An 89,796-nucleotide genomic window follows, 5' to 3' on the forward strand; every position below is an offset into this window, starting at 1 on the left:
CGCCGAAACACGTTCGGCAGCACGGGTTTCCACGAATACGACGTGGTCGATCAGCAGCGCGCTGCCGGCGTCGTCCCAGGAATTGGATGCCGACTGGGTGAGGAACTGGCGGGCGGCCAGGTGCCGGTTCGCCGGATCGGCTGTGGCCTTGAGGAATTCGCGCAGCAGCACGTCGGGGTCCATGCCCGGGGTCGGCTTGGGCAGGTTCGACGGCGCCGGCCGCTCGACGGTGCCGATCGCCTGCGGCGCCGATGAGCTGGGCACCCCGGCGCAGCCCGCCAGCAGGACGGCCAGCATCAGCAGGCCCAGCAGGCGCCGCATCACAGGGTCCTCTCGGCGTGCTCACGCTGGCGCTGCGGACGCTCCTTGCGCTCGGACCCGCCGGCCTGCGGGGCGGGACCACCCGGCTGGGAAGGCTGCGGAATCGGTTTCATGGGCAGCGGGCTGGTGGTGACCTTATGGCCCCGGACCAGCGGCAGCGTCAGCCGGAAGCACGAGCCGTCGCCGGGTTCGCCCCACGCCTCCAGCCGGCCCTGGTGCAGCCGCGCGTCCTCGATGCTGATCGCCAGGCCGAGCCCGGTGCCGCCGGACCGGCGCACCCGCGAGGGGTCCGCGCGCCAGAACCGGCTGAAGACCAGCTTCTCCTCGCCCGGCCGCAGCCCGACCCCGTAGTCGCGGACGGTGACCGCGACCGTGTCCTCGTCGGCGCCCATCCGGATCTTGACCGGCTTGTGCTCGGCGTGGTCGATGGCGTTGGCGATCAGGTTGCGCAGGATCCGCTCCACCCGGCGGGTGTCGACCTCGGCGATCACCTCGTGCGTCGGCAAATCCACCTGCAGTTCGATGCCGGCGTCCTCGGCCAGATGCCCCACGTTGCTCAGCGCGCTGCGCACGGTGGTGCGCAGGTCGACCGCCTCGACGGACAGCTCGGCGACACCGGCGTCGTGCCGGGAGATCTCCAGCAGGTCGTTGAGCAGCGACTCGAACCGGTCCAGCTCGCTGACCATCAGCTCGGTGGAGCGCGCCAGCGTCGGGTCGAGGTCCGCGCTGTGGTCATAGATCAGGTCGGCGGCCATGCGCACCGTGGTCAGCGGGGTGCGCAGCTCGTGGCTCACGTCAGAAGTGAAGCGGCGCTGCAGGTTACCGAACTCCTCCAATTGGGTGATCTGTCGCGACAGGCTTTCGGCCATGTCGTTGAACGACATCGCCAGCCGCGCCATGTCGTCCTCGCCGCGCACCGGCATCCGTTCGGACAGGTGCCCCTCGGCGAACCGTTCGGCGATGCGCGACGCCGACCGCACCGGCACCACCACCTGCCGCGACACCAACAGCGCGATCCCTGCCAGCAGCACCAGCAGCACCGCGCCGCCGGTGATCATGGTGCCGCGCACCAGCTGGATGGTGGCCTGCTCGTTCTTCAGCGGGAAGATCAGGTACAGCTCCAGGTTGGCCACCTGAGACGACGCCGGGGTGCCGACGATCAGCGCCGGTCCGGAGAAGCCGTCGGTGTGCACGGTCGCGTACTGGTAGGACGCCTGCCCGGCCTTGACGAAGCCGCGCAGGGAATTGGGCACCTGGTCGACGGGACCGGCCGTGGTCGCGGCGCGCGGTCCGTCGCCCGGCACCATCAGCACCGCGTCGAAGGCGCCGGCCATCCCCGCGCCGGAGGCCTGGTCGGTCTTGGACGTCAGCGTGTTGCGGGCCAGCTGCAGGCTGCTGTCCAGCGAGCGCGCCTCCTCGCCGTTCACGATCCCACCGACCGTGGTGCGCGCCCGCTCGATCTGCTCGATGGCGGCCTTGACCTTGACGTCGAGCACGCGATTGGTGACCTGAGACGTCAATACGAAGCCGAGCGCCAGGATGACCGCCAGCGACAGCCCAAGCGTCAGCGCGACGACCCGCAACTGCAGCGAGCGGCGCCAGGCGATGGCGACGGCCCGACTCACCGCGCCCATGCCGCGAGTCATGGGGCCGGAGCGCCCCCAGCGGCTCCGTGTGCGTCGCCGGGAGCCCCAGATCACGTGTTCCTACCGGTCACGGAGGTCCGGCCTTGTACCCAACTCCTCGAACGGTCAACACCACGGTCGGGTTCTCAGGGTCTTTCTCGACCTTGGCCCGCAGACGCTGGACGTGCACGTTCACCAGGCGGGTATCCGCCGGGTGACGATAGCCCCACACCTGTTCGAGCAGCACATCACGAGTAAACACCTGCCGCGGTTTGCGCGCCAACGCCACCAGCAGGTCGAACTCCAGCGGGGTCAGCGAGATCTGTTCGCCGTTGCGCGTGACCTTGTGCGCGGGCACGTCGATCTCGACATCGGCGATGGAGAGCATCTCGGCGGGCTCGTCGTCGTTGCGCCGCAGCCGCGCCCGCACCCGGGCCACCAGCTCCTTGGGCTTGAACGGCTTCATGATGTAGTCGTCGGCGCCCGACTCGAGGCCAAGGACCACGTCGACGGTGTCGGTCTTGGCGGTCAGCATCACGATCGGCACGCCGGAATCGGCGCGCAACACCCGACACACGTCGATGCCGTTCATGCCGGGCAGCATCAGGTCCAACAACACCAGATCGGGGCGCAGTTCGCGCACCGCAGTCAGGGCCTGGGTGCCGTCACCGATGACCGCAGTGTCGAAACCCTCCCCACGAAGCACGATGGTGAGCATCTCGGCTAGCGAAGCGTCGTCATCGACGACCAAAATCCTTTGCCTCATGGAGTCCATGGTGTCACCAGATCGGGACAAAACTCGGGCGCCACACGGGCGTTTCTTCTCCGATACGGCCGAATCGTGACAAATCTGTGCTATCTGGCCATCAAACTGGCGGCCAAACCACCCGGATCGACGTCTTTGTCGACGACCCGCCACGGGCCGCCCCAGCCCGCGGCCGCCAGCCCCGCGTAGACGTCGCCGGTGCGTTGCTGGAGCTCGTCGTCGCGTTCGTAGCTGTCGCGCGCCCGGCCCGGATCGGATGCGGCGCGGCTGCGCGCCCGCTGCCCGGCCAGTTCGGCCGGCACCGCCAGCAGCACCTGCCAGTCGGGCGCGGGCAGACCCAGGCGCTGGTATTCGAGGCCGTGCACCCACGCCACCGCCGGCCCGCCCGCGTCCTGATGCAGGCGCGCGGCGGTGTAGGCCGCGTTGGACGCGACGTAACGGTCCATGATCACCACGTCGTGGTCGCGGCGCAGCCCCTCGAGCTGCTCGACCGCGGCGGCGCGGTCGAGCGCGAAGAGGGTCGCCATCGCGTAGACCGAGGACGCCAGGTCCCCGTGCTCGCCGTGCAGCGCCTCGGCCGCGATGTCGGCGGTCACCGATTGCCCGTACCGCGGGAAGGCCAGCGTGGCCACCGACCGCCCGGCCGCTTCGAAAGCGGACAGCAACCCTTCGGCTAACGTCCGCTTGCCGGCGCCGTCGACGCCTTCGATCGCGATCAGCACGGCGCGAGCCTAATCCCTCGCCGAGTGCCCGGCTGGCCGGGCACTCGGTGCCGAACGCCCGGCTGGCCGGGCGTTCGGCCAAAGCCGGCTCAGTAGCGGTAGTGGTCGGCCTTGTAGGGGCCGTCGACGTCGACGCCGATGTACTCGGCCTGCTCCTTGGTCAGCTTGGTCAGCTTGCCACCGAGCGCCTCGACGTGGATGCGGGCCACCTTCTCGTCGAGGTGCTTGGGCAGCCGGTAGACCTCGTTGTCGTACTCGTCGTTCTTGGTCCACAGCTCGATCTGCGCGATGACCTGGTTGGAGAAGCTGTTGCTCATCACGAACGACGGGTGCCCGGTGGCGTTGCCGAGGTTCAGCAGCCGGCCCTCGGAGAGCACGATGATCGACTTGCCGGTGTCCGGGAAGGTCCACAGGTCGACCTGCGGGCGGATGTTGGTCTTGGTGGCGCCGGACTTCTCGAGCCGGGCGATCTGGATCTCGTTGTCGAAGTGGCCGATGTTGCCCAGGATCGCCTTGTCCTTCATCGCCTTCATGTGCTCGAGGGTGATGATGTCCTTGTTGCCGGTGGTCGTGATGATGATGTCGGCTTCGCCGATCACGTCCTCCACCCGCTTGACGTCGAAGCCCTCCATCAGCGCCTGCAGGGCGTTGATCGGGTCGATCTCGGTGACCGTCACCCGGGCGCCCTGGCCGGCCACCGACTCGGCCGAACCCTTACCGACGTCGCCGTAGCCGCAGATCAGCACCTTCTTGCCGCCGATCAGCACGTCGGTGCCGCGGTTGATGCCGTCGATCAGTGAGTGCCGGCAGCCGTACTTGTTGTCGAACTTGGATTTGGTGACCGAGTCGTTGACGTTGATCGCCGGGAACGCGAGGTCGCCGGCGGCGGCGAACTGGTAGAGCCGCAGCACGCCGGTGGTGGTCTCCTCCGAGACGCCCTTGATCGACGCGGCGATCTTGGTCCACTTGTCCTTGTCGGTCTCGAAGCGCTTGCGCAGCAGGTTGAGGAACACCCGGTGCTCGGTCGAGTCGTCCTCGTCGTCGGGCGGCACCACGCCGGCCTTCTCGTACTGCGCGCCGCGCAGCACCAGCATGGTGGCATCCCCGCCGTCGTCCAGGATCATGTTGGCCGGCTCGTCGGGCCAGGTCAGCACCTGCTCGGCCGCCCACCAGTACTCCTCGAGCGTCTCGCCCTTCCACGCGTACACCGGCACACCCTTGGGTTCTTCGGGGGTGCCGTGCGGGCCGACGACGACGGCCGCGGCGGCGTGGTCCTGGGTGGAGAAGATGTTGCAGGACGCCCACCGCACCTCGGCGCCCAGCGCGACGAGGGTCTCGATCAGCACCGCGGTCTGCACGGTCATGTGCAGCGAACCCGAGATGCGCGCGCCCTTGAGCGGCTGCACGTCGTGGTACTCGCGGCGCAGCGACATCAGACCGGGCATCTCCTGCTCGGAGAGCTCGATGTCCCGGCGACCGTAATCCGCCAACGACAAATCGGCGACCTTGAAGTCGATGCCGTTTCGAACGTCGGGGGTGAGTGCGTTTTCGGTCGTCGTCATGGCTTCTCTTCCTTTTTCTGCCGTCTCGGGGCTCGCTCGGATCCAAGCGGTAATTAGCTTAGGTATGTTCTTGCGCCACTGTAGTCGTGCGCCCGAGCGCCGCACGGGCCAGGGAACGTTCAGGGAACCTTGACGACGCCGTGCCGCTCGGCGAACGGGGTCATCAGCCGCGCCAGGTCGGCGGCCACGTCGTGGTCGGCCTCGGGCGGCATCGACACATAGCTCAGCGCCAGCCGCACGATGGCGCGCGCCAGCACGCCGGCATCCTCGTCGCTGGTGGCCACCCAGCTGTGCGTGAGCGCGGTGGTCAGCCGCTCGGAGGCCCGCGTGATGATGGGCGCGCTGCCGGTGGTGATGATCTGCAGCAGGTCCGGCTTGGCGACGCCGGTCAGCAGCGAGATCACCAGCGGATCGGCCGACAGCTCGGTGAACAGGTCGCGGAAGCCCTGCAGGAACGCCGCATAAATGTCGCCGACGTGGGCACCCAGCGCGGCGTTGACGGCGTCGACCAGGCGGTCGGCCAGGCGCAGGCCGTATCCCTGCGCCAGCCCCTGCCGCGAGCCGAACTCGTTGTAGATGGTCTGCCGGCTGATGCCCGCGGCGCGGGCCACGTCGGACAGGGTGATGGCCGACCAGTCCCGGGTCAGCAGCTCCTCGCGCATCGCGTCGAGCACCGAGTCACGCAGCAGGGCGCGCGACGCCTCGGCGTACGGCATCCGCTTCACAGGCGCGACAATAGTGGCTCGCAAGCCGAAATCGGCTCTTTCGCTACTGGCGGTGGCGGCCGAAGGAATCACGAACGGGCGATCTCCACCATCTCGAAGTCGGTTTTGGCCGCGCCGCAATCCGGGCAGCTCCAGTCCTCCGGGATGTCGGCCCACCGGGTTCCGGGCGCGATGCCGTCCTCCGGCCACCCCTTCGCCTCGTCGTACTCGAATCCGCATTGGACGCAGACGAAAAGCTTGTAGTCCTCGCTCATCGGTTCACTCCTATCGGGCTGGTTTCGAAATCGACCTTCTCGCGCACCGCGCAATCGGGGCAGCACCAGTCGTCGGGAATGTCGCTGAAGGGCGTGCCCGGCGGAAAGCCTTCCCGCGGAGCGCCTTTCGCCTCGTCGTAGATGTAGTCGCAGCCTGGGCAGCGGTAGGCGGTCATGCGCGGGCCTCCTGGGCCCCGTAGCGCGCCAGCAGCTTCTCGCGGAGCCGCGGCTGGATGTTGACCCGGGTGATGTCACCGTCGTAGTGCGCCAGCACCCGGTGGTCCATGACCTTGCGCCACAGCGGCGGGAAGTACGTGAGCGAGATCATCGACGCGTACCCGCTGGGCAGGTTGGGCGAGCCGTCCAGGCTGCGCAGCGTCTGGTAGCGCCGCGTCGGGTTGGCGTGGTGATCGCTGTGCCGCTGCAGGTGATACAGGAACAGGTTGGTCACCACGTGGTCGGAGTTCCAGCTGTGCGCGGGGGTGCACCGCTCGTAGCGGCCGCTCGAATTCTGTTGCCGCAGAAGGCCGTAGTGCTCGAGGTAGTTGACCGCCTCGAGCAGGCTGAAGCCGAAGACCGCCTGGACGATCACGAACGGGATCAGCGCCGGGCCGAAGACCGCGATCAGGATCCCCCACAGCACCACCGACATGGCCCAGGCGTTGAGCACGTCGTTGGACGGGTAGGTGAGGGGGTTCCAGGGATTCTTGCCCAGCCGGCGAATCCGCTGGGCCTCCAGCCGCAGCGACGAGCGCAGGCTCCCGAAGACGCTGCGCGGCAAGAACTCCCAGAAGGTTTCCCCGAAGCGCGACGACGCGGGATCCTCCGGGGTGGCGACCCGCACGTGGTGGCCGCGGTTGTGCTCGATGTAGAAGTGGCCGTAGCAGGTCTGCGCCAGCGTGATCTTGGACAGCCAGCGCTCCAGCGAATCCTTCTTGTGGCCCATCTCGTGGGCGGTGTTGATGCCGACGCCGCCCAGCACCCCGACCGACAGCGCCACGCCGAGCTTGCCCGCCCATCCCAGCGGCCCGTCGAAGCCGAGCCAGCTCAGGTTCGACGCGGTGAACAGGTAGGCGCCGAAGACCACGCTGAGGTACTGGAACGGCAGGAACGCGTAGGTGCAGTAGCGGTAGTACCTGTCGTTCTCGAGGCGCTCCATCACCTCGTCGGGCGGGTTCTGCCCGTCGGGCCCAAAGCGCAGGTCCAGGATCGGCAGCAGGACGTAGAGCAGGATCGGCCCGATCCACAGCGGCGCCTGCGCGGCGGCGTGCCAGCCGAGCCGGTTCAGCGCCCAGACGAGCGGCAGCATCACGAACAACGCCGTCGGCGCGATCAGCCCCATCAGCCAGAGTCGGCGCTTCTTGTCCCGCCACGCGGGCGCGCCGGCTGCCTGTTCTACCTGCGGTTCGAGTGTGGTCATCTGCCCAACCTCCTTGTGAGTCACACCACGTTGAGATTGGACAATACCGGCGTTTGCGTCTCCTGTCTAGACAAACACCATGATTTTGTAAACCCGCCGCCGCTACGGCACCGGGCTGTTCGGGTCCGCCTCGAGCGAGTCGCTCGGCTCGGGCGCCACCGCCTCCCGCTCGCCCTGCACCGAATGCCGGTAGCCGTAGCCGACGTAGATCGCCGTGCCGACCACCAGCCAGACCCCGAACCGGACCCAGGTGAGCGCGGTGAGGTTGAGCATCAGCCACACGCAGGCCGCGATCGAGGCGATCGGAAGCAGCGGCACCCACGGCGCCTTGAAACCGCGCTCCAAGTCCGGCCGGGTCCGGCGCAGCACGATCACGCCGGCGGAGACCAGGACGAACGCGAACAGCGTGCCCACGTTGACCATCTCCTCGAGCTTGGTGATGGGGAACACCGAAGCGGTCACGGCCACCACCAGGGCGACCAGCACGGTGATCCGCACCGGGGTGCCCCGCGAACCGGTCTTGGCCAGCGAGCGCGGCAACAGCCCGTCGCGCGCCATCGCGAACAGCACCCGGCACTGGCCGAGCATCAGCACCATCACCACGGTGGTCAGCCCCGCGAGCGCGCCGATCGAGATGATCTTGCTGGCCCAGTGAATGCCGTTCGCGGTGAAGGCGGTCGCCAGGTTGGCCTGCCCGCGGCCCGGGACCGTCTTGAGCTGCGTGTAGGACACCATGCCCGACAGCACGACCGCGACCGCGACGTAGAGCAGGGTCACGATGCCCAGCGACGCCAGGATCCCGCGGGGGACGTCGCGCTGCGGATGCTTGGTCTCCTCGGCCATGGTGGCCACGATGTCGAATCCGATGAACGCGAAGAAGACGATGGACGCCCCCGCCAACACGCCGTACCAGCCGTAGTGGCTGCTGTGCGCCCCCGTCAGCAACGACAAGACCGATTGGTCGATGCCCTTGGCCTCGCTGCTGGCCTCCGGTTTGGGAACGAACGGCGAATAGTTGGCGCGCTTGATGTAGAAGACCCCGACCACCACGACGAACAGCACGACCGACACCTTGATGCCGGTGACCACCGCGGAGAACCTCGACGACAGCTTGGTGCCCAACGCGATCAGCGTCGCCACCCCCGCGACGATCACCAGCGCGCCCCAGTCGACCTGGGCCGATCCGAATTCGGCTGTGCCACCGGCGAACCCGAACACGGTGCCCAGGTAGCTCGACCAGCCCTTGGCCACCACGGCGGCGCCGATCGCCAATTCCAGCAGCAGGTTCCAGCCGATGATCCAGGCCAAGAACTCACCGAAGGTCGCATACGAGAAGGTATAGGCGCTACCGGCCACCGGCAGCGTCGAGGCGAACTCGGCGTAACACAGCGCCGCGAGCGCGCAGGTGCCCGCCGCGATCACGAACGACAGCCAGATGGACGGCCCGGTGATGTCGCCGGTCGTCGACGCGGTGACCGTGAAGATGCCGGCGCCGATCACCACCGCGACGCCGAAGACGACCAGGTCCCACATGGTCAGGTCCTTGCGCAACTTGGTGTCCGGCTCGTCGGTGTCGGCGATCGACTGTTCCACCGACTTCGTGCGCCACCGATTGGCCATGCAACCGCCCTTTCCCAACGCTGGGAGCCATTGGTCCGACACAGTACTGGGTACTCCCCCCAGATGCCGGACAGCAAAGCAGACGCGCGGGACCACGCGCTGGTCATCGGGGGGAGCATCGCCGGGCTGTGCGCCGCGCGGGTGCTGTCGGACGCGTATTCGCGGGTCACCGTCTACGAGCGCGACGAGTTGCCGGCCTTCCCGGCGAACCGGGCGACGGTCCCCCAGGACCGGCACCTGCACATGTTGATGGCGCGCGGCGCGATCGAATTCGAGAACCTCTTTCCCGGCCTGCTCGACGACATGGTGGCCGCGGGCGTGCCGAAGCTGAAGAACCGGCCCGACTGCATCCACCTCGGCGCGGCGGGCCACGTCCTGGGCACGGGGCAAACCCTGCGCGACGAATTCACCGCCTACGTGCCGAGCCGGCCGCACCTGGAATGGCAGTTGCGCAAACGGGTTCACGACCTCGACAACGTCACCATCGTGCGGCGCTCGGTGGCCGAACCGCGGTTCGACCCCGCGCGACAACGGGTGACCGGTGCGCTGGTGGATCCGGCCGATCCCGACGGCGGGGAGCCGGAATTCGTCGGCGCGGACCTCGTCGTCGACGCGGCGGGGCGGGGTACCCGGCTGCCGGTGTGGTTGGCGCAGTGGGGTTTTGCGCGCCCCGTCGAACAGGCCGTCGACATCGGCATCAACTACGCCACCCAGCAGTTCCGCATTCCCGACGGGCTGATCGCAGAGAAGGTCGTCGTCGCCGGCGCCTCCCACGACCAGTCCCTGGGGCTGGGCATGCTGTGCTACGAGGACGGCACCTGGGTCCTGACCACGTTCGGCGTGGCCGACGTCAAACCGCCGAGAACGTTTCCCGAAATGCTGGGTCTGGCCGGGCAGCTGCTTCCGGGCCGCTTCAGCGTGGCGCTGGCACAGGCCGAGCCGCTAGGCGATCCGGCCTTCCACGCGTTCCCGGCCAGCCGGTGGCGCCGCTACGACAAACTGGAGCGCTTCCCCGGCGGCATCATCGCCTTCGGCGACGCGGTGGCCAGCTTCAATCCGACCTTCGGCCAGGGCATGACGATGACCTCCCTGCAGGCCGGCCATCTGCGCCGCGCGCTGCAAGGCCCCGACGATCAACTCGCCGCGACGCTGCACCGCGCCACCGCCAGGAGCACCTTCCCGGTGTGGATGATGAACGCCATCGGCGACATCACCTTCCACCACGCCGGCACGAAGGGGCCGATTCCCTGGTGGTGGCGGCCCTCCGGCGCGCTGTTCGACCAATTCCTCGGCGCCGCCGAAACCGAACCCGTTCTGGCGGAATGGTTTTTGCGCCGGTTCTCCCTGCTGGACAGCCTCTACATGGTGCCGCCGCCGCGGATCATCGGCCGCGCCATCGCGCACAACGCGCGCCTGTGGTTAGGCGAGCGTCGTCAGGCGGTCAGGCAGCGGCGCGTGGCGACCGCAAACGCGGCCGCGGCGACCGCAAGCGCGGCGGAGCCGGGCGAAGCGGGTCGCCGCGCTCGGCACCAGCCGGGCGCTGCGGGTCGCCACCATCAGTCCTAGCCGCTACAGCCCTACCGTCGCCCTGAACAACTTGCTCGGCTCGTGCGCGACCAGCCGGATCGGGGCGTCGTCGGCCGCCACCCACGCGGCCATCCCCCGCTTGAGCGTCAGCGAGCCGGACTTGCCGTGCACCGTCGTGGAACCCTGGATGCACAACAGGATCTGCGGGCCGTCGTGGCTGCACGTCGCATCCACCTCGTGGCCGACGTACTCGTCTTCGAGGTCCAGCAGCGCGACGGCGAACTCGTCGGTCGGCGTCTCATAGATCAGCCCGAAGCCCTCGCGGCGGATGTGCGGCCGCAACTGCTCCTCGGTGGTGGGCGCGAAGTCCAGGACCCGCAGCAGCTCGGGCACGTCGACGTGCTTGGGGGTCAGCCCACCCCGTAACACGTTGTCGGAGTTGGCCATCACCTCCACCGCGAAACCCCGCAGGTAGGTGTGCAGGTTGCCGGCCGACACGAAGATGGCCTCACCCGGGCCCAGGCTGACGCGGTTGAGCAGCAACGCCGCCAGCACGCCGGCGTCGCCGGGATAGCGCTCGCCGAGCTCGAGCACCGTCTTGGCCTCGGCCGCGAATTCGGTTGCCCCCGAACTGAGGTACGCGATCGCGCCGTCCAGCACGGCGGGCACCAGCACGTCGATGTCGGGCTGCGGGGCGGTGATCCACGTGGTGAACAGCGCGCGCAGGCCGTCGGCGTCGGACTGGTCGTTCAGCAGATCGATGAAGGGGTCGAGGTCGGAGACCGCCAGGGCCCGCAGCAGCTCGACGGTGCGCGACACCTGGCGGAAGCCCGCGAGCGCCTCGAACGGGTGCAGCGCCACCAGCAGCTCCGGCTTGTGCGAGGTGTCCCGATAGTTGCGCACCGGCGAGGTCAGCGGGATGCCGACCCGCTCCTCGCGCAGGTAGCCCTCGGCCGCCTGCGCGGCGCTCGGGTGCGCCTGCAGCGACAGCGGCTCGTCGGCGGCCAGCACCTTGACGAGGAACGGCAGCACGTCCCCGAAGCGGGCCCGCGACCCGGGGCCGAGCTGGCCCTCGGGGTCGGCGTCGAGCGCCTCGAGCAACGTGATCTCACCGTTGTCGGTTTCCAGCCAGGCCGGGTCGCCCGGGTGGGCGCCGAACCAGAGCTCGGCCTCCGGATGCGCCGCCGGCACCGGACGTTCGGTGAACTCGGCGATCGCGGTACGCGAACCCCACGCGTACGTTCTCAAGGCCCCGCGAAGCAGTTCCACTGTTCTATTTATCCCCGCACCAGTCGCATGTAAACCGCGGCCATCTCCAGCCGGACGGCTAATACTGCCAGCTGCTGCTCGACGCGACCGGGACCCCCCAGCGCAGGCGAAACACCGGAGCCGGCCGAGCCGCCGGGTCCGTCGGGCACATCCTCGGCGGCGAGCAGGTACACGTCGTCGAGCCCGGCCGTCCGGGCGGCCACCACCGTCTGCTCGGCCGCCAGGATGATCGCCAGCACCCGCAGCCGCGGCGGCAGCGGCCCGTCGATCTCCTCGTCGTGGAACAGGGCGGCGTCCGGATCGGCGATGCCGCCCCCGAAACCGGACGAGGCCGCGGCGCGCAGGGCGACCACCGCGTCCGCCAGCCCGGTGGCCGGGGTGACCTGGTTCGCGATCCGCAGCAGCACCGAGCTGCCGTGCCGGGCCAGGGCCAGCGTCGCGGCGCCGTCGCCGGCCAGCGCGATCTGGCGGTCGGCGATGCGCGCGGCCAGCAGCTTGGCCGGATTGGTGAACAGCTCGCGGGCGGCGCTGTTGCGCAGCGCCTCGGTGTCGAGCTCGTCGGCGAGCAACGCCAGGTCCACGCTGGGCCGTGGGTCGACGGCGTGCACCACGGCGAGCCCGGCGGCCAGATACCGGCACAGCCCGAATTCGTCGGGAACCCCCAGCCGGGGCGCCAGCACCGCCGCGTGCCCGGCCGTGGCGTCGCGCAACGGACCCTCGTAGGGCGCGGCCACCACGACCCGCGCGCCACGGCGCACCCCGGTCGCGGCGGCGGCGACGAGCGCGGGGTCGCCGGGGTCGTCACCCGCGACGATCAGCACGTCGAGCGGCCCCACCCACGGGGGTGCCTCGCCGGCCAGCGTGAACGGCTGGGACGCCACCGAATTCAACGTCGCGGCCAGGATCGCCCCGGCGGTCTCGGCGGTGCCGCGGCCCGACACCCAGATCACGCTGCGCGGCCGGTCCTCGGCGCGCAACGGGTCCAGCGCGCCCTCCTCGACCGCGGTGACGATCGCACGCACCTGCGCGCCGGCCGACGACGCCGCCCGCAGCAGGCCGTCGCGGTCGGCGGTCAGCAGGCCGTCGGTGTCTTCGAGATCGATTGCCTGGGTGGCGTTCACGGGGCGGCCTCCGCGCGCGGGGTCTGCGCGGCGATTTCGGCGCTGATCTGGGCGACCACGGCGCCGACGTCCTCGGCGGTGCGGCCCTCCACGTTGAGCCGCAGCAGCGGCTCGGTGTTCGAGCTGCGCAGGTTGAACCAGTTGCCGTCGCCCAGGTCGACCGTCACGCCGTCCACGTGATCGAGGGAGTGGATGCGGGTGCCGAACGATCTCAGCACCGCCTCGGTGCACTGCGCGGCGTCGGCCACGGTGAAGTTGATCTCGCCGGAGGATTCGTAGCGCTGGTAGTCCGCGGTCAGCTCGGACAGCGGGCGGTCCTGCTCGCCGAGCGCGGCAAGCACGTACAGCGCGGCCAGCATTCCGGAGTCGGCGCCCCAGAAGTCGCGGAAGTAGTAGTGGGCCGAATGTTCGCCGCCGAAGATCGCGCCGGTGTCGGCCATCAGCGCCTTGATATAGGAGTGGCCCACCCGCGAGCGCAGCGGTGTGCCGCCGCGCTCGCTCACCAGTTCGGGCACCGCGCGCGAGGTGATCACGTTGTGGATGATCGTCGCGCCGATCTCGCGGCCCAGCTCGCGCGCGGCCACCAGGCTGGTCACCGTCGACGGCGACACGGGGTTGCCGCGTTCGTCGACCACGAAGCAGCGGTCGGCGTCCCCGTCGAAGGCCAGCCCTATATCAGCACCGACGGCGCGGACGAAATTTTGCAAATCGACCAGATTGGCGGGTTCGAGCGGGTTGGCCTCGTGATTGGGGAAGGAGCCGTCGAGCTCGAAGTACAACGGCAACAACGTGATCGAGCCGATCGGGCCGAGCACCGCGGGGGTGGTCAGGCCGGCCATGCCGTTGCCGGCGTCGACGGCCACGCGCAGCGGGCGCAGGCCCGAGGTGTCCACCAGGGACCGCAGGTATTGCCCGTAGTCGGCCAGCACGTCGCGGTCGGAGACCGTGCCGGGTGGGCCGTCGTGGCGCTGCACGCCGGCGATGACGTCGTCGGCGATGACGCGCAATCCGCTCTCGGCGCCGACCGGTTTGGCCCCCGCCCGGCAGAGCTTGATTCCGTTGTAGGCGGCGGGGTTATGGCTCGCGGTGAACATCGCGCCCGGGCAGTCCAGCAACCCGGAGGCGAAGTAGAGCTGATCGGTGGACGCCAGACCGACGCGCACGACGTCGAGGCCCTGGCCGGTGACGCCGGCGGCGAAGGCGGCCGCCAGGGTGGGCGAACTGTCGCGCATGTCGTGGCCGATCACGACTTGGCGGGCGCCCTCGGCGCGCATCAGTCTGGCGAAGGCTGCGCCCAGATCGGTGACCAGCGGCTGGTCGAGCTCTTCGCCGACTAGACCACGCACGTCGTACGCCTTGACGACACGGTGGACAGTCGCGGCGGGCCGAGACATGCGGGACTCCTGACGACGTGAACTCTTGGCCGTCAGCCTATCGGGCCGAAGAGAACACGAGCCGCGGTGCGGGCGGATTCGCCTAGTCGCTGGGATCGGGCAACACGCGCAGGTGCCCGCGGCGCCTTCCGGACCGATGCTCCGGCGGGGCGAGCACGCTGCTGCTGGGCGCGGTGGCCTGGGTGCCGCCATGACGGAGGCGCGAGTCGGCGAAGCCGTTCACGGGCGTTGGGGCGCCGCCGTACGGCGCGCCGCGATCCCCCGAACCTCCTTCGCGGACGGCGTCGGCCAGGGCGACCAGGTCGTCCTCGTCGGGGTGGGTGGGCAGGGGGCCGGCATGGCGCACCAGCTCCCATCCGCGGGGGGCGGTGATGCGGCCGGCGTGGTTGACGCACAGATCCCAGGAGTGCGGTTCCCGAGCGGTCGCCAGCGGGCCGACGACTGCCGTCGAGTCCGAATAGACGAACGTTAGGGTCGCCACGGCGTAGTGCGGGCACCCGGGCCGGCAACAGCGACGGGGAACGTTCACGCTCGAAAGGCTATCGTGCGCAAACGCCGCCGAAGCGCCGGACACGCGCAACCGGACGGCCGCCGATGTCCAACCGTTACCATCGGCCCGATGAGTGAATCCCGCGGCGATTCGCGCAGCTCCCCGCGAAGAGATCGGTTTTCGGACGGATCGGCTCCGCGCCGGCCGGCCGGCCATCGACGGTTCCGCCGGGGTCGCGAGATGCGCGGGGCGTTGCTGCCCCCCAGCGTGCCGGGGTGGCGCAGCCGCGCCGAGCGGTTCGACATGGCGGTGCTGGAGGCCTACGAGCCCATCGAGCGGAGCTGGCAGGACCGGCTGGCCGACCTCGACGTGGCGGTCGATGAGATTCCGCGGATCGCGGCCAAGGATCCCGACAGCGTGCAGTGGCCGGCCGAGGTGATCGCCGACGGGCCGATCCCCCTGGCCCGGTTGATCCCGGCCGGTGTCGACATCCGCGGCAACTCCACGCGGGCGCGAATTGTCTTGTTCCGCAAGCCAATTGAGCGACGGGCTAAGGACACCATCGAACTCGGCGACTTGCTGCACGAAATCCTGGTGGCCCAGGTCGCCATCTATCTCGACGTTGAGCCATCGGTCATCGATCCGACGATCGACGACGAATAACGACGGTGCGCGGCTTTTAGATGATGCCGCGCTTGAGGCGGCGGCGCTCGCGTTCGGAGAGACCGCCCCAGATCCCGAAGCGCTCATCATGCTCGAGGGCGTACTCGAGGCACTCGTGGCGCACCTCGCAACCCAGGCAGATCTTCTTGGCCTCGCGGGTGGAACCACCCTTTTCCGGGAAGAAGGCCTCGGGGTCGGTCTGGGCGCACAGCGCCCGGTCCTGCCACTGGTCGGCGACGGGCGCCGGCAACGGCTCGGGCTCGAATGCGCCTGGCGCATCAGGAACCACGGTCAAATGCGGCCGGGCGGGTCGGGCCGGCGCCGAGTCGATCGGGGTGTGCGGCGTGCTCGCCATTGCGCCTCGAAAAGTTTCGTAAGACATACGGTCGTCCGCCTCCTCAGCTTGATTGAGAAAGAGTGATTGATTTCCCACTGTTCTGATGTACAGACAATTCGAACAAGTGATCGAATCTCGGTCTGCGACACCGGAGTCGGCCGGCCAACCGGGAAATGACACTGATGTGATTAGACACGGGTTGATCTGCCGGGTCAAGCACTTCGGCGCATTTCCATACCATCTCGTGATCGAATTTCGGCGTTTCTGTTGCTTTGGGCCGTCGGCGTGTTGATCACATAGCTCACAACTTCCCCACAAGTCGTGGGGAGCCCCGACTTTGAGGCAGGCCCGACGGGCCCACCACCGCACGCTCGTCGGGCAGTACTGTCGTGCTGTGTGAGGCTCAAGTGAAGGTCACCGTCCTGGTCGGTGGGGTTGGCGGCGCCCGCTTCCTGCTGGGGATTCAACAGTTGTTCGGGCTGGGTCAGTTTCACACGCAAGGGCGCCCAGACACGAAAGCCGGCAGTCACGAGCTGACGGCGATCGTCAACGTTGGCGATGACGCCTGGATCCACGGACTGCGAGTCTGCCCCGATTTGGACACCTGCATGTACACCTTAGGTGGAGGTGTCGACCCGGAGCGAGGGTGGGGGCACCGCGACGAAACCTGGCACGCCAAAGAGGAATTGGCGCGCTACGGGGTGCAGCCGGACTGGTTCGGACTCGGCGACCGCGACCTGGGCACCCACCTGGTGCGCACCCAGATGCTCAACGCCGGCTACCCGCTGTCGCAGATCACCACGGCGCTGTGCGACCGCTGGCAACCGGGCGCGCGGCTGCTGCCCGTCACCGACGACCGCTGCGAGACGCACGTGGTGATAACCGATCCCGACGACGGCGGCCGGCGGGCCATCCACTTCCAGGAATGGTGGGTGCGCTACCGCGCCCAGGTGCCCACCCACAGCTTCGCGTTCGTCGGCGCCGAAAAGGCAGCGGCCACAACCGAAGCCACAGCGGCCATCGCCGAGGCGGACGTCATCCTGCTGGCCCCGTCGAATCCGGTGGTGAGCGTCGGCGCCATCCTGGCGGTCCCCGGCGTTCGCGGCGCGCTGCGGGCGGCGAAGGCCCCGGTCGTCGGCTACTCGCCGATCATCGGTGGAAAGCCGTTGCGCGGCATGGCCGATGCCTGCCTGTCGGTGATCGGCGTCGAGTCCACCGCCGAGGCCGTCGGCCGCCACTACGGCGCGCGTCGGGGCACCGGCATCCTGGATGGCTGGCTGGTGAGTGAAGGCGACGGCGCCGACATCGAGGGCGTCGCGGTGCGCTCGGTGCCGCTGGTGATGACCGACCCCGAGGCGACCGCCGAGATGGTCCGCGCCGGGCTGGAGCTGGCGGGGGTGGCGTTTTGACCCCCTCCCCCGGCGAGCACGGCACCGCCGCCGCGATCGAGATCCTGCCCGTCGCCGGGCTGCCCGAATTCCGGCCGGGCGACGATCTGGGCGCGGCCGTCGCCGCGGCCGCGCCGTGGCTGCGCGACGGCGACGTCGTGGTGGTCACCAGCAAGGCGGTGTCCAAATGCGAGGGCCGGCTGGTGCCGGCGCCCCGCGACCCGGAGGAGCGCGATCGGCTGCGGCGCAAGCTGGTCGACGACGAGGCCGTTCGGGTGCTGGCCCGCAAGGGCAAGACCTTGATCACCGAGAGCCGGATCGGGCTGGTGCAGGCCGCCGCGGGCGTGGACGGCTCCAACGTCGGGCGCGACGAGTTGGCCCTGCTGCCCGTCGACCCGGATGGCAGCGCCGCCACGCTGCGCGCCGCGCTGCGCGAGCGGCTCGGCGTCGAGGTCGCCGTCGTCATCACCGACACCATGGGCCGCGCCTGGCGCAACGGCCAGACCGACGCGGCGGTGGGCGCCGCGGGACTGGCTGTGCTGCACGGCTATTCGGGGGCGCTCGACCAGCACGGCAACGAGTTGCTGGTCACCGAGGTCGCGATCGCCGACGAGATCGCCGCGGCCGCCGACCTGGTCAAGGGCAAACTGACCGCGATGCCGGTGGCGGTGGTGCGCGGCCTGTCCGTGACCGACGACGGCTCGACGGCACGGGACTTGTTGCGGCCCGGCACCGAAGACCTGTTCTGGCTCGGCACGGCCGAGGCGATCGACATGGGCCGCCGCGAGGCGCAGCTGCTGCGCCGATCGGTGCGCCGGTTCAGCGCCGAGCCGGTCCCGGCCGATCTGGTGGAGGCGGCCGTCGCCGAGGCCCTCACCGCGCCGGCCCCCCACCACACCCGCCCGGTGCGGTTCGTCTGGCTGCAGCACCCGGGCACCCGGGCCCGGCTGCTGGACCGCATGAAGGACAAGTGGCGCAGCGACCTCGCCGGCGACGGCAGGCCCGCCGAGGCCATCGAGCGCCGGGTGGCGCGCGGCCAGATCCTCTACGACGCGCCCGAAGTCGTCATCCCGATCCTGGTTCCCGACGGCGCCCACTCCTATCCGGACGCCGCCCGCACCGACGCCGAGCACACCATGTTCACCGTGGCCGTCGGGGCGGCCGTGCAGGCCCTGCTGGTCGCGCTGGCGGTGCGCGGGCTGGGCAGCTGCTGGATCGGGTCGACGATCTTCGCCGCCGACCTGGTGCGCGCCGAGCTCGACCTGCCCGCCGACTGGGAGCCGTTGGGCGCCATCGCCATCGGCTACGCCGCCGAGCCCGCCGGCCCGCGCGACGCCGCGGATCCCGGGGACCTGCTGATCCGCAAGTGAGCCGTCGTTTTTCCGAGATACTAAGCCCATGAACTTCGCGGGCAAGGCGGCGGCCTCGGCCGACAAAGTCCGCGGCGGCTACTACACCCCGGCGCCGGTGGCGCGCTTTTTGGCCCGCTGGGTTCGCGAGGCCGGCCCCAAGATCGTCGAACCCTCCTGCGGTGACGGCGCGATCCTGCGCGAGCTGGCCGCGCTCAGCGACCGCGCCCAAGGCGTCGAGCTGATCGCGCGCGAGGCGGCCAAGGCCCGCCGGTTCGCGCCCGTCGACACCGACAGCCTGTTCACCTGGATGGCCCGCGCCGCCGAAGCCGGCGCCGGCGGCTGGGACGGGGTCGCCGGCAATCCGCCCTACATCCGGTTCGGCAACTGGGCGTCGCAGCACCGCGACCCGGCCCTGGAGCTGATGCGCCGCGCGGGGCTGCGCCCGACCAGGCTGACCAACGCGTGGGTGCCGTTCGTCGTGGCCGCCGCACTGCTGGTGCGCGACGGCGGGCGGGTGGGCCTGGTGCTGCCGGCCGAGCTGCTGCAGGTCTCCTACGCCGCGCCGCTGCGCGACTTTCTGGTGAGCCGATTCCGCGACATCACGCTGCTGACCTTCCAGCGCCTGGTGTTCGACGGCATCCTGCAAGAGGTCGTGCTGTTCTGCGGCATAAGGGACACGGTCGGGTCCGGCCCCGCCCGCATCCGGACCGTGCACCTGCCAAACGCCGACGCGCTGGCGCGGGCGGACCTCGAGGCCGGCTGGGCGCCCGCGCTGCTGCACGAAAACGAGAAGTGGACCAAGTACTTTCTGGACCCCGCCGCGATCCGGCTGCTGCGCGCGCTCAAGGGCTCCGGCGCCCTGCTCCCGCTCGGGTCCGTCGCCGAGGTCGACGTCGGCATCGTGACCGGGCGCAACGCGTTCTTCACCCTGACCGACGCCCAGGCGGCGGAGCTGGGTTTGCGGCCGCACTGCGTCCCGCTGGTCTCGCGCAGCGCCCAGTTGTCCGGGCTGGTCTACGACACCGATTGCCGGGCAAGCGATCTCGCGGCCGGGCACCGCGGCTGGCTGCTCAACGCGCCACGCGAGCCGGCCGATCCCGCGTTGATCGCCCACATCCTCGCCGGGGAAGCCGCCGGCGTGCACCGCGGCTACAAGTGCTCGATCCGCACGCCGTGGTGGCGGACGCCGTCGCTGTGGGCGCCGGATCTGTTCCTGCTGCGCCAGATTCACCGGGCGCCGCGGCTGACCGTCAACGGTGTGGGCGCGGTGAGTACCGACACCGTGCATCGGGTGCGCCTGTCCGGTGAGGACCCCGTCGACCCGGCGGCGCTGGCCGCGGTGTTCCACAACAGCGTGACGTTCGCCTTCGCCGAGATCATGGGCCGCAGCTACGGCGGGGGCGTGCTGGAACTCGAACCCCGCGAGGCCGAGCAGCTGCCCATCCCCGCGCCGGCACACGCCGATCCCGACCTCGCCGTCGATGTGGACCTGCTGTTGAAGGCGGGCGAGATCGACAAGGCGCTCGACCTCGTCGACCGTCGCGTGCTGATCGACGGGCTGGGACTGCCGGCCGAGACGGTGGCGGAATGCCGGGGGGCGTGGGCATCGCTGGCCGATCGCAGGAAACGGCGGGGCACCCGGTGAGCCTGCGGGAATCGGTGATCGCGACCCTGTCCGGCTGGGAACCCCCGGACGCGGGCCAGGATTCGTTGCGGCACGCCGTCTTGGCGTTCGTTGCGGCGCGCGACGACGCGTGCCGCCGCGAGTGTGTGCCGGGGCATGTCACCGCGTCGGCGCTGATGCTCGATGACGCGGGCGACCGGGTGCTGCTGACGTTGCATCGCCGCTTGGGCCGGTGGGTGCAGCTGGGCGGCCATTGCGACGACGGCGACGCCGACATCGTCGCCGCGGCGTTGCGCGAGGCCACCGAGGAGTCCGGGGTCGACGGGCTGCGGATCGAGCCCGAATTGGCGGCCGTGCACGTGCACCCGGTGGTGTGCTCGCTGGGCGTGCCGACCCGGCATCTGGATTTGCAGTTCGTGGCGCACGCGCCGGCCGGCGCGCGGATCGCGATCAGCGACGAGTCGGAGGACCTGCGCTGGTGGCCCGCCGACGAGTTGCCGGAGGGCACCGATCACGCGCTGGCGTACCTGGTGTCGCGGGCGCTCGGTCGAGCGCCCGGCTAGCCGCACATTCGCAGCCGAGTGCCCGGCTAGCCGGGCACTCGTCGGGAACGGCCTTCAGACGTCGGACGAGTAGCGGATCCCGCCGTCGGGAATCGACACACCGGGCCACACCCGTGCGCCGCGCAGCAGTTCGCACCGCGCGCCGATGTCGGCGCCGTCGCCGATCACCCCGTCGCGAATCAGCGCCCGCGGGCCGATGCGCGCGCCGAACCCAATGATCGAGCGCTCGATGACGCTGCCCGCCTCGACCTTGGCCCCGTCGAAGACCACCGCGCCGTCCAGTCGGACGCCGGGCCCGATCTCGGCGCCGCGCCCCACCACAGTCCCGCCGATCAGCACCGCGCCCGGCGACACCGCCGCGCCGTCGTGCACCAGTTGCTCGCCGCGGTGGCCGTGTAGGGCGGGAGACGGCGCGATGCCGCGGACCAGATCCGCCGATCCCCGGACGAAGTCTTCCGGGGTGCCCATGTCGCGCCAGTAGCTGGCGTCGACGTAGCCGCAGACCTTGACGTCGGGATCGGACAGCAGCGCGGGGAACACCTCGCGCTCCACCGAAACCTCACGGCCGCGCGGGATCCGGTCGATCACGCGGCGCGAGAACACGTAGCAGCCGGCGTTGATCTGGTCGGTCGGCGGATCCTGCGTCTTCTCCAGGAAGGCGGTGACCCGGCCGTCCTCGGTGCTCACGCAGCCGAAGGCCCGCGGGTCGCCCACCCGCACCAGGTGCAGGGTGACGTCGGATTCCTGGGCGCGGTGGAAGTCGAGCATCTGGCCCAAATCGGCGCCGGAGAGCACGTCGCCGTTGAACACCATGGCGGTGTCGTGCCGCAGGTGGCCGGCGACGTTGGCGATGCCGCCGCCGGTGCCCAGCGGGCTCTCCTCGGTGACGTATTCGATCTGCAGGCCCAGCTTCGAGCCGTCACCGAACTCCGCTTCGAAGACGCCGGCCCGATACGACGTGCTCAAGATGACGTGCTCGATGCCCGCCGCGGCGACCCGCGACAGCAGATGGGTGAGGAACGGCAGTCCGGCCGTGGGCAGCATGGGCTTGGGCGCCGACAGCGTCAGCGGCCGCAGCCGGGTGCCCTTGCCGCCGACCAGGATCACGACGTCGACTTGTGGAGTTCCCACCTCAGTGTCGCCCTTCTACCAGTTTCGCCCGGCCCGACGCGCGCACCGCGCTGCGCACCATCAGGCGGGAACGTACCGCCAACGAGGCGCGCAGCGCCCAGCGCAGCGGCGCGCGCAACCAACCGGCATGCCGGTCGGCCAGAAACATATACGTGCTCTTGTGATGAGCGGCCAGGTGGCTCGCCGGGTCCCCGCCCGTGGAGTGGCCCTTGTGGTGCAGGACTTCCGCCGACGGCACGTAGACGGACAGCCAGCCCGCCTTGCCGAGCCGGTCGCCGAGGTCGACGTCCTCCATATACATGAAGTAGCGCTCATCAAATCCACCGACCCGCTCAAATGCCGACCGGCGCACCAGCAGGCACGACCCCGACAGCCAGCCCACCGGGCGCTCGCTGGGCTCCAGCCGCTCCTGGCGGTACGCCGCCGACCACGGGTTGGTTTTCCAGAACGGCCCGACGACCGCGTGCATGCCGCCGCGGATCAGGCTGGGCAGGTGCCGCGCCGACGGATACACCGACCCGTCGGGATCGCGGACCAGCGGGCCCAGCGCGCCGGCGCGCGGCCAGCGCGACGCGGCGTCCAGCAGGGCGTCGATGCTGCCCGGTCCCCACTGCACGTCCGGGTTGGCCACGATCACCCACTCGTCGTCGCGGTCCAGCTGCGCGACGGCGCGATTCACGGCGGTGCCGTAGCCGAGGTTGGCTCCGGTGTGAAACAGCCGCACGTTGGGATAGCGATCGACCGCCGCCTGCGGGGTGCCGTCGGTGGAGCCGTTGTCGGCCAGCAGCACGCACACCTCCCGCTCCGTGGCTAGCGACAGCGACGCCAGGAAGCGCTCCAGATGCGGGCCCGGTGAGTAGGTCACCGTCACGACCGGCAGCACGTCAGTCACGCGTAGAGGGTAACGGTCGATCGGCCGCGGCCAGGGCCGCGACAAGCGCGGGACGCCAGGGCCTCAGCGGCCGCAGCCCGGCCGCCGCGGACTGGCCACCCGACAGCGCGGAGTAGGCCGGTCGCGGCGCCGGCCGGGGAAAGCGGTCGGTACCGACCGGACGCACCCGCGCCGGGTCGGCGCCGCACTCCTCGAAGACGGCGCGGGCCTGCTCGAACCGCGAGACCGCGCCCTCGTTGGCGGCATGCAGGATCGGGCCGGGCACGCGGTCGTCGACGATCTGCAGCAGCGCGGCGGCCAGGTCGCCGACGTAGGTCGGCGAGCCGGTCTGGTCGTCGACCACGTCCACCGGGCCGTCCCCGGCGGCCAGCCGGCGCATGACGGCGACGAAATCCTTGCCGGCGCCGCCGGTGTAGACCCAGGCGGTGCGGACCACGACCGCCTCGGGCAGCGCGGCCAGGACGGCCTGCTCCCCCGCGGCCTTGCTGCGGGCGTACACGCCCTGCGGCGCGGTCTGGTCGCTGGGCTCGTAGGGCCGGGGTGCGGCGCCGCCGAAGTCGCCGTTGAAGACGTAGTCGGTGGAGACGTGGATCAACTGGGCGCCGGCCCGCGCGCAGGCCCGCGCGATGTGCCCGGGACCGGCCTCGTTGACCGCGAAGGCGCCCGCCTCGTCGGTCTCGGCGCCATCGACATCTGTGTAGGCCGCGCAGTTGATCACCACGTCACCGCGCTGCACGATCCGTTCGGCGGCCGCGGGGTCGGTGATGTCCCACTGCGACGACGAATGCGCCAGGACCTCCCGGCCCTGATCCGCCGCCAGCGAGCTCAAATAGCCGCCCAGCTGCCCACCGGCGCCGGCGATCACGATCCTGCCTGACATGGTTCGAGTTTGGCATGGCCCGAAAAAGCCCAGAAAAGCGCGGGGCCCAAGAAATCGCGGGTAGCGCGGGCCACGCCGCCGTCGGCTACCCGTGAAGCTCGTGTGTCGCAAGTAATGTAGTGGGATGCCTGTGCAACGTGTGGTTCGTGTGATTGCCACCGTGCTGACGCTCGCGGTCGTCGTCGGCACCGGGATCGCGTGGAGCAATGTCCGGTCCTTCGAAGACGGCATCTTTCACATGTCGGCGCCCTCGCTGGGCAAGGGCGGCGACGACGGCGCGATCGACATCCTGTTGGTCGGCCTCGACAGCCGCACCGACGCGCACGGCAACCCGCTGTCCCAAGAGGAACTGGACACGCTGCGGGCCGGCGACGAGGAAGCCACCAACACCGACACGATCATCCTGATCCGGATCCCCAACAACGGGAAGTCGGCAACCGCGATCTCGATCCCGCGCGACTCCTACGTCGCCGCCCCCGGCCTGGGCAAGACGAAGATCAACGGCGTCTACGGCCAGACCCGGGAGGCCAAGCGCGCCAGCCTGGTCCGCGCCGGCGACGCCGCGGCGGACGCGGCCGCCCAGGGCACCGAGGCCGGCCGCGAGGCGCTGATCAAGACCGTCGCCGACCTGACCGGCGTCACCGTCGACCACTACGCCGAGATCGGCCTGCTCGGCTTCTCGCTGATCACCGAGGCCCTCGGCGGCGTCGACGTCTGCCTCAAAGAGCCGGTGTTCGAGCCCCTTTCGGGTGCCGACTTCCCGGCGGGCCCGCAACGGCTCAGCGGCCCCGAAGCCCTCAGCTTCGTGCGCCAGCGCCACGAACTGCCGCGCGGCGACCTGGACCGGGTGGTGCGCCAGCAGGTGGTGATGGCCTCGCTGGCCCACCGGGTCATCTCCGGCAAGACGCTGTCCAGCCCCACCACGGTGCGGCGCCTGGAAGCCGCCGTGCAGCGTTCGGTGGTGATCTCGGCCGGGTGGGACGTGATGGATTTCGTGCAGCAGATGCAGAAGCTGGCCGGCGGCAACGTCGCGTTCGCCACCATCCCGGTGCTCGACGGCGCCGGCTGGAGCGACGACGGCATGCAGAGCGTGGTGCGGGTGGACCCGCACCAGGTGGCCGACTGGGTGAACGGACTCCTGCACGAGCAGGAGGAGGGCAAGACCGAGGAGATCGCCTACACGCCCGCGAAGACCACCGCCAGCGTCGTCAACGACACCGACATCAACGGGCTGGCCGCGGCCGTGTCAGACGTGTTGAGCGCCAAGGGTTTTGCCACGGGCACGGTGGGCAACAACGACGGCGGGCACGTCAAGGCCAGCCAGGTCCGCGCCGCCAAGAGCGACGACATGGGGGCCAAGGAGGTCTCCAAGGAATTGGGTGGGCTGCCGGTGATCGCCGACGCCTCGCTGGCGCCGGGCGCGGTGCGGGTGGTGCTGGCCAACGACTACAGCGGCCCGGGCTCGGGCCTGTCGGGCACCGAGACGATCATGCCCGCGCGGGTGTCCACCGCCGGCGCGGTGGCCACCAACCCCAACGTCCCCCCGCCGTCGCCGATCCTGACCGCCGGCTCCGACAAACCGGAGTGCATAAACTAACGACCCGTGCAGCAACCGAGCACGCTGAGCGGGGCCATCCTCGATCCGATGTTGCGGGCCGACCCGGTCGGCCCGCGGATCACCTACTACGACGACGCGACCGGCGAGCGCATCGAGTTGTCCGGGGTGACGCTGGCCAACTGGGCCGCCAAGACCGGCAACCTGTTGCGCGACGAACTGGGGGCCGGGCCGGCCAGTCGCGTCGCGATCCTGCTGCCCGCGCACTGGCAGACGGCCGCGGTGCTGTTCGGGGTGTGGTGGATCGGCGCCGAGGCGGTGCTGGCGGGGCCGGCCGACCTGGCGCTCTGCACCACCGAGCGCCTTGACGAAGCCGACGACGCGGTGGCCGGGGGCGAGGTCGCGGTGCTGTCGCTGGACGCGTTCGGCCGCCCGGCACCCGACCTGCCGATCGGTGTGACCGACTACGCCACCGCGGTGCGGGTGCACGGCGACCAGATCGTTCCCGAACCGCGCCCGGGGCCCGCGCTGGGTGGCCGCTCGGTCGACGACGTGCTGGCGGATTGTCAAACATCCGCGGCGGCAAGGGGTTTGACGTCGAGCGACCGCGTGCTGTCCGGCAAGCCGTGGACCGAACCCGCCGAGCTGGTGGACAACCTGCTGGCGATCATGGCCGTCGGCGCCTCGCTGGTGCAGGTGGCCAACGCCGATCCGGACGCGCAGTCGCGCCGCATCGAGACCGAAAAGGTCACCCGGGTGCTCTGAGGCGGCGCCACCCGCCCCGGCACGATTCATATTGATATCGCAATATTTCGATGTTAACGTCGAGCGAGCACGGGCTGAACACGCGGACGACGAGGAAGGTTGCGGCAATGGCGGTGTACGGGCTCTTGGCGAAGGCGGCGGGGACGGTCGTCACCGGGCTGGTCGGCGTGACGGCCTACGAGGTGGTGCGCAAGGCCGTGGCCAAGGCGCCGCTGCACGAGACCGCGGTGAAGGGCGCCGAGCTCGGTCTGCGCGGCACCCGCAGGGCCGAGGAGGCCGCCGAGTCGGCGCGCCTGCGCCTCGCCGACGTCATGGCCGAGGCCCGCGAGCGCATCGGCGAGGAGGCGCCCACGCCGTCGATCGCAGAACCCCACGACCACGAGCACTGATCGCCGCTATGGACCTCGCCCTAGTCCCCGACGTTGACGACGAGGTGCGGGCGAAAGACCCCGCGCTGCAGGTGATTTCCGACGCCGCCGGACGTATGCGGGTCGCGGTCGCCTGGGTGCGCGCCGATTCGCGGCGCGCCGTGGCGGTCGAGGAGGCCGTCGCCAAGTGCGAGGGCGTGCGCGTGGTGCACGCCTACCCGCGCACCGGGTCGGTGATCGTCTGGTATTCGCCGCGGCGCTGCGACCGCTCCTCGGTGCTGGCGGCCATCGGCGACGCGGCGCACGTCGCGGCCGAACTGATCCCGGCGCGCGCGCCGCACTCCACCGAGATCCGCAACGCCGACGTGCTGCGCATGGTGATCGGCGGCGCGGCGCTGGCGCTGCTCGGGATGCGCCGCTACGTGTTCGCGCGGCCGCCGCTGCTCGGCCCCAGCGGCCGGCTGTTCGCCACCGGTGTCACCGTCTTCACCGGCTACCCCTTCCTGCGCGGCGCGCTGCGCTCGCTGCGCTCCGGCAAGGCCGGGACCGACGCGCTGGTCTCCGCGGCGACCGTGGCGAGCCTGGTGCTGCGGGAGAACGTGGTCGCGCTGACGGTGCTATGGCTGCTCAACATCGGTGAGTACCTGCAGGATCTGACGCTGCGACGGACCCGTCGGGCCATCTCGGAGTTGCTGCGCGGCAACCAGGACACGGCGTGGCTGCGGCTCGACGACGGCCCCACCCCGCGCGAGGTCCAGGTGCCGATCGACACCGTGCAGATCGGCGACGAGGTCGTGGTGCACGACCACGTCGCGATCCCGGTCGACGGCGAGGTGGTCGACGGCGAGGCCGTCGTCAACCAGTCCGCGATCACCGGGGAGAACCTGCCGGTCAGCATCGTGGCCGGCGCGCACGTGCACGCAGGTTCGGTGGTGGTGCGCGGACGCCTGGTGGTGAGGGCCAGCGCGGTCGGCAACCAGACCACCATCGGGCGCATCATCGCCCGGGTCGAAGAGGCGCAACACGACCGGGCGCCGATTCAGACCGTCGGCGAAAACTTCTCCCGCCGTTTCGTTCCCACCTCGTTCATCGTCTCGGCCATCACGCTGGCGATCACCGGTGACGTCCGCCGGGCGATGACGATGCTGCTGATCGCCTGCCCGTGCGCGGTGGGTTTGGCCACCCCGACGGCGATCAGCGCGGCGATCGGCAACGGCGCGCGCCGCGGCATCCTGATCAAGGGCGGTTCGCACCTCGAGCAGGCCGGCCAGGTGGACGCGATCGTGTTCGACAAGACCGGCACGCTCACCGTCGGACGCCCGGTGGTCACCAACATCATTGCGCTGCACAAGGACTGGCAGCCCGAACAGGTGCTGGCCTACGCGGCCAGCTCGGAGATCCACTCGCGGCACCCGCTGGCCGAGGCGGTGATCCGCTCCACCGAGGAACGCCACATCACCATCCCGCCGCACGAGGAGTGCGAGGTGCTGGTCGGGCTGGGCATGCGGACCTGGGCCGACGGCCGGACCCTGCTGCTGGGCAGCCCCGGGCTGCTGCGCTCCGAAAAGGTCAGGGTGTCCAAGAAGGCGTCGGAATGGGTGGACAGGCTGCGCCGCCAGGCCGAGACGCCGCTGCTGCTGGCCGTCGACGGCACGCTGGTGGGTTTGATCAGCCTGCGCGACGAGGTGCGGCCGGAGGCCGCCGACGTGCTGAAGAAGCTGCGCGCCAACGGTATTCGCCGGGTGGTCATGCTCACCGGGGATCACCCGGACATCGCCGAGGTGGTGGCGCGCGAACTCGGGATCGACGAGTGGCACGCCGAGGTGATGCCGGAGGACAAGCTCGCGGCGGTGCGCGAGCTGCAGGACGAGGGCTTCATCGTCGGGATGGTCGGCGACGGCATCAACGACGCGCCCGCGCTCGCGGCCGCCGACATCGGCATCGCGATGGGGCTGGCCGGAACCGACGTCGCCGTGGAGACCGCCGACGTGGCCCTGGCCAACGACGACCTGCATCGCCTGCTCGACGTGCGGGACCTCGGGGCCCGCGCCGTCGACGTCATCCGCGAGAACTACGGCATGTCCATCGCCGTCAACGCCGCCGGGCTGATCATCGGGGCGGGCGGCGCGCTGTCCCCGGTGCTGGCCGCGATCCTGCACAACGCGTCGTCGGTGGCGGTGGTGGCCAACAGCTCCCGGCTGATCAGATACCGGTTGGATGCGCCGCGCAACGGCAGCGGCAACTGACCCGGCTCAGCAGCCGCACTGCTCGCCGCGCCAGGCGCGCACGCCCTGCCACACGGCGACACCGGCGATCGCGAGCCCCACGGCGGGGTCGATCCACCAGGCGCTCGACCACAGCGCCGTCGCCGCGAGGCCGATCAGCACCCCGGCCGCCTGGGCGCCGCACAGGTAGTTCTGAATCCCCTCGGCCTCGGTGGCGCCCGAGCCCAGCCGCGCGCCCAAGCGGTGGTTCGCCCGGCCCAGCACCGGCATGAGCAGCAGGGCCAGGGCGGTCAGGGCGATGCCGATCATCGACGTCTCGGCGCGGTGTTCGCCGACCAGCTCGCGGATGGATTCGGCGGCGATGTACGGGGCGGTGAGCCAGAACGACACCGCGACGCCGCGTTGTGCGCGCCGCTCGGCGCTCGGGGAAAAGGTGCGCGCGCCGCTGAACCGCCACACCACCATCGCGCTGGCCAGCGACTCCGACGCCCCGCCGAGGGCCCAGCCGGTCAGGGCGATGGAGCCGACAGAGAGCCCCTGCCACAGCCCGACGGCGCCCTCGACGAGCACCACGGCCAGGCTGATCCACGCCAGCCGGCGCGCCCACGCGGCGCCGCGCCGCCAGCCGGCGTCGTGCGCGGCGGTGCATTCCTGCGTCAGGGCGGCCGATGTGGTCATTGGGCCAGGTTAGCGAGCGCGCGGCGGGGCCGGGGTCGCAACACCCGGCCGTGATCGATCTGTGTCGCGCCGCCGGCACGGCGGGGCCCGGCCCGCCGGCCGCCGCCCGGCGTTGGTAGTTATTGTGGCTAACCAGTAGACCCGAAGGGATTTCCGCGATGGCGCGCACCGACGACGACACCTGGGACCTGGCGACCAGCGTGGGCGCGACCGCCACCATGGTGGCCGCGGGACGGGCCCGGGCCACCCGGGACGGGCTGATCGACGACCGGTTCGCCGAGCCGCTGGTGCGCGCGGTGGGCGTCGACTTCATGACCCGGTGGGCGGCCGGTGAACTCGATTCCGCCGACGTCGACGAGCCCGGCGCCGCGTGGGGCATGCAGCGCATGACCGACATGATGGCCGCCCGCACCCGCTACATCGACGCGTTCTTCGCCGAGGCGGGGGCGGCCGGCATCGGTCAGGTGGTCATCCTCGCCTCCGGCCTGGATGCGCGCGCCTACCGGTTGCCCTGGCCCGCGGGCACCACGGTGTTCGAGATCGACCAGCCGCAGGTGCTCGAGTTCAAGGCCGCCACCATCGCCGACCTCGGCGCCGAGCCGACCGCCGAGGTGCGCAACGTCCCGGTCGACCTGCGCCACGACTGGCCGTCGGCGCTGCGCCAGGCCGGCTTCGACGCCGGGCGACCCGCCGCCTGGGCCGCCGAGGGTCTGATCGGCTTCCTGCCGCCGGAGGCCCAGGATCGGTTGCTGGACAACATCACCGAGCTGTCCGCCGACGGCAGCCAGTTGGTGGCCGAGGTGTTCGCGAACACCGGTGTCAGCGGGGACGCGCTGAACGCGGCGAGCGAAAAGTGGCGGCAGGGCGGCCTCGACATCGCGCTGGGCGACCTGGGATTCCCCGGGCCGCGCAACGACGTGGCGACCTACCTGCAGCAGCAGGGCTGGCAGCCGGTGCGCACGCCGCTGAATCAGCTGCTGGCCAACACCGGGCTCCCGCTGCAATCGACCGACCCCGAGGCGCCCTTCGCCCAGAACTACTACTGCACCGCGGTGCGCAACGCGGCGCGTTGAGGAAGGCAGGCACCAGTGCCAAACAGCAAGCCACCCAAGCCACTTGACGGATTCCGGGTGCTCGACTTCACCCAGAACATCGCCGGGCCGATGGCCGGCCAGGTGCTGGCCGACCTGGGGGCCGAGGTCATCAAGGTCGAGGCGCCCGTCGGCGAGGCGGCCCGCCACATCACCGCGGTGCTGCCCGGCCGCCCGCCGCTGGCCACCCTGTTCCTCCCCCACAACCGCGGCAAGAAGTCGGTGATGGCGGACCTGCGCGACGACGAGGCCAAGCAGCAGATCATGCGGCTGGTCGACACCGCAGACGTTGTGCTGGAAGGGTTTCGGCCCGGGGTGATGGAACGCATGGGACTGGGGCCCGACGAGCTGCAATCCCGCAACCCCAAACTCATCTACGCGCGCCTCTCGGCCTACGGCGGCAACGGCCCGGAGGGCAACCGGCCCGGCGTGGACCTGATGGTCGCCGCCGAATCCGGCATGACCACCGGGATGCCCACGCCCAGCGGCAAACCCCAGATCATCCCGTTCCAGCTCGTCGACGCCGCCAGCGGACACGTGCTGGCGCAGGCGGTCCTGGCCGCGCTGCTCAACCGCGAGCGCCACGGCGTGGCCGACGTCGTGCGGGTCGCCATGTACGACGTCGCGGTCAGCCTGCAGGCCAGCCAGCTGACCATCCACCTGAACAAGCCCAACGCGGAACCCAAGCCGTCCGATTCGGCGCCAAAGCCCAAGCGGCGCAAGGGCGTCGGGTTCGCCACCCAGCCGTCGGACGCCTTCAAGGCGGCCGACGGATACCTGGTGATCAGCGCGTACGTGCCCAAGCACTGGGACAAGCTGTGCGAGATCATCGGCCGCCCCGACATGCGCGAGGACGAGCGGTTCATCGACCAGCGCGCCCGGGCGCTCAACTATCCGGAGCTCACCGAGGAACTCGAGAAGGCGCTGGCCGCCAAGACCGCCGACGAATGGGTCCGGCTGCTGCAGGACGGCGGCCTGATGGCCTGCCACGCCTACACCTGGAAGCAGGTGGTCGGCACCGCGCTGTTCGCGGAGAACGAGCTCGCCCTGCCGGTCGGCGAGGGTGAGGACGCGGTCACGGTGATCCGCACCCCGGCACGCTATTCCAGCTTCGAGGCCTCGTCGGCCGGCTGGGCCACCGACCCTCCCCCGGCCCTCGGGCAGCACACCGAGGAGTATCTGGGCGCACCGCAACCCGCGTCGTGAGCCTCAGGGCGTCAGCTTGACCACCCGGTCGTTGCCGCGGTCGGCGATATAGACGCTTCGTTCCTTGTCGACCGCCACCGCCAAGGGCGTGTTGAGCCCGTCGAACGGCAGGACGGTCGGCGTGTTCGAGCCCGCCGGGAACTTCAGCACGTCACTCTTGTCGTGTTCGGTGACGTAGACGGTGCCGCTGTTGTCCACCGCGATGCCCCACGGCACGGAGACGTTCTGAAATGGCAACTCCGCCTGGGTATTCGAATTGGCGTCGAGCTTGACGATCCTGTTGTTGTCGGTGTCGGCGACGTACACGGTGCCCGCGGCGTCGACGGCGACACCGTCGGGATTCTTCAGTCCGTTGAACGGCAACTCGGTCTGGGTCTTGGAGCCCGCCGCCAGCTTCACCACCCTGCTGTTGCCGCGGTCGGCGACGTACACCGCGCCCTGGCTGTCGACCGCGACGCCCTCGGGGTAGCTCAGACCGGAAAACGGCAGCACCTTCTGGTCGTTGGAGCCCGCGGCCAGGCTGACCACCCGGTTGTTGAAATCGGCGACGTACACCGTGCCGGCGCCGTCGACGGCCAGACCCTGCGGCTGGTAGAGCCCGTGGAACGGCAGCACCGTCGTGGCGTTCGAACCGGCCGTCAGCTTCACCACGCGCCCGTACATGCCCTCGCTGGTGACGTAGACGTCGCCGGCGCTGTCCAGCGCCACCCCGCCCGGGGAGAGGCGGAAGTCAATCCCGTTGAAGGGCAACACACTTTGACCGGACGCCTCCTGCGGCGGCCCCGAGGACCGCGTGGACAGGTAACCGGCGACCGCCACGATGAACGCGACGAGGGCGACGAGCGCGATGGCGCCGACGATGATCCACTGCTTTCGCTTGCTGTCGATCGGCACGGCGGGACTCCTGAAGTCCGGCCCGGACCCGTAGGTGTGGCCGAACGTCGTTGGGGCGGGACGGATCAGCGAGGGGTGATGGCCGGAGCGCTCGGACCAGCCGGTGCCGACGGTCCTCGGGGCCACCGGACCGGCCATGGTCTCGGCCGCGGGCCAGGACTGCGGCTCGCGCTCCGGGCGTTGGGCCGACGCCTCCGCACGCTGGACCGCGTCCTCCCCTTCGCGCAGGATCGTGGTCGCCTTGCGCTGCTCGGACGTGGTCAGCGCGTCATGCGCGGCGGCGGCGAATTCGCCCGCGGTGCGATAGCGCTCCTCGGGACGTTTGGCCATGCCCTTGGCGATCACCTGATCCAGGGCGGGCGGAAACGCCCCGGGGCGCAGTTGGCTGGGTGACGGGGGTGCCTTCGTCAGGTGCGCGGCGACCAGCCGTTCGATCGTGTCGGCCCGATACGGCGGCGAGCCGGTCAGGCACTCACTCAAAACGCATGCGAGCGAATAGATGTCGGCGCTGTGGGTGACGGTGTCGTCGGTGAATCGTTCCGGCGCCATGTAGTAATACGTGCCGATCGCGGTCCCGAACTGGGTCAACCCCGGATCGGTTGCGGCCCGGGCGATTCCGAAATCCGCCAGGTACGCGAAGTCGCTGCCGGTGATCAGGATGTTGCCCGGTGTGACGTCGCGGTGCGTCACCCCGACGGCGTGCGCCGCGTCCAGCGCGGCGGCGACCTGGCTGATGATCGCGATCGCCCGCGGCGCGGCCAGCGGCCCGTCGCGGCGCAACAGCGTGCCCAGGTCGACGCCGTCGACGAGGCGCATGTCCACATAGAAACGCCCGTCGATCTCGCCGTAGTCGTGGATCGGCACCACATGCGGTTCGGTCAGCCGTCCGGCGATATCGGCCTCGCGCTGCAGGCGGGCACGGAACTCCGAGTTGCCGGAGAACTGTTGTGAGATCAGTTTCAGGGCCACCATGCGGCGCTTGCGGGTGTCCTCGGCCTCGTACACCTCGCCCATGCCGCCCTGGCGCAGCAGGCGCACCAGCCGGTAGGGCCCGAACCAGGACCCGGCCCGCGAGGCCGGTCCGCTATCGCTCACCGTCGAGTCTCCATGTCACGAAATCGCATTGACCGCGCCCGACAGCTTCGCCGTGAACGAGCTGGGCAGCGGGATGGAACCGTACTGGTCCAGCCCCTCCTGGCCCGGCCCGATCGCGGCCTGCATGAACGCCTTCACCGCCTTGCCCGTCGCCGCGTCCGGATACTTCGAACAGACGATTTCATAGGTCGCCAGCACGATCGGGTACGCGCCGGACTGTGTCGGCTTGTAGAACGACGAGGTGTCCAGCACCAGGTCGTTGCCCTGCCCCTTGAAGGTCGCCCCGGCGATCGTCTTTTCGACGCTGTCCTTGGTGATCGGCACCGCGTCCGGGCCCGCCGACGTGATGATCGACGCCATGTTCAGCTGCTTGCCCACCGCGAACGACCACTCGTTGTAGGTGATCGACCCCTCGGTGTTCTGCAGCAGCGCGGACGTGCCGTTGTTCCCGCTGGCGCCCTGCCCGACGCCGCCGTTGAACACCTCGCTGTCGCCCTTGCCCCAGGCGCCGTCCGACGCGCCGTCGAGGTACTTCTGGAAGTTGGCGGTGGTGCCGGATTTGTCGCTGCGGAAGATGACCGTGATGGGCGTCGACGGCAGGGCCAGGCCCGAGTTGATCGCCTTCAGCGCCGGATCGTCCCACTTGGTGATGGTGCCGTTGAAGATCTTCGCCACGGTGGGCCCGTCCAGTTTCAGCCCGCTCACCCCGGTCAGGTGATAGGTGACCGCGATCGGGCCGAACACCGTGGGCAGATCCCAGGCCTGCGAACCGCACCGCTGCGCCGCCCTGTCGTTTTGACCGGTGGACGGGTCCAGCGGGACATCGGAACCGGCGAGATCCGTTTGGTTGTTCAGGAATTCGGTCACGCCGGCGCCGGAGCCGTTGGCGTCGTAATCAAGCGTGTAACCCGGGCAGGCCCGAACGTAGGCGTAGACGAACTGCTCGATGGCGTTCTGCTGCGCGGTCGAGCCGCTGTCTTTGAGGACCTTCTTACCGCCGCAGTCCACCGACGCCTGCTTGCCGCTCGATCCCGACGACGAGTTGTTGTCGCCGCATCCCGCCAGCGCCAGGGCGACGGCGGCCACCACGCTCACGGCGACGCCAGATCGAGCGAACCTCACGAAACTCCTTCGATCGTCAACAAAAGTTAACCAATCGCGAATATACAAACCCTTGACAAAGAATAAGAGGTTAATGGCCGGTGACCGCGTGCCGGGCGCAGACACGTAGCATCGGTTGTCAATGCGTCGCGAACAACAGTTACCGGCCGCAGTTGCGGCTCCTGTCGCCGAGGGTGGCCAGCTCATGCGGGCCGTCGACCTCACCCTGGGGTTCGGCCCCAAAACGGTCCTCGAGCAGGTCAGCCTCGACTTCCCCGCCCGTTCCGTCACCACCCTGCTGGGGCCGACCGGCTCGGGCAAGACCACCTTCCTGCGCACCCTGAACCGGATGAACGACAAGGTCTCCGGATTCCGGCACAGCGGTGACGTCCTGCTGGGCGGGCGCACCATCTTCGCCGACCGCGACCTGATGGAGTTTCGCCGCAGCGTGGGCATGCTGTTCCAGCGTCCCAACCCGTTCCCGATGTCGATCATGGACAACGTGGTGGCCGGCGTGCGCGCGCACAAAATGGCGCCGCGCAAGCAATTCAAAAGCGTCGCCGAGGCCCGGCTCACCGAGGTCGGCCTGTGGGACGCGGTGAAGGATCGCCTCGGCGATTCGCCGTTCCGGCTCTACGGTGGCCAGCAGCAGTTGTTGTGCCTGGCCCGCGCGCTCGCGGTCAACCCGGACGTGCTGTTGCTCGACGAGCCCACCTCGTCGCTGGACCCGACCACCACCGAGAAGATCGAGGGACTGATCCGCTCCCTCGCCGACCGGCTGACCGTGATCATGGTCACCCACGATCTCGCGCAGGCCGCCCGTACCGGCGACCGGACCGCCTTCTTTTTCGAGGGCAGGCTGGTCGAGGAGGGGCCGACCAAGCAGTTGTTCCTGTCGCCGCAGCACGAGGAGACCGTCCGCTACTTCGCGCCGTTCCGGCCGGCACAGGGCTCGGATCGGGGTTCCTCGCAGACGGCCGGGGTCGCGGAAAGCGTCTCAGAAAGCCAATAGCGGGAAAGGGTCTCGCCGGGAAGAGGAAGCGGGGACGTGAGGAGTCGTCTGGGTACGCTGCTGGGTCTGGTGGCCATCGCGCCGCCGGTCCTCGGGATCGCGGCGTGCGGTTCGCACGCCGAGACCGCCGGGCGTGGTGCGTCGAGCACCGGCCCGGCCGCCGTCAGCGTCGCCACCGCCCCGGCGACGTCCACGATCGAGCTCTCCGAGACCGGCAGCACGCTGCTCTACCCACTGTTCAGCGAGTGGGGCGCCGCCTACCGCGCCAAGCACCCGAACGTCACCATCACCACCCAGGGCAGCGGCTCGGGCGCGGGGATCTCCCAGGCCGCCGCCGGGGCGGTCGTCATCGGCGCCTCCGACGCCTACCTGTCCGCGGGCGACATGGCCGCGCACAAGGGGCTGATGAACATCGCGCTGGCCATCTCGGCGCAGCAGGTCAACTACAACCTGCCCGGGGTGCATCAGCACCTCAAGCTCAACGGCAAGGTGCTGGCCGGCATGTACCGGGGCACGATCAAGACCTGGAACGACCCGCAGATCGCCGGCATCAACCCCGGCTTGCAGCTCCCCGCGACCCCGGTGGTGCCGCTGCACCGCTCCGACGGGTCCGGCAGCACGTTTCAGTTCACCCAGTACCTGTCCAAGCAGGACCCCGACGGCTGGGGCCGCTCGCCCGGGTTCGGCACCACCGTCTCCTTCCCGGCCGTGCCCGAAGCGCTGGGCGAGAACGGCGACGGCGCCATGGTGACCGGCTGCGCCGCGAACCCGGGCTGTGTGGCCTACACCAGCATCGGTTCGCTCGACGAGGCCGACCAGCACGGCCTCGGCGAGGCAAAGCTGGGCAACGCCTCCGGCAAATACCTGCTGCCCAACGCCAAGAGCATTGGAGCCGCGGCCGCCGGCGTCGCCTCGAAAACCCCGGCGAACCAGGCGATCTCGCTGATCAACGGCCCCGCCACGGATGGGTACCCGATCGTCAACTACGAGTACGCGATCGTTAACGCGGACCAGCGCGACGACGCCACCGCCCAGACGCTGCAGGCGTTCCTGCACTGGGCGATCACCGAGGGCAACGGCCCGTCGTTTCTGGACAAGGTTCACTTCCAGCCGCTGCCGGCCGAGGTGGTGACGCTGTCGGACGCCCAGATCGCCAAGATCGGCGGATGAGCGCAGAAAAGCAAAGGGACGCAAGGGACCTAAAGGAAAGAGAAAGGGAGATGGCCGTGAAAGTTCGTATGAGTAGGTTGCTGGCGATGGCCGCGACCGCGCCCCTGGTTTTCGCCGCCGCTGCGTGTGGTTCGAACTCGCAGACCGGTGCGCCGAGTCAGGGTGGCGGCGGCCCGGTCGCGACGACGCCGGCGTCGTCGCCGGTGACGTTGTCGGAGACGGGCAGCACGCTGCTGTACCCGCTGTTCAACCTGTGGGGCCCCGCCTATCACGACAAGTACAACAACGTCACTATCACCACCCAGGGCACCGGCTCCGGGACCGGGATCTCCCAGGCCGCAGCCGGGGCGGTCGCGATCGGCGCCTCCGACGCCTACCTGTCCGAGGGCGACATGGCCGCGCACAAGGGACTGATGAACATCGCGCTGGCCATTTCCGCGCAGCAGGTCAACTACAACCTGCCCGGTGTCACCGAACACATCAAGCTCAACGGCAAGGTGCTGGCCGGCATGTACAACGGCTCCGTCAAAACCTGGAACGACCCGCAGATCACCGGGCTGAACCCCGGCGTGAATCTGCCTGCCACACCGGTGGTTCCGCTGCACCGCTCCGACGGCTCCGGTGACACCTTCCTGTTCACCCAGTACCTGTCCAAGCAGGACCCCGACGGCTGGGGCAAATCGCCCGGCTTCGGCACCACCGTCGCCTTCCCGACGGTGCCCGGCGCGCTCGGGGAGAACGGCAACGGCGGCATGGTGACCGGCTGCGCGGACACCCCGGGCTGCGTGGCCTACATCGGCATCAGCTTCCTCGACCAAGCCCAGGGCAAGGGGCTCGGCGAGGCGCAGCTGGCCAACGCCTCCGACAAGTACCTGCTGCCCGACGCCAAGAGCATTCAGGCCGCGGCCGCCGGATTCGCCTCGAAAACCCCGGCGAACCAAGCGATCTCGCTGATCAACGGCCCGGCGCCGGACGGCTACCCGATCGTCAACTACGAGTACGCCATCGTCAACAGCGGACAGAAGGACGCCGCCACCGCCCAGACCCTGCAGGCCTTCCTGCACTGGGCGATCAGCGACGGCAACAACGCCTCGTTCCTGGACAAGGTTCACTTCCAGCCGCTGCCGGCCGACGTGGCGAAGCTGTCGGACGCCCAGATCGCCAAGATCAGCGGCCAGTAGGGGTTTGGTGACCGACATCGCGATGGGCGGCGCGCGGGCGCGGATCCGCGGCGCGCGCCGCCCGGGCCTGGCCATCCGTTCCCTGGGTGTGGCGGGCGCGGTGGTTCCGCTGCTCGCGCTCGTGTTCGTGCTCGCGACCCTGCTTCTCGAGGCGCTGCCCGCGATCAGGGTCAACGGGCTGCACTTTTTCACCGCCACCGAGTGGAACCCCGGCAACACCTACGGCGACGCCGTCGTCACCCGCGGCGTCCGCCATCCCGTCGGCGCCTACTACGGGGCGCTACCGCTGATCGTGGGCACCCTCGCGACCTCGGCGATCGCCCTGGTCATCGCGGTGCCGGTGTCGATCGGGGCGGCGCTGGTGATCGTGGAGCGGTTGCCGAAGCGTCTCGCGTCGGCCATCGGGATGGTGCTCGAATTGCTCGCCGGCATCCCCAGCGTCATCGTCGGCTTTTGGGGCGCAATGACATTCGGTCCGTTCATCGCCCACTACGTGGCCCCGGCGATCGCCCGCAACGCGCCCGACGTGCCGGTGCTCAGCTACTTGCGCGGCAACACCGGTAACGGGGAGGGCCTGTTGGTGTCCGGGCTGGTGCTGGCGGTGATGGTCATTCCCATCATCGCCAGCACCACCCGCGACCTGATCCGTCAGGTGCCGGTGCTGCCCCGCGAGGGCGCGGTCGCGCTGGGGATGACCGACTGGGAGTGCGCGCGGCGGGTCACCCTGCCGTGGGTGTCGAGCGGCATCGTCGGCGCGGTGGTGCTCGGGCTCGGTCGCGCGCTGGGAGAGACGATGGCCGTCGCCATGGTGTCGGGTGCAGTGTTGGGCGCGATACCCGCCAACATCTACGCGACGATGACCACCATCGCGGCCACCGTTGTGTCGCAGCTGGATTCGGCGATGACGGACTTCACCGACTTCGCCGTGAAGACCCTCGCCGAGGTGTCCCTGGTGTTGATGGTGATCACGTTGCTCACGAACGTCGCGGCCCGCGCGATGGTGCGCCGGGTGTCGGGCACGGCGCTGCCGGTGGGACGGGGTGTCTGAGATGGTCGGTACCCGACGCAAAATCGTCAACGCGCTGTTCTGGATCGGCTGCGTGTGCTGCCTGGCGGTGGTGGTCGTGCCGACGCTGTGGATGCTGGTCGAGGTCGTCGGGCGCGCCCTGCCGGTCTTCAAATGGAGCGTGCTCACCGAGAACACCCGCGGCAACGGCGGCGGGCTGCGCAACGCCATCATCGGCACCGTGGTCATCGGCGTCGGCGTCATGCTGGTCGGGGGCACCGTCAGCGTGCTGACCGGGATCTATCTCTCCGAATTCGCCGGCGGCAGAACGCGTTCCATCCTGCGCGGCGCCTACGAGATCCTGTCCGGCATCCCGTCGATCGTGCTCGGCTACGTCGGCTACCTGGCCCTGGTGGTGAAATTCCACTGGGGCTTCTCCCTGGCGGCCGGGGTGCTGACGCTCTCGGCGATGAGCATTCCCTACATCGCCAAGGCCACCGAGTCCGCGCTGGCGCAGGTGCCCACGGCCTACCGGGAGGGGGCCGAAGCGCTCGGGTTGCCGCTCGGCTGGACCCTGCGCAAGATCGTGCTCAAGTCGGCGATCCCCGGCATCGTCACCGGGTTACTGGTGGCGCTCGCGCTGGCGGTGGGCGAGACGGCGCCGATGCTGTACACGGCGGGCTGGTCGAACTCGGCCCCGACCGGCAAGCTCACCGACTCACCGGTCGGCTACCTGACCTACCCGATTTGGACGTTCTACAACCTGCCGTCGAAGGCGGCCCGCGACCTGTCCTACGACGCCGCGTTCCTGCTGATCGTGTTCGTGTTCCTGCTGATCATCCTCGGGCGGCTGATCACCTGGTTCGCGCGGCGGCACTCGGAATCCGGGTAGCCCGATTCGGTTGCGCCACAGTCTCGTTCAGGCCGTCGGCAGCCGCACCACCTGAACGAAGAACTCGTCGATCTGCCGGACCGCCTTCATGAACTGGTCCAGGTCAACGGGTTTGGTGACGTAGGCGTTGGCGTGCAGCTTGTAGCTCTTGAGGATGTCCTCCTCGGCCGAGGAGGTGGTCAGCACGACGACCGGGATCTGGGCCAGGTCGGGGTCGGACTTGATCTTCTCCAAAAGCTGGCGGCCGTCGTATTTGGGCAGGTTCAAATCCAGCAGGATCAGGTCGGGCCGCGGCGCGTCGGCGAACTCGCCGCGCCGGTACAGGTAGTTGAGTCCCTCCTCCCCGTCGTGCGCGACGTGCAGCCTGTTCTTGAGTTTGTTGTGCTCGAACGCTTCTCGCGTGATCAGCTCGTCCCCCGGGTCGTCTTCGACCAGCAGGATGTCGATCGCTCTTCCTTCGGGTGTCACTGATGCGCTCCTTCCAAAGCGACTGAGTCCTCTTCCTCGACGGGCCCGGGCATGGGCAACGTGAATTCGAATCGCGTCCCCTCCGTGTAGGACGTGTCGATCCGCACGGTGCCGCCGTGGTGCTCGACGATCTTCTTGACCAACGCGAGACCCACGCCGGTTCCCGCGTACACCTCCCGGCCGTGCAGCCGCTGGAAGATGACGAAGACCTTGTCGGAGAATTCCTCCGGGATGCCGATGCCGTTGTCCGACACGCTGAACAACCATTCGCCGTCGTGGGTGCCCTCGCCGGGTGCGCATTCGATGACGACGCGGGGCGGGCGATCCTTGTGCCGGAACTTGATCGCGTTGCCGATCAGGTTCTGCCACAGCATCGTCAGCAGCGTCGGATCCCCCACGATCTCCGGGAGCGGCTCCGTCGGGCGCACGATCTGGGCTTCGGTCTCCTCGATCGCGACGGCCAGGTTGGCCAGGCCGGCGTCAAGCGTCGCGTCGAGCTGCACCTCGGTCTCCGTGGTGCCCAGCCGGCCGACCCGGGAGAAGGTGAGCAGGTCGTTGATCAGCGCCTGCATGCGTTTGGCGCCGTCGACCGCGAATCCGATGTATTCGATGCCGCGTTCATCGAGCTTGTCGGCGTACCGTTTCTCGAGCAGCTGACAGAAGGAGGCCACCTTGCGCAGCGGCTCCTGCAGATCGTGCGAGGCGACATAGGCGAACTGCTCGAGTTCGGTGTTGGACCGGCGCAATTCGGCGGTCTGCTCATCGAGCAGGGTTTGGGCCGAACGGGACACGTCGAGCTCTTCGACCATGCGCTTGCGCATGTTCTCGACGTCGATGGCCATGTTGCGAATGTCCTTGGGCCGCTTGGGCGCCGAGATCACTTCGTCGAAATTGCCCTGGGTGATCCGGCGGCAGGCCGCGGCCAGGTTCGCGATCGGCCGGGTGATCGCCGCGCGACTCAGCAACCCCAACAGCAGGGCCGCGGCCAAAACGATCAGCACCATCGCGCCCAGCACCCAGTCGCGCCAGCCGTTGATGTCGTTGAGCTCGTCGACGGCGCTGGCCGCCGCGTCGGCCAGGTGCGTGTTCTGCGTGTCGAAAAGCACTCGCAGACGGTCGAATTTGGCCTTGCCGAGGTCGGCCATCGAGGTGCTGACGACGCTGGGAACCTTGGGGGTCACGGCCGCGATGACGGGTTCGGCGTAGCTGGTGCGCCAGTCCGCGGCGGCGGTTTCGACCGCCTCCAGGTCGGCGATCAGCTCCGCGCGCCCGCCCACCAGCCGCCGAATCTCGTCGGCGGCCGCCCGTTCGGCGCGTTGCCCGTCGTAATACGGCGCGAGGAACTGCCGGTCGGCGGTGATCAGGTAACCGCGCACGCCCGTTTCCTGGTCCCGCAGGGCCGCCTGCAAATGGGTCGCGGCGACGCGCGCCGGCTGGATGTCCTCGCCCACCTGGCGCGACACCTGGTCGGTGCGGTCCAGCAGCACCCCGCCGACGACCGCGCCGAGGAGCACCGTCGCACCCATGATCCACAGGACGAGGGCCAGCCACCCCCGCACGGTGAGCTGCGCGAGCCGAAGCGGAGCCGGTGGGATCACGTGGTGGTCCTCTCGATGCGGAGCACGGCGATGTCGTCGGTGAGGCCGCCGCGCGGCTCGGCGAGTTCCTGGGCGCCGTCGATGAGGGCGTCGACGAATGCCGGGCCGGGTCGGTTGGCGTGCGAGCGGGCCAGCTCGAGCAGGCCGTCCTCGCCGAGCCGCTCGGTCCCCTGCCCCGAATAGCCTTCGTAGAGACCGTCGGTCAGCAACAGCAGGCCGTGGCCGGCGGGCAGCTCCAGCTCGTGGCGCGGCCAGCCGTCGGCGCGCAGGCCCAGCGCCGGGCCGCCCGGCGGCTCCACCCACTGCACCGCGCCGCCGCCCTGCAGCAACATCCCCGGATGCCCGGCGCGGATGACGCTGACCTCCGGGCGCTCCGGGCAGATCTCGAGGCTGAGCACGGTCGCGAAGATGCCGGTGCCGGTGCGTTCCGAATACAGCACCCGCTCGAGCTGGCGCATCAGGTCGACGCCGTGCACGCCGGCGAAGGTGAGCGTGCGAAACGCGATCCGCAGCGCCGCGCCCAGGGCCGCCTCGTGCGGGCCGTGCCCGGCGACGTCGCCGATCAGGACGTGCACGATCCGGTCGGGCGTCTGGACGACGTCGTAGAAGTCGCCGCAGAGCAAAGCGCCTTCACGGCTGGGGCGGTAGCGGGCGACGATGTCGACGCCCGGGTCGTCCAGCAGCAGCGGGGAGGGCAGCAGTCCGCGTTCCAGCAGCGCGTTCTCCCGGGCCCGCAGCTGGGTCGCGTGCAGGTCGGCGGCGATCAGCTCGGCGCGCTTGCGCTCGATCGCGTACAGCAGCGCGCGGCGCAGCATCTCCGGCTCGACGCGGCCCTTGACCAGGTAGTCCTGGGCGCCGGCGGCGACGGCCGACGCCCCGAAATACTCGTCGTTGAGCCCGGTCAGCACGACGATCGGGACGGTGGCGTCCAGCTTGGCCACGCGGTCCAACGCGTCGATCCCGCTGGCGTCGGGCAGGTGCAGATCCAGCAGCACGCAATCGGGGCGGGCGGATTCCAGCTCGCGTTCGGCGTCCGCCATCGACTTGGCCCACACCACCCGGATGTCGGCGGCCGCGTCGGCGATCAGGTCTTCCACGAGCACCGCGTCGGCGCGGTCGTCCTCGACCAAGAGCAACGACAAGGATTGCCAACTCGCCGTCGGCGTGACCGGAGCACGTGCCGGAATCAATTCCCGGCCATCTGTGGACGGGTGTGGGAAGTCACGTTCTGCACTTGCAGACCCCCTGGCCGCGATAAGACCCTTGCTCGTTGGCGGTGGTCGGACGGGATAGCCGGTGCCTGTTTACCGACCGTCGGCTTGGACTTCACGCGCCGTGGAGATCCTATGCGGTGCGGGCCGGGTTTTCCCAATGGACCCGCGGAACGAATCAGCGCAGCAGCGCCCGCGACATCACCACGCGCTGAATCTGATTGGTGCCCTCGTAGATCTGGGTGATCTTGGCGTCACGCATCATCCGCTCGACGGGGAAATCGACGGTGTAGCCGGCGCCGCCGAACAGCTGCACCGCGTCCGTGGTGACCTCCATCGCGACGTCGGACGCCAGGCACTTCGACGCCGCCGAGATGAAGCCCAGGTGCGATTCGCCGCGCTCGGCGCGGGCGGCAGCGTGGTACACCATCAGCCGGGCGGACTCCACCTTCATCGCCATGTCGGCGAGCATGAACTGCACGCCCTGGTTGTCGCTGACCGGGCGGCCGAACTGCTTGCGGTCCTTGGTGTAGGCGATGGCCGCGTCCAGCGCGCCCTGGGCGATGCCGACCGCCTGCGCGCCGATGGTGGGCCGGGTGTGGTCCAGCGTCGCGAGCGCCGTCTTGAAACCGGTGCCCCGCTCGCCGATGATCCGGTCGCCCGGGATGCGGCAGTTCTCGAAGTACAGCTCGGTGGTCGGCGAACCCTTGATACCCAGCTTCTTTTCCTTGGGCCCGACGCTGAATCCCTCGTCGTCGGAGTGCACCATGAACGACGAAATCCCATTGGCGCCCTTGTCCGGATCGGTCACCGCCATCACCGTGTACCAGCTCGACTTGCCGCCGTTGGTGATCCAGCATTTGGCGCCGTTGAGGATCCAGTCGTCCCCGTCGGCCTTGGCCCGGGTCCGCATCGATCCGGCGTCGCTGCCGGCCTCGCGCTCGGACAGCGCGTAGGACGCCATCGCCGAGCCGTCCGCGATCGAGGGCAGCACCTGCTTTTTCAGCTCGTCGGAGCCGCGCAGGATCAGCCCCATCGTGCCGAGCTTGTTGACCGCGGGAATCAGCGACGCCGAGGCGTCGACGCGGGCGACCTCTTCGATGACGATGCACGCGGCCACCGAGTCGGCGCCCTGCCCGCCGTACTCCTCGGGCACGTGCACGGCGTTGAAGCCCGACGCGTTCAGGGCCTCCAGCGCCTCCTGCGGGAAGCGCGAGTTCTCGTCGACGTCGGCGGCGTGCGGGGCGATTTCCTTTTCCGCCAGCGCGCGGATCGCCGCCCGCAATTCGGTGTGTTCCTCGGGCAACTGGAACAGATCAAAGGTGGGATTTCCGGCCCATCCAGCCATCTCGAGCCTCCTACGCTCTCCTGTGGCGCCCTGCCGAACCGCCCGACTCCTGCGCGGGCGCGGCGCGCCTCGTCGCCAAGCTACTAGTCGGTAACTTTACCCCGGCGCTGCTGCAGCGCCTCATCCTTGGCCCGCACGGTCTCGGCCAGCTGCTGCTGGAAGTCGACGATCCGGGCACGCAGCGCCGGGTCCGACGATCCGAGGATGCGCACGGCGAGCAGGCCGGCGTTGCGGGCGCCGCCGATGGAGACCGTGGCCACCGGGACACCGGCGGGCATCTGCACGATCGACAGCAACGAGTCCAGGCCGTCGAGCCGCGCGAGCGGCACCGGCACGCCGATCACCGGCAGCGGCGTCGCGGACGCGACCATGCCGGGCAGGTGCGCCGCCCCGCCGGCGCCGGCGATGATCACCTCGATGCCGCGCCCGGCCGCGTCGCGGGCGTAGTCGAACATCACCTGCGGGGTGCGGTGCGCCGAGACGACCCGGACCTCGGCCGGCACGTCGAACTCGGCCAGCGCCGCCGCGGCGTCCTGCATCACCGACCAGTCGCTGTCGCTGCCCATGATCACGCCGACGCGAGCCTGCTGCTCACTCATGGTCATGGTCATTTGCGCCGCTCCTCCTCATCGACTGCGCTCTGCATCGTCGCCGGCGTGTGGATCCCATCCGTCCGTCCACTGCCCGTGTGACAACCAGTGTGCCGCCAGGTCGGCGCGTTCCCGCAGCTTCGCCACGCTTTCGCGGGCCGGGTCCAGGCCGACGAAGTTGATGTGGCCGACCTTGCGGCCGGGGCGCTCCTGCTTGCCGTACAGGTGCACCCGCGCGTCGGGCATCCGCGCGAACAGGTGGTGCAGCCGCTCGTCGACGCTCATCTGCGGGGGTGCCGCGGCGCCCAGCACGTTGGCCATCACGGTCACCGGCGCCAGCGCGTCGGTGTCGCCGAGCGGGTAGTCGAGCACCGCGCGCAGATGCTGCTCGAACTGGCTGGTGCGCGAACCGTCCATGGTCCAGTGCCCCGAGTTGTGCGGCCGCATCGCGAGCTCGTTGACGAGCAGCGACCCGTCACCGGTCTCGAACAGCTCGACCGCGAGCACCCCGACCACCCCGAGCTCGCCGGCGAGCCGCAACGCCAGCCGCTGCGCCTCGGCGGAGACGTCGCCGGGCAGGTCCGGCGCGGGGGCGATCACCTGCACGCAGATCCCGTCGCGCTGCACGGTCTCGACGACCGGCCACGCCGCCCCCTGCCCGAACGGCGACCGGGCCACCAGCGCGGAGAGCTCGCGGCGCAGGTTCACCTGCTCCTCGGCCATCACCGGCACGCCGTCGGCCAGGAAGGCGGCCGCGATCTCGCGGGCGTGCACCGGGTCGCGGGCCATCCGCACCCCACGCCCGTCGTAACCGCCGCGGATCGCCTTCACCACCACGGGCCCGGCGATCCCCCGCGCGAACTCGTCGAGTTCGTCGACGCTGCGGATCTCGGCGTAGCGGGGCACCGGCACGCCGAGGGCCTCCAACCGCCGCCGCATCACGAGCTTGTCCTGCGCGTGCACCAGCGCCTGCGGCGGTGGCGCCACGTTGATGCCCTCGGCGACGAGCTTGTCCAGCAGTTCGGTCGGCACGTGCTCGTGGTCGAACGTCAGCACGTCGGCACCCTCGGCCACCCGGCGCAGGTCCTCGAGATCGGTGTGCGAACCGATCACCACGTCGGGGGCGACCAGCGCGGCCGATTCGCCGGCGTCGGTGGCCAGCACCCGCAGCGTCTGCCCCAGGGCGATCGCCGCCTGGTGGGTCATCCGGGCGAGCTGACCGCCTCCGACCATCGCGACGACGGGGATGACCCCGGGGACGGCTCGGGCGGCCGGGGGGCGCGTTTCGAGGGGGGCTGCGCCCGGGGGGCGTGTACTCGGCACGGCCATCATCGTGTCACGGCCGCGCACACCGCCGCCAAGGCGTGTGACCGGCGCTGACACTGAATTGTTATGTACGATTTTGCGTCGAATTTGTGTCCGTCCGTACACTGACGTGTTGTGTCCTTCGCCGAAGCCACGATCGCGCGTCTGCCAAGGGTTTTGCAGCCCTATTTGCTACGCCACCACGAACTGATCAAATTCGCCATTGTCGGCGGCACCACGTTCGTCATCGACTCGGCGATTTTCTACACGCTCAAGCTGACAATTCTTGAACCCAAACCGGTCACCGCGAAGGTGATCGCCGGGATCGTGGCGGTCATCGCGTCCTACGTGCTGAACCGGGAATGGAGCTTCCGCAACCGCGGCGGCCGCGAGCGCCACCACGAGGCCCTGCTGTTCTTCGCGTTCAGCGGCGTGGGGGTGCTGCTGTCCATGGCGCCGCTGTGGTTCTCCAGCTACGTGCTGCAACTGCGCGTGCCGACGGTGTCGCTGGCGGTGGAAAACCTCGCCGACTTCATCTCGGCCTACATCATCGGAAACCTGCTGCAGATGGCGTTCCGCTTCTGGGCGTTCCGCCGTTGGGTATTTCCTGACCAGTTTGCCCGCACCCCCGACAAGGCCCTGGAATCCGCCCTCACCGCCGGCGGTATTGCCGAGATCTTCGAAGACGAGATCGAGGGCGGAAACGTCACCCTGCTGCGCGCCTGGCGCAATCGGGCCGGCCGCCTGGGTCAGCTCGGCGATTCCTCGGAACCGAGGGTGTCGAAGACTTCGTGATACAGCAGCGCGTGCACCTCGCGCAGCCGCGGAATGTCGTAGAACTCCAACGGATCTTGTGACGCCGATTCGATGATCAGCGTCCCGGTGCGAAACATTCGCTCGGTGATCCGGTCGCGGAATTCCACGCTGTTGATCCGGGCCAGCGGGATGTCGATCCCGGTGCGCGTCAACACCCCGTGCCGGAACATCACCCGCCGGTTCGTCACCACGAAATGGGTCGTCAGCCAGCTTCCGAAGGGCCACAACGTCAGCCACCCGACGATCACCAGCCAGATCCCCCAGATGACGCCGTGGATGATGTTCTTGGCGAGCTGCTCCCAGTGCGTCGAGTTGAGGTATCCCGAGCCGAACGCCGCCAGCCCGGTCACCACGATGAGAACCAGCACCGGCCAGATCAACCGCTTCCAGTGCGGGTGCCGATGCACGATGACGTGCTCGCCGGCGGCCAGCACATTGTCCGGATAGCCCATGCCCGCCGACCTTAGCCTCGCGGCGCGACGAACTAGCGCAAATGCACCACATCGCCGGCCGCGACGACGGCGGTCTGCCCGCCACTGTCCAGGCACAACCGGCCCTGATCGTCGATGGCGGTCGCGGTGCCGTCGATCTGCTTGCCGCCGGGCAGGTGCGCGCGCACCCGGTTGCCGAGGGTCAGGCTGCGCGCGCGGTAGTCGGCGGCCAGCGCCCAGTCGGCGCCGCGCGCGGCGCGCCAGGCCACGATGCGCCGCCCCAGCTCCCGCAGCAGGTCCGACACCAACCGCGTGCGGTCGGGTTCGGCCACGCCGAGATCGAGCAGCGACGTCGCGCCGGGGCCGTCGATCTCCTCGGCGGACTGAGTCACGTTGAGCCCCAAGCCGATAACCACCACCGGCTTTGCCACCTCGGCGAGAATCCCGGCCAGCTTGCCCGGCGAATCGGCCGGCCCGGCCAGCACGTCGTTGGGCCATTTGAGCCCCACCCGGGTCCCGGACCCCTCCAGCAGCGGCGCGACGGTGTCGACGACCGCCACCCCGGTGGCCAGCGGCAGCCAGCCCCACCCGGTGCTGGGGACGTCGACGACGCTGACGCCGACCGACATGGTGATCTGGGCGCGCGGGGTGGCCGACCAGCCGCGGCCGTGCCGCCCGCGGCCGGCGGTCTGGTGCTCGGCGATCAGCACGGCGCCGGCGACGTCGGCGCCCATTGAACCCCGGGCCGCCCGCGCCAGCAGGTCGGCGTTGGTGGATCCGGTCTGCTCGACGACGTCGAGCTGACGCCAGCCCAGCCCGGTGCCGATCAACTCGGCGCGCAGCGCGGCGGCGTCCAGTGGTGCTCGAAGTTGATCTCGGTCTGTCACCGGACCCAGCCTAGAACTCAGGACCGACGGTCGCGCATGTCCAGGACGGCCAGGTGGCTGAACAGCATGCTGGTTCCGATCGGGTTGCCCCCACCGGGATACGCGGTGCCGCTGGGCGCGGCCATCGTGTTGCCCGCCGCGTACAGGCCCGGAATCGGGTGGCCGGACGTGTCGAGCACCCGCGCCGCGGCGTCGGTGCGCAGGCCGCCTTTGGTGCCCAGGTCCGAGATGCCGAACGCCGCGGCGTGATAGGGCGGCGAGTCGATGGGCACCAGCGGCGAGGCGCCCGCCGAGAACGCACGATCGAACGCCTCGTCGCCGCGGCCGAAGTCCTCGTCGACGCCGGAGGCGGCAAAACCGTTGAACCGCTTCACCGTTGCCGCCAGCCGCTCGCCCGGCACCCCGATCTTGGCGGCCAGCTCCTCAAGGGTGTCCGCGGAGTGCCACAGGCCGGCGGCGACGTACTTCTCGGTCTCGACGATGGAGACGTTGGCCGCCTTGACCGGCGGCACCTCGCCCTCGGAGTCGTCGTAGATCATCCAGTACGGCAACGTGATTGAGCCGTCCTGCAGTTGCGCGATGATCTCGCGGCCGGCCCGGTCGTAGGCCCGGGACTCGTTGACGAACCGGTCGCCGTCCTGGTTGACGAAGATGCCGCCGGTGAACCACAGCGCGAAGGCGGACCGGCCGTCGGGGTGGGTCATGCCCGGCGACCACCAGGCCTGGTCCAGCAGGTCGGTGTCCGCGCCCGCGGCGATGCCGGCCTGCAGCGCCAGACCGCGACTTCCCGGGCCCCCCATGGTGTCTCGCGCGCTGCCCGGCACCCCGTACTTCCGCCGGAGTTCGTCGTTGCCCTCGAAGCCGCCGGCGGCCAGCAGCACTCCCCGGCGGGCGCGGACGGCGCGGCGCTGCCCGGCGGTCTCGACGATCGCTCCCGTCACGCGGCCCTCGTCTACCACGAGGTCGACCAGTGCGGTGTCGCGCTGCAGCGACGCGCTCGGGTACTCGCCGATGGCCTTGAGGAATCGGGCGATCAGCGCGCGGCCCCCGACGTAGTAGTCCGACGGCGGTTCGGCGCCGAGCCGGTCGGTGTCCAGCGGGCCGCGGATCGCGTCGCGGAATTCGGGGGCGGCGGCCACCGCCAGAGGCTTGGCCGCGATGTGGCGCTGGCCGTCGAGGCGCGCCTTGGGCGCCTTGCCGTAGTAGTCGGGCCACGGCAGCGGCACGAACTTCAGGTTCGGGTCGGCCTCCAGGTACTCGATCAGCGGCGCGCCGCCGCGGACGTAGGTTTCCTGCAGCTCGCGCGGGGTGCGATCGCCGACCACGGCGCGGTAGTAGGTGAGCGCGTCCTCGATGGTGTCGTCGGTGCCGGCGCGCAGCAGCACCGGATTGCACGGGAACCACACGCCGCCCCCGCCGGAATACGCCGTGGTGCCACCGAATTTCGCGGTGGCCTCGACCAGGAGCACGTTGAGGCCTTCGCGCGCCGCGGTGTACGCGCCGGTCACGCCGCCGCCGCCCGATCCCGCGACCAGTACGTCGCATTCGGCCGTCCAGTCCGCGGGTCCCAAGAGGCGGGCGTCCATCAGCGGAGACTACCTCGCCGCGCTCACAGGTAGCGCTGCCGGCCGTGCGACGCGAATTCCGCGTCAAGCGAGCGCTTTTCGTCGGCGCTCATCCGGTGGTACGCGGGCGCTCCCCGCCCGGCCCACCGATACACCGGTTCGTCGGTATGCCAGCGCTGTCGTTGCAGCACGCGCTTGAGCACCTTGTTGGAGCCGGTGACGGGCAGGCTCGACGACAGCCGCAGGAACCGGGGAGCGCCCTTGCTGCCCAAATCTTGCTGGGCGGACAGGTAGGCGGCGAACCCGGCGGCGTCGAAACTCTCGGGATCGGCCACCTCGAGGGCCGCCATCACCTGATCGCCCGAGCGCGGATCGGGCACCGCGTAGACCCCGGCCGCCACCACGTCCGGGTGCCGGCGCAGCACACGCTCGATGGTCAGGGCGGACGTGTTCTCGCCGTCGACCCGGATCCAGTCGCCGCGGCGGCCGGCGAAGTACAGGAACCCCGCCTCGTCCCGGTACCCGAGGTCGCCGGTCCAATACCAGCCGTTGCGGATCCGCTCGGCGTCGGCGTCGTCGTTTTTGTAGTAGCCCTCGAACGTCCGGGTGCCGGCCTTGTCGACGATTTCGCCCACGGCCTCGTCGGGGTTGAGCACCCGGCCGTGCTCGTCGAGGAGCGCGGGCGGGCAGTCAGTCAGCGTCTCCGGATCGACCACCGCGACACCGGGGTGGGCCGGCCGGCCCAGCGCCCCCGGCGGTGCGTCCGGGGCGTGCGCGACGGCGCCGCCACCCTCGCTCGAGCCGTAGCCCTCCAGCAGCTCCGCGCCGAAGCGGCGCCGGAACTGCGCCTGGTCGTCCGGTGACGCCTCGGTGCCGAAGCCGCGGACCAGCGGGTTGTCGGCGTCGTCGGGCCGCTCGGGTGTGGCCATCAGATAGGCGAGCGCCTTGCCCACGTAGGTGAAGAACGTCGCGCCGAAGTAGCGCACGTCGGGCATGAACCGGGACGCCGAGAACACCGGCGTCAGGCACACCGTGGCGCCGTTGGCCAGCGCCGGCGCCCACAGCGCCATGATCGCGTTGCCGTGGAACAGCGGCATGCAGCAGTAGTCGACGTCGTCGCGGACATGCCCGAACTTCTCGGTGGCCGTGTGCGCGATCCAGGCCAGCCGCCCCTGGCTGCATTTGACCGCCTTCGACGCGCCCGTCGTCCCCGAGGTGAACAGCAGCAGGAACAACGACTCCGGGCCGACCCCGGGCGCGACGGCGGGTTGAGCGCGGTGGGCGTCCACGCGTGCGCGGTAGCCGGGGTCGTCGACCTGCAGAAAACGGTCCGCCGCCAGTTCCAGGCCGAGCCCGCGCAGTCGCCCCACGCCCGCGGCGTCGGTGACGATCATCTGGCAATCGGTGTGCCGGATCTCTTCGGCCAGCTCGGCGGCGCCGCGGGTCGGGTTGATGCCTACCACGGTCGCCCCCGCCAGCGCCGCGCCGCCGAGCCAGAAGACGAAGTCGGGCACGTTGTCCAGCAGCACCCCGATGTGAAACGGGCCGTCACGGCGCATCGATCGGGCCAGCGCGGCGCGCGCGGCGGATTCGCGGACCACCTCGTCCCACGTCCAGTCGCGGTCGCGGGTGCGCAGCCCGACGTGTTCGTCACCGAGGCGATCGAGGAGCATCGTCGCGATGTCGGCGGCCATCTCAGGCCGACGCGTGCACGAGGTCCAGGTACTCCTGCGGCAGCTCGTCGCGGGACAGCTTGGTCACGCTGACCACACCGGTGTTGTAGGAGTCCTCACCAATGATCTTGCCGCTCTTGTCGATTGGCCACAGCAGCAGCTGCCGGAACACCACCAGGTAATCCCCGTCGGGGTCGTCGACCGGCATCCCGAGGATGCGCGTCAGCTCCGCCGCCGGGTAGAGCTGCTTGAGCAGACCCTCGGTCACCAGGCAGTCGTCGTCGACGACGAGCCGCTGCGCCTCGAACTCGAGAATGTTGGTGCGGGTCGCCAGGAAGTCGACGTAGTAGCTGCGCACCCCGTCGGTGGTTTTCGCGCCCACATCCTGGGCCCCGTGCCAAAAGTGGTAGGCGGGATCGGGGCTCAGCGTCGCCATCAACCGCTCCAAATCCGGTGCGGCCTCGGCCTTCATATGCTCGATCACCACGCTCAGCACCGCCCGGTGCCGCTCGTTGGAGGTTTGCGCCAACCGCCTCTCCAGCGGTTCCCAGGTCCGGGTGGGGTCGATGATCGCCATGCGGTCATCATCACGAATCCGCCGGGCCGCGGTCATCCGCCAGCCGTCGCCCGTATTCGCCGATCCGCCCGACGATCGTCGGTCAGCCCTGTTCCGGTTCGCCGAGTTCGGTCGAGGACAGCGCGACCCGCCGGATCATGAGCACCAGCGTGGCGATGAACCGGTCCATCGGATCGTTGAGGTCCCACCCCATCTGCGACCCGACATGCGCGAGTCGCGCCGCGACGGTGCTGTGATGCAGATGCAGTTCGGCGGCCGTGCGCCGCAGCGACCCGAATACGAGGAAGGCCTCCACGGTGTCGACGTCGAGCGCACCCGTCGGCGTCGCGGCAATTTCGTTGATCCGCGACACATCTCGTTGCCGGCGCACCCGTTCCAGGGAGATGTCGGCCAACAGCTCCAGCGCGCTGAGCCGCTCGTAGGCCACGGCGCGCCTGCCGTAACCGGTCGACGACGCGAAGCGCAGCGCGCCCAGCGCCTGCTGCCACGAGGTGGCCGCGGCCAGCGCTTCGACGCTGGCGCCGATGCCGACCCAGGGACCCCGGTTCGCCCCCTCGGTCCGCCGACCCGGGAACGCGGTGGTGATCGCGCCCTCCAGTCCGTCGGAGAGCGCCCGGGTGTCGATGGGCCCCTGGCACAGCACGGCCGTCGCGTTCCCGATGGCGGTCGAGCGCACCGACGAGCCCGGAAGCTGGCGGGCGATGATCCGCAGCGCCTCGGGCGGCGAGTGCGCGGACACCGCCAGCACGCAGATGTTGCGCTTCTCGTCCAGCCCGAGCAGGCGGACCGCCCGCACCCGGTCCTCCCGGCGCTCCTTGCCGGACAGCACGACTTCGAGCAGCGCCGGGTCCCCGATGTGCAACTCGCCCGACGCCCCGGCGCGCGCCGGCACCGCGCGCAGGGTGTGGGCCAACCGATCGAGCAGCACCGGATCGAGGGCGTGCCCGGGACCGTCGCGCTCCAGCCACACGCTCGGCTCGTCCGCCGGTGCCGGCGGCAGCACATCCCCGCCCGGTTCCAGGCCGCCCGTCGCGTCGTAACGAATCACGGTGCCCGACGCCCACCGCGCGCCGACCGGGCACTCGGCCAGCAACGCCGCGCAGCGCACCACGGTGTCGGCGTCGGCCGCCGACTCGTGGAGCCGGTCGAAGTGGGAGATGATCCGCAGCACGGAGGCGGAATCGGAACCCAGTTGCGACATGCGCACCGGATCGGCGTTCATCAGCGGAGGTTACCGTCAAAGCCCTTCAAACCCCTTTAAAGCCCATGAAAGGGACGGGCTACCAGCCACGCTAAGCTCGACTCCCATGACGAGCGTTACCGACCACACCGCGGAACCCGCCGCCGAACACACCATCGACATCCACACCACCGCCGGCAAGCTGGCCGAACTGCACAAGCGCCGCGAGGAGTCGCTGCACCCGGTGGGTGAAGAGGCCGTCGAGAAGGTGCACGCCAAGGGCAAGCTGACCGCCCGCGAGCGCATCCTCGCCCTGCTCGACGAGGACTCGTTCGTCGAGCTCGACGCGCTGGCCCGCCACCGCAGCAAGAACTTCGGCCTGGAGAACAACCGCCCGCTGGGCGACGGCGTGATCACCGGCTACGGCACCATCGACGGCCGGGACGTGTGCATCTTCAGCCAGGACGCCACCGTGTTCGGCGGCAGCCTCGGCGAGGTGTACGGCGAGAAGATCGTCAAGGTCCAGGAGCTGGCGATCAAGACCGGGCGCCCGCTGATCGGCATCAACGACGGCGCGGGGGCGCGCATCCAGGAGGGCGTGGTCTCGCTCGGCCTCTACAGCCGCATCTTCCGCAACAACATCCTGGCCTCCGGGGTCATCCCGCAGATCTCGCTGATCATGGGGGCCGCCGCCGGTGGGCACGTCTACTCCCCCGCGCTGACCGACTTCGTGGTCATGGTCGACCAGACCAGCCAGATGTTCATCACCGGGCCCGACGTCATCAAGACCGTCACCGGCGAGGACGTCACCATGGAGGAGCTGGGCGGCGCCCACACCCACATGGCCAAGTCGGGCACGCTGCACTACGTCGCCTCCGGTGAGCAGGACGCCTTCGACTGGGTCCGCGACCTCCTGAGCTACCTGCCGCCCAACAACGCGACCGACCCGCCCCGCTACGCCGAGCCGCACCCGCCCGGCGCCATCGAGGACAACCTCACCGAGGAGGACCTCGAGCTGGACACGCTGATCCCGGACTCGCCCAACCAGCCCTACGACATGCACGAGGTGATCACCCGCATCCTCGACGACGACGAATTCCTGGAAGTCCAGGGGGGTTACGCGCAGAACATCGTCGTCGGGTTCGGCCGCATCGACGGCCGCCCGGTCGGGATCGTGGCCAACCAGCCGACGCAGTTCGCCGGCTGCCTGGACATCAACGCCTCGGAGAAGGCGGCCCGCTTCGTGCGGACCTGCGACTGCTTCAACATCCCGATCATCATGCTGGTCGACGTGCCGGGCTTTTTGCCGGGCACCGGCCAGGAGTACAACGGCATCATCCGGCGCGGCGCCAAGCTGCTGTACGCCTACGGCGAGGCCACCGTCCCCAAGATCACCGTCATCACCCGCAAGGCCTACGGCGGCGCCTACTGCGTCATGGGCTCCAAGGACATGGGCTGCGACGTCAACATCGCCTGGCCGTCGGCGCAGATCGCCGTGATGGGGGCCTCCGGGGCCGTCGGATTCGTCTACCGCAAGCAGCTTTCCGAGGCGGCCAAGGAGGGCAAGGACGTCGACGCGCTGCGCCTGCAGCTGCAGCAGGAGTACGAGGACACCCTGGTCAACCCGTACGTCGCCGCCGAGCGCGGATACGTCGACGCGGTGATCCCGCCGTCGCACACCCGCGGCTACATCGGCACGGCGCTGCGCCTGCTGGAACGCAAGATCGCCCACCTGCCCCCCAAGAAGCACGGGAACATACCGCTGTGAGTCGAGTGAGCGACGGGAACGAGACGAACAATTCGGCCGCTGTGAGTGACGAAAACGGTTCTGCGGCAACCGAAGCCGCGCCCGAGGCGCACGAGCCGCACATCCAGATCCTCAAGGGCGAACCCACCGTCGAGGAGGTGGCCGCGCTGGTCGCGGTGCTGGGCTGCGTCGGCGGTGCGCCCGAGCCCGAACAGCCCGAGGAGACCCGCTGGGGCCTCCCGGTCGACCGGCTGCGGTTCGCGATGTCGAACTACCAGCGGCTGACCATGCAGCAAATGACGCACATGAGGCGTTGACCCGCCTGGTGCTGGCGTCGGCCTCGGCCGGCCGGCTCAAGGTGTTGCGTCAGGCGGGCGTCGACCCGCTGGTCGTGGTGTCCGGCGTCGACGAGGACGCGGTCGCGGCCGCGCTGGGACCCGGCGCGGAGCCGCCCGACGTGGTGTGCGCCCTGGCCCGGGCCAAGGCCGAACGGGTCGCCGGCGGGCTGGACGGCGGCGTCGCGGCCGATTGCGTTGTCCTTGGCTGTGATTCGATGCTTTCCCTCGACGGCCGGCTGTGCGGCAAGCCCGGATCGGCCGACGCCGCGGCGAGCCAGTGGCGCCGCATGGGCGGGCGGTCCGGCGGGCTGCACACCGGGCACTGCCTGCTGCGGATGTCCGACGGCGCGATCACCCATTGCGAGGTCGAATCAGCTTGCACCACAGTTCATTTCGCCGAACCGACGGACGCCGATCTGCGCGCCTACGTGGCCGGCGGCGAACCGTGGCACGTGGCGGGCGGCTTCACCCTCGACGGCCTGGGCGGCTGGTTCGTCGACGGCATCGACGGCGACCCGTCGAACGTGATCGGCGTGAGCCTGCCGCTGCTGCGGCGCCTGCTGGGGCGGGCCGGGCTGTCGGTGGCCGCGCTGTGGGCCGGCGACTCGACCACCGGCGCCGGCGAGACATAAACCACGGCGATCCGCGACGGCGTGTCGTCGCCCTCGTTGATGTGTCGCGGCGGCCCGCGGCAACTAGTCGACGTTGGTGACGAAATCCCGGGATGAGTAGGCTCGGCAGCGTGGCATTACCCCCCGATCCAAGCCCGACACTGTCGAACTACGCCCACCCCGAGCGACTGGTCACCGCCGACTGGCTGTCGGCCCACCTGGGCACCCCCGGCCTGGTGATCGTCGAGTCCGACGAGGACGTGCTGCTCTACGACGTGGGCCACATCCCCGGTGCGGTGAAAGTCGACTGGCACACCGACCTCAACGACCCCCGGGTCCGCGACTACATCGACGGTGCGCAGTTCGCGGAGTTGATGGACCGCAAGGGCATCGCCCGCGACGACACCGTGGTGATCTACGGCGACAAGAGCAACTGGTGGGCCGCCTACGCGCTGTGGGTGTTCACCTTGTTCGGTCACCCGGACGTGCGCCTGCTCAACGGCGGCCGCGACCTGTGGCTGGCCGAACGCCGGGAGACCACGCTGGACGTCCCCACCAAGACGTCCACCGGCTACCCCGTCGTCACGCGCAACGACGAGCCCATCCGCGCCTTCAAGGACGACGTGCTGGGGATCCTCGGCAGCCAGCCGCTGATCGACGTGCGCTCGCCGGACGAGTACACCGGCAAACGCACACACATGCCCGAATACCCCGAGGAGGGCGTGCTGCGCGGCGGCCACATCCCCACCGCCCGGTCGATCCCGTGGGCCAAGGCGGTCGACGAAAGCGGCCGCTTCCGCAGCCGCGAGGAACTCGAGGAGCTCTACGGCTTCCTCGAGCCCGACGACAAGACCGTCGTGTACTGCCGCATCGGCGAACGGTCCAGCCACACGTGGTTCGTCCTGACGCACCTGCTGGGCAAGCCCGGCGTGCGCAACTACGACGGGTCGTGGACCGAGTGGGGCAACACCGTGCGCACCCCGATCGTCGCGGGCCCAGAACCGGGACAGGCCCCGACCGTTTCCGTCTGATGGGTGCGCCATGAGCATGCCCGCGCCGCTGGCCGAGGTGGTCTCCGACTTCGCCGAGGTCGAGGGCCAGGACAAGCTGAAGCTGCTGCTGGAATTCGCCGACGAGCTGCCGGACCTGCCGCCCGAGCTCGAAGAGCAGGCCATGGAGCCGGTGCCCGAGTGCCAGACGCCGCTGTTTCTGCACGTCGACGCCAGCGACCCGAACCGGGTGCGGTTGCACTTCAGCGCGCCCGCCGAATCGCCCACCACGCGGGGCTTCGCGTCGATCCTGGCCACCGGGCTGGACGAGCAGCCCGCCGCCGAAATCCTGGCCGTGCCCGAGGATTTCTACGACGACCTCGGGTTGGCCGCGCTGATCAGCCCGCTGCGGTTGCGCGGCCTGTCGGCGATGCTCGCCCGCATCAAGCGCAGGCTGCGCGAGTCGACCTGAAAAAAGGTGGACCGCCTCGTCGGGCCCAACGGCGCGGCGCTTAGACTTCCCGAGAACTCGTTGTAAGAAATTCTCTTAGAGAAGCCCCGCAGAAATACGTCTGCGACCGATGCCATACAGGAGGCGCTGTGGCCAGTCACGCCAGCTCGAGGATCTCCAAAGTCCTCGTCGCCAACCGCGGCGAGATCGCTGTCCGGGTGATCCGCGCGGCCCGCGACGCGGGCCTGTCCAGCGTGGCGGTGTACGCCGAACCCGACGCCGACGCGCCGCACGTGCGGCTGGCCGACGAGGCGTTCGCGTTGGGCGGACAGACGTCCGCGGAGTCCTACCTGGACTTCGGCAAGCTCCTCGACGCGGCGGCCAAGTCCGGCGCCAACGCCGTGCACCCCGGCTACGGGTTCCTCTCGGAGAACGCCGATTTCGCTCAGGCTGTGCTCGACGCGGGCCTGATCTGGATCGGCCCCAGCCCGCAGTCCATCCGCGACCTCGGTGACAAGGTCACCGCCCGCCACATCGCCGCCCGCGCCCAGGCGCCGTTGGTGCCCGGCACCCCCGACCCGGTCAAGGACGCCGACGAGGTGGTGGCATTCGCCAAGGAGTACGGCGTGCCGATCGCGATCAAGGCCGCCTTCGGCGGCGGCGGCCGCGGCATGAAGGTGGCCCGCACCATCGAGGAGATCCCGCACCTCTACGAGTCGGCCGTGCGTGAGGCCGTCGCGGCGTTCGGCCGCGGCGAGTGCTTCGTCGAGCGCTACCTGGACAAGCCGCGCCACGTGGAGGCGCAGGTGATCGCCGACCAGCACGGCAACGTCATCGTCGCCGGCACCCGCGACTGCTCGCTGCAGCGCCGGTTCCAGAAGCTGGTGGAGGAGGCGCCCGCGCCGTTCCTGACCGACGCCCAGCGCAAGGAGATCCACGAATCGGCCAAGCGGATCTGCAAGGAGGCCCACTACTACGGCGCCGGGACCGTCGAATACCTGGTCGGCCAGGACGGCCTGATCTCCTTCCTGGAGGTCAACACGCGCCTGCAGGTCGAGCACCCGGTCACCGAGGAGACCGCCGGCATCGACCTGGTGCTGCAGCAGTTCAAGATCGCCAACGGCGAGAAGCTGGACCTCACCGAGGACCCCACCCCGCGCGGGCACGCCATCGAGTTCCGGATCAACGGCGAGGACGCCGGGCGAGGCTTCCTGCCGGCTCCCGGCCCGGTCACCCGCTACGACATCCCGACCGGGCCCGGCGTCCGGCTGGATTCGGGCGTCGAGGCCGGTTCGGTCATCGGCGGACAATTCGACTCCATGCTGTCCAAGCTGATCGTGTACGGCGCCACCCGCGAGGAGGCCCTCGCCCGCTCCCGTCGCGCCCTGGACGAATTCCACGTCGAGGGGCTCGCCACGGTCATCCCGTTCCACCGCGCCGTCGTGAGTGACCCGGCGTTCATCGGTGACGGCGAGAGCTTCTCGGTCCACACGCGCTGGATCGAGACCGAGTGGGACAACACCATCGAACCGTTCACCGCCGGCGAGCCCCTGGACGACGAAGCCGACGCCCGGCCCCGCCAGAAGGTCGTCGTGGAGGTCGGCGGCCGCCGGCTCGAGGTGTCGCTGCCCGGTGACCTGGCGCTGTCGGGCGGGGGCTCCGGCGGCGGCGAGGCGGGTGTCATCCGCAAGAAGCCCAAGGCCCGCAAGCGGGGGGCGCACGCCGGTGCGGCCGCCTCCGGCGACGCGGTCACCGCGCCCATGCAGGGCACCGTGGTCAAGGTCGCCGTCGAGGAGGGCCAGGAGGTTGCCGCCGGCGACCTGGTGGTGGTCCTCGAGGCGATGAAGATGGAGAACCCGGTCACCGCGCACAAGGACGGCGTCATCACCGGGCTCGCGGTCGAGCCCGGCGCGGCCATCACGCAGGGCACGGTGCTGGCCGAGATCAAGTAGCGGCCCGACGGACTTCACCGGGATCACCGGGAGCGTTGTCGCCCCTGGCCACCACGAGTAGGGTGGCGGGCAAGGTTGAGTTCACAGCCGCCGCCCGGGGTACGTTGTTGGCGTGGGGACAGGCGAAACTCCCTGCTTCTGCGAACTTTTTGCAGTCGGCTGACGTATTCCACAGCAGGAATCCTCCGCACGGATGGAGTCAGCAATGTCTGTGGCGCAATCGTGGCAACAAAGCCGCACGGCGCAGTTCACCGCCCGGTGGGGCCCGACGGGCACCCTGATCACGGTCGAGGGTGAGCTCGACGCGGCCAATGCGGATCAGCTCGCCGCGTACGTCCAACAGAGCGTCAACCGCTCCCGGCGGGTGATCCTCGACCTGCGCGGCCTGAAGTTCATTGGCACCGCGGGCTTTTCGGCCCTGCACCGGATCAACGTGGTGTGCTCGGCCGCGCAGGTGTCGTGGGCCATGGCGCCGAGCCCGGCGGTGTCGAGGTTGCTGCGCGTCTGCGATCCGGACGGCACGCTCCCGGTGACCACGCCGAAGGCCGAGCCGCTGCTCGAGCCGCTGCGGGTCGATGAGGGCGAAAACCCCCGGCCGCTATTGCAATTGGTCCCGCAGCCGCGTTAGCGATTTCGCCAGTAGGCGCGAGACGTGCATCTGTGAGATGCCGACCCGCTCGGCGATCTGCGTCTGCGTCATCGACTCGAAGAACCGCAGCACCAACACCGTTCGTTCCCGCTCGGGCAGCGCCTCGAGCAACGGGCGCAACGATTCCTGGTCTTCGATGCGGTCCAGGCCGGTGTCCACGTCGCCGAGGGTGTCGGCGATCGCGCGAGCTTCCTCTTCCTCGCCCCCGCCCCCACTGTCGATCGACAAGGTGTTGTAGGAGCTGCCGGCGACCAGGCCCTCGACGACCTCTTCGCGGTCCATCTCGAGCTCGGCGGCGAGTTCGGTCGCGGTGGGCGCACGGCCGAGCCGTTGGGACAGATCGGCGGTGGCGGTGCCGAGCCGCAAGTGCAGTTCCTTGAGGCGCCGTGGCACCTTGACCGACCAGCTGTTGTCGCGGAAGTGGCGGCGGACCTCGCCCATGATCGTGGGCACCGCGAACGAAACGAAGTCGGAGCCGGCGTCGACGTCGAAACGCACCACCGCGTTGACCAACCCGACGCGCGCCACCTGGACGAGGTCGTCGCGTGGCTCGCCGCGGCCCTCGAAGCGGCGCGCGATGTGGTCGGCCAGCGGAAGGCAGCGCTCGACGATCTTGTCCCGTTGGCGCTGAAGTTCCATGGAGTCGGCCGCGACGGAGGCCAGCTCACGGAACATGTCCGGAACATCGGCGTACTCGTTCGGACGCGAGACCGAACCGCCGGCAGCTCGCGGTGTCACCTGCTGGAGGCCGCCCGTCGCGCCGTCAGTGTGATGCCGAAAACACTGCCGGTTTCATTGGGTTCGCGACCATCGTGAAAAGTCTGCACGTCGTCGGCCAACGACGTCAGCACATGCCAACTGAAGCTGCCGGGCGACACCACATCGTGGGTGTCGCATGCCGCGGAGGCCTCCACCACCAATTGGTCGTCCTGCGGATCGACCACGACGCTCAGCGTCGCGTCGGGAGTGGCCGAGCGAATCAACCTGGTGCACACCTCATCGACGGCGAGTCGCAGGTCCGCCACCGCATCGAAATCCAGGTCCTCGAAGGTGCCGATCGCGCCGACCAGGGTGCGCAGCATCGCGAGGTTCTCCAGCCGAGCTGCGACGTGAAGTTCGACGGCGCGATGGCCGCGCGGACGCTTGTTAGCGTGCGATCCAGCATCGTTCATATGGTCTCCCGGCATGGTTTGACTGACACTACTACTGCTCCGCAGCCCGCCGTGGACCGTGCGTTCGAGCCGGTCAGTCATGATCGCCGCCGGGTATCCGGCCCGCCATGGACGGGCCTGACGCGACCGATACAGACCGGACGCGCCGGCTTAGGCGCGTCGCAGTAATCGCCGGGGTCACGCTGATCGTCTTGCTGGTGGTCGCAGTGGGCATTTATGTCGGTGTGTTCGTGTTTCTGTCCCCCATGATGGGGTGACGCCATTTTTGTCCAAGCAAACGCAACCGTTTCGGCACTCATCATGGTGCACACCTGATACCCACTCGACGGCGCCCGTAATCTCGGATTCGGGTTTCCGGCAGGATCTGACCGCGGGCGACGTCGTGGCAGGTCACCCGGGAAAAGCGGGGCGCCGCATGCGCGGACGGCCCCCTAGCTGGCGGGCCTTTGCCGCAGCACCTCGGGATGTTCGGAGTACCAGCGATCCGCGAGCCTGCGTATCCGCCGGTGCTCCAAGCCCAGCCAGATCAGACCCAGCACCGCGGCGACGACGGCGGTGACGCCCGCGGTCATGCCCTCATGGTGGTGTCCGGTCGCGAAGGCCGCCAGGCTCCCGCAGGTGCCGATCACCCCCGCGACCACCAACAGGTACCCCGGCCAGTGCAGGACGTCGATCAGCGACTCGCCGGCGAGCGGCCGCGTGGTCCTGAGATGGTCGACGGGGTCGTGATAGGTGTCTCCCATGGCTGCTCCCTGCTCCTCAGCGCACCATCAACGTTAGATCCCGGGGAGGCAAACCTAAAGAGCCAGCACCGGACCGGCGATCGGGGCGACGCCCATGGCGACCATCAGCGCCATGACGGTCAGCAGGAACCACCCGGCGCCCTGCCACCCCCACCAGGTTCCGCGGGCCTTCCACACGCGGTAGGTGCGCACGAACGCCCAGATCCCGCCGGCCAGCGCGATCATCGGACCGCCGATCGCCAGCAGGGTGCGCTGCGGCGGGCCGCAGGCCACCGTGTCGACGCCCCCGGCCGGACACGTGCTCACCCACACCGCGGCGATCAGCAGGAAGCCGACGGCGCCGGCCGTCGCCGCGGCGGCGAACCGGACGGCGGCGAGCACCTCGCGGTCTTCCTGTCCCAGGCGGTCACCGCCTGGTCGCTGGCCTGCTTTCTGCATCGTCCTCACCTCCCCGGATTCGGCCCGCCTACGTTCATCGCTAGCCGCGTCGTTTTGGTTACAACCCTCGCGGCGACGCCCCCCGGCGGCGGGTCTAAGAAATACCCCCGGACAAACCGGGGCAAACGGCCCGGGGCTCTGGTCAGGCCGTCAGGGCCGGTCGGTCAGGGCGCCGCGAATGGCCCGCATCGCGGCGTCGATCTCGGCGCGCGTGACGGTCAGCGCCGGGCGGAACCGGACGCCGTCGCGGCCCGAGGGCAGCACGATCACCGCGCGCCGCCACAGCCGGCGGATCAGCTCGTCGCGGTCGGCGGCGCTCGGCAGGCTGAACGCGCACATCAGCCCGCGGCCGCGGGGCTCGAGGACGACGCCGGGGAACTCGGCGGCGAGTTGCTCGAGGCAGCCCAGCAGGTAGGCGCCCTGGGCGGCGGCGCGATCGAAGAGTTCGTCGGCCTCGATCACCTCCAGGATGCGGCGGGCGCGCACCATGTCGGCCAGGTTGCCGCCCCACGTGGAGTTCAGCCGGGACGGCACCGCGAACACGTTGTCGGCGACCTCGTCGACGCGGCGGCCCGCCATGATGCCGCACACCTGGGTCTTCTTGCCGAATGCGACCACGTCGGGTTGCACGCCGAATTGCCGGTAGGCCCAAGCGGTTCCGGTCAGGCCGCAACCGGTCTGAACCTCGTCGAAGATCAGCAGCGCATCGTGCCGGTCGCACAGCTCGCGCATGGCGGCGAAGAACTCCGGCCGGAAGTGGCGGTCCCCGCCTTCGCCCTGGATCGGTTCGGCCACAAAGCAGGCGATGTCGTGCGGGTGGGCCTCGAAGGCCGCGCGGGCCTGGGCCAGCGACGCGGCCTCGAGCGCGGCCACGTCGGCCCCCGGCCGGATATAGGGGGCGTCGATGCGCGGCCAGTCGAACGTGGGGAAGCGATCCACGGTGACCGGGTTGGTGTTGGTCAGCGACAGCGTGTAGCCGCTGCGGCCGTGGAAGGCGCCGCGCAGGTGCAGCACCCGGGTGCCCAGCGCGGGGTCGAGGCCGCGCGCCTCGTTGAACCGGCTCTTCCAGTCGAACGCCACCTTGAGCGCGTTCTCCACCGCGAGCGCCCCGCCGTCGACGAAGAACAGGTGCGGCAGCGCCGGGTCGCCCAGCACCCGGGCGAACGTCTCGACGAAACGGGCCATCGCCACCGAGTACACGTCGGAATTGCTGGGCTTGTTCAGCGCGGCGGCGACGAGCTCCGCCCGGAATGCGTCGTCGCCGGCCAGCGCCGGGTGGTTCATGCCCAAAGCCGAGGAGGCGAAGAACGAGAACATGTCGAGGTAGCGCCGGCCGTCGCGGGCGTCATAGAGGTAGGAGCCGCGCGAGCGGTCCAGATCCAGGACGAAGTCGAAGCCGTCGATCAGCATGCTGCGCGCCAGCACCTCATGGACGCGGCCGGGATCCCGGTCGGCGTCCGGGCGGCGACCGGCGCGGTCGAAACGTTCCAGGGCGGCCGTCATGACGCCCATGCTACGGGCATGACGCCCGCTTTTTACACTATCATGGCGCCATGCCAGGATAATTTATGGAATATGCTGCCTATCAGCGTAAAAAGTATTCAGGATGATGGTGCTGCGGGTCTTGACGTTCGCGGCCGTCCGGATCCGCTGCAGCAGGTCCTCGAGCGCCCGGGCGGACGCGACGCGCACCAGCAGGACGTAGCTTTCTTCGCCGGCCACCGAGTGACACGATTCGATTTCCTCGATGTGCTCGAGTCGGGCGGGCGCATCATCGGGTTGAGAGGGATCCAGAGGAGTGATGGCCACGAACGCCGACAGCAGGTGCCCGACGGCCTCCGGGTCGACGCGCGCCGAGTATCCGGCGATCACGCCGCGGGCCTCGAGGCGGCGCACCCTCGACTGGACCGCCGACACCGACAGCCGGGCGCTGGCCGCCAGCTCCGCCAGCGTCGCGCGCCCGTCGGCGACCAGCTCGCGCACCAGGATCCGGTCGACATCGTCGAGCGTCTCACTCATGGCCGGAGACTATCGCAGGAACGGCGCGCCGTGACCCGCGCGAAATGGCTGCCGGCGTGGCAGCTTCGCGCGTTGTTCGCGGCGGGCCTCTCGGCGATGTACGCCGCCGAGGTGCCCGCCTACGGCACCCTGGTCGCGGTGAGCGAGCAGGTCAACGCCGATGTCGTGGCGCGCCATCCCGACGCCGAACGGTTCGGCTCGCTGCGGCGCGTCACCGCCGAGCGGCACGGCGCCATCCGTGTCGGCAGCCCGGCCGAATTGGCCGCGGTCGCCGACCTGTTCGCCGCGTTCGGCATGCTGCCGGTCGGCTATTACGACCTGCGCTGCGCGGCCTCCCCCGTCCCGGTGGTGTCGACGGCCTTCCGTCCGGTCGATGCAAACGAGCTGTCGCTCAACCCGTTTCGGGTGTTCACCTCGATGCTGGCCACCGGAGACGCGCGCTTCTTCGACCCTGACCTGCGCCGCCGCGTCGAGGCCTTCCTGGCGCGCCGCCGGCTGTTCGATCCCGCGTTGCTCGCCGGCGCGCGCACCATCGCCGCCGACGGCGGCTGCGCCCGCGACCGCGCGCACGAGTTCGTCGCGGCGGCGGTGGCGGCGTTCGCCATGTCGGCCGAGCCCATCGACAAGTCCTGGTACCACGAGTTGTCGCGAGTGTCCGCGGTGGCCGCCGACATCGCCGGCGTCGGCTCCACCCACCTCAACCACCTGACGCCGCGCGTCCTCGACATCGACGATCTGTACCGGCGGATGACCGGGCGGGGCATCGCGATGATCGACGCCATCCAGGGTCCGCCGCGCACCGACGGGCCGACGGTCCTGTTGCGCCAGACCTCTTTTCGCGCCCTGGCCGAACCCCGCCGGTTCCGCGGCGCCGACGGCCGGATCACCGAGGGGGCGCTGCGGGTGCGCTTCGGCGAGGTGGAGGCCCGCGGTGTCGCGCTGACCCCGAAGGGCCGCGCGCGCTACGACGCCGCGATGAGCGCCGCCGACCCGGCCGCGGTGTGGGCGGAGCACTTTCCGCCCACCGACGAGCAGATGGCCGCCGAGGGGCTGGGCTACTACCGCGGCGGTGACCCGTCGGCGCCGATCGTCTACGAGGACTTCCTGCCCGCGTCGGCGGCGGGCATCTTCCGGTCGAACCTGGACAGCGACGCCGAAACCGCCGACGCGCCAGACGAATCCGGCTACGACGCGCAGTGGCTGGCCGGGGCGATCGGCCGCGACATCGCCGACCCCTACGCACTCTACGAGGAGGCCTGCGCATGACCACCGAACAGTTACGCGCCCGGGTGCTGGGGGCATTCGACGCGATCGGCGTCACCGCGAGCCTCGGCGAGCCGGACGCCCATGGGCTGCCGGCCAGCACGCCGATCACCGGCGAGGTGCTCTTCACCGTCGCCCCCACCACACCCGACCGCGCCGAGCGGGCGATCGCCGAAGCGGCCCAAGCGTTTTCGGTGTGGCGAACCACGCCCGCGCCGGTGCGCGGCGCGCTGGTGGCGCGGCTGGGCGAGTTGCTGACCGAACACAAGCGCGAGCTGGCCACCCTGGTGACCGTCGAGGTCGGCAAGATCACCTCCGAGGCGGCCGGCGAGGTGCAGGAGATGATCGACGTCTGCCAGTTCGCCGTCGGCCTGTCGCGCCAGCTGTACGGGCGCACCATCGCGTCGGAACGTCCCGGGCACCGGCTGCTGGAGACCTGGCACCCGCTCGGCGTGGTGGGGGTGATCACCGCGTTCAACTTCCCGGTCGCCGTGTGGGCCTGGAACGCCGCGCTGGCCCTGGTGTGCGGGGACCCCGTGGTGTGGAAGCCCTCGGAGCTGACGCCGTTGACGGCGCTGGCCACCCAGGCGTTGATCGCCCGCGCCGCGGCCGACGTCGGCGCCCCGCCCGCGGTGAGCTCCCTGGTGCTCGGCGACCGCGACCTCGGCGGGCTGCTGGTCGACGACCCCCGGGTCGCGCTGGTGTCCGCGACCGGTTCGGTGCGGATGGGCCGCGAGGTGGGCCCCCGCGTCGCCGCGCGGTTCGGCCGGGTGCTGCTGGAGCTGGGCGGCAACAACGCCGCCATCGTGACCCCGTCGGCCGACCTGGACCTCGCGGTGCGCGCCGTGGTGTTCGCCGCCGCCGGCACCGCCGGCCAGCGCTGCACCAGCCTGCGCCGGCTCATCGTCCACGAATCGGTGGCCGGCGAGGTGGTGGACCGCGTCGTGTCCGCCTTCCGGCGACTGCCCGTCGGCGACCCGTCCGCACCGGGCACGCTCGTCGGGCCGCTGATCCACGAGACCGCCTACCGCGACATGGTGGGGGCGCTGGAATCCGCGCGCGCCGACGGCGGCGAGGTCATCGACGGCGACCGCAGGCACCCGCCGGGTCGCGAGCACCCGAGCGCCTACTACGTCGCGCCCGCCGTGGTGCGCATGCCCGCTCAGACAGCCATCGTGGCGACCGAGACCTTCGCGCCCATCCTCTACGTGCTGACCTACGACCGGCTGGACGACGCGATCGCCCTCAACAACGCCGTGCCACAGGGACTTTCGTCGTCCATCTTCACCACGGACCTGCGCGAGGCCGAACGGTTCCTGGCCGAATCCGACTGCGGAATCGCCAATGTCAACATCGGCACCTCCGGCGCCGAGATCGGCGGCGCGTTCGGCGGCGAGAAGGAAACCGGCGGCGGGCGGGAATCCGGCACGGACTCGTGGAAGGCCTACATGCGCCAAAGTACCAATACCGTCAATTATTCCGGCGAGTTGCCGCTGGCCCAGGGCGTGGAGTTCGGATGAAGCCTGTGAATCCATTGTGGCCGTCGTCTCATGTCGTGTGAGTACTATCTGACACATGCCGACAGCCCGAAGGCGTCTATCCCCCGAGGATCGGCGCGCTGAGCTGCTCGCTTTAGGGGCAGAGGTTTTTGGGAAGCGACCCTACGACGAGGTCCGCATCGATGAGATCGCGGAACGCGCCGGGGTGTCGCGGGCCCTGATGTACCACTATTTCCCCGACAAGCGAGCGTTCTTCGCAGCGGTGGTCAAGGACGAGGCCGACCGCCTGTACGAGAACACCAACATGGACGACGTCACCGGTCTGACCATGTACGAGGAGATCCGGGTCGGCGTGCTGGCCTACATGGCCTACCACGAGCAGAACCCGGAGGCCGCCTGGGCGGCGTACGTCGGGCTGGGCCGGTCCGACCCGGTGCTGCTGGGCGTCGAGGACGACGCCAAGAACCGCCAGATGGAACACATCATGTCCCGGATCAACCAGCTGCTCACCGAGCTGAACACGAGCATGGAACCCGACGTCGAGCGGCACCTGCGGGTGATCCTGCACGGCTGGTTGGCGCTGACCTTCGAGATCTGCCGGCAACGGATCATCGACCCCACCACCGACGCCGACAAGCTCGCCGACGCCTGCGCGCACGCGCTGCTCGACGCGATCGCGCGGGTGCCCGAGATCCCGGAGCAGCTCGGCGAGGCGATGTCCACCTCGCGGCTCTAAGCGCGGCATGTCGGTCCCCGTTGGCACCATGGATGGGTGAGCACTCGCGCTGATTCCGGGCCGCCCGGCCCCGCCGACCCGCTGGGCCGGTTCAGCGCCGTCACCCGCGAGTGGTTCACCGGCACCTTCGACGCACCGACCACGGCGCAGGCCGAGGCCTGGGACGCCATCGCCGACGGTCACCACACTTTGGTGATCGCGCCCACCGGGTCCGGCAAGACGCTGGCGGCGTTCCTGTGGGCGCTGGACAGCCTCGCCGGCGCGGCCGACCGCCCGCCGGGCACCCGGGTGCTCTACGTGTCCCCGCTCAAGGCGCTGGCCGTCGACGTCGAGCGCAACCTGCGCACCCCGCTGGCCGGGCTCACGCGCATCGCCGAACGCCGGGGCCTGCCGCCGCCGGACATCAGCGTCGGCGTGCGCTCCGGCGACACCCCGCCCGCCACCCGCCGCCAGCTCATCAATCGGCCTCCCGACGTGCTCATCACCACACCGGAGTCGCTGTTTTTGATGCTCACCTCCGCCGCGCGCGAAACCCTGGCCGGGGTGCAGACGGTGATCGTCGACGAGATCCACGCCATCGCCGCGGGCAAGCGCGGCGCACACCTGGCGGTGTCGCTGGAGCGCCTCGACGCGCTGCGGGAGGACCAACCCGCCCAGCGGATCGGGCTGTCGGCGACGGTGCGGCCACCCGAGGAGCTCGCCCGGTTCCTGTCCGGGGGGCAGCCGACCACGATCGTGGCGCCGGCGTCGGCCAAGACCGTCGAGCTCACCGTGGCCGTGCCGGTGCCCGACATGGCCAACCTGGCGAACAACACGATCTGGCCCGACGTGGAGAACCGCCTGGTCGACCTGATCGAGGCGCACAACTCGACGATCGTGTTCGCCAATTCGCGGCGGCTGGCCGAACGACTTACCGCCCGCCTCAACGAGATTCACGCCGAGCGCAGCGGCGTCGAGCTTTCCACTGAGGCCAACCCGAAGGTGGCGGGCGGCGCGCCGGCGCACATCATGGGCTCCGGCCAGACCTATGGGGCCGAGGCGATACTGGCGCGCGCCCACCACGGTTCGGTCAGCAAGGAACAACGCGCCCTGGTCGAAGAGGACCTCAAACGCGGACTGCTCAAGGCGGTGGTGGCGACCTCCAGCCTGGAGCTCGGCATCGACATGGGCGCCGTCGATCTGGTGATCCAGGTGGAGGCGCCGCCGTCGGTGGCCAGCGGGTTGCAACGCATCGGCCGGGCCGGGCACCAGGTCGGCGAGGTCTCCCAGGGGGTGCTGTTCCCCAAGCACCGCACCGACCTGATCGGCTGCGCGGTCAGCGTGCAGCGCATGCTGGCCGGCCAGATCGAGACGATGCGGGTGCCGGCCAATCCGCTCGACATCCTGGCGCAGCAGACCGTGGCGGCCGCCGCGCTCGAGCCGCTGGACGCCGACAAATGGTTCGACACGGTGCGGCGGGCCGCCCCGTTCGCGACGCTGCCGCGCAGCGTGTACGAGGCCACCCTGGACTTGTTGAGCGGCAAGTACCCCTCCACCGATTTCGCCGAGCTGCGTCCGCGGTTGGTCTACGACCGCGATGCCGGCACGCTGACCGCGCGCCCCGGCGCGCAACGCCTGGCGGTGACCTCCGGCGGCGCCATCCCCGACCGGGGGCTGTTCACCGTGTATCTGGCCTCCGAGGCCGAAAAGCCTTCGCGGGTCGGCGAACTCGAAGAGGAAATGGTCTACGAGTCCCGCCCCGGCGACGTCATCTCGCTGGGCGCCACCAGCTGGCGCATCACCGAGATCACCCACGACCGGGTGCTGGTGATCCCAGCGCCCGGCCAGCCGGCCCGGTTGCCGTTCTGGCGCGGCGACGGGGTCGGCCGCCCGGCCGAGCTGGGTGCCGCGCTGGGCGCGTTCACCGGTGAGCTGGCCGGCCTCACCCGCGAGGAATTCGAAACCCGCTGCGCCGGACTGGGTTTCGATGCCTACGCCACCGACAACCTGGCCCGCCTGCTCGACGAGCAGCGTACCGCCGCCGGGGTGGTGCCCACCGACACCACCCTGCTGGTCGAGCGGTTCCGCGACGAGCTCGGCGACTGGCGGGTGATCCTGCACTCGCCCTACGGGCTGCCGGTGAACGGTCCGCTGGCGCTGGCGGTGGGACGGCGGCTGCGGGAACGCTACGGCATCGACGAGAAGCCCACCGCCTCCGACGACGGCGTCGTGGTGCGCCTGCCCGACACCGTGTCCGATTTCGCGTCGGACACGGGGATCGAAAAACCGCCCGGCGCGGACCTTTTCGTCTTCGACGCCGACGAGATCGACCCCATCGTCACCGACGAGGTGGGCGGCTCGGCGCTGTTCGCATCGCGGTTCCGCGAATGCGCGGCCCGCGCCCTGTTGTTGCCGCGCCGGCACCCGGGCCGCCGCTCGCCCCTGTGGCAGCAGCGCCAGCGCGCGGCCCAGTTGCTCGAGGTGGCCCGCAAGTACCCCGACTTCCCCGTCGTGCTGGAGACCATCCGCGAATGCCTGCAGGACGTCTACGACGTCCCCGCCCTGGTGGCGCTGATGACCGGCATCGCCCAGCGCAGGGTGCGGGTTGTCGAGGTGGAAACGGCGCGGCCCTCGCCGTTCGCCGCCTCGCTGCTGTTCGGTTACGTCGGCGCGTTCATGTACGAGGGCGACAGCCCGCTGGCCGAGCGCCGCGCCGCCGCGCTCTCGCTGGACAGCACGCTGCTGGCCGAGCTGCTGGGCCGGGTGGAACTGCGCGACCTGCTCGACCCCGAGGTCATCGCCGCCACCGCCCGCCAGCTGCAGCACCTCTCGGCGGAACGGGCCGCGCGCGACGCCGAGGGCGTCGCCGATCTGCTGCGGCTGTTGGGCCCGCTGACCGAGGAGGAGGTGGCCGCCCGCAGTGCCGTCGCCGACGGCAAACAGGTGGGGGGCTGGCTGGAGGGCCTGCGCGCGGCGCGGCGCGCGCTGACGGTGTCGTTCGCCGGCCGCAGCTGGTGGGTGGCCATCGAGGACATCGGGCGGCTGCGCGACGGCATCGGCATCCCGGTTCCGCTGGGCGTGCCGACCGCCTTCACCGAGGAGGTCGCCGACCCCCTGGGCGAATTGCTGGGCCGCTACGCGCGCACCCACACCCCGTTCACCACGGCCGAAGTCGCGGCCCGATTCGGCCTGGGGCTGCGGGTGACCTCCGATGTCCTGGGCCGGCTGGCCGCCGACGGGAGGCTGGTGCGCGGCGACTTCGTCGCCGAGACCCCGGGGCCGTCCGGCGGTGTCGCCGGGGCCGAGCAGTGGTGCGACGCCGACGTGCTGCGCATCCTGCGGCGGCGATCGCTGGCGGCGCTGCGGGCCCAGGTCGAGCCGGTCAGCACCGCCGCCTACGGGCGCTTCCTGCCCGCCTGGCATCACGTGGGCGCGGCCGAATCCCCGCGCGCCCCTGGCCATTCCGGGCTGGACGGGCTGATGTCGGTGATCGATCAGCTGGCCGGCGTGCGGATCCCCGCATCGGCGATCGAGCCGCTGGTGCTGGCCCCCCGGATCCGCGACTACTCCCCCGCGATGCTCGACGAATTGCTGGCCACCGGCGAGGTCACCTGGTCGGGCGCCGGGTCGATCTCGGGTAGCGACGGCTGGATCGCGCTGCACGCCGGCGAATCCGCGCCGCTGACACTGGGCGGGCCCGCCGACATCGAGCTCGGCGACGCCCACCGCGCCATCCTGGACACGCTCGCCGGGGGCGGCGCCTACTTCTTCCGCCAACTCGCGCACAGCGGAGTGCCCGACGCCGCGCTCAAAACCGCGCTGTGGGAACTGATCTGGGCCGGCTGGATCACCGGCGACACGTTCGCCCCGGTGCGCGCCGTCCTCGGCGGCGCCGGCGCCCGCAAGCGCTCGGCGCCCGCGCACCGCTCGCAACGCCCGCCCCGGCTGAGCCGGTACAGCGTCGCGCACGCGCAGTCCCGGCCCGCCGACCCCACCGTCGCCGGCCGCTGGTCCATCCTGGCGGCCCCCGAGCCGGATTCCACGCTGCGCGCCCACTACCAGGCCGAGCTGTTGCTGGGCCGCCACGGCGTGCTGACCCGGGGCGCGGTGGCCACCGAGGGCGTCCCCGGCGGGTTCGCCACCCTGTACAAGGTGCTGAGCGCCTTCGAGGACGCGGGCCGCTGCCAGCGCGGCTACTTCATCGAGTCGCTGGGCGGGGCGCAGTTCGCCGTCGCGTCGACCGTCGATCGGCTGCGCAACTTCAGCGAGGGGGTCGATCCGGAACGGCCGCAGTACCGGGCGGTGGTGCTGGCCGCCGCGGACCCGGCCAACCCGTACGGCGCGGCGCTGCCGTGGCCCACCTCCGGCGGCGAGGGCGCGCGCCCCGGCCGCAAGGCCGGCGCGCTCGTCGTGCTGGTCGACGGCGAGCTCGCCTGGTTCCTGGAGCGCGGTGGGCGCTCGCTGCTGACCTTCACCGACGATCCTGGGGCCCACCACGCCGCGGCGGCGGCCCTGGCCGACCTGGTCGCGTCCCGCCGCGTGGCGGGGATGCTGGTGGAGCGCATCGACGGGGTGCCGGCCCTGGCCCCCCGCGCGGAGGCGTCCGGCCCGCTGGGCGCGCTCACCGAGGCCGGATTCCACACGACGCCACGCGGACTGCGGCTGCGCTGAGATGCCCGAAGGTGACACCGTCTGGCACACCGCCGCCGTGCTGCGCGAGCACCTGGTCGGCGCGACGCTGACCCGATGCGACGTTCGGGTGCCGCAGTTCGCCACCGTCGACCTCACCGGCGAGGTGGTCGACGAGGTCGTCAGCCGCGGCAAGCACCTGTTCATCCGGGTGGGACGGGCCAGCATTCACTCGCATCTGAAGATGGAGGGCAGCTGGCGGGTCGGCGAGCGCCCGGTGCGGGTCGACCACCGGGCGCGCATCGTCTTGGAGGCCGGCACCGTCCGGGCCGTCGGCGTCGACCTGGGCGTGCTGGAGATCCTGGACCGCGACCGCGACGGCGAGGCCGTCGCGCACCTGGGACCCGATCTGCTGGGCGAGGATTGGGACGCCGCGCGTGCCGCCGCCAACCTGATGGCCGACCCGCAGCGGCCGATCGCCGAGGCGCTCTTGGATCAGCGGGTGCTGGCCGGGATCGGCAACGTCTATTGCAACGAATTGTGTTTTGTCAGCGGGCATCTGCCCACCGCCCCGGTGGGCGCCATCGCTGATCCGCTCCGGCTGGTCTCCCGCGCACGAGAAATGCTGTGGCTCAACCGCTTTCGATGGAATCGGTGCACCACCGGTGACACCCGCAGCGGGCGCCAGCTCTGGGTATACGGGCGCGCCGGGCAGCGCTGCCGTCGCTGCGCCGCCCCCATCAACGTCGACGACACGAAAGAGCGGGTGGCCTACTGGTGCCCGTCGTGTCAGCGCTAATCCTGATGGCGGCGACCCGCTGCGCCCGGCTTCGCCGCGCTTGCGATCGCCGCTAGTCCCGTGCGTGCGCGAGGAAAAACTGGGCGATGGCCTCCGACCCGTCGAGCGCGTGCGTGGTGGGCCCGATGACGGCCGCGGGCAGATATTGCTTGCCGCCCGGCCAGGTGTGCCCGCCCTTGTCGATCTTGTAGAACACCACCTCGGTGGACGCCGCACACGCCGCGGAGACAAACCGGCGGACGACCGTGCCGTCGCGGACGTCGGGCAGCAGCTCCATCGACGGTTCGCCGGCGCACCCGTCCGCCGCGCGCCACTTGGCCACCATGGCATCCGCCGAGATGGAATGGCTGAGCCCGCCACGGCCGCGGACCGCGCCACCCTTGAACGGCACCAGCGGGTCGGCGGTCCCGTGCGCCTCCCACACCGACACCGGCCGCGACGGGTTGCAGGCCACACCCACGCCCAGGGTGCCGGCCACCGGCGCCGCGGCGGCGAAGACGTCGGCCCGGTCGCAGGCCAGCCGGTTGGACATGAAGCCGCCATTGGACATCCCCGTGACGAAAACGTGTCCGGGCGCGATGTTGAAGTCGTTTCGCAGCTTGCCCACCAGCCCGACGAGGAAGGCCACGTCGTCGATGTGGCGGCGATCCGCGGGTGACGCGCCGCGCCCGTCGGCCCAGCTCTTGTCGTACCCGTCGGGGTAGACGACCAACAGGTCGTGGGCGTCAGCAACGGAGTTGAACCCCGTCAGCGCGCGCTGCGCGATCCCGGTTCCGCCGCCCCCGTGCAAACTGAGCACCAGGCCGATGGGGTCGCCCGCCGGCACGTGCAACATGTAGGTTCGGTCCATGCCGCCGGATCGGAACGTACCGGAAACGTCTCGAGCGCTCGCCGCCGACACGTGCCGCACGCCGCAGCCGACCACGCATATCGCCACCACAGCGAGCCACAGCCATCGCGCGTACGGCATGTTGTCAGGTCGCCGACGGCGCAGCGACGGACCACGAACGGTTACGCGCCGCCGAAGACAGAGCAAACATTGATGTGGCACGGACCGCATTATCGGCGATCCTCCATCGGGTAACGCCGCGGCGTGCGAGCATTCGAACTGGCCCCGCCCTCAGCAAGCTACGGCTCTTCTGTTCCACGGGAGTATCACAAATGACGAGCACCCAGATCCGCAAGCCCGGCCGGGCGCGGTCGCTCCTGGCTATCGGCGCCGTGCCGGTCGCCGGCCTACTCAGCGCCATGACGGCACCGGCGACCACGCATGCCACCTCCGCCGATGACGCGTTCCTCGCCGCGCTGAACGCCAAGGGGATTAATTTCGAGTCGCCCGAGGCGGTGGTCAACTCCGGTCATACCGTGTGCCACGAACTCGATTCGGGCCAAACGCCGGAACAGGTCGCCAACAACGTACTGTCCAGCAGTTCGCTGGACAGCTATCACGCCGGTTACTTCGTCGGCGTCAGCATCAAGGCGTACTGCCCCAAGTACGCGGCGGCGGCATCCGGGTCCTGAAATTTACAGCCGGTTGACAGACTGGTGACCAATTCGCGGCTAAAGTTGGAACATCCGAAACTGATGTGACGACCACAAGGCCAAAATGATTCCGAAACTTTTGGTCGGTGTTGCGGGTGTTGCCATCGTTCTTGGCGCTTCCGGCTGGACCGCAGCATCGGCCAGCACCGACCCTAATCCCTTCAGTCATCTCAGCTGCGCCTGCAAGGAATTGGATCCACCGGGCAGCTCCGCCCAGCGGGACAAAATCAGTCAGGGCATCCAGCACGGCCTTTCGGCCGCACCCCCCGTCGCACAGTGAGCGGGGTCTAGAGCCAGTCGCGACGTTTGAACATCACGTACAGCACCACCATCAGGACGGCTATCACGCTGGTGCTGGCGGCGAATCCGGCCGCCGTACCGAAGCCCGGGTAGGGGACGTTCTGCCCGTAGAACCCGGTGATCGCCGTCGGCACGGCGATGATGGCCGCCCATCCCGTCAACTTCTTCATGACGGTGTTCAGCCGGGCGTCCTGCAGCGACAGATTGGTCTCGAAAATCGTGGTGACCATGTCGCGCAGCGACTCCGTCCATTCGGACACCCGCAGCACGTGGTCGTAGAGGTCGGCGTACAGCGGATCGAGCTGGCGGTCGGCGCCGTCCGAAATGCGGTGGTGCTGAATCGAATTGACCACCTCGCGCATCGGTAACGCCACCCGCCGCAGGTTCACCAGGTCCCGGCGCAACCCGAAGGTGCGGCGCGCAAAGTCGCCCTTGCGCGACGTGCCGTCGAACAACTCATCCTCGATGGCCTCGATGCCGTCGTCGAGGGCCTCGACGGCGGCGAAATGGCTGTCGACCACGACGTCGAGCAGGCCGTGCACCAGGGCGCCGACGCCGTACGCCTGGCCGCCGATCTCCTCCCACCGCCGGGTCACCAGCGCCATGTCGAGGTCGGGCGTCAGGCGCACGGTGATCAACCCCTGCGGCAGCACGAACGCCGAGATGCGACGCATCGACAGCGTGCGACCGGGGGCGTCGACGACGTTCGTTGCGGCGCCGGCGATCTCGGCGGCGTACACGGTGAAGAAGGTGTGGGTCTCGTAGCCGGTGGCTTTGACCCGTTCGGCCGCCGCCACGGCGTCTTCCACCGCCCAGCGGTTCAGGCCGAGCTCGCCGGCCAGGCCGCCCAGGGTGTCGTGGTCGGGATTGCACAGGTCGGCCCACACCAGGGTGTCGGGCTCGGCGAGGTAGTCCGATATCTTGCCGAACTCGAAGTCGTCCTGCGCCTTGCCGCCGCGCCACACGCGGCCCTGGATCTGCGGAGCGGTCTGCACCAGGCGATCTTCTCAGCCCGCCGACGGCGGACGGTGCATCACCGTGCCCGGAAGCTCCGCGCCGTACTCGATGTCGTCGTAGTCGCGGCCCTTGCGGCGGCGAGTGCCGCTCGCACCCGAGCCGGGGCGCACCGGGGCCATCGGGAGCATGGGCGGCTCCGCGCCGCCCGGGGGAAGCGGCGAAGCCGCCGAGGCGAGCTGCACCGGCGCCTGCGAGGTCCCCAACATCCCCACCGTCGCGGGCGGCATGGTCAGGTGGCCCAGCGAAATTCCCACGCCCAGCGCCGCCCGGGGCGCCAGTGACGACCCCGCGGCGCCGATCGCGCCGACGAGCCGCGTCTCCGCCGACGCCAGCGCCGCGGCGCCGTCCGCCAAGCCCGGACCGATGTCCTCCCCCAGCGACGCAAACGCGTGCGCGGTGGCCAATTGCGCGCACACGCCCAGGATGTTGACGGGCATCCCACCCGCGATGGTCTGGTTCCCCCAGGTGCTCCAATACCCGAACCAACCGTCGTTGGGGTCGAAAGCGTCTGCGGCGCTTGACCCTTGGCCGATCGAGTCGGCGGCCAGGAGCTGCGCCCCGGAATTTCCCGTGGTCGCCGCGTGCACCATGGTGGCCTGCGCCGTGGCCCCCGACGGGTTGGTCACCTGGGGCGGCGGCGAGAACTGGGGCAGCTTGACCGCGCCCGCCGAGGTCGCGGCGTAGCGATACATGGCCGCGGAGTTGTTCACCCACATGGTGTGGTACTCGGCCTCGGTTTCGGCGATGGCCGGGTAATTGACCCCGAAGAAGTTGGTGGCCAACAACATCGCCAGGCGCGCCCGGTTGGCGGCGACCAGCGAGGGATGAACCACCGTCCAGTGGGTCCATTCGAACGCCGCGGCAACGACTTGCACCGACGCCGCGGTCTGCTGGCACTGCTGCGCGGTGAGGCGCAGCCAGGCGAGATAGGGTTCGAGCGCCTGGGCCATCGCCATCGACGACGGACCGTGCCACGTCGTGGACAGCCACGACAGCTCCGCGGTGTAACTACTCGCCGATTGCTCCAGCTCGGCGCTCAATTCCTGCCAGAAGCCGGCGGCTTCGATAAGTGACCAAGCGCCGGGTCCGGAGTGGATCAGCGCCGAGATTATCTCGGGCGGCAGTATCCCAAAATCCATGAACCTTTACCTTGGGGAAGAAGTGGGTGGGGCGAACGCCGCGCGTGTGCGCTGGTGCTGGTGGCCGCTGAGGGACCTGTCGGACCCGGCCTACCCGGTGAATGCGATCGGCGCCCGCAGTCGTGCGGCGCCACCGTCAATGTCATCCGGCCGACGGGTTTCGAGGCATCACTTTGCCTTTGACCTCTCGGCCCACGGCAACGTCCTCGTACTTTTGCTGTTTGCGTTTTCGCCAGCCGGTGCCCGCCGACGCGGTCGGCGGCGGCACCATCATCGGCATCATGGGAAATCCGGATTCCGCGGCGGGCAGCGGGGACGCCGCGGACGCGAGTTGGACCCCGGTCTGCGTGCCCGGCAGCAGGCCCACCACGGCGGGGGGCGCGGTCAATTTGCCCAGCGAGACGCCGACGCCCAGCGCGCCGGTCGGCGCCGACGCTCCCGCGCCGATGCCCTTGATCGCGTTGGCCAGGGTGGCCGAGGTCAGTCCCAGGCCCTCCGACAGGCCCGAGCCGATGTCACCGCCCACGGACGCGACCCCTTGCGCGGTCGCCAACTGCGCCCACACACCGAGCAGGTTGATGGGGAAACCCGACGAGATGAACTGGTTGCCCCAGGTGCTCGCCCAGCCGAACCAGCTGGCGTTGGGGTCGAAGCCGGTGACGCTGTCGCCGAGGCCGCCGAGCGCGTCCTGGACCTGCGGACCAAACGAGTCACTCGCGGCTTTCATCACCGCCGCCTCTTGGTTGGCCGTCCCGTCCGGATTGGTATCGGGAACCGGCGAGGTGAACCGGGACAGCTGCCCCGTCGCCTGCGACGTCGTCGCCTGATAGCGGGTCATCGCCGCGGCGTTGTTCGCCCACATGGTCTGGTACTCGTTTTCGGCCTCGGCGATCGCCGCGGTGTTGGTCCCGAACCGGTTGGTCGCCAGCAACTGCCGCAGGCGCGTCCGGTTGGCGGTAACGACCGAGGGATGGACCACCGTGGCCCGAGTGGCGCTGAAGGCCGAGGCCGCCGCCTCCGCCGAGGTGGCCATCTGCGCGGACTGCTGCGCGGTCTCGCGCAACCACAGCAGGTAGGGCTGGACGGACTGCAGCATGGCCGTCGCGGACGGGCCGTCCCACGATTCGATGAGCGAGGTCAACGTGGAGGTATAGGTGGAGACGGAATTCTCCAGTTCGACGGCCAGGCGCTGCCAGGCGCCGGCGGCCTCGATCAGCGAGCCCGCTCCGGGCCCGGTGTGGATGAGCGTCGAGGTGACCTCGGGGGGTGCTAGTAGATCCATCTCGTCTCACAATGCCCACGCTGAGAACGCCTCAGCAAATTTCCGTTGACCAGGCCGCGAAAAAGCCCCAAACTCTTGTACGTCGATGCCTGCTACCTGCGGTCGGTACCTCCCAGTTCGGCCGCGGGCCGCTAGGACACCCTATACCCCCAGCAACGCGCTCCTCTTCCCATTTAATCGAGCAGGGGACTAGGCCCCCGCCGCTGGTCGGGAGCGGGGGCCCTCTATCAGACGGTCACCGAGTCGCCGCGGTTCACCGTGACGATCCGGTCGCCCAGCCCGCGACGCTGCATTTGCCGGGTGAAGTCGGACAGCGACGACGCGAACACCGCGTAGTCGTCGAAGTGCACCGGGATGGCCTTCGGCAGACCCAGCATCGCGACGAGTTCGGCCCCCTGGCGACCGTCCATGGTTACGGTCAGCCCGAACGGAAGCCGCCGGCCGGCCGGCAGCCGGGTGCCGCCGAGGTGCAGCATGCCGACGTCGATCGGGTCGAACCGGGCCGGGATCTCGTTCAGCTCCTCAATCAGCAGGGTGTCCCCGGAGATGTAGAGCCGGCGCCGGGGTGCGCCGTCGGCGGAGCCGATCTCGACCATGGTGCCCATCACCGGCGGCAGCAGGCGCCGGCTCCACCCCGGCGCGTGGCGCCCGGGCAGCGACGTGAGCGTCAGGGCGGTGTCGCCCTTGGTGATCGTGTGCTGCTGCCAGGTGTGCAGGCCGCGCGCCTGTGCGAAGCCGCGGTGGCGCAGGCGCTTGGCCGCGTGCGGCGTCGTGACGATGGGCAGGCCGTGGTCGAGACCCCGCTGCGACACCCGGTCCCAATGGTCGCCGTGCAGGTGGGAGAGCACGATCGCGTCGACCGGCGGAAGCTCGTCGATGCTCCACGCCGGCTCCTTCAGGCGCTTGGACACCAGCCCGTGGCCGAGGTAGGCGCGTTGCCCGCGGTGCAGGAAATTCGGGTCGGTCAGCAGCGTCAGCCCGCCGACGGAAATCAGCGTGGTGGCGTTGCCGACGAACGTGACGGCGATGTCCATACGCGCGGGCTACCCGATCCCGGGCGGTCCACGCCCGCGGGTTGCCCGCCTCAGTCGATGTGCGACGGGGGGTCGGCGAACGCGAGGTCCGCCGGGCGCTGGTCGGGACCCATCACGTCGCAGTGCCCGTCGGGCACGAGGTAGGAACTGGCGCCGTTGGGAATCAGGCGGGTGACGGCCACGCAGCGTTGCCAGGTGCCGTCGGGCTGGACGGGCCCGTCGCACTTGCTGAGCACGCCTCCCCCGTACTGGCAGCCGGCGCTCACCGGCGGTGCCCAGGCGATGAGCCCGGCGGCCATCAGCAGGGCCGCCGATCCCGACACGATGCCGCGCTTCATGGTCGCCTCCCATCACCTCGCCCCTGGGGCCCTGCGGCGTTGCCGACTGCTCGTGACGCTACCGCTTGGGCACCCGGTCCGCGTGGGGATCAGCGCAGCGTGCGTCGGTCTTGGTGACGCAGCGGTAGAGCTCCTCGCCGTAGGGAACCGCGATCGCGGCGACGACCCCGGCGCCGACCGCGGCGAGGTAGCCGCCGGGCAGCCGGTTCCGCTTCCACCGCAGCCGCCAGGCGTCCCGCGACCGCGCACCCTCGAGCAGCTCGCGGACCTGACGCCAGCGCAGGCAACCCAGCGCCGAGGCCGCCATGATCGGCATGGATTCCAGGAAGCTGTGCACGTGCTGCTCGAAGGTGGTGACCTCGCGGCCGCTGCCCTCGGCGGTGCTGACGTCCCACAGCGCGGTGGCCTCATGCGCGGCGATGGACGCCGCGATCGTCGACAGCACCAAGGGGTTGACCTCGCACAGCAGAACCATCGTGAGCGGCAGGCCGACCTCGGCCATCATCAGCAGGTGGATCAGCGACTCGCGCGTACCCGAGGTGACCTCAATCCTGCTGCGCCGGTGCTGGTTCCAATCGAGCAGGGACGGGATGAACCAGGCCGGCAGCAAGCCGTACATGAGGTAGCGCAGCAACGCGGTCTCTGCGTCGTTGGCCCGGTCCGGAATTCGCAGTCGTCGTCGCACAGGCCCCGAGGTACCCCGGGCCCGGGGCGATCAAACGCTCACGGCTCGGCTCGGCGGCTGACGAACTCGCGCCGCACGCCCGAGCGCGGGTCGGTGAACTCGATGCGCCGTGCCAACAACCGCAGCGGTGTGCTGAAGTCGTCGGGCGCAACGTCAATCACGTTGGGGTACAACGGATCCCCCTCGATCGGTATCCCCAGCGAGGCCATGTGCACGCGCAGCTGGTGGGTACGCCCGGTGCGGGGGGTCAGCCGGTAGAGGCCGTCCGCGCTCACCAGCTCCACCAGCGTCTCGGCGTTGGCCGCTCCCGGCTCGCAGACCGCCTGCAGCCGGCCCCGGCGCTTGACGATGCGGCTTTCCACCACGCGGGGCAACCGCAGCGCCGGGTCGACGGCGGCGCGGGCCAGATACGTCTTGTCCACCAGGCCCCGCGAGAACAGCGTCTGGAACGCGCCGCGCACTTCGCGGCGCGCGGTGAACACCAGCACCCCGGCGGTCAGCCGGTCCAGCCGGTGCGCCGGGCTCAGCTCGGGCAGCTCCAGCTGCCGGCGCAGCCGCACCAGCGCGCTCTGCGCGACGTGGCGTCCCCGCGGCATGGTGGCCACGAAGTGGGGCTTGTCGACGACCACGATGTCCTCGTCGCGGTAGAGCACCGGGATCTCGAACGGCACCGGCACCTCGTCGGGCAGCTCGCGGTAGAGGTAGACGCTGGCCCCGGCGGGCAGCACGGTCGCGGCATCGATCACCGCACCGTCGGCGCCCACCACCTCCCCCGCCAGCACCTTGGCGCGGGCCGGCGCGCCGAACCGGGCGCTCAGCTCGGCCAGCACCGGTCCGCCCCGCAGCCGCACCCGCGCCGGGCCGAGCCCGTCGCGCACGGGAAGCGGGGCGGGCCTCACTTGAGCGGGACCGGCTCGAGGATCTCGGCGCGGGCCTCGGGCGCGCTGGCCCGCAATTCGTCGGCCGACACGTCGTCGGGCTGGGCCTGGGACAGCACCTCGGCCTCCACCCGGGCGGTGTAGTTGGCGACCTCGCGGTCGATGTCCGCCGCGGACCAATTCAGCACCGGCGCAACCACATCCGCGACCTCGCGGGCGCAGTCCACACCGCGGTGCGAGTATTCGATAGAGACGCGCATCCGGCGGGCCAGGACGTCCTCCAGATGCAAGGCCCCCTCGGCGGTCACGGCATAGAGCGCCTCGACCCGCAGGTAGCCCGGCGCCTCCTTGATCGGGTCGAGCAGGTCGGGGCGGTCGTCCGCCAGCGCCAGCACGTCACCGATCAGCGAGCCGTAGCGGTCCAGCAGGTGGCGCACCCGATAGGGATGCAGTCCCTGCAGCTCGGCGACGTGCTCGGCCTGGTTGATGAGCGCGAAGTAGCCGTCGGCGCCCAGCAGGCTGACCTTCTCGGTGATCGACGGCGCCACCCGTGCCGGAATGAATTGGGCCGCAGCGTCAATCGCGTCCGCGGCCATCACCCGGTAGGTGGTGTACTTGCCGCCCGCGATGGCCACCAATCCCGGCGCGGGCACCGCCACGGCGTGCTCGCGGGACAGCTTCGAGGTTTCCTCGCTCTCCCCGGCCAGCAGCGGCCGCAGCCCGGCGTACACCCCGTCGATGTCGGCGTGGGTCAGCGGGATGGCCAGCACCGTGTTGACCGTGGTGAGGATGTAGTCGATGTCGGCCTTGGTGGCCGCGGGATGGGCCAGGTCGAGATTCCAGTCGGTGTCGGTGGTGCCGATGATCCAGTGGCTGCCCCACGGGATGACGAACATCACCGACTTCTCGGTGCGCAGGATGATCGCGACGTCGCTGACGATGCGGTCGCGCGGCACCACGATGTGCACGCCCTTGGAGGCCCGCACCTGAAATCGCCCGCGCTGCTTGGACAATGCCTGGATCTCGTCGGTCCACACCCCGGTCGCGTTGACCACCACGTGGCCGCGGACTTCGGTGACCGCGCCGTCCTCGGAGTCGCGGACCCGCACCCCCGTCACCCGATCGCCCTCGCGCAGCAGGGCGACGACCTGGGTGGAGGTACGCACCACCGCGCCGTAATGCGCGGCGGTGCGCGCGACGGTCATGGTGTGCCGGGCGTCGTCGACGACCGTGTCGTAGTAACGGATTCCGCCGATCAACGAGCTGCGCTTGAGGCCCGGGCTCAACCGCAACGCGCCCGCACGGGTCAAATGCTTTTGCGCCGGAACGGATTTCGCGCCGCCCATCCGGTCGTAGAGAAAGATGCCGGCGGCGACGTAGGGCCGTTCCCACACGCGATTGGTCAGCGGGAACAGGAACGGCATCGGCTTGACCAGGTGCGGCGCCAGCGTGGTCAGCGACAGCTCGCGCTCGTAGAGCGCCTCGCGGACCAGGCCGAACTCCAGTTGCTCGAGGTAGCGCAGGCCGCCGTGGAACATCTTCGACGAGCGGCTCGAGGTGCCCGAGGCGAAATCGCGCGCTTCCACCAGCGCCACCTTGAGCCCGCGGGTCGCGGCGTCCAGCGCGCAGCCCGAACCCACCACGCCGCCGCCGATCACCACCACGTCGAACTGCTCGGCGCCCAGCCGGTCCCAGGCCGCCTGCCGCTGTTCCGGACCCAGCACGGACACCGGCGAGCTTCGCTGGGTGGACGCGTGGATGGGATCAGTCACGACCTGGACTCCTCACTGGGTTACTCGTCAGTAGGGGCGTGCTGCACCAAGGCTAACCGCTAGTCCAGATCGTCGTGCGCCATCAGCCGCCGCGCCGCCTCCGTGATCGAGCCGGACAGCGACGGGTACACGGCCAGCGTCTGAGCCAGCTCGTTGACCGTGATGCGGTTCTGCACGGCCACGGCGATCGGCAGGATCAGCTCGGACGCGATCGGCGCCACCACCACGCCGCCGATCACCACACCGGTGGACTTGCGACAGAACACCTTCACAAAGCCCTGCCGCAGCCCGGACATCTTCGCGCGCGCGTTGGTGCGCAGCGGCAGCATGATCGTGCGCGCGGACACCGAACCGTCGTCGATCATCGTCTGCGGCACCCCGACCGCGGCGATCTCGGGCCGGGTGAACACCGTCGCCGCCACCGTGCGCAGCCGGATCGGGCTGACGCCCTCGCCCAGCGCGTGATACATCGCGATGCGGCCCTGCATGGCCGCGACCGAGGCCAGCGGCAGCAGGCCGGTACAGTCGCCGGCGGCGTAGATGCCGGACACCGAGGTCCGCGACACCCGGTCCACGGTCAGGTAGCCGCCGCGGCCCAGCTCGATGCCGACCCGTTCGAGGCCCAGGCCGTCGGTGTTGGGCACCGAACCGATGGTCATCAGCGCGTGGCTGCCCTCCACGGTGCGCCCGTCGGCCAGGGTGACCAGCACGCCGTCCCCGGTGCGGGTGACCGACGCGGCGCGGGCGTTCTTCACCAGCTTCACGCCGCGCTCGGAGAACGCGGCCTCCAGCACCCGGGCGGCGTCGGCGTCCTCATACGGCAGCACCCGGTCGCGGCTGGCGACGACCGTCACCGGCACACCCAATTCGGTGTAGGCGTGCACGAACTCCGCCCCGGTGACCCCCGACCCGACCACGATCAGGTGCTCGGGCAGCGCCTCCAGGTCGTAGAGCTGGCGCCAGGTCAGGATGCGCTCGCCGTCGGGCTGGGCCGACGGCAGCACCCGCGGGCTGGCGCCGGTGGCGATCAGCACCACGTCGGCCTCGTACTCGCTGGTGGTGCCGTCCCGGGCGGTTGCCCTGATGTTGTGGCGGGCCAGCCCGGGCGTGGGGTCGATCAGCTCGCCGCGGCCGGCCACCACGCGCACGCCCACGCCGAGCAGCTGATCGGCGATGTCGGCCGACTGATCGGTGGCGAGTTGCTTGACGCGGGAGTGGATCTGCCGCAGCGAGAGCTTGGCGTCGTCGATGTCGATCTCGAAACCCAGCCGCGGCGCGCGGCGCAACTCGGTGCGCAGCCACGTCGACGCGATGAACGTCTTGGACGGCACGCAGTCGTCCAGGACGGCGGCCCCGCCGATTCCCTCGGACTCGATGACGGTGACGTGAGTCGTGTCGGGGTGGGAAGTGGCGGCCACCAGCGCGGCTTCGTAACCGGCCGGGCCGCCACCGAGGATCACGATGCGCGTCGCCACAGCCCTAACCTAACGAAGCCGGGCGCACGCCGCCCAACGCTCGGGGGAAGACCGGGCCAGCTCGGACGTCTAAGCTTTCCCCGTGCCGCTCTACGCCGCGTACGGGTCGAACATGGACCCCGAACAGATGCTGAAGCGCGCACCCCATTCGCCGATGGCCGGAACGGGCTGGCTGCACGGGTGGCGGTTGACGTTCGGCGGCGAGGACATCGGCTGGGAGGGCGCGCTGGCCACGGTGGTCGAGGATCCGGACTCCAAGGTGTTCGTCGTCCTCTACGACATGACACCGGCCGACGAGGTCAACCTGGACCGCTGGGAGGGCTCGGAGTTCGGCGTCCACCAGAAGATCCGCTGCCGGGTCGAGCGCATCTCGTCGGACACCACCACCGACCCGGTCCTGGCGTGGCTGTACGTGCTGGACGCGTGGGAGGGCGGACTTCCGTCGGCCCGGTACCTCGGGGTCATGGCGGACGCCGCCGAAATCGCCGGTGCGCCAAGCGATTACGTGCACAGCCTGCGCACTCGACCGGCCCGCAACATCGGCCCGGGCACCAGCGCCTGAAAAATCACTCGCCTCTGGGCGATCGGGAGTGTAGACAGACAGACCGAAAACGCACGCGTACTTCCACGGAAGGAATTCGACTGTCAATCCTGTCCGCACCGCCGCTCGCCGACGCACTGGCGCGGGCGTTCGCCGCCGCGGTCAACCCGGCCCCCAAGGCCGCCGTGCGCTTCCCCGAGGTTTCGGGCCGCACCAGCGAAATCACCGTCCCCACCCGGCACGGCCCCACCCGCGCGACCGTCTATCACCCGCCGGCCGGCACCACCGACCCGCCCGTCTATGTCAACGTGCACGGCGGCGGGTTCGTGGTCGGGCACCCCGAACAGGACGACCCGTGGTGCCGCTACCTGGCCGCCAACGCGGGCGTGGTGGTGATCAACCCCGACTACGCGCTGGCGCCGCGTCACCGCTTTCCCGCCGCGGTGCACCAGATCTACGACGTGGTGCGCTGGGCCGCCGGCCCGCAGCACGACTGGGACGGCGCGCGGCTGTGCGTCGGCGGCCAGAGCGCGGGCGGCAACCTGTCCGCCGCGGCGGCCCGGCTCGCGCGGGAGGACGGCGGCCCGCCCATCGCACTGCAGGTGCTGCACTACGCCCCGCTTGACCTGGTCACGCCCACCCGCGACAAGCCGTCCACGCTCGGCCGCCGGGCGATCATGAAGCCGTGGATGGGCGAGGTCTTCGACACCGCCTACATACCCGAGCGGGCGCAGCGGCGCGACCGCCTGGCCTCGCCCGCCTGGGGGAACAACGCCGACGACATCGCCGGCATCGCGCCGGCGCTGGTCGTGACGGCCGAGCACGACCGCCTTTGTGGCGAAGCCCGCCGGTACGCGGAGAAGCTGGACGCGGCAGGCGCGTTGGCGGAGTACTACGAGGTGGCCGGCGTCGACCACGGATACAACATCATGAGCCAGGCCGGCGACGTCACGCGCCGCGCGTACGCCCACATCGCCGGCCACGTCGTGCGCGCCACCAACCGCGGCGGCACCCGCTAAGAGCGCCCGAACGCCGCCGACTGCTCGACGATGTTGGCCAGCACCCGCACCCCGATCGCCAGGGCCCGCTCGTCGAGATTGAACGTCGGCTGGTGCAGGTCCAGCTGCGGCCCCACCCCCGGCCACACCCCCAGCCGCGCCATCGCGCCCGGGATTTCCTCCAGGTACCAGGAGAAGTCCTCGCCGCCCCCGGACTGGCGGGTGTCGGCCAGCGCGTCGGGGCCGACGGCCTCGATCGCGTGGGTGAGGATGCGCGTCGACACGTCCTCGTTGACCACCGGCGGCACGCCGCGGCGGTATTGCAGCGTGTGCTCGATGGCCAGCGGCGCCAGCAGCCCGGACACGGTCTCGCGGATGATCTCCTCGAGCCCTACCCAGGTCTGCCGGCTGGCGGTGCGCACGGTGCCGGCCAGCACGCCGGTCTGCGGGATGGCGTTGGCGGCCACGCCGGCGTTGACCGCGCCCCACACCAGCACGGTGCCGTTGCGCGGGTCGATGCGCCGCGACAACACCCCGGGCAGGCCGGTGATCAGCGTGCCCAGCCCGTACACGAGGTCGGCGGTCAGGTGGGGGCGAGAGGTGTGGCCGCCGGGTGAGTACAGCGTGATCTCGATCTGGTCGGCGGCCGAGGTGATGGGGCCGTGCCGGACCGCGATCTTGCCGACCTCCAGCCGGGGATCGCAGTGCAGCGCGAAGATCCGGGACACCCCGCTGATGGCGCCGGCCGCGATGGCGTCGATCGCCCCGCCGGGCATGAGTTCCTCGGCGGCCTGGAAGAGCAACCGCACCCCGATCGGCAGCTCGGGGACCGACGCCAGCACCAGGGCCGTGCCCAGCAGGATGGCGGTGTGCGCGTCGTGGCCGCAGGCGTGCGCGACGTTGGGCATGGTCGACGTGTAGGGGGCGCCGGTACGTTCGGCCATCGGCAAGGCATCCATGTCGGCCCGCAGCGCGATCCGGGGCTCGTGCTCGGGGCCGATGTCGCAGACCAGTCCCGTGCCGCCGGGCAACACCTTCGGGTTGAGCCCCGCTTCGGCCAGCCGCTCGGCGACGAACTGGGTGGTGGCGTACTCCTGGCGGCCCAGCTCGGGGTAGCGGTGGATGTGCCGGCGCCATTCGACCAGGTCTGCGTGATGAGAGGCCAGCCAGGATTCGGCGGCGTCGGCGAGTCTCATGCGCGCTCCCCGCCGCATCTGCGTTCGTGCGCCGCCATCACCCGGTCGCGTTCGGCGGGCGTCTGGGCCAGCTGGACCACCGTGCGTGCCAGCATGATCGCGCCCTCGATCACGGCGCGGTCGGCGCTGGGGTTGGTGGCGGCCTCGGCGAAGCCGCGCTGGTGCACCATGGCCCCGCCGGAGTCGAGCCCGATCACCGGGTGGATCCCCGGCAGCGCCTTGGTCACGTTGCCCATGTCGGTGCTGCCCATGGGCAGCGCCGCCTCGTACTCGCGGGCCACCGGCTCGCGGCCGAGCCGGCGCATCTCCTCGCGAAAGACGTCGGCCAGCCATTGGTCGGGGGTGAGTTCGTCGTAGGCGGGTGCCGGGTTGTCGATGTCGTATTCGCAGCCGGTGGCCAGCGCGCCCGCGGCGAAGCAGGCGTACATCCTGCCCTCGAGTTCCCGGAGCGAGTCGGCTTCGACCGCGCGCATCGCGTACTGAAGCGTCGCGCGCCCGGGGATGACGTTGACCGCCTGCCCGCCGTCGGTGACGATCCCGTGCACCAGCTGCCCGGGCGCCAGTTGCTGGCGCAGCAGCCCGACGGCCACCTGCGCGACGGTCACGGCGTCGGCGGCGTTGATCCCGAGGTGCGGCGCGACGGCGGCGTGGGATTCCGTGCCGCGGTACGTGATGGTCGCCTCGGACAGGGCCAGCGAGCGGGCCGCGGCGATATCCGTCGGCCCGGGATGGAGCATGACGGCGGCGGCGATGTCATCGAACACCCCCGCCCGCAACAACAGCGCCTTGCCGCCGCCGGCCTCCTCGGCGGGAGTCCCCAGCAGCGCCACCCGCAGGCCCAGCTCGTCGGCGACCTCGGCAAGCGCCAGCGCGGTGCCCACCGCCGAGGCGGCGATGATGTTGTGGCCGCAGGCGTGCCCGATCTCGGGCAGCGCGTCGTATTCGGCGCACACCCCGACGGTCAGCGGCCCGCTGCCGTAGTCGGCCCGGAAGGCGGTGTCCAGACCACCGGGGGCGGCGGTGATCTCGAAGCCACGCTCGGCGACGAGTGCCTGCGCCTTGGCGCAGCTGCGGTGCTCGGCGAACGCCAGCTCGGGCTCGGCGTGAATGGCGTGCGACAACTCGACGAGGTCGCCGCCGCGCCGCCGCACGACAGCTTCGACGCTGTCCAGCAGGCTGTCTAACGGGGCGGTGGGCACTCTCGCAGTATGTCACTCACCGGCCTACGGCCCTGAGGCCCTGAGGGCTACACCAGCCCGGCGATGAAACTCGCCGCCTGGCCCGGGTAGGGCGGGGCGGAGTAGTCGTGGTGCGCATCCCTGTCGCGACCGCCGACGACGCAGACGGGATCACCTTCGCTGCACAGGTCGATGGTGCGGCCGGCGAACGCGCCCGTCGACGACAGGGGTGTGTCGAAGCGGTTGCCGGGATTGCCGAACACCGCGACGGCCCTGATCTTGTTGGCCAGGGCGGGATCCAGCGGGGGCGCCGATCCGAAGTTCCCGATGCGCTGGCCGACGGGCGGCACCCCGGCGAGCATCGAGATCGCGGCGGCGCCCTGCGAGAAGCCGCCGAGCACCAGCCGCGTGGACGGGCACTGGTCGACCATCTCCGCGATGTGGTCGCGTGCGTCGTTGGCGGCGTCGGCGGTCGTCAGGAAGTTGTAGCTGGCCGGATAGTTCACCGCATAGGAATCGACGGTGCGCGACCCCAGCGCGGGCTGCAGGGCGGCGAACAGCGCGTCGCCCACCACACCCAGGCCCGGCGGCTCGGCGGTGCCGCGGGCGAAGATCAGTTGGACGTTCGGACAGTCCGCCTTGGCCGACGGCGCCGGGCCGAATGTGACCGAAACCACTGACAGCACAACACCAACGGCGATTGCAATGACCGGGCCAACCACCGGCCACCTACGAAGACTCATACGCCAGATCTTGACACATACCGGCGACACCGTCGCCGGGCCAGGTTCGATCGCCCGGCTCCTCACTCGCGCCTCAACGGCGCTCGCCGTCCCCGGGCCAGGTTCGATCGCCCGGCTCCTCACTCGCGCC

Annotated in this window: 85 protein-coding genes (1 of these 85 only partly in view); 33 read left to right on the forward strand and 52 right to left on the reverse strand. The window is 70.2% G+C overall.

The window, feature by feature from the left end; genetic code table 11:
• From lpqB to K883_RS03540, 10 genes are all read right to left on the reverse strand, one after another.
• Positions 1-321: the beginning of an MtrAB system accessory lipoprotein LpqB gene (gene lpqB, locus K883_RS03495; protein ID WP_162288424.1), read on the reverse strand. 1,434 nt of this gene lie to the left of the window's left edge; only the first 321 of its 1,755 coding nucleotides appear in the window; the start codon lies at positions 319-321; the stop codon falls past the left edge of the window.
• Complete coding sequence (gene mtrB / locus K883_RS03500; RefSeq protein ID WP_008259762.1) at positions 321-2,021, reverse strand: MtrAB system histidine kinase MtrB; 1,701 nt, start codon at positions 2,019-2,021, stop codon at positions 321-323. Before mtrB ends, lpqB begins: the two co-directional genes overlap by 1 nt.
• 13 nt (positions 2,022-2,034) lie before the next feature.
• A complete protein-coding gene (mtrA, locus tag K883_RS03505; protein WP_007168097.1) occupies positions 2,035-2,721 on the reverse strand; it encodes a two-component system response regulator MtrA in 687 nt (228 codons plus the stop codon).
• 80 nt (positions 2,722-2,801) lie between these two features.
• Positions 2,802-3,434, reverse strand: a complete 633-nt coding sequence (locus K883_RS03510) for a dTMP kinase (RefSeq protein ID WP_036453731.1) — start codon at positions 3,432-3,434, stop codon at positions 2,802-2,804.
• An 89-nt stretch (positions 3,435-3,523) separates the two neighbouring features.
• Positions 3,524-4,996 carry an adenosylhomocysteinase gene (ahcY, locus tag K883_RS03515; RefSeq protein WP_008259773.1) on the reverse strand — a complete coding sequence of 491 codons (1,473 nt, stop codon included), beginning with the start codon at positions 4,994-4,996 and terminating at the stop codon, positions 3,524-3,526.
• Positions 4,997-5,115: 119 nt separating this feature from the next.
• Positions 5,116-5,712 carry a TetR family transcriptional regulator AlkX gene (locus tag K883_RS03520; protein WP_009957362.1) on the reverse strand — a complete coding sequence of 199 codons (597 nt, stop codon included), beginning with the start codon at positions 5,710-5,712 and terminating at the stop codon, positions 5,116-5,118.
• Between the two features lie 77 nt (positions 5,713-5,789).
• Positions 5,790-5,975, reverse strand: coding sequence for a rubredoxin (locus K883_RS03525; RefSeq protein WP_008259794.1), 186 nt, complete (start codon positions 5,973-5,975; stop codon positions 5,790-5,792).
• Positions 5,972-6,151 carry a rubredoxin gene (locus K883_RS03530; RefSeq protein ID WP_008259795.1) on the reverse strand — a complete coding sequence of 60 codons (180 nt, stop codon included), beginning with the start codon at positions 6,149-6,151 and terminating at the stop codon, positions 5,972-5,974. Before K883_RS03530 ends, K883_RS03525 begins: the two co-directional genes overlap by 4 nt.
• A complete protein-coding gene (locus K883_RS03535; RefSeq protein WP_008259796.1) occupies positions 6,148-7,395 on the reverse strand; it encodes an alkane 1-monooxygenase in 1,248 nt (415 codons plus the stop codon). The genes K883_RS03530 and K883_RS03535 overlap by 4 nt, the downstream gene beginning before the upstream one ends.
• A 102-nt stretch (positions 7,396-7,497) precedes the next feature.
• Complete coding sequence (locus K883_RS03540) at positions 7,498-9,015, reverse strand: APC family permease (protein WP_008259797.1); 1,518 nt, start codon at positions 9,013-9,015, stop codon at positions 7,498-7,500.
• A 99-nt stretch (positions 9,016-9,114) separates the two neighbouring features.
• On the opposite strand from K883_RS03540, the gene K883_RS03545 reads away from it, so the two are divergent.
• Complete coding sequence (locus tag K883_RS03545) at positions 9,115-10,581, forward strand: FAD-dependent oxidoreductase (RefSeq protein ID WP_231504902.1); 1,467 nt, start codon at positions 9,115-9,117, stop codon at positions 10,579-10,581.
• Positions 10,582-10,584: 3 nt separating this feature from the next.
• Here K883_RS03545 and manA read toward each other — a convergent pair whose 3' ends face one another.
• From manA to K883_RS03565, 4 genes are all read right to left on the reverse strand, one after another.
• On the reverse strand, positions 10,585-11,811 hold the full coding sequence (manA, locus tag K883_RS03550; RefSeq protein ID WP_008259799.1) for a mannose-6-phosphate isomerase, class I: 1,227 nt from the start codon (positions 11,809-11,811) through the stop codon (positions 10,585-10,587).
• 8 nt (positions 11,812-11,819) lie between these two features.
• On the reverse strand, positions 11,820-12,932 hold the full coding sequence (locus K883_RS03555) for a hypothetical protein (RefSeq protein ID WP_036453733.1): 1,113 nt from the start codon (positions 12,930-12,932) through the stop codon (positions 11,820-11,822).
• Entirely contained in the window at positions 12,929-14,326 is a 1,398-nt protein-coding gene (locus tag K883_RS03560) for a phosphomannomutase/phosphoglucomutase (protein WP_036453736.1), read from the reverse strand. Before K883_RS03560 ends, K883_RS03555 begins: the two co-directional genes overlap by 4 nt.
• A gap of 82 nt (positions 14,327-14,408) precedes the next feature.
• On the reverse strand, positions 14,409-14,855 hold the full coding sequence (locus K883_RS03565) for a DUF3499 domain-containing protein (RefSeq protein WP_197095494.1): 447 nt from the start codon (positions 14,853-14,855) through the stop codon (positions 14,409-14,411).
• A 201-nt stretch (positions 14,856-15,056) separates the two neighbouring features.
• Here K883_RS03565 and K883_RS03570 point away from each other — a divergent pair, with 201 nt between their 5' ends.
• Complete coding sequence (locus tag K883_RS03570; RefSeq protein ID WP_008259803.1) at positions 15,057-15,479, forward strand: metallopeptidase family protein; 423 nt, start codon at positions 15,057-15,059, stop codon at positions 15,477-15,479.
• A 16-nt stretch (positions 15,480-15,495) separates the two neighbouring features.
• On the opposite strand, the gene K883_RS03575 is transcribed toward K883_RS03570, so the two are convergent.
• The gene (locus tag K883_RS03575) at positions 15,496-15,834 is read right to left on the reverse strand and encodes a WhiB family transcriptional regulator (protein WP_014380966.1); all 339 of its coding nucleotides are present in this window, start codon (positions 15,832-15,834) and stop codon (positions 15,496-15,498) included.
• 389 nt (positions 15,835-16,223) lie between these two features.
• On the opposite strand from K883_RS03575, the gene cofD reads away from it, so the two are divergent.
• From cofD to K883_RS03595, 4 genes are read left to right on the forward strand one after another with little or no spacing between them, the layout of a single operon-like run.
• Positions 16,224-17,225, forward strand: coding sequence for a 2-phospho-L-lactate transferase (cofD, locus tag K883_RS03580; protein WP_014385678.1), 1,002 nt, complete (start codon positions 16,224-16,226; stop codon positions 17,223-17,225).
• A complete protein-coding gene (locus tag K883_RS03585; protein WP_014385679.1) occupies positions 17,222-18,574 on the forward strand; it encodes a coenzyme F420-0:L-glutamate ligase in 1,353 nt (450 codons plus the stop codon). Before cofD ends, K883_RS03585 begins: the two co-directional genes overlap by 4 nt.
• Positions 18,575-18,602: 28 nt before the next feature.
• Positions 18,603-20,201 (forward strand): Eco57I restriction-modification methylase domain-containing protein, encoded by a 1,599-nt coding sequence (locus K883_RS03590; RefSeq protein WP_036453738.1) that lies wholly within the window; start codon positions 18,603-18,605, stop codon positions 20,199-20,201.
• Positions 20,198-20,743, forward strand: a complete 546-nt coding sequence (locus tag K883_RS03595; RefSeq protein WP_036455257.1) for an NUDIX hydrolase — start codon at positions 20,198-20,200, stop codon at positions 20,741-20,743. Before K883_RS03590 ends, K883_RS03595 begins: the two co-directional genes overlap by 4 nt.
• A gap of 54 nt (positions 20,744-20,797) precedes the next feature.
• Here K883_RS03595 and K883_RS03600 read toward each other — a convergent pair whose 3' ends face one another.
• From K883_RS03600 to rfbD, 3 genes are read right to left on the reverse strand one after another with little or no spacing between them, the layout of a single operon-like run.
• Complete coding sequence (locus K883_RS03600; RefSeq protein ID WP_036453740.1) at positions 20,798-21,874, reverse strand: mannose-1-phosphate guanylyltransferase; 1,077 nt, start codon at positions 21,872-21,874, stop codon at positions 20,798-20,800.
• A gap of 1 nt (position 21,875) precedes the next feature.
• A complete protein-coding gene (locus K883_RS03605; RefSeq protein WP_036453741.1) occupies positions 21,876-22,766 on the reverse strand; it encodes a glycosyltransferase family 2 protein in 891 nt (296 codons plus the stop codon).
• The gene (gene rfbD / locus K883_RS03610) at positions 22,759-23,646 is read right to left on the reverse strand and encodes a dTDP-4-dehydrorhamnose reductase (RefSeq protein WP_036453742.1); all 888 of its coding nucleotides are present in this window, start codon (positions 23,644-23,646) and stop codon (positions 22,759-22,761) included. The genes K883_RS03605 and rfbD overlap by 8 nt, the downstream gene beginning before the upstream one ends.
• Before the next feature lie 124 nt (positions 23,647-23,770).
• On the opposite strand from rfbD, the gene K883_RS03615 reads away from it, so the two are divergent.
• The 4 genes from K883_RS03615 to ctpC all read left to right on the forward strand — a co-directional run bounded on the left by K883_RS03615 (position 23,771) and on the right by ctpC (position 28,580).
• On the forward strand, positions 23,771-25,243 hold the full coding sequence (locus K883_RS03615; protein WP_036389908.1) for an LCP family protein: 1,473 nt from the start codon (positions 23,771-23,773) through the stop codon (positions 25,241-25,243).
• A 6-nt stretch (positions 25,244-25,249) separates the two neighbouring features.
• Positions 25,250-25,966, forward strand: coding sequence for a TIGR03089 family protein (locus tag K883_RS03620; protein WP_014385683.1), 717 nt, complete (start codon positions 25,250-25,252; stop codon positions 25,964-25,966).
• Positions 25,967-26,073: 107 nt separating this feature from the next.
• Positions 26,074-26,355, forward strand: coding sequence for a DUF1490 family protein (locus tag K883_RS03625; RefSeq protein WP_008259830.1), 282 nt, complete (start codon positions 26,074-26,076; stop codon positions 26,353-26,355).
• 8 nt (positions 26,356-26,363) lie between these two features.
• Positions 26,364-28,580, forward strand: a complete 2,217-nt coding sequence (gene ctpC, locus K883_RS03630) for a manganese-exporting P-type ATPase CtpC (RefSeq protein ID WP_008259831.1) — start codon at positions 26,364-26,366, stop codon at positions 28,578-28,580.
• Positions 28,581-28,586: 6 nt separating this feature from the next.
• Here ctpC and K883_RS03635 read toward each other — a convergent pair whose 3' ends face one another.
• A complete protein-coding gene (locus K883_RS03635) occupies positions 28,587-29,237 on the reverse strand; it encodes a cation efflux transmembrane domain-containing protein (protein WP_036453745.1) in 651 nt (216 codons plus the stop codon).
• A gap of 158 nt (positions 29,238-29,395) precedes the next feature.
• On the opposite strand from K883_RS03635, the gene K883_RS03640 reads away from it, so the two are divergent.
• Positions 29,396-30,310, forward strand: coding sequence for a class I SAM-dependent methyltransferase (locus K883_RS03640; protein ID WP_008259833.1), 915 nt, complete (start codon positions 29,396-29,398; stop codon positions 30,308-30,310).
• Positions 30,311-30,325: 15 nt separating this feature from the next.
• Positions 30,326-31,534, forward strand: coding sequence for a CaiB/BaiF CoA transferase family protein (locus tag K883_RS03645; protein ID WP_008259842.1), 1,209 nt, complete (start codon positions 30,326-30,328; stop codon positions 31,532-31,534).
• A 3-nt stretch (positions 31,535-31,537) separates the two neighbouring features.
• Here K883_RS03645 and K883_RS03650 read toward each other — a convergent pair whose 3' ends face one another.
• Positions 31,538-33,523: a serine/threonine-protein kinase PknD gene (locus K883_RS03650; RefSeq protein ID WP_008259849.1), complete on the reverse strand. Its 1,986-nt coding sequence runs from the start codon at positions 33,521-33,523 to the stop codon at positions 31,538-31,540.
• A 15-nt stretch (positions 33,524-33,538) separates the two neighbouring features.
• Positions 33,539-34,645 (reverse strand): phosphate ABC transporter substrate-binding protein PstS, encoded by a 1,107-nt coding sequence (gene pstS, locus K883_RS03655; protein ID WP_008259858.1) that lies wholly within the window; start codon positions 34,643-34,645, stop codon positions 33,539-33,541.
• Positions 34,646-34,829: 184 nt separating this feature from the next.
• Here pstS (K883_RS03655) and K883_RS03660 point away from each other — a divergent pair, with 184 nt between their 5' ends.
• The 5 genes from K883_RS03660 to pstA are packed head-to-tail and all read left to right on the forward strand — an operon-like array spanning position 34,830 to position 39,885.
• Complete coding sequence (locus K883_RS03660; protein WP_051701139.1) at positions 34,830-35,636, forward strand: ATP-binding cassette domain-containing protein; 807 nt, start codon at positions 34,830-34,832, stop codon at positions 35,634-35,636.
• 36 nt (positions 35,637-35,672) lie between these two features.
• Positions 35,673-36,806 (forward strand): phosphate ABC transporter substrate-binding protein PstS, encoded by a 1,134-nt coding sequence (pstS, locus tag K883_RS03665; protein ID WP_014712274.1) that lies wholly within the window; start codon positions 35,673-35,675, stop codon positions 36,804-36,806.
• Between the two features lie 50 nt (positions 36,807-36,856).
• A complete protein-coding gene (gene pstS / locus K883_RS03670) occupies positions 36,857-37,987 on the forward strand; it encodes a phosphate ABC transporter substrate-binding protein PstS (RefSeq protein WP_020823406.1) in 1,131 nt (376 codons plus the stop codon).
• 22 nt (positions 37,988-38,009) lie between these two features.
• On the forward strand, positions 38,010-39,035 hold the full coding sequence (gene pstC / locus K883_RS03675; protein WP_051197834.1) for a phosphate ABC transporter permease subunit PstC: 1,026 nt from the start codon (positions 38,010-38,012) through the stop codon (positions 39,033-39,035).
• Position 39,036: 1 nt separating this feature from the next.
• Positions 39,037-39,885: a phosphate ABC transporter permease PstA gene (gene pstA, locus K883_RS03680; RefSeq protein WP_008259864.1), complete on the forward strand. Its 849-nt coding sequence runs from the start codon at positions 39,037-39,039 to the stop codon at positions 39,883-39,885.
• 27 nt (positions 39,886-39,912) lie between these two features.
• Here the strand turns inward: pstA and K883_RS03685 are convergent, their stop codons facing one another.
• The 6 genes from K883_RS03685 to K883_RS03710 all read right to left on the reverse strand — a co-directional run bounded on the left by K883_RS03685 (position 39,913) and on the right by K883_RS03710 (position 46,432).
• Entirely contained in the window at positions 39,913-40,353 is a 441-nt protein-coding gene (locus K883_RS03685) for a response regulator (protein WP_008259874.1), read from the reverse strand.
• Positions 40,350-41,951 carry a sensor histidine kinase gene (locus tag K883_RS03690; protein WP_008259883.1) on the reverse strand — a complete coding sequence of 534 codons (1,602 nt, stop codon included), beginning with the start codon at positions 41,949-41,951 and terminating at the stop codon, positions 40,350-40,352. Before K883_RS03690 ends, K883_RS03685 begins: the two co-directional genes overlap by 4 nt.
• On the reverse strand, positions 41,948-43,093 hold the full coding sequence (locus K883_RS03695; protein ID WP_008259898.1) for a PP2C family protein-serine/threonine phosphatase: 1,146 nt from the start codon (positions 43,091-43,093) through the stop codon (positions 41,948-41,950). The genes K883_RS03690 and K883_RS03695 overlap by 4 nt, the downstream gene beginning before the upstream one ends.
• Before the next feature lie 247 nt (positions 43,094-43,340).
• Entirely contained in the window at positions 43,341-44,510 is a 1,170-nt protein-coding gene (locus K883_RS03700) for an acyl-CoA dehydrogenase (RefSeq protein WP_008259901.1), read from the reverse strand.
• An 83-nt stretch (positions 44,511-44,593) separates the two neighbouring features.
• Positions 44,594-45,109: a 5-(carboxyamino)imidazole ribonucleotide mutase gene (purE, locus tag K883_RS03705; protein WP_036455259.1), complete on the reverse strand. Its 516-nt coding sequence runs from the start codon at positions 45,107-45,109 to the stop codon at positions 44,594-44,596.
• A 27-nt stretch (positions 45,110-45,136) separates the two neighbouring features.
• Positions 45,137-46,432 carry a 5-(carboxyamino)imidazole ribonucleotide synthase gene (locus tag K883_RS03710; RefSeq protein ID WP_369798903.1) on the reverse strand — a complete coding sequence of 432 codons (1,296 nt, stop codon included), beginning with the start codon at positions 46,430-46,432 and terminating at the stop codon, positions 45,137-45,139.
• Between the two features lie 108 nt (positions 46,433-46,540).
• Here K883_RS03710 and K883_RS03715 point away from each other — a divergent pair, with 108 nt between their 5' ends.
• Positions 46,541-47,200 (forward strand): GtrA family protein, encoded by a 660-nt coding sequence (locus K883_RS03715; protein ID WP_008259906.1) that lies wholly within the window; start codon positions 46,541-46,543, stop codon positions 47,198-47,200.
• Here K883_RS03715 and K883_RS03720 read toward each other — a convergent pair.
• From K883_RS03720 to K883_RS03745, 6 genes are read right to left on the reverse strand one after another with little or no spacing between them, the layout of a single operon-like run.
• Positions 47,155-47,673 (reverse strand): PH domain-containing protein, encoded by a 519-nt coding sequence (locus K883_RS03720; RefSeq protein ID WP_008259908.1) that lies wholly within the window; start codon positions 47,671-47,673, stop codon positions 47,155-47,157. The genes K883_RS03715 and K883_RS03720 overlap by 46 nt on opposite strands.
• A gap of 32 nt (positions 47,674-47,705) precedes the next feature.
• On the reverse strand, positions 47,706-48,539 hold the full coding sequence (locus tag K883_RS03725; protein WP_020823414.1) for a biotin--[acetyl-CoA-carboxylase] ligase: 834 nt from the start codon (positions 48,537-48,539) through the stop codon (positions 47,706-47,708).
• A 17-nt stretch (positions 48,540-48,556) separates the two neighbouring features.
• On the reverse strand, positions 48,557-50,125 hold the full coding sequence (locus tag K883_RS03730; protein ID WP_020823415.1) for an FAD-binding protein: 1,569 nt from the start codon (positions 50,123-50,125) through the stop codon (positions 48,557-48,559).
• A 23-nt stretch (positions 50,126-50,148) separates the two neighbouring features.
• Positions 50,149-51,798 (reverse strand): steroid-22-oyl-CoA synthetase, encoded by a 1,650-nt coding sequence (locus K883_RS03735; RefSeq protein WP_020823416.1) that lies wholly within the window; start codon positions 51,796-51,798, stop codon positions 50,149-50,151.
• Position 51,799: 1 nt separating this feature from the next.
• Positions 51,800-52,390, reverse strand: coding sequence for a lipase chaperone (locus K883_RS03740; RefSeq protein ID WP_020823417.1), 591 nt, complete (start codon positions 52,388-52,390; stop codon positions 51,800-51,802).
• Positions 52,391-52,436: 46 nt separating this feature from the next.
• Entirely contained in the window at positions 52,437-53,576 is a 1,140-nt protein-coding gene (locus tag K883_RS03745; protein ID WP_020823418.1) for a PucR family transcriptional regulator, read from the reverse strand.
• 85 nt (positions 53,577-53,661) lie between these two features.
• Here K883_RS03745 and K883_RS03750 point away from each other — a divergent pair, with 85 nt between their 5' ends.
• The 7 genes from K883_RS03750 to K883_RS03780 all read left to right on the forward strand — a co-directional run bounded on the left by K883_RS03750 (position 53,662) and on the right by K883_RS03780 (position 60,250).
• Entirely contained in the window at positions 53,662-55,302 is a 1,641-nt protein-coding gene (locus K883_RS03750; protein WP_008259921.1) for an acyl-CoA carboxylase subunit beta, read from the forward strand.
• A 5-nt stretch (positions 55,303-55,307) separates the two neighbouring features.
• Positions 55,308-55,598 carry an acyl-CoA carboxylase subunit epsilon gene (locus tag K883_RS03755; RefSeq protein WP_020823419.1) on the forward strand — a complete coding sequence of 97 codons (291 nt, stop codon included), beginning with the start codon at positions 55,308-55,310 and terminating at the stop codon, positions 55,596-55,598.
• Positions 55,595-56,251 carry a Maf family protein gene (locus K883_RS03760; RefSeq protein ID WP_020823420.1) on the forward strand — a complete coding sequence of 219 codons (657 nt, stop codon included), beginning with the start codon at positions 55,595-55,597 and terminating at the stop codon, positions 56,249-56,251. Before K883_RS03755 ends, K883_RS03760 begins: the two co-directional genes overlap by 4 nt.
• Positions 56,252-56,361: 110 nt before the next feature.
• Positions 56,362-57,261: a sulfurtransferase gene (locus K883_RS03765; RefSeq protein WP_008259924.1), complete on the forward strand. Its 900-nt coding sequence runs from the start codon at positions 56,362-56,364 to the stop codon at positions 57,259-57,261.
• Between the two features lie 10 nt (positions 57,262-57,271).
• The gene (locus K883_RS03770) at positions 57,272-57,691 is read left to right on the forward strand and encodes a SufE family protein (protein ID WP_008259926.1); all 420 of its coding nucleotides are present in this window, start codon (positions 57,272-57,274) and stop codon (positions 57,689-57,691) included.
• 128 nt (positions 57,692-57,819) lie between these two features.
• Positions 57,820-59,622 carry an acetyl/propionyl/methylcrotonyl-CoA carboxylase subunit alpha gene (locus K883_RS03775; protein ID WP_009953248.1) on the forward strand — a complete coding sequence of 601 codons (1,803 nt, stop codon included), beginning with the start codon at positions 57,820-57,822 and terminating at the stop codon, positions 59,620-59,622.
• A 193-nt stretch (positions 59,623-59,815) separates the two neighbouring features.
• Positions 59,816-60,250, forward strand: a complete 435-nt coding sequence (locus K883_RS03780; RefSeq protein ID WP_020823421.1) for an STAS domain-containing protein — start codon at positions 59,816-59,818, stop codon at positions 60,248-60,250.
• Here K883_RS03780 and K883_RS03785 read toward each other — a convergent pair.
• The 6 genes from K883_RS03785 to K883_RS03810 form a co-directional block, all read right to left on the reverse strand.
• The gene (locus tag K883_RS03785) at positions 60,221-61,009 is read right to left on the reverse strand and encodes an RNA polymerase sigma factor SigF (RefSeq protein ID WP_008259929.1); all 789 of its coding nucleotides are present in this window, start codon (positions 61,007-61,009) and stop codon (positions 60,221-60,223) included. The two genes, K883_RS03780 and K883_RS03785, sit on opposite strands and share 30 nt — an antisense overlap.
• Positions 61,006-61,443: an ATP-binding protein gene (locus K883_RS03790; protein ID WP_008259930.1), complete on the reverse strand. Its 438-nt coding sequence runs from the start codon at positions 61,441-61,443 to the stop codon at positions 61,006-61,008. Before K883_RS03790 ends, K883_RS03785 begins: the two co-directional genes overlap by 4 nt.
• 431 nt (positions 61,444-61,874) lie before the next feature.
• The gene (gene usfY / locus K883_RS03795; RefSeq protein ID WP_008259932.1) at positions 61,875-62,186 is read right to left on the reverse strand and encodes a protein UsfY; all 312 of its coding nucleotides are present in this window, start codon (positions 62,184-62,186) and stop codon (positions 61,875-61,877) included.
• 54 nt (positions 62,187-62,240) lie between these two features.
• The gene (locus K883_RS03800) at positions 62,241-62,624 is read right to left on the reverse strand and encodes a hypothetical protein (protein WP_008259934.1); all 384 of its coding nucleotides are present in this window, start codon (positions 62,622-62,624) and stop codon (positions 62,241-62,243) included.
• 150 nt (positions 62,625-62,774) lie between these two features.
• Positions 62,775-64,127 carry an L-lysine 6-transaminase gene (gene lat / locus K883_RS03805; protein WP_008259936.1) on the reverse strand — a complete coding sequence of 451 codons (1,353 nt, stop codon included), beginning with the start codon at positions 64,125-64,127 and terminating at the stop codon, positions 62,775-62,777.
• A gap of 63 nt (positions 64,128-64,190) precedes the next feature.
• Complete coding sequence (locus K883_RS03810; RefSeq protein ID WP_008259938.1) at positions 64,191-64,643, reverse strand: Lrp/AsnC family transcriptional regulator; 453 nt, start codon at positions 64,641-64,643, stop codon at positions 64,191-64,193.
• Positions 64,644-64,673: 30 nt separating this feature from the next.
• On the opposite strand from K883_RS03810, the gene K883_RS03815 reads away from it, so the two are divergent.
• Genes K883_RS03815 through nei2 form a run of 5 tightly spaced genes read left to right on the forward strand, consistent with a single transcriptional unit; the run spans position 64,674 to position 73,548 of the window.
• A complete protein-coding gene (locus K883_RS03815; protein WP_008259941.1) occupies positions 64,674-65,909 on the forward strand; it encodes a 2-oxoadipate dioxygenase/decarboxylase in 1,236 nt (411 codons plus the stop codon).
• Entirely contained in the window at positions 65,906-67,426 is a 1,521-nt protein-coding gene (locus K883_RS03820) for an L-piperidine-6-carboxylate dehydrogenase (protein ID WP_020823423.1), read from the forward strand. Before K883_RS03815 ends, K883_RS03820 begins: the two co-directional genes overlap by 4 nt.
• 55 nt (positions 67,427-67,481) lie before the next feature.
• Entirely contained in the window at positions 67,482-68,141 is a 660-nt protein-coding gene (locus tag K883_RS03825; protein WP_036453750.1) for a TetR/AcrR family transcriptional regulator, read from the forward strand.
• Positions 68,142-68,177: 36 nt separating this feature from the next.
• Positions 68,178-72,791 carry an ATP-dependent helicase gene (locus K883_RS03830; RefSeq protein ID WP_036453754.1) on the forward strand — a complete coding sequence of 1,538 codons (4,614 nt, stop codon included), beginning with the start codon at positions 68,178-68,180 and terminating at the stop codon, positions 72,789-72,791.
• A gap of 1 nt (position 72,792) precedes the next feature.
• On the forward strand, positions 72,793-73,548 hold the full coding sequence (nei2, locus tag K883_RS03835; protein WP_020823426.1) for an endonuclease VIII Nei2: 756 nt from the start codon (positions 72,793-72,795) through the stop codon (positions 73,546-73,548).
• Positions 73,549-73,600: 52 nt separating this feature from the next.
• Here the strand turns inward: nei2 and K883_RS03840 are convergent, their stop codons facing one another.
• Positions 73,601-74,518 (reverse strand): extracellular catalytic domain type 1 short-chain-length polyhydroxyalkanoate depolymerase, encoded by a 918-nt coding sequence (locus tag K883_RS03840; protein WP_036453756.1) that lies wholly within the window; start codon positions 74,516-74,518, stop codon positions 73,601-73,603.
• A gap of 191 nt (positions 74,519-74,709) precedes the next feature.
• On the opposite strand from K883_RS03840, the gene K883_RS03845 reads away from it, so the two are divergent.
• Positions 74,710-75,069, forward strand: coding sequence for a DUF732 domain-containing protein (locus K883_RS03845; protein ID WP_020823428.1), 360 nt, complete (start codon positions 74,710-74,712; stop codon positions 75,067-75,069).
• A gap of 308 nt (positions 75,070-75,377) precedes the next feature.
• On the opposite strand, the gene K883_RS03850 is transcribed toward K883_RS03845, so the two are convergent.
• The 9 genes from K883_RS03850 to K883_RS03890 form a co-directional block, all read right to left on the reverse strand.
• Entirely contained in the window at positions 75,378-76,385 is a 1,008-nt protein-coding gene (locus tag K883_RS03850) for a magnesium transporter CorA family protein (RefSeq protein ID WP_020823430.1), read from the reverse strand.
• Between the two features lie 12 nt (positions 76,386-76,397).
• Positions 76,398-77,546 (reverse strand): PPE family protein, encoded by a 1,149-nt coding sequence (locus tag K883_RS03855; RefSeq protein WP_020823431.1) that lies wholly within the window; start codon positions 77,544-77,546, stop codon positions 76,398-76,400.
• A gap of 142 nt (positions 77,547-77,688) precedes the next feature.
• On the reverse strand, positions 77,689-78,828 hold the full coding sequence (locus tag K883_RS03860) for a PPE family protein (RefSeq protein WP_008259954.1): 1,140 nt from the start codon (positions 78,826-78,828) through the stop codon (positions 77,689-77,691).
• Between the two features lie 227 nt (positions 78,829-79,055).
• Positions 79,056-79,862, reverse strand: a complete 807-nt coding sequence (locus K883_RS03865; RefSeq protein ID WP_020823433.1) for an MBL fold metallo-hydrolase — start codon at positions 79,860-79,862, stop codon at positions 79,056-79,058.
• 50 nt (positions 79,863-79,912) lie between these two features.
• Positions 79,913-80,200 (reverse strand): CDGP domain-containing protein, encoded by a 288-nt coding sequence (locus K883_RS03870; RefSeq protein WP_020823434.1) that lies wholly within the window; start codon positions 80,198-80,200, stop codon positions 79,913-79,915.
• Between the two features lie 58 nt (positions 80,201-80,258).
• Entirely contained in the window at positions 80,259-80,885 is a 627-nt protein-coding gene (locus tag K883_RS03875; RefSeq protein WP_020823435.1) for a hypothetical protein, read from the reverse strand.
• 38 nt (positions 80,886-80,923) lie between these two features.
• Entirely contained in the window at positions 80,924-81,784 is an 861-nt protein-coding gene (locus K883_RS03880) for a pseudouridine synthase (RefSeq protein WP_036453758.1), read from the reverse strand.
• Positions 81,781-83,535, reverse strand: a complete 1,755-nt coding sequence (locus K883_RS03885; RefSeq protein WP_008259961.1) for a glycerol-3-phosphate dehydrogenase/oxidase — start codon at positions 83,533-83,535, stop codon at positions 81,781-81,783. The genes K883_RS03880 and K883_RS03885 overlap by 4 nt, the downstream gene beginning before the upstream one ends.
• A gap of 59 nt (positions 83,536-83,594) precedes the next feature.
• Positions 83,595-85,010: an NAD(P)H-quinone dehydrogenase gene (locus K883_RS03890; RefSeq protein WP_008259962.1), complete on the reverse strand. Its 1,416-nt coding sequence runs from the start codon at positions 85,008-85,010 to the stop codon at positions 83,595-83,597.
• An 82-nt stretch (positions 85,011-85,092) separates the two neighbouring features.
• Here K883_RS03890 and K883_RS03895 point away from each other — a divergent pair, with 82 nt between their 5' ends.
• Both K883_RS03895 and K883_RS03900 read left to right on the forward strand, forming a co-directional pair.
• The gene (locus K883_RS03895; protein WP_008259963.1) at positions 85,093-85,572 is read left to right on the forward strand and encodes a gamma-glutamylcyclotransferase; all 480 of its coding nucleotides are present in this window, start codon (positions 85,093-85,095) and stop codon (positions 85,570-85,572) included.
• Positions 85,573-85,736: 164 nt separating this feature from the next.
• Positions 85,737-86,570 (forward strand): alpha/beta hydrolase, encoded by an 834-nt coding sequence (locus K883_RS03900; protein ID WP_008259964.1) that lies wholly within the window; start codon positions 85,737-85,739, stop codon positions 86,568-86,570.
• Here K883_RS03900 and K883_RS03905 read toward each other — a convergent pair.
• Genes K883_RS03905 through K883_RS03915 form a run of 3 tightly spaced genes read right to left on the reverse strand, consistent with a single transcriptional unit; the run spans position 86,567 to position 89,606 of the window.
• Complete coding sequence (locus tag K883_RS03905; protein WP_008259966.1) at positions 86,567-87,745, reverse strand: amidohydrolase; 1,179 nt, start codon at positions 87,743-87,745, stop codon at positions 86,567-86,569. The genes K883_RS03900 and K883_RS03905 overlap by 4 nt on opposite strands.
• A complete protein-coding gene (locus K883_RS03910; RefSeq protein WP_008259968.1) occupies positions 87,742-88,944 on the reverse strand; it encodes a M20 family metallopeptidase in 1,203 nt (400 codons plus the stop codon). Before K883_RS03910 ends, K883_RS03905 begins: the two co-directional genes overlap by 4 nt.
• A gap of 47 nt (positions 88,945-88,991) precedes the next feature.
• A complete protein-coding gene (locus K883_RS03915; protein WP_026071215.1) occupies positions 88,992-89,606 on the reverse strand; it encodes a cutinase family protein in 615 nt (204 codons plus the stop codon).
• Positions 89,607-89,796 lie beyond the last annotated feature (190 nt).

Origin of the sequence: Mycobacterium sp. TKK-01-0059 (assembly GCF_000709305.1) — a bacterium.
GTDB lineage: Bacteria > Actinomycetota > Actinomycetes > Mycobacteriales > Mycobacteriaceae > Mycobacterium > Mycobacterium intracellulare.

What these genes read in the sequence shown, in the direction of transcription:
- mtrA (WP_007168097.1), bottom strand. Translation starts at nt 2,721, where the DNA reads ATGGACTCCATGAGGCAAAGGATTTTGGTCGTCGATGACGACGCTTCG.
- ahcY (WP_008259773.1), bottom strand. Translation starts at nt 4,996, where the DNA reads ATGACGACGACCGAAAACGCACTCACCCCCGACGTTCGAAACGGCATC.
- K883_RS03520 (WP_009957362.1), bottom strand. Translation starts at nt 5,712, where the DNA reads ATGCCGTACGCCGAGGCGTCGCGCGCCCTGCTGCGTGACTCGGTGCTC.
- K883_RS03525 (WP_008259794.1), bottom strand. Translation starts at nt 5,975, where the DNA reads ATGAGCGAGGACTACAAGCTTTTCGTCTGCGTCCAATGCGGATTCGAG.
- K883_RS03530 (WP_008259795.1), bottom strand. Translation starts at nt 6,151, where the DNA reads ATGACCGCCTACCGCTGCCCAGGCTGCGACTACATCTACGACGAGGCG.
- K883_RS03535 (WP_008259796.1), bottom strand. Translation starts at nt 7,395, where the DNA reads ATGACCACACTCGAACCGCAGGTAGAACAGGCAGCCGGCGCGCCCGCG.
- K883_RS03540 (WP_008259797.1), bottom strand. Translation starts at nt 9,015, where the DNA reads ATGGCCAATCGGTGGCGCACGAAGTCGGTGGAACAGTCGATCGCCGAC.
- K883_RS03560 (WP_036453736.1), bottom strand. Translation starts at nt 14,326, where the DNA reads ATGTCTCGGCCCGCCGCGACTGTCCACCGTGTCGTCAAGGCGTACGAC.
- K883_RS03570 (WP_008259803.1), top strand. Translation starts at nt 15,057, where the DNA reads ATGCGCGGGGCGTTGCTGCCCCCCAGCGTGCCGGGGTGGCGCAGCCGC.
- K883_RS03575 (WP_014380966.1), bottom strand. Translation starts at nt 15,834, where the DNA reads ATGGCGAGCACGCCGCACACCCCGATCGACTCGGCGCCGGCCCGACCC.
- K883_RS03590 (WP_036453738.1), top strand. Translation starts at nt 18,603, where the DNA reads ATGAACTTCGCGGGCAAGGCGGCGGCCTCGGCCGACAAAGTCCGCGGC.
- rfbD (WP_036453742.1), bottom strand. Translation starts at nt 23,646, where the DNA reads ATGTCAGGCAGGATCGTGATCGCCGGCGCCGGTGGGCAGCTGGGCGGC.
- K883_RS03615 (WP_036389908.1), top strand. Translation starts at nt 23,771, where the DNA reads ATGCCTGTGCAACGTGTGGTTCGTGTGATTGCCACCGTGCTGACGCTC.
- K883_RS03625 (WP_008259830.1), top strand. Translation starts at nt 26,074, where the DNA reads ATGGCGGTGTACGGGCTCTTGGCGAAGGCGGCGGGGACGGTCGTCACC.
- ctpC (WP_008259831.1), top strand. Translation starts at nt 26,364, where the DNA reads ATGGACCTCGCCCTAGTCCCCGACGTTGACGACGAGGTGCGGGCGAAA.
- K883_RS03635 (WP_036453745.1), bottom strand. Translation starts at nt 29,237, where the DNA reads ATGACCACATCGGCCGCCCTGACGCAGGAATGCACCGCCGCGCACGAC.
- K883_RS03640 (WP_008259833.1), top strand. Translation starts at nt 29,396, where the DNA reads ATGGCGCGCACCGACGACGACACCTGGGACCTGGCGACCAGCGTGGGC.
- K883_RS03660 (WP_051701139.1), top strand. Translation starts at nt 34,830, where the DNA reads ATGCGGGCCGTCGACCTCACCCTGGGGTTCGGCCCCAAAACGGTCCTC.
- pstS (WP_020823406.1), top strand. Translation starts at nt 36,857, where the DNA reads ATGGCCGTGAAAGTTCGTATGAGTAGGTTGCTGGCGATGGCCGCGACC.
- pstC (WP_051197834.1), top strand. Translation starts at nt 38,010, where the DNA reads ATGGGCGGCGCGCGGGCGCGGATCCGCGGCGCGCGCCGCCCGGGCCTG.
- pstA (WP_008259864.1), top strand. Translation starts at nt 39,037, where the DNA reads ATGGTCGGTACCCGACGCAAAATCGTCAACGCGCTGTTCTGGATCGGC.
- K883_RS03700 (WP_008259901.1), bottom strand. Translation starts at nt 44,510, where the DNA reads ATGGCTGGATGGGCCGGAAATCCCACCTTTGATCTGTTCCAGTTGCCC.
- purE (WP_036455259.1), bottom strand. Translation starts at nt 45,109, where the DNA reads ATGAGTGAGCAGCAGGCTCGCGTCGGCGTGATCATGGGCAGCGACAGC.
- K883_RS03710 (WP_369798903.1), bottom strand. Translation starts at nt 46,432, where the DNA reads ATGATGGCCGTGCCGAGTACACGCCCCCCGGGCGCAGCCCCCCTCGAA.
- K883_RS03720 (WP_008259908.1), bottom strand. Translation starts at nt 47,673, where the DNA reads ATGGGCTATCCGGACAATGTGCTGGCCGCCGGCGAGCACGTCATCGTG.
- K883_RS03730 (WP_020823415.1), bottom strand. Translation starts at nt 50,125, where the DNA reads ATGGACGCCCGCCTCTTGGGACCCGCGGACTGGACGGCCGAATGCGAC.
- K883_RS03735 (WP_020823416.1), bottom strand. Translation starts at nt 51,798, where the DNA reads ATGGCCGCCGACATCGCGACGATGCTCCTCGATCGCCTCGGTGACGAA.
- K883_RS03740 (WP_020823417.1), bottom strand. Translation starts at nt 52,390, where the DNA reads ATGACCGCGGCCCGGCGGATTCGTGATGATGACCGCATGGCGATCATC.
- K883_RS03745 (WP_020823418.1), bottom strand. Translation starts at nt 53,576, where the DNA reads ATGAACGCCGATCCGGTGCGCATGTCGCAACTGGGTTCCGATTCCGCC.
- K883_RS03750 (WP_008259921.1), top strand. Translation starts at nt 53,662, where the DNA reads ATGACGAGCGTTACCGACCACACCGCGGAACCCGCCGCCGAACACACC.
- K883_RS03770 (WP_008259926.1), top strand. Translation starts at nt 57,272, where the DNA reads ATGAGCATGCCCGCGCCGCTGGCCGAGGTGGTCTCCGACTTCGCCGAG.
- K883_RS03780 (WP_020823421.1), top strand. Translation starts at nt 59,816, where the DNA reads ATGGAGTCAGCAATGTCTGTGGCGCAATCGTGGCAACAAAGCCGCACG.
- K883_RS03790 (WP_008259930.1), bottom strand. Translation starts at nt 61,443, where the DNA reads ATGAACGATGCTGGATCGCACGCTAACAAGCGTCCGCGCGGCCATCGC.
- usfY (WP_008259932.1), bottom strand. Translation starts at nt 62,186, where the DNA reads ATGGGAGACACCTATCACGACCCCGTCGACCATCTCAGGACCACGCGG.
- K883_RS03800 (WP_008259934.1), bottom strand. Translation starts at nt 62,624, where the DNA reads ATGCAGAAAGCAGGCCAGCGACCAGGCGGTGACCGCCTGGGACAGGAA.
- lat (WP_008259936.1), bottom strand. Translation starts at nt 64,127, where the DNA reads ATGACGGCCGCCCTGGAACGTTTCGACCGCGCCGGTCGCCGCCCGGAC.
- K883_RS03810 (WP_008259938.1), bottom strand. Translation starts at nt 64,643, where the DNA reads ATGAGTGAGACGCTCGACGATGTCGACCGGATCCTGGTGCGCGAGCTG.
- K883_RS03820 (WP_020823423.1), top strand. Translation starts at nt 65,906, where the DNA reads ATGACCACCGAACAGTTACGCGCCCGGGTGCTGGGGGCATTCGACGCG.
- K883_RS03825 (WP_036453750.1), top strand. Translation starts at nt 67,482, where the DNA reads ATGCCGACAGCCCGAAGGCGTCTATCCCCCGAGGATCGGCGCGCTGAG.
- nei2 (WP_020823426.1), top strand. Translation starts at nt 72,793, where the DNA reads ATGCCCGAAGGTGACACCGTCTGGCACACCGCCGCCGTGCTGCGCGAG.
- K883_RS03840 (WP_036453756.1), bottom strand. Translation starts at nt 74,518, where the DNA reads ATGCCGTACGCGCGATGGCTGTGGCTCGCTGTGGTGGCGATATGCGTG.
- K883_RS03845 (WP_020823428.1), top strand. Translation starts at nt 74,710, where the DNA reads ATGACGAGCACCCAGATCCGCAAGCCCGGCCGGGCGCGGTCGCTCCTG.
- K883_RS03855 (WP_020823431.1), bottom strand. Translation starts at nt 77,546, where the DNA reads ATGGATTTTGGGATACTGCCGCCCGAGATAATCTCGGCGCTGATCCAC.
- K883_RS03860 (WP_008259954.1), bottom strand. Translation starts at nt 78,828, where the DNA reads ATGGATCTACTAGCACCCCCCGAGGTCACCTCGACGCTCATCCACACC.
- K883_RS03865 (WP_020823433.1), bottom strand. Translation starts at nt 79,862, where the DNA reads ATGGACATCGCCGTCACGTTCGTCGGCAACGCCACCACGCTGATTTCC.
- K883_RS03870 (WP_020823434.1), bottom strand. Translation starts at nt 80,200, where the DNA reads ATGAAGCGCGGCATCGTGTCGGGATCGGCGGCCCTGCTGATGGCCGCC.
- K883_RS03905 (WP_008259966.1), bottom strand. Translation starts at nt 87,745, where the DNA reads ATGAGACTCGCCGACGCCGCCGAATCCTGGCTGGCCTCTCATCACGCA.